This is a genomic window from Marinobacter sp. (assembly GCF_040882185.1).
In the GTDB taxonomy this organism is placed as follows: Bacteria; Pseudomonadota; Gammaproteobacteria; order Pseudomonadales; family Oleiphilaceae; genus Marinobacter.
In genome coordinates this window covers 1-113,705 of record NZ_JBBEBW010000014.1, presented here as the reverse complement: position 1 = coordinate 113,705, position 113,705 = coordinate 1, and the positions used below count along the sequence as shown (strand labels likewise).

99 protein-coding genes and 1 pseudogene are annotated in these 113,705 nt (G+C 55.4%); 54 read left to right on the top strand and 46 right to left on the bottom strand.

The features are described from left to right. Nucleotides 1–75 precede the first annotated feature (75 nt). From WEB64_RS09015 to rpe, 4 genes are all read right to left on the bottom strand, one after another. Nucleotides 76–654 (bottom strand): aminodeoxychorismate/anthranilate synthase component II, encoded by a 579-nt coding sequence (locus tag WEB64_RS09015; RefSeq protein WP_368060204.1) that lies wholly within the window; start codon nucleotides 652–654, stop codon nucleotides 76–78. A gap of 15 nt (nucleotides 655–669) precedes the next feature. After that, nucleotides 670–2,157 (bottom strand): anthranilate synthase component I, encoded by a 1,488-nt coding sequence (gene trpE / locus WEB64_RS09010; protein ID WP_368060206.1) that lies wholly within the window; start codon nucleotides 2,155–2,157, stop codon nucleotides 670–672. Nucleotides 2,158–2,408: 251 nt separating this feature from the next. After that, the gene (locus WEB64_RS09005) at nucleotides 2,409–3,101 is read right to left on the bottom strand and encodes a phosphoglycolate phosphatase (protein ID WP_368060208.1); all 693 of its coding nucleotides are present in this window, start codon (nucleotides 3,099–3,101) and stop codon (nucleotides 2,409–2,411) included. Continuing rightward, a complete protein-coding gene (rpe, locus tag WEB64_RS09000; protein ID WP_368060210.1) occupies nucleotides 3,098–3,766 on the bottom strand; it encodes a ribulose-phosphate 3-epimerase in 669 nt (222 codons plus the stop codon). Before rpe ends, WEB64_RS09005 begins: the two co-directional genes overlap by 4 nt. Before the next feature lie 93 nt (nucleotides 3,767–3,859). Between rpe and WEB64_RS08995 the strand changes: the two genes are divergently transcribed. Next, the gene (locus tag WEB64_RS08995; RefSeq protein ID WP_368060212.1) at nucleotides 3,860–4,792 is read left to right on the top strand and encodes a DUF3530 family protein; all 933 of its coding nucleotides are present in this window, start codon (nucleotides 3,860–3,862) and stop codon (nucleotides 4,790–4,792) included. 15 nt (nucleotides 4,793–4,807) lie between these two features. Here the strand turns inward: WEB64_RS08995 and WEB64_RS08990 are convergent, their stop codons facing one another. From WEB64_RS08990 to WEB64_RS08980, 3 genes are read right to left on the bottom strand one after another with little or no spacing between them, the layout of a single operon-like run. Then, nucleotides 4,808–5,554, bottom strand: coding sequence for a molecular chaperone DjlA (locus WEB64_RS08990; protein WP_368060214.1), 747 nt, complete (start codon nucleotides 5,552–5,554; stop codon nucleotides 4,808–4,810). A gap of 3 nt (nucleotides 5,555–5,557) precedes the next feature. Then, complete coding sequence (gene murU, locus WEB64_RS08985; RefSeq protein ID WP_368060216.1) at nucleotides 5,558–6,244, bottom strand: N-acetylmuramate alpha-1-phosphate uridylyltransferase MurU; 687 nt, start codon at nucleotides 6,242–6,244, stop codon at nucleotides 5,558–5,560. 4 nt (nucleotides 6,245–6,248) lie between these two features. Beyond that, entirely contained in the window at nucleotides 6,249–7,280 is a 1,032-nt protein-coding gene (locus WEB64_RS08980; protein ID WP_368060218.1) for an aminoglycoside phosphotransferase family protein, read from the bottom strand. A gap of 283 nt (nucleotides 7,281–7,563) precedes the next feature. Here WEB64_RS08980 and WEB64_RS08975 point away from each other — a divergent pair, with 283 nt between their 5' ends. The 9 genes from WEB64_RS08975 to slmA are packed head-to-tail and all read left to right on the top strand — an operon-like array spanning nucleotide 7,564 to nucleotide 16,000. Further along, nucleotides 7,564–9,885 (top strand): LPS-assembly protein LptD, encoded by a 2,322-nt coding sequence (locus WEB64_RS08975; protein WP_368060820.1) that lies wholly within the window; start codon nucleotides 7,564–7,566, stop codon nucleotides 9,883–9,885. A gap of 44 nt (nucleotides 9,886–9,929) precedes the next feature. Beyond that, nucleotides 9,930–11,261 carry a peptidylprolyl isomerase gene (locus WEB64_RS08970; protein WP_368060220.1) on the top strand — a complete coding sequence of 444 codons (1,332 nt, stop codon included), beginning with the start codon at nucleotides 9,930–9,932 and terminating at the stop codon, nucleotides 11,259–11,261. Next, nucleotides 11,258–12,256: a 4-hydroxythreonine-4-phosphate dehydrogenase PdxA gene (gene pdxA, locus WEB64_RS08965; protein WP_368060222.1), complete on the top strand. Its 999-nt coding sequence runs from the start codon at nucleotides 11,258–11,260 to the stop codon at nucleotides 12,254–12,256. Before WEB64_RS08970 ends, pdxA begins: the two co-directional genes overlap by 4 nt. Next, on the top strand, nucleotides 12,253–13,089 hold the full coding sequence (rsmA, locus tag WEB64_RS08960) for a 16S rRNA (adenine(1518)-N(6)/adenine(1519)-N(6))-dimethyltransferase RsmA (protein WP_368060224.1): 837 nt from the start codon (nucleotides 12,253–12,255) through the stop codon (nucleotides 13,087–13,089). Before pdxA ends, rsmA begins: the two co-directional genes overlap by 4 nt. Then, nucleotides 13,082–13,882 (top strand): symmetrical bis(5'-nucleosyl)-tetraphosphatase, encoded by an 801-nt coding sequence (locus WEB64_RS08955; protein ID WP_368060226.1) that lies wholly within the window; start codon nucleotides 13,082–13,084, stop codon nucleotides 13,880–13,882. Before rsmA ends, WEB64_RS08955 begins: the two co-directional genes overlap by 8 nt. Before the next feature lie 28 nt (nucleotides 13,883–13,910). Next, nucleotides 13,911–14,285 carry a DUF423 domain-containing protein gene (locus WEB64_RS08950; protein ID WP_368060821.1) on the top strand — a complete coding sequence of 125 codons (375 nt, stop codon included), beginning with the start codon at nucleotides 13,911–13,913 and terminating at the stop codon, nucleotides 14,283–14,285. 2 nt (nucleotides 14,286–14,287) lie between these two features. Beyond that, nucleotides 14,288–14,488 carry a sulfur carrier protein ThiS gene (gene thiS / locus WEB64_RS08945; RefSeq protein ID WP_368060822.1) on the top strand — a complete coding sequence of 67 codons (201 nt, stop codon included), beginning with the start codon at nucleotides 14,288–14,290 and terminating at the stop codon, nucleotides 14,486–14,488. A 60-nt stretch (nucleotides 14,489–14,548) separates the two neighbouring features. Then, nucleotides 14,549–15,358 carry a thiazole synthase gene (locus tag WEB64_RS08940; RefSeq protein WP_368060228.1) on the top strand — a complete coding sequence of 270 codons (810 nt, stop codon included), beginning with the start codon at nucleotides 14,549–14,551 and terminating at the stop codon, nucleotides 15,356–15,358. 30 nt (nucleotides 15,359–15,388) lie between these two features. Then, the gene (slmA, locus tag WEB64_RS08935) at nucleotides 15,389–16,000 is read left to right on the top strand and encodes a nucleoid occlusion factor SlmA (protein ID WP_368060230.1); all 612 of its coding nucleotides are present in this window, start codon (nucleotides 15,389–15,391) and stop codon (nucleotides 15,998–16,000) included. A 474-nt stretch (nucleotides 16,001–16,474) separates the two neighbouring features. Here the strand turns inward: slmA and WEB64_RS08930 are convergent, their stop codons facing one another. The 4 genes from WEB64_RS08930 to WEB64_RS08915 all read right to left on the bottom strand — a co-directional run bounded on the left by WEB64_RS08930 (nucleotide 16,475) and on the right by WEB64_RS08915 (nucleotide 21,250). Continuing rightward, on the bottom strand, nucleotides 16,475–17,272 hold the full coding sequence (locus WEB64_RS08930) for an inositol monophosphatase (RefSeq protein WP_368060232.1): 798 nt from the start codon (nucleotides 17,270–17,272) through the stop codon (nucleotides 16,475–16,477). Between the two features lie 83 nt (nucleotides 17,273–17,355). Continuing rightward, nucleotides 17,356–18,651, bottom strand: coding sequence for a pyridoxal phosphate-dependent aminotransferase (locus tag WEB64_RS08925; protein ID WP_368060234.1), 1,296 nt, complete (start codon nucleotides 18,649–18,651; stop codon nucleotides 17,356–17,358). Nucleotides 18,652–18,739: 88 nt separating this feature from the next. After that, entirely contained in the window at nucleotides 18,740–19,492 is a 753-nt protein-coding gene (locus WEB64_RS08920) for a substrate-binding periplasmic protein (RefSeq protein WP_368065557.1), read from the bottom strand. A gap of 81 nt (nucleotides 19,493–19,573) precedes the next feature. Continuing rightward, nucleotides 19,574–21,250 (bottom strand): acetolactate synthase large subunit, encoded by a 1,677-nt coding sequence (locus tag WEB64_RS08915; RefSeq protein ID WP_368060238.1) that lies wholly within the window; start codon nucleotides 21,248–21,250, stop codon nucleotides 19,574–19,576. Nucleotides 21,251–21,489: 239 nt separating this feature from the next. On the opposite strand from WEB64_RS08915, the gene WEB64_RS08910 reads away from it, so the two are divergent. Together WEB64_RS08910 and WEB64_RS08905 are read left to right on the top strand one after the other, a co-directional pair. After that, the gene (locus tag WEB64_RS08910) at nucleotides 21,490–23,124 is read left to right on the top strand and encodes a methyl-accepting chemotaxis protein (protein ID WP_368060240.1); all 1,635 of its coding nucleotides are present in this window, start codon (nucleotides 21,490–21,492) and stop codon (nucleotides 23,122–23,124) included. Between the two features lie 162 nt (nucleotides 23,125–23,286). Next, nucleotides 23,287–23,940 (top strand): response regulator transcription factor, encoded by a 654-nt coding sequence (locus tag WEB64_RS08905; protein ID WP_368060242.1) that lies wholly within the window; start codon nucleotides 23,287–23,289, stop codon nucleotides 23,938–23,940. A gap of 124 nt (nucleotides 23,941–24,064) precedes the next feature. Here WEB64_RS08905 and WEB64_RS08900 read toward each other — a convergent pair whose 3' ends face one another. From WEB64_RS08900 to WEB64_RS08880, 5 genes are all read right to left on the bottom strand, one after another. Next, nucleotides 24,065–25,180 carry a lipase secretion chaperone gene (locus WEB64_RS08900; protein WP_368060244.1) on the bottom strand — a complete coding sequence of 372 codons (1,116 nt, stop codon included), beginning with the start codon at nucleotides 25,178–25,180 and terminating at the stop codon, nucleotides 24,065–24,067. 93 nt (nucleotides 25,181–25,273) lie between these two features. After that, nucleotides 25,274–26,200 carry an esterase/lipase family protein gene (locus tag WEB64_RS08895; protein WP_368060246.1) on the bottom strand — a complete coding sequence of 309 codons (927 nt, stop codon included), beginning with the start codon at nucleotides 26,198–26,200 and terminating at the stop codon, nucleotides 25,274–25,276. Between the two features lie 142 nt (nucleotides 26,201–26,342). Next, the gene (locus WEB64_RS08890) at nucleotides 26,343–26,669 is read right to left on the bottom strand and encodes a DUF3301 domain-containing protein (protein WP_368060823.1); all 327 of its coding nucleotides are present in this window, start codon (nucleotides 26,667–26,669) and stop codon (nucleotides 26,343–26,345) included. A gap of 106 nt (nucleotides 26,670–26,775) precedes the next feature. Next, nucleotides 26,776–29,847, bottom strand: a complete 3,072-nt coding sequence (locus tag WEB64_RS08885; protein WP_368060248.1) for an efflux RND transporter permease subunit — start codon at nucleotides 29,845–29,847, stop codon at nucleotides 26,776–26,778. Then, a complete protein-coding gene (locus WEB64_RS08880) occupies nucleotides 29,847–30,989 on the bottom strand; it encodes an efflux RND transporter periplasmic adaptor subunit (protein ID WP_368060250.1) in 1,143 nt (380 codons plus the stop codon). Before WEB64_RS08880 ends, WEB64_RS08885 begins: the two co-directional genes overlap by 1 nt. A gap of 310 nt (nucleotides 30,990–31,299) precedes the next feature. Here WEB64_RS08880 and WEB64_RS08875 point away from each other — a divergent pair, with 310 nt between their 5' ends. Next, on the top strand, nucleotides 31,300–31,803 hold the full coding sequence (locus WEB64_RS08875) for a DnaJ domain-containing protein (protein ID WP_368060252.1): 504 nt from the start codon (nucleotides 31,300–31,302) through the stop codon (nucleotides 31,801–31,803). Nucleotides 31,804–31,819: 16 nt separating this feature from the next. Here the strand turns inward: WEB64_RS08875 and WEB64_RS08870 are convergent, their stop codons facing one another. After that, nucleotides 31,820–32,593, bottom strand: a complete 774-nt coding sequence (locus WEB64_RS08870; RefSeq protein ID WP_368060254.1) for a secretin — start codon at nucleotides 32,591–32,593, stop codon at nucleotides 31,820–31,822. Nucleotides 32,594–32,949: 356 nt separating this feature from the next. On the opposite strand from WEB64_RS08870, the gene WEB64_RS08865 reads away from it, so the two are divergent. Further along, complete coding sequence (locus WEB64_RS08865) at nucleotides 32,950–33,990, top strand: 3-deoxy-7-phosphoheptulonate synthase (RefSeq protein WP_368060256.1); 1,041 nt, start codon at nucleotides 32,950–32,952, stop codon at nucleotides 33,988–33,990. Between the two features lie 91 nt (nucleotides 33,991–34,081). Beyond that, complete coding sequence (locus WEB64_RS08860) at nucleotides 34,082–35,539, top strand: dihydrolipoyl dehydrogenase (RefSeq protein WP_368060258.1); 1,458 nt, start codon at nucleotides 34,082–34,084, stop codon at nucleotides 35,537–35,539. Nucleotides 35,540–35,549: 10 nt separating this feature from the next. Here WEB64_RS08860 and WEB64_RS08855 read toward each other — a convergent pair whose 3' ends face one another. After that, nucleotides 35,550–35,819 (bottom strand): DUF2061 domain-containing protein, encoded by a 270-nt coding sequence (locus WEB64_RS08855; RefSeq protein WP_368060260.1) that lies wholly within the window; start codon nucleotides 35,817–35,819, stop codon nucleotides 35,550–35,552. A 248-nt stretch (nucleotides 35,820–36,067) separates the two neighbouring features. Between WEB64_RS08855 and WEB64_RS08850 the strand changes: the two genes are divergently transcribed. After that, a complete protein-coding gene (locus tag WEB64_RS08850) occupies nucleotides 36,068–36,541 on the top strand; it encodes a Dps family protein (protein WP_368060262.1) in 474 nt (157 codons plus the stop codon). 42 nt (nucleotides 36,542–36,583) lie between these two features. Here WEB64_RS08850 and WEB64_RS08845 read toward each other — a convergent pair whose 3' ends face one another. From WEB64_RS08845 to WEB64_RS08835, 3 genes are all read right to left on the bottom strand, one after another. Next, complete coding sequence (locus WEB64_RS08845) at nucleotides 36,584–37,708, bottom strand: NAD(P)/FAD-dependent oxidoreductase (RefSeq protein WP_368060264.1); 1,125 nt, start codon at nucleotides 37,706–37,708, stop codon at nucleotides 36,584–36,586. A 14-nt stretch (nucleotides 37,709–37,722) separates the two neighbouring features. Next, complete coding sequence (locus WEB64_RS08840; RefSeq protein WP_368060266.1) at nucleotides 37,723–39,039, bottom strand: class I SAM-dependent methyltransferase; 1,317 nt, start codon at nucleotides 39,037–39,039, stop codon at nucleotides 37,723–37,725. A 198-nt stretch (nucleotides 39,040–39,237) separates the two neighbouring features. Continuing rightward, a complete protein-coding gene (locus WEB64_RS08835) occupies nucleotides 39,238–40,305 on the bottom strand; it encodes a PA0069 family radical SAM protein (protein WP_368060268.1) in 1,068 nt (355 codons plus the stop codon). Nucleotides 40,306–40,603: 298 nt separating this feature from the next. Between WEB64_RS08835 and WEB64_RS08830 the strand changes: the two genes are divergently transcribed. From WEB64_RS08830 to WEB64_RS08775, 12 genes are all read left to right on the top strand, one after another. Continuing rightward, nucleotides 40,604–41,611: a glycosyl transferase family 90 gene (locus WEB64_RS08830; RefSeq protein ID WP_368060270.1), complete on the top strand. Its 1,008-nt coding sequence runs from the start codon at nucleotides 40,604–40,606 to the stop codon at nucleotides 41,609–41,611. Nucleotides 41,612–41,723: 112 nt separating this feature from the next. Beyond that, nucleotides 41,724–42,428 (top strand): response regulator transcription factor, encoded by a 705-nt coding sequence (locus WEB64_RS08825; RefSeq protein ID WP_368060272.1) that lies wholly within the window; start codon nucleotides 41,724–41,726, stop codon nucleotides 42,426–42,428. Further along, nucleotides 42,425–43,744, top strand: coding sequence for a sensor histidine kinase (locus WEB64_RS08820; RefSeq protein ID WP_368060274.1), 1,320 nt, complete (start codon nucleotides 42,425–42,427; stop codon nucleotides 43,742–43,744). The genes WEB64_RS08825 and WEB64_RS08820 overlap by 4 nt, the downstream gene beginning before the upstream one ends. Then, nucleotides 43,741–44,517, top strand: a complete 777-nt coding sequence (locus WEB64_RS08815) for a TSUP family transporter (RefSeq protein WP_368060276.1) — start codon at nucleotides 43,741–43,743, stop codon at nucleotides 44,515–44,517. The genes WEB64_RS08820 and WEB64_RS08815 overlap by 4 nt, the downstream gene beginning before the upstream one ends. Nucleotides 44,518–44,648: 131 nt before the next feature. After that, nucleotides 44,649–45,020 carry a VOC family protein gene (locus WEB64_RS08810; RefSeq protein ID WP_368060278.1) on the top strand — a complete coding sequence of 124 codons (372 nt, stop codon included), beginning with the start codon at nucleotides 44,649–44,651 and terminating at the stop codon, nucleotides 45,018–45,020. 107 nt (nucleotides 45,021–45,127) lie between these two features. Continuing rightward, nucleotides 45,128–46,048 (top strand): lysophospholipid acyltransferase family protein, encoded by a 921-nt coding sequence (locus tag WEB64_RS08805; RefSeq protein ID WP_368060280.1) that lies wholly within the window; start codon nucleotides 45,128–45,130, stop codon nucleotides 46,046–46,048. Between the two features lie 112 nt (nucleotides 46,049–46,160). Further along, on the top strand, nucleotides 46,161–47,105 hold the full coding sequence (gene phnD, locus WEB64_RS08800) for a phosphate/phosphite/phosphonate ABC transporter substrate-binding protein (protein ID WP_368060282.1): 945 nt from the start codon (nucleotides 46,161–46,163) through the stop codon (nucleotides 47,103–47,105). 93 nt (nucleotides 47,106–47,198) lie between these two features. Beyond that, nucleotides 47,199–48,017: a phosphonate ABC transporter ATP-binding protein gene (gene phnC, locus WEB64_RS08795; protein WP_368060284.1), complete on the top strand. Its 819-nt coding sequence runs from the start codon at nucleotides 47,199–47,201 to the stop codon at nucleotides 48,015–48,017. After that, entirely contained in the window at nucleotides 48,014–48,823 is an 810-nt protein-coding gene (gene phnE / locus WEB64_RS08790; protein WP_368060286.1) for a phosphonate ABC transporter, permease protein PhnE, read from the top strand. Before phnC ends, phnE (WEB64_RS08790) begins: the two co-directional genes overlap by 4 nt. Then, nucleotides 48,820–49,629 (top strand): phosphonate ABC transporter, permease protein PhnE, encoded by an 810-nt coding sequence (phnE, locus tag WEB64_RS08785; RefSeq protein ID WP_368060288.1) that lies wholly within the window; start codon nucleotides 48,820–48,822, stop codon nucleotides 49,627–49,629. Before phnE (WEB64_RS08790) ends, phnE (WEB64_RS08785) begins: the two co-directional genes overlap by 4 nt. Nucleotides 49,630–49,769: 140 nt before the next feature. Next, nucleotides 49,770–50,687 (top strand): HAD-IIA family hydrolase, encoded by a 918-nt coding sequence (locus WEB64_RS08780; protein ID WP_368060290.1) that lies wholly within the window; start codon nucleotides 49,770–49,772, stop codon nucleotides 50,685–50,687. Nucleotides 50,688–50,958: 271 nt separating this feature from the next. Beyond that, nucleotides 50,959–51,969: an acyl-ACP desaturase gene (locus WEB64_RS08775; protein ID WP_368065558.1), complete on the top strand. Its 1,011-nt coding sequence runs from the start codon at nucleotides 50,959–50,961 to the stop codon at nucleotides 51,967–51,969. A gap of 9 nt (nucleotides 51,970–51,978) precedes the next feature. Here the strand turns inward: WEB64_RS08775 and WEB64_RS08770 are convergent, their stop codons facing one another. After that, complete coding sequence (locus tag WEB64_RS08770) at nucleotides 51,979–53,025, bottom strand: acyltransferase family protein (protein WP_368060292.1); 1,047 nt, start codon at nucleotides 53,023–53,025, stop codon at nucleotides 51,979–51,981. 248 nt (nucleotides 53,026–53,273) lie between these two features. Here WEB64_RS08770 and WEB64_RS08765 point away from each other — a divergent pair, with 248 nt between their 5' ends. From WEB64_RS08765 to WEB64_RS08750, 4 genes and pseudogenes are all read left to right on the top strand, one after another. Then, nucleotides 53,274–54,377: a beta-N-acetylglucosaminidase domain-containing protein gene (locus WEB64_RS08765; RefSeq protein WP_368060294.1), complete on the top strand. Its 1,104-nt coding sequence runs from the start codon at nucleotides 53,274–53,276 to the stop codon at nucleotides 54,375–54,377. Between the two features lie 155 nt (nucleotides 54,378–54,532). Further along, nucleotides 54,533–55,399: a DMT family transporter gene (locus tag WEB64_RS08760; protein WP_368060296.1), complete on the top strand. Its 867-nt coding sequence runs from the start codon at nucleotides 54,533–54,535 to the stop codon at nucleotides 55,397–55,399. A 260-nt stretch (nucleotides 55,400–55,659) separates the two neighbouring features. Then, the gene (locus WEB64_RS08755; protein WP_368060298.1) at nucleotides 55,660–56,703 is read left to right on the top strand and encodes a nucleoside monophosphate kinase; all 1,044 of its coding nucleotides are present in this window, start codon (nucleotides 55,660–55,662) and stop codon (nucleotides 56,701–56,703) included. Between the two features lie 13 nt (nucleotides 56,704–56,716). Then, nucleotides 56,717–56,968, top strand: a pseudogene (locus WEB64_RS08750) (DNA mismatch repair protein MutT); the annotation flags it as partial. Between the two features lie 269 nt (nucleotides 56,969–57,237). Here the strand turns inward: WEB64_RS08750 and WEB64_RS08745 are convergent. After that, entirely contained in the window at nucleotides 57,238–57,573 is a 336-nt protein-coding gene (locus WEB64_RS08745) for a TraR/DksA family transcriptional regulator (protein WP_368060300.1), read from the bottom strand. A gap of 26 nt (nucleotides 57,574–57,599) precedes the next feature. Further along, entirely contained in the window at nucleotides 57,600–58,820 is a 1,221-nt protein-coding gene (locus WEB64_RS08740; RefSeq protein ID WP_368060302.1) for a nitrate/nitrite transporter, read from the bottom strand. Nucleotides 58,821–59,002: 182 nt separating this feature from the next. On the opposite strand from WEB64_RS08740, the gene WEB64_RS08735 reads away from it, so the two are divergent. From WEB64_RS08735 to nhaB, 4 genes are all read left to right on the top strand, one after another. Further along, the gene (locus WEB64_RS08735) at nucleotides 59,003–60,640 is read left to right on the top strand and encodes a peptide chain release factor 3 (protein WP_368060304.1); all 1,638 of its coding nucleotides are present in this window, start codon (nucleotides 59,003–59,005) and stop codon (nucleotides 60,638–60,640) included. A 13-nt stretch (nucleotides 60,641–60,653) separates the two neighbouring features. Continuing rightward, nucleotides 60,654–61,790, top strand: coding sequence for a DUF3524 domain-containing protein (locus tag WEB64_RS08730; protein ID WP_368060306.1), 1,137 nt, complete (start codon nucleotides 60,654–60,656; stop codon nucleotides 61,788–61,790). Further along, nucleotides 61,787–63,868, top strand: a complete 2,082-nt coding sequence (locus WEB64_RS08725; protein ID WP_368060308.1) for a 3'-5' exonuclease — start codon at nucleotides 61,787–61,789, stop codon at nucleotides 63,866–63,868. The genes WEB64_RS08730 and WEB64_RS08725 overlap by 4 nt, the downstream gene beginning before the upstream one ends. A gap of 287 nt (nucleotides 63,869–64,155) precedes the next feature. Beyond that, nucleotides 64,156–65,661: a sodium/proton antiporter NhaB gene (gene nhaB, locus WEB64_RS08720; protein ID WP_368060310.1), complete on the top strand. Its 1,506-nt coding sequence runs from the start codon at nucleotides 64,156–64,158 to the stop codon at nucleotides 65,659–65,661. A 174-nt stretch (nucleotides 65,662–65,835) separates the two neighbouring features. Here the strand turns inward: nhaB and WEB64_RS08715 are convergent, their stop codons facing one another. After that, complete coding sequence (locus WEB64_RS08715; protein ID WP_368060312.1) at nucleotides 65,836–66,939, bottom strand: histone deacetylase; 1,104 nt, start codon at nucleotides 66,937–66,939, stop codon at nucleotides 65,836–65,838. A 168-nt stretch (nucleotides 66,940–67,107) separates the two neighbouring features. On the opposite strand from WEB64_RS08715, the gene WEB64_RS08710 reads away from it, so the two are divergent. The 7 genes from WEB64_RS08710 (at nucleotide 67,108) to WEB64_RS08680 (ending at nucleotide 75,621) form a co-directional block, all read left to right on the top strand. Further along, complete coding sequence (locus WEB64_RS08710) at nucleotides 67,108–69,057, top strand: ion channel DMI1 (protein ID WP_368060314.1); 1,950 nt, start codon at nucleotides 67,108–67,110, stop codon at nucleotides 69,055–69,057. A gap of 88 nt (nucleotides 69,058–69,145) precedes the next feature. After that, the gene (locus tag WEB64_RS08705) at nucleotides 69,146–70,825 is read left to right on the top strand and encodes a cation:proton antiporter (protein WP_368060316.1); all 1,680 of its coding nucleotides are present in this window, start codon (nucleotides 69,146–69,148) and stop codon (nucleotides 70,823–70,825) included. 212 nt (nucleotides 70,826–71,037) lie between these two features. Next, nucleotides 71,038–72,633 carry an isocitrate lyase gene (locus tag WEB64_RS08700; RefSeq protein ID WP_368060318.1) on the top strand — a complete coding sequence of 532 codons (1,596 nt, stop codon included), beginning with the start codon at nucleotides 71,038–71,040 and terminating at the stop codon, nucleotides 72,631–72,633. Nucleotides 72,634–73,040: 407 nt separating this feature from the next. Then, entirely contained in the window at nucleotides 73,041–74,000 is a 960-nt protein-coding gene (locus tag WEB64_RS08695; RefSeq protein WP_368060320.1) for a hypothetical protein, read from the top strand. 59 nt (nucleotides 74,001–74,059) lie between these two features. Continuing rightward, the gene (locus WEB64_RS08690; RefSeq protein WP_368060322.1) at nucleotides 74,060–74,410 is read left to right on the top strand and encodes a hypothetical protein; all 351 of its coding nucleotides are present in this window, start codon (nucleotides 74,060–74,062) and stop codon (nucleotides 74,408–74,410) included. Between the two features lie 12 nt (nucleotides 74,411–74,422). Continuing rightward, nucleotides 74,423–75,115 (top strand): C39 family peptidase, encoded by a 693-nt coding sequence (locus tag WEB64_RS08685; RefSeq protein ID WP_368060324.1) that lies wholly within the window; start codon nucleotides 74,423–74,425, stop codon nucleotides 75,113–75,115. A gap of 5 nt (nucleotides 75,116–75,120) precedes the next feature. Next, nucleotides 75,121–75,621 (top strand): hypothetical protein, encoded by a 501-nt coding sequence (locus tag WEB64_RS08680; protein ID WP_368060326.1) that lies wholly within the window; start codon nucleotides 75,121–75,123, stop codon nucleotides 75,619–75,621. Between the two features lie 35 nt (nucleotides 75,622–75,656). On the opposite strand, the gene WEB64_RS08675 is transcribed toward WEB64_RS08680, so the two are convergent. From WEB64_RS08675 to WEB64_RS08660, 4 genes are all read right to left on the bottom strand, one after another. After that, the gene (locus tag WEB64_RS08675; RefSeq protein WP_368060328.1) at nucleotides 75,657–76,712 is read right to left on the bottom strand and encodes a transporter; all 1,056 of its coding nucleotides are present in this window, start codon (nucleotides 76,710–76,712) and stop codon (nucleotides 75,657–75,659) included. A gap of 14 nt (nucleotides 76,713–76,726) precedes the next feature. Further along, complete coding sequence (locus tag WEB64_RS08670) at nucleotides 76,727–78,112, bottom strand: sigma 54-interacting transcriptional regulator (protein WP_368060330.1); 1,386 nt, start codon at nucleotides 78,110–78,112, stop codon at nucleotides 76,727–76,729. 205 nt (nucleotides 78,113–78,317) lie between these two features. Further along, nucleotides 78,318–80,108: an ABC transporter ATP-binding protein/permease gene (locus tag WEB64_RS08665; protein WP_368060332.1), complete on the bottom strand. Its 1,791-nt coding sequence runs from the start codon at nucleotides 80,106–80,108 to the stop codon at nucleotides 78,318–78,320. Continuing rightward, the gene (locus tag WEB64_RS08660; protein WP_368060334.1) at nucleotides 80,108–80,593 is read right to left on the bottom strand and encodes an acyl-CoA thioesterase; all 486 of its coding nucleotides are present in this window, start codon (nucleotides 80,591–80,593) and stop codon (nucleotides 80,108–80,110) included. The genes WEB64_RS08665 and WEB64_RS08660 overlap by 1 nt, the downstream gene beginning before the upstream one ends. A gap of 71 nt (nucleotides 80,594–80,664) precedes the next feature. Here WEB64_RS08660 and WEB64_RS08655 point away from each other — a divergent pair, with 71 nt between their 5' ends. Beyond that, nucleotides 80,665–82,443, top strand: coding sequence for an SLC13 family permease (locus WEB64_RS08655; protein WP_368060336.1), 1,779 nt, complete (start codon nucleotides 80,665–80,667; stop codon nucleotides 82,441–82,443). Nucleotides 82,444–82,483: 40 nt separating this feature from the next. Here the strand turns inward: WEB64_RS08655 and WEB64_RS08650 are convergent, their stop codons facing one another. Next, nucleotides 82,484–83,086 (bottom strand): TetR family transcriptional regulator, encoded by a 603-nt coding sequence (locus WEB64_RS08650; RefSeq protein ID WP_368060338.1) that lies wholly within the window; start codon nucleotides 83,084–83,086, stop codon nucleotides 82,484–82,486. Nucleotides 83,087–83,304: 218 nt separating this feature from the next. On the opposite strand from WEB64_RS08650, the gene WEB64_RS08645 reads away from it, so the two are divergent. The 4 genes from WEB64_RS08645 (at nucleotide 83,305) to WEB64_RS08630 (ending at nucleotide 89,817) form a co-directional block, all read left to right on the top strand. After that, nucleotides 83,305–84,507 (top strand): efflux RND transporter periplasmic adaptor subunit, encoded by a 1,203-nt coding sequence (locus tag WEB64_RS08645; protein WP_368060340.1) that lies wholly within the window; start codon nucleotides 83,305–83,307, stop codon nucleotides 84,505–84,507. Next, nucleotides 84,507–87,632: an efflux RND transporter permease subunit gene (locus tag WEB64_RS08640; RefSeq protein WP_368060342.1), complete on the top strand. Its 3,126-nt coding sequence runs from the start codon at nucleotides 84,507–84,509 to the stop codon at nucleotides 87,630–87,632. Before WEB64_RS08645 ends, WEB64_RS08640 begins: the two co-directional genes overlap by 1 nt. Before the next feature lie 92 nt (nucleotides 87,633–87,724). After that, nucleotides 87,725–89,080 (top strand): selenoneine synthase SenA, encoded by a 1,356-nt coding sequence (gene senA / locus WEB64_RS08635; protein ID WP_368060344.1) that lies wholly within the window; start codon nucleotides 87,725–87,727, stop codon nucleotides 89,078–89,080. After that, nucleotides 89,077–89,817 (top strand): putative 4-mercaptohistidine N1-methyltransferase, encoded by a 741-nt coding sequence (locus WEB64_RS08630; RefSeq protein WP_368060346.1) that lies wholly within the window; start codon nucleotides 89,077–89,079, stop codon nucleotides 89,815–89,817. Before senA ends, WEB64_RS08630 begins: the two co-directional genes overlap by 4 nt. Nucleotides 89,818–89,909: 92 nt before the next feature. Here the strand turns inward: WEB64_RS08630 and WEB64_RS08625 are convergent, their stop codons facing one another. Both WEB64_RS08625 and WEB64_RS08620 read right to left on the bottom strand, forming a co-directional pair. Next, on the bottom strand, nucleotides 89,910–90,539 hold the full coding sequence (locus tag WEB64_RS08625) for a methyltransferase domain-containing protein (RefSeq protein WP_368060348.1): 630 nt from the start codon (nucleotides 90,537–90,539) through the stop codon (nucleotides 89,910–89,912). 14 nt (nucleotides 90,540–90,553) lie between these two features. Then, nucleotides 90,554–90,832, bottom strand: coding sequence for a hypothetical protein (locus WEB64_RS08620; protein ID WP_368060350.1), 279 nt, complete (start codon nucleotides 90,830–90,832; stop codon nucleotides 90,554–90,556). Nucleotides 90,833–91,104: 272 nt separating this feature from the next. On the opposite strand from WEB64_RS08620, the gene WEB64_RS08615 reads away from it, so the two are divergent. Both WEB64_RS08615 and WEB64_RS08610 read left to right on the top strand, forming a co-directional pair. Further along, nucleotides 91,105–93,450: a TonB-dependent receptor gene (locus WEB64_RS08615; RefSeq protein WP_368060352.1), complete on the top strand. Its 2,346-nt coding sequence runs from the start codon at nucleotides 91,105–91,107 to the stop codon at nucleotides 93,448–93,450. Between the two features lie 31 nt (nucleotides 93,451–93,481). Continuing rightward, complete coding sequence (locus WEB64_RS08610; protein ID WP_368060354.1) at nucleotides 93,482–94,162, top strand: Fe2+-dependent dioxygenase; 681 nt, start codon at nucleotides 93,482–93,484, stop codon at nucleotides 94,160–94,162. Nucleotides 94,163–94,180: 18 nt separating this feature from the next. Here WEB64_RS08610 and purD read toward each other — a convergent pair whose 3' ends face one another. The 10 genes from purD to WEB64_RS08560 form a co-directional block, all read right to left on the bottom strand. After that, nucleotides 94,181–95,467, bottom strand: coding sequence for a phosphoribosylamine--glycine ligase (gene purD, locus WEB64_RS08605; RefSeq protein WP_368060356.1), 1,287 nt, complete (start codon nucleotides 95,465–95,467; stop codon nucleotides 94,181–94,183). A gap of 36 nt (nucleotides 95,468–95,503) precedes the next feature. Further along, complete coding sequence (gene purH / locus WEB64_RS08600; protein WP_368060358.1) at nucleotides 95,504–97,084, bottom strand: bifunctional phosphoribosylaminoimidazolecarboxamide formyltransferase/IMP cyclohydrolase; 1,581 nt, start codon at nucleotides 97,082–97,084, stop codon at nucleotides 95,504–95,506. Nucleotides 97,085–97,233: 149 nt separating this feature from the next. Further along, nucleotides 97,234–97,551, bottom strand: coding sequence for a DNA-binding transcriptional regulator Fis (gene fis, locus WEB64_RS08595; RefSeq protein ID WP_368060360.1), 318 nt, complete (start codon nucleotides 97,549–97,551; stop codon nucleotides 97,234–97,236). Then, the gene (gene dusB, locus WEB64_RS08590; RefSeq protein WP_368060362.1) at nucleotides 97,548–98,546 is read right to left on the bottom strand and encodes a tRNA dihydrouridine synthase DusB; all 999 of its coding nucleotides are present in this window, start codon (nucleotides 98,544–98,546) and stop codon (nucleotides 97,548–97,550) included. The genes fis and dusB overlap by 4 nt, the downstream gene beginning before the upstream one ends. Nucleotides 98,547–98,725: 179 nt before the next feature. Continuing rightward, nucleotides 98,726–100,015, bottom strand: coding sequence for a DUF3426 domain-containing protein (locus tag WEB64_RS08585; protein WP_368060364.1), 1,290 nt, complete (start codon nucleotides 100,013–100,015; stop codon nucleotides 98,726–98,728). Between the two features lie 66 nt (nucleotides 100,016–100,081). Beyond that, nucleotides 100,082–100,978, bottom strand: a complete 897-nt coding sequence (prmA, locus tag WEB64_RS08580) for a 50S ribosomal protein L11 methyltransferase (protein ID WP_368060366.1) — start codon at nucleotides 100,976–100,978, stop codon at nucleotides 100,082–100,084. After that, entirely contained in the window at nucleotides 100,947–102,326 is a 1,380-nt protein-coding gene (gene accC, locus WEB64_RS08575; RefSeq protein WP_368060368.1) for an acetyl-CoA carboxylase biotin carboxylase subunit, read from the bottom strand. Before accC ends, prmA begins: the two co-directional genes overlap by 32 nt. A gap of 15 nt (nucleotides 102,327–102,341) precedes the next feature. Beyond that, nucleotides 102,342–102,806: an acetyl-CoA carboxylase biotin carboxyl carrier protein gene (gene accB, locus WEB64_RS08570; protein WP_368060370.1), complete on the bottom strand. Its 465-nt coding sequence runs from the start codon at nucleotides 102,804–102,806 to the stop codon at nucleotides 102,342–102,344. Nucleotides 102,807–102,825: 19 nt separating this feature from the next. Then, nucleotides 102,826–103,266: a type II 3-dehydroquinate dehydratase gene (gene aroQ, locus WEB64_RS08565; RefSeq protein ID WP_368060372.1), complete on the bottom strand. Its 441-nt coding sequence runs from the start codon at nucleotides 103,264–103,266 to the stop codon at nucleotides 102,826–102,828. Nucleotides 103,267–103,485: 219 nt separating this feature from the next. Next, the gene (locus WEB64_RS08560; protein WP_368060374.1) at nucleotides 103,486–105,099 is read right to left on the bottom strand and encodes a diguanylate cyclase; all 1,614 of its coding nucleotides are present in this window, start codon (nucleotides 105,097–105,099) and stop codon (nucleotides 103,486–103,488) included. A 172-nt stretch (nucleotides 105,100–105,271) separates the two neighbouring features. Between WEB64_RS08560 and WEB64_RS08555 the strand changes: the two genes are divergently transcribed. Together WEB64_RS08555 and WEB64_RS08550 are read left to right on the top strand one after the other, a co-directional pair. Next, entirely contained in the window at nucleotides 105,272–107,245 is a 1,974-nt protein-coding gene (locus WEB64_RS08555) for an EAL domain-containing protein (protein ID WP_368060376.1), read from the top strand. A gap of 143 nt (nucleotides 107,246–107,388) precedes the next feature. Next, on the top strand, nucleotides 107,389–108,447 hold the full coding sequence (locus WEB64_RS08550) for a DUF2333 family protein (protein ID WP_368060378.1): 1,059 nt from the start codon (nucleotides 107,389–107,391) through the stop codon (nucleotides 108,445–108,447). A gap of 85 nt (nucleotides 108,448–108,532) precedes the next feature. On the opposite strand, the gene ppa is transcribed toward WEB64_RS08550, so the two are convergent. The 3 genes from ppa to rpiA all read right to left on the bottom strand — a co-directional run bounded on the left by ppa (nucleotide 108,533) and on the right by rpiA (nucleotide 111,123). Next, a complete protein-coding gene (gene ppa / locus WEB64_RS08545) occupies nucleotides 108,533–109,060 on the bottom strand; it encodes an inorganic diphosphatase (RefSeq protein WP_368060380.1) in 528 nt (175 codons plus the stop codon). Between the two features lie 125 nt (nucleotides 109,061–109,185). Next, nucleotides 109,186–110,325, bottom strand: a complete 1,140-nt coding sequence (locus WEB64_RS08540; RefSeq protein WP_368060382.1) for an acyl-CoA dehydrogenase family protein — start codon at nucleotides 110,323–110,325, stop codon at nucleotides 109,186–109,188. 117 nt (nucleotides 110,326–110,442) lie between these two features. Continuing rightward, nucleotides 110,443–111,123: a ribose-5-phosphate isomerase RpiA gene (gene rpiA, locus WEB64_RS08535; protein ID WP_368060384.1), complete on the bottom strand. Its 681-nt coding sequence runs from the start codon at nucleotides 111,121–111,123 to the stop codon at nucleotides 110,443–110,445. Between the two features lie 163 nt (nucleotides 111,124–111,286). Between rpiA and ilvA the strand changes: the two genes are divergently transcribed. Further along, nucleotides 111,287–112,828: a threonine ammonia-lyase, biosynthetic gene (ilvA, locus tag WEB64_RS08530; protein ID WP_368060386.1), complete on the top strand. Its 1,542-nt coding sequence runs from the start codon at nucleotides 111,287–111,289 to the stop codon at nucleotides 112,826–112,828. Nucleotides 112,829–112,954: 126 nt separating this feature from the next. Next, nucleotides 112,955–113,149 (top strand): hypothetical protein, encoded by a 195-nt coding sequence (locus WEB64_RS08525; protein ID WP_368060388.1) that lies wholly within the window; start codon nucleotides 112,955–112,957, stop codon nucleotides 113,147–113,149. Here the strand turns inward: WEB64_RS08525 and WEB64_RS08520 are convergent. Then, nucleotides 113,121–113,705: 5-formyltetrahydrofolate cyclo-ligase (locus WEB64_RS08520; protein ID WP_368065556.1), on the bottom strand; the 585-nt coding region annotated here is incomplete at its 5' end. The two genes, WEB64_RS08525 and WEB64_RS08520, sit on opposite strands and share 29 nt — an antisense overlap.

The window sequence follows — 113,705 nt, the reverse complement described above, 5'->3', positions numbered from 1 at the left end:
ACGTATTCATGGGCGTGTTTGGGAAAACCAACCCCGGCATCGGTCGGGCTCGATTCCAGCGTCGGGCCCGATATATTAGCTTCTCAGGAAATTCCGCAACAGTTCGTGCCCTTGCTCAGTCATGATCGATTCCGGGTGAAACTGTACGCCTTCAATGGGCAGCGTTTTATGCCGAACGCCCATGATTTCCTCCACCGAGCCATCTTCATTCCGGGTCCAGGCGGTGACTTCCAGACACTCGGGCAAGGTTGCTTTGTCGATAACCAGGCTGTGATAACGGGTGGCCTGCAATGGGTTATTGAGACCTCTGAATACCCCGGCGTCGGAATGGTAGACAGGCGAAACCTTGCCATGCATGACCCGCCCGGCGCGAATGACAGCACCACCGTAAACCTGACCAATCGCCTGGTGGCCCAGACATACGCCGAGAATAGGCAATTTGCCAGCAAAATGCCGGATGGTATCCATCGAGATGCCCGCTTCATTGGGGGTGCATGGCCCCGGCGAAATTACCAGGCGTTCGGGCTTCAGGGCTTCTATGTCAGCAACCGAAATCTCATCGTTGCGGTAGACCTGAACATCTGCACCCAATTCGGCCAGGTACTGGACGACGTTGTAAGTAAAGGAGTCATAATTATCAATCATCAGCAGCATAATCGTCTCCTTGCCTCAGTGGTCGAAATCGTTCAGGGTCATGGCCACTGCGCGGAAGATCGCACGGCCCTTGTTCATGGTTTCCTTCCATTCCAGACGAGGTATCGAATCCGCCACTACGCCCGCACCGGCTTGTATGTGGAGGGTCTGGTCCTTGATAACCGCAGTACGGATGGCAATGGCGGTATCCATATTGCCGTTGAATGACAGGTAGCCTACTGCGCCTCCGTAGACGCCCCGTTTGACAGGTTCCAGCTCGTCGATGATCTCCATTGCCCGGATTTTGGGCGCACCACTGAGTGTTCCCGCTGGCAGGGTAGCGCGAAGCACATCCATGCACGACATGCCCTCTTTCAGGCGACCGGTGACATTGGAGACAATATGCATAACGTGAGAGTAGCGCTCCACGATCATCCTGTCGGTCAGTTTCACGGTGCCGGTTTCAGATACGCGGCCAGTGTCGTTACGGCCCAGGTCGATCAGCATCAGGTGTTCGGCAATTTCCTTGGGGTCTGCCAGCAGCTCTTTTTCCAGCGCGTTGTCTTCGGCATCGGTGGCACCACGCTTCCGGGTGCCCGCGATGGGCCGAACCGTGACTTCCTCATCTTCCACCCGGGCGAGAATCTCTGGCGAGGAGCCAACAATCTGAAAGTCCCCGAGATCCAGAAAATACATATAGGGTGAAGGGTTCAGTACCCGCAGGGATCGATAGAGATTCAGAGGGGGTGCCTCGAAGGGAATCGACATGCGCTGGGAGATCACGGTCTGCATGACATCGCCGTCCAGCACGTAATCCTTGATCTTGCCTACCGCGGCTTCGAATTTATCCTGGCTGAACCCGGAGATAAAATCGCTTTCATCCACCACATGGCCCCGCAGATGGTCGGGAGTCACCGGAGCATCGGCCACCTGCCGGTGCAGGCGGGCTTCGAGTTCGTCCAGGGTGTGCTGGGCACTTTCATATGCGCCTTCGAGAGAAGGATCGACGTGGGTGATCAGGTGCAAGCGCCCCCGCAGGTTGTCGAACACCACCAGATCATCGGACACCATCAGCAGGATGTCCGGAGTCCCGATTTTGTCGGGCGGGCAGCTTTGCGTCAGTCGTTTCTCTATGTAGCGCACGGTGTCATAGCCGAAGTAGCCTACGAGGCCGCCGTTGAAACGGGGTAGTTCTTCAAGATCCGGCGCCTGGAAACGCTGCTGGTAAGCTTCGATAAAGGCCAGGGGATCATCGCTATGGGTTTCTTCTATCAGTTTGCCGTCACGGCTGATGGAAATCTGATGGTTGTCCACCCGAAGCACTTCCCGGCAGGGTAGGCCGATAATGGAATAACGGCCCCATTTTTCTCCGCCCTGAACGGATTCGAGCAGATAGGTATAAGGTGCATTGGCAAGCTTGAGGTAGGTGCTTAATGGCGTGTCCAGATCAGCCAATACTTCCCGGTAAATGGGAATGCGGTTAAAGCCGGCCTCGTTAAGGGAGGCGAAGTGCTCGGGTGTCATGATAATCATCCTGGATTCTGATCTGCGGGTCCGACCGGTTGCGCCAAGGCGACCACATCGGTCAGAGTTTAGGCAACTGGTTACCACAGGTGTGTAGCAAGATATAAACCGCCGGTTTCAATTCAGCCAGTACGCCATCGCCACCAGCGCGTAGCCTGGGGGGTCAGTACACTGTGAGTTGCAGTCAGAATCATTCCCTGCACGGCAGGAATCTCCCGAAATCAAGTAGGTGAGAGGAACTAGCCACGAGATTACAAAAGCTCCGCCAGTGAATCAACCACTATATCCGCGCCAAGTTCGTCCACAGGTGTGCCATAGGTGTAACCATAACGAACCGCGACCACCGGCATACCGGCATTGCGGGCGGCGCGAATGTCGTTTACCGAATCCCCCACCATCAGGGTGGTTTCAGGCGTTCCGCCCAGTTTGCCCATTGCGTGGAGCAACGGCGAGGGGTCGGGTTTTTTCAGGGGCAGTGAGTCTCCGCTTACAGAGACCTCGAACCAGTGGTCCAGGCCCATCATCTTCAACAGTGGCCCGGTAAAAGCGTGGGGTTTGTTGGTCACTACTCCCAAGCGGCAACCTCTGGCACGTAGTGCTCGCAGCCAGATTTCCACTCCGTCGTAAACCTGAGCCTGCTGGCCATTCAGGTCGGCATAAGCGGTGAAGAACAAATCCAGCGCCTGGCGGAAGGTAAGCTCGTCGGAAACGGTGTCTATCTCATGGTCAAAGTCGCCCGCGAGGGCGCGGCGAACCAACACTGCAGCCCCATTGCCAACCCACTCACGCACTCGGTCCTCGCCTACGGGGGGGCGCCCAAGTGCTCTCAGCATCTGGTCGATGGCGGCAGACAGATCAGGCGCACTGTCGACCAGGGTGCCATCCAGATCAAACAATACCGTAGCGGGCCCCTGGCCCTTGAACAGTTCTGTCAGCGTCATCATGTGTTAGCCAGTTCAGTCCGCATTTTGTCGATGGTGGCTTTATAGTCATCGGTATTGAAGATGGCAGAGCCGGCGACGAAAGTATCGGCGCCTGCGGCGGCAATTTCGCGGATGTTCTCTATTTTTACGCCTCCGTCGATCTCGAGGCGAATATCCAGAGCGCTGTCGTCAATACGCTTGCGGGCTTCTCGTAGCTTGTCGAACGTGCCGGGGATGAACGACTGGCCACCGAAACCGGGGTTCACCGACATCAGCAGGATCATGTCGATCTTGTCCATCACATAATCCAGGTGATGTAGGGGGGTTGCCGGGTTGAACACCAGACCAGCCTTGCAACCACCGTTGCGAATCAGTTGAAGGGACCGGTCGATATGGCCGGTGGCCTCCGGATGAAAGGTGATGTAGCTGGCCCCGGCATCGATGAACATGCGGATCAGGTCATCCACTGGGGAAACCATCAGGTGCACGTCGATCGGGGCAGTGACACCGTGTTTCCTCAGTGCTTGGCACACCATGGGCCCAATGGTGAGGTTGGGCACGTAATGGTTATCCATAACATCAAAATGCACGATGTCCGCACCTGCAGCCAGAACGCTGTCGACTTCCTCCCCCAGACGGGCGAAATCAGCGGACAAAATGGACGGTGCAATCTGATAGGGCTTCATGAAGGCTCTCTCGACAAGACTGGAAGTATTCCGGTGGCAGTGACCACCTGCAAAAGAATGATAGTCTAACACTTTAGGGGATGGGGTTTCAGGATGCGGCAAAAGTTAAAAAAAGGTTTGATGTTTACCCTCCCGGTGCTCGTCGCGATAGGGCTCTGGTCATCTGTTTATGCTCAGGATGAGGTTGAAGAAACTCGCTCCGAACGGGTGATGGTGTCGCCTGATGTGGATTCCGAGGCCTTGGCTAAAGCTCTTCCCGAACAGGCTATCTGGTTGGAAAACGAGCGGTCTGGTCGTGCCCTCGCACTTTTCGAGGCAGAGCAGACGGCGCAGCCCAAAGGCGCGGTATTGCTGCTGGCTGACGAGGGCCAGTCCGCCAACACCGGCTTGGCGGGAGCGATACGCGAGCCTTTTGCTGAAGCTGGCTGGGCAGCTATGACACTGGGGTTGCCCGCGCTCCCGCTAGTCCTCGATCAGGCCCGTAGGGCCAAACAGCTCCAGCGCAGCGCGGTGAGTGAAGAGTCGGCCTCAGCCGAGGGGCAGCTCGATGATGAGCAGGAAACAGAAGCCGTCATGATTGACGTGATGGACAGCGATGAACTGGCCAAACTGGGAGAGGACTATCAGGCCCGCGTTCAGGCCCGACTTACGATGGCTGTAGACGAGCTCACAGAGCGGGGGTATGAGCGCCTGGTACTGGTAGGAATCGGTCGCGGCGCCAGCCATGTCATCTCGCACCTGGCGGAGGGGACCGCTGCGCAGGCGGCCGTAGTGATGATTGGGGCGGAATTTGAATCAGCGGAGGGGCAGCCAATGATCGACACACTGAAGGCGGTGCCTGGGCTGTCACTACTGGATATCGTCAGCAGCCGGTCCGGGCTCGCCGGGGCAAAAGCCCGTCAGAGCCGTATGAAGCGAGAAGGCGTGGCAGGTTATCAGCAGCGGGCATTCGCTATGGGCGTCCGTCCGCTACCCAGGGATGCCCGTGGGCTGGTCAATCGGATGACAGGCTGGCTGCGTTCGTGAGAGTGAACATGCTGTTTAATGTCGCCGCTTTATCAGCTCCCAGGCCTTTTGATAACGCAACAGGCGTTCTTTGGCGAGGGCAATGTCGGTTTCGTCGAGATTCCGGTCGAGCTTGTCCGGGTGGCACTCAGAGACCCGCCGGCGATAGGCCTGCTTGATTTTATTGAGCTCTTCCCGGGTGCCGACTCCGAGTAGCTTGCAGGCCTGCTCATAACTGTCCGGCAAGGGCTGCAGCTCCGGCCGGGTAATCCAGACCTTACGCGCGTAGCTGTCGAGGATTTTCCGCATCAGACCCGGGGGTAGCCCCATCCGGTCAATGGCGTCTTCGCAGCGGTATCGGCGTGATCTGGTGGGCTGGCCCTGTAGCTGACTTGCGTGGCACAGGCAAAAGACGACCCGTAATGCTGGCGAGGGCCACGCCCACTGGCTGAGACGCAGCCGCAGGGCACGCCAGGAGGAAGGTTCCTCCGCCTGCTTGCCGGATTGAAACTGGTCAATGGCCTTGCGACGCTGCCGCGGGGACAGTTTCAGCGCTTTCATCAGAGCCTCGGCAAAACCGATATCAGCACTGGTTACGTGGCCTTCGGATTTGGCAATGTAGCCCAGGAAGTAGAACAGACTTCGTCTGCACCACCCCGGCAGTCGGGTCCGGGCGATCAGTTCGCTGGCTTGATGGCCACAGGCATTAAGCTCTTCCAGCAAGACTTGGAATTCTGATTCAATGCGAGCAGGCACTAAAGATTCACCGGCAGACGAGGCCATGGATTAAGCTCCTTCCAGTCGTGCCAGCTGCCGGTCAAGCTCGTTCAGTCTCTCCGGGGTGCCGATGTCAAACCAGAGGCCCTGATGATGAATGCCTTCCACCTGGTGTCGTTCCATGGCGGCTTTCAGGATAGGTGCCAGTTTTCGCTTGCCGTGCTCAAGGCCGTCAAACAGGGAGCGGTGCAGAAGGCTGATGCCGGAAAATGTCAGTGCAGGATTACCATGATCGTGAACGCGACCACGGTGATCAAGGCCAAAGTCGCCGTCGGGATGATGGGGTGGATTATCCACCATCACTAATAGTGCAGTGGTTTCACCGCTCGGCGGCGTCAAATCCGCGAGGTCGAAATCGCTCCAGATATCGCCGTTAACCACTACAAACCAGTCCTGCCCGTCGCCGGTCAGCAGCGGCAGCGCCTGTAAGATACCCCCGGCTGTTTCCAGCGGTTGTTGTTCCCGGGAGTAGGTGATGACCAGGCCGAATCGGGAACCGTCGTTGAGGGCGGATTCAATCTGTTCGCCCAGCCAGGCATGGTTAATGACAACCTGACAAAAGCCAGCGGACTTCAGCCGTTCGAGGTGATGAATAATCAGAGCTTTGCCTCCGGCTTTCAGCAGAGGCTTTGGGGTTGTTAAAGTCAGCGGCCGCATGCGCTCCCCCTTACCAGCGGCCAGAATCATCGCATTCACCTGTTCAGTGACCTCCAGTGTCAACTGTTTGTGGCTGTGCAGAAAGTGTTGTCAGTTTTGGTTCTACCACATCCCGCAGCCAGCCGTTAAGGTGGCGCAACGCCGGTTGCCGCCCACTCGCCTCCACCAGATAGTGCACGGTTCGCGGAATATCCGCCAGATAACTCTGTTTGCCATCCCGGATGGCAAGCCGCGCGAAAATTCCCGCCGCCTTGAGGTGGCGCTGCATACCCATCAACTCCAGCCACTGGCGGAAGGTGTCGGGGTCAGCGTGATGCAGGCCCGCCTCCATGCTGATGGTACGGTAGTACTCGATCCACCGGTTAATTTGCTGTTCGGGCCACCGGATATAGCAGTCCTTAAGCAGCGATACCAGATCATAGGTTACTGGCCCGCGTACGGCATCCTGGAAGTCAATCACACCCGGGGCTGAAAGACCTTTACGGATCAGCAGGTTGCGGGAGTGATAGTCCCGGTGCACGGTCACTTCGGGTTGGGCCAGGGCGCTTTCCCGGAGGAACGCAAAGGCAGTATCCAGCATGCACTGTTCGCCGTTGGACAGGTCAATGCCCAGTTGTCGGGTCAGAAGCCAATCAGGGAATAGTGCCATTTCCCGATTGAGCAATTCGTTGTCATAGAGCGGTAAGGGGTGGTCCGGATGATCCTTGATCTGCTGGATTCGGCAAAGCTCATCAAGGGCGCCGGTGTATAGCTGATCTGCATTGTCGTTATCGAGGGCGCCGAGCATCAGGTTATCGCCGAAATCTTCGAGTAACAAAAAACCGAGGGCCAGATCTTCTGCGTAAATTTCCGGCACTGAAACACCTTGGCTTAGCCAGTGTTGAGCGATCGCCACAAACGGGCGACAATCTTCGTGCTCTGGCGGAGCGTCCATGGCGATACAGCGGGACCCTGGCGTTGCCACTCTGAAATAGCGCCGAAAACTGGCATCGCCGGAAACCGGTGACAGCGCTGCCTGCTCAAAGCCAGGCTGCTGCTGAACCCATTGGGTGAGTGCGTGTAGTCGGGTGTCCATGAACGGCTCTGCTACTTTCTTGAGGGCTGTGAACCACGAAAGTTAGCAGATGCTGCCATGGCACGTAAAAGGGTTTTATTAAAACGGTTTCCGTTAACAAGGCTAAGTGCGGCGTGTAAACTAGTGTCCCGTCTGGCTAATTCGTTGACCTAGGCGGTCCTTAATAATCGCCATCCATCTCCGGACAGGGATCCCCCCCATCGTGCCAGTTTATCCAAGCAATGTGCTCACTCCGGCGCTGCTGAAGCAGCTGGCTGGCGGGCGTGTTCTGTGTAAGGGGGGTATGGTTTTGGCAGTGGTGCTGGCGGGCCCTGTGAAGGCGGTGGCCGACCAACCGTTAACTGCCGCCGAGACCGATTGGCGAGCAAGAGCGGAGTTGCCAGAAGCACAGCGTAACGCCCTGCCGGAATTCTGTGCCGGAGGCTACCTGCAACCGGAAGGTTATCGGCAGGAAGCCGGGATGGGAGCCGTACCGCCGGACAACAGTGGCGAGCCGCTGCGGGCCAGCGGTCTGTCAGCCCGCTATGAAATCGACCAGACGCTTTGGTTGCAAGGGGATGTCCGTCTGCGCCAGGGCCAGTTTGACGTCACCGGTTCTGAGGCTCGCTACAATCAGACAGATGGTCGGCTCAGCCTCACCGGCCCTCTGGTGAGCCGAGGGCAGGGTGTTTTGTTAACTGGCGAGAAGGCAGGTTATGACACCGGCACTGGCCGTCTTGATATCGACAGCGCCACGTTTCTGCTACACGCGGCTGAAATGCGTGGCTCGGCACTTAGTCTCTCGCAGCCGCAGTCAGGCCAGGTAGTCATTCGACAGGGCAACCTGACGACCTGTGCTCCGGGCCAGAATGACTGGGCGTTGGTGGCTTCCGAGATTGAGCTTGATCAGATAGAGGGGGTTGGCGAGGCGCGACATGTGCGGCTGGAAATAAAAGATGTTCCGGTTTTCTATTTGCCCTACGCCAGCTTCCCGATTGATGACCGTCGCAAGAGTGGCTTTTTATACCCGGCCTTCGGAACGTCAAATACCGGCAGCGGAGGTTTTTTCTCAGTACCCTATTATCTGAATCTTGCTCCCCACTACGATGCTACGCTGACACCTCAGTATATCCATGGCCGAGGCCTTTTTAGTGAGGCGGAGGGGCGTTACCTGTCGCCCCTCGGGGAGTCCGTTCTCCAACTCGGCTATATCGCCAATGACGGTGCCTACGAAGACGAAGAACCTGGGGCTGATGGCGAGCGCTGGGGGCTGGATTTCAGCACCCGGGCAAGCTTTGGGTCAGGCTGGAGTGGGTATGGCGATTACTCGGTGGTGTCCGATAATGACTACCTCAGTGATCTCAATCGCGGCCTTGAGATCAGCCAGGCAACGCATCTTGTGCGTCGTGGTGGGGTGCGCTATACCGATCGTCAGCAGTTTTTCGAGCTTTACCTGAATGGTTATCAGACCATAACGGACCGAATTGCGGATCAGAACAAGCCCTACGACCAGTTACCAGAGGCGCTATATGGGGTTGAGAGAGACTGGGGTTTTTTCGAGACCGTGTTCGAAGGTCAGTACACCTGGTTTGATCGTGACAACGCCGGGCTGACCGGGCTTGACCGTGCCACCGGCCAGCGCCTTCGAGTGCTGCCTGAGCTGGCGTTGCCGATGCGGGCGCTGTGGGGTTATGCCCGGCCTTCGGTAACGCTGGATCACACCGTTTACGAATTGGAAGACTACACCGCTGGCGATGGCAGTTTTGTCCGCACCGTGCCGGTGTTTGAATGGGACTCGGGGTTGTACTTTGATCGTCAGTCCACATTGTTTGACATACCGTATAATCAAACGCTGGAGCCAAGGCTCTATTACGCCTGGGCAGACGCCGATGATCAGAGTTTCATTCCGGATTTTGACTCGGCCATTCAGGGCTTTCGTTTCGACGATCTGTTTTCCCGTAACCGGTTTACCGGCGGCGACCGCGTAGGCGATACCAACCAGCTCGCCACCGCAGTTACCACGCGTTTTAATGACCTGAACACTGGTGCCGAACGAGCCCGGTTGAGTCTCGGGCAGCTCTACTATTACGATGATCGCGAGGTTACCCTGAACGGCCAGGGCGCAGATGACCGCAGTGGCTCGGCCCTGGCAGGCGAGGCGGTTCTGCGGCCAATTGACACGCTTGATATCCGAACGTCCGGATTATGGGATCCGCGTACACACCAGACCGTTGAAGGTCGCAGTCAACTGGTGTTTCACTCGGAAAATTATCGGTATCTGGCCACGCTCGGACACACCTATCGACGCGGGGAATTTGAACAGTCGGATATCGGCGCGGTTTTTCCTGTCACAGATAATGTCAGCCTGATTGGCCGCTGGGTTTACGATTCGCAGACTGACCGAACCGCAGGCTCGCTGGCCGGAATTGAATATAATAACTGTTGCTGGAGTGTCCAGTTGGTCAGCCAGAATTACCTGACCGACGATCAGACCCTCGAGAACCGCATCCTGTTCCAGGTCCAGCTAAAAGGCCTGGGTGGCAGCGGTGGTTCATCGGGGCGGGTGTCGGAGGCCATTTATGGCTTCGAGGAAAGAGAACGCCGCCGGTTCGGGCTTCGTGACTAAAACGGAAGCACCGACTGCTATTGCACGTAACAACTGAGGTGATTATGAAGGCGACCCTGCGCCAATGCGCACAAGCCGTTTTGTTAATGCTGGCGTTAGTCAGTGCGCCCCTGGCCCTGGCTGAACGTCAGCCGCTTGATAGCGTCATTGCGATTGTCGATGACGATGTCATTTTGCAATCAGAGCTTGATGCCCGCGTTCGCACCATCGTGTCCCGGCTCAACACCCAGGGTACACGCCTGCCCCCCATGGAAGCCCTGGAAGAGCGGGTCCTGGAGCAGCTGATTACCGACTCTATACAACTGCAGATGGCAGAGAAAATGGGTATGCGCGTCAGCGACAACGAGCTCAATGACGCCATGCAGAATATTGCAGCCCGCAATAACATGACCTTGCAGCAGTTCGAGCAACAGTTGGCGCAAGAAGGTCTGAGCTACCGCGAAGCTCGCGAACAGATCCGTCGCGAAATGTTGTTAAGCCGGGTACAGCAACGCAACGTGGACAACCGGGTTCGGGTAACCGGTCGTGAGGTCGATAATTTCCTCTCAGCCTCTGCCGCAGGCGGCGACAGCGGCGTTGAATACCAGTTGGCCCACATACTCGTAGCCGTCGATGATTTCAATGACCCGGCCGGAGTAGAGGCCGCTCGGGAAAAGGCCAATAGTCTGTTGGAACGAATTCGTAGCGGCACCGACTTCCGGGAAGTGGCAGTGGCTGAATCGGATGCCAGTAACGCCCTGGAAGGCGGCGTAATGGGTTGGCGGCCTGAGAACCAGTTGCCTTCGCTGGTCTCTGATGTGGCCCCGGCGCTGGACCTTGGTGAGCCCTCGGAAGTTCTTGAGAGCGGTAGCGGGTTCCATATCGTTACAGTGCTGGACACCCGTGGCGGTGACCAGCAATTTGTTGAGCAGGCGAAAGTTCGTCATATTCTGGTTCGCCCGACCGAGACAGTATCTGACGCGGACGCTGAACAACGTATCAATGAATTGGCGGATCGATTGCGAAGCGGAGAAGATTTTGCCGTCCTGGCCAAGGAGTTTTCTGATGATCCGGTTTCCGGCTCTGATGGCGGCAACCTGGGTTGGGTGAGCCGCGGCGAAATGGTGCCCGCTTTCGAACAGGCAATAGAGACTGCCACCGTGGGTGAGTTAACGGGGCCGGTCCGCTCACGCTTTGGCTGGCATCTGCTGGAAGTACAGGAGCGCCGCCAGAAGGATATGGGTGGGCAGATCAAGGAAGCTGAAGCCCGGCAAGCGCTTTACCGCCGCAAGTTTGATGTGGAGCTACAGAACTGGTTGCGGGAAATCCGCGATGAAGCCTATGTTGATATCAAGAACGATACCGCTTCCGAAGCCGATGCGAACGAGAATTCATGAGTGATTCTGTCATCCTGGCGCTGACCCCTGGCGAGCCTGCCGGAATTGGGCCAGAGCTATGCCTGGCCATTGCGCTGGAAAAGCGCACGGCAGGGCTGGTGGTGATTGCGGATATGGATCTGATGGCCTCACGGGCCGAAATGGTGGGCCTGGCAGTAACATTAGTGCCCTGGCAGGCGGGTATGGCAGCGGAAACCGCAGCGGGCCGGATTTCGGTGTTACCGGTTGAGGGCCTGGTCTCGGATCAAGCCGGTATTCTCGACCGCCACAACAGCGCGTATGTGCTCAAGACACTGGAAGTCGCTACCCGTGGCTGCCTTGAAGGCACCTTCGACGGCATGGTGACCGCTCCTGTTCATAAAGGTGTTATCAACGAAGCCGGTATCCCTTTCAGCGGGCACACCGAGTTCCTACAGGACATGTGCCAGGTTGAACGGGTGGTAATGATGCTTGCGACGGAGTCACTGCGGGTGGCTCTGGTGACCACGCATCTGCCTTTGAAGGAGGTGGCCGCTGCGATCACGCCCGAGCGTCTGACCCAAGTGGTACGCATACTGCATCACGATCTGCGGCGGTTTTTCGGCCTCGATCACCCCCGTATCCTGGTTGCTGGGCTCAACCCACACGCCGGTGAGGGTGGTCATCTGGGCCGCGAAGAAATTGACGTAATCGAGCCGACCCTGGATGCCTTGCGTCGGGAAAGTATTCAACTGATCGGCCCGTTACCGGCCGACACCTTGTTCACTCCCCACTGGCTCGACAGCGCAGATGCCGTACTCGCGATGTACCATGACCAGGGCCTGCCGGTACTGAAGTACCAGGGTTTCGGGCGCGCGGTTAACATCACACTGGGCCTGCCTATCGTGCGTACCTCCGTGGACCATGGTACCGCCCTGGATCTGGCGGGTACCGGTAAGGCTGATGTGGGTAGTTTGCATGTTGCCATCCAGGTGGCTACCCAAATGGCTGCCAGCAAACAGGGAGCTCAAACGTGAGCCGCAATAAACCCGGGCATCAGGCCCGTAAACGTTTTGGTCAGAATTTCCTCCATGACGCCGGGGTGATTGAGCAGATTGTCCGCTCGATTGGCCCGAAGCCGGACGACACTATGGTCGAAATCGGCCCGGGGCTGGGTGCACTGACGGAAGAGATCCTGGCGGTGAACCCGAACCTTCAGGTGGTGGAGTTGGACCGGGATTTGATCCCGATCCTGCGCACCAAGTTTTTTAATTATCCGGGGTTTGAAATTCACGAAGGGGACGCACTCAAATTTGATTTCGGTCAGCTGGTGAGGGACAAACCCCTGCGCATAGTGGGGAATTTGCCCTACAACATCTCAACACCGCTGATCTTTCATCTGCTGGGCCAGTCTGATGTGGTGCAGGACATGCACTTCATGCTGCAGAAAGAAGTGGTGCAGCGGTTGGCGGCGGTTTCCGGGGACAACAATTACGGTCGTCTCGGTATTATGGCGCAGTATTTCTGCAAAGTGCAGCCGTTGTTCGAGGTCGGCCCTGGCGCTTTCCGGCCCTCACCAAAGGTGGATTCCGCCATCGTGAGACTGGTGCCCCATCGCACCTTGCCTCACCCGGCAAAGGACCTCAAAACCCTGCAAGGGGTTGTACGTACGGCCTTCAATGCCCGCCGCAAAACGCTTCGAAAGGCGTTGGGTAGCCTCATCACCGTTGAGCGACTCAATGGCCTGGGCATAGATGACGGCCTTCGGCCGGAAAATCTGACCCTTGAACATTATGTTGCCATAGCGGATTTCCTTACCGATACCGACTATGGCGACAAGCAGCTTTCAGACGGAGCTGACAATGACTGATTATGCCATCGGCGATATCCAGGGCTGTTACGACCGGCTGCTGGAGGTGCTTGCCATCATCGGTTTCTCGCCCTCCCGGGATCGACTCTGGGTGGCCGGAGATATTATCAATCGGGGGCCGTCTTCGCTGGCCACCCTGCGTTATATTGAACGCCTGCAAGCATCGGCGGAAGTGGTGCTTGGCAACCATGATCTGCACTTGCTGGCGGTCGCCCTGGGTGGTCACAAAACCCGTGGCAAGGACACTCTCGATGACATTTTGCAGGCGCCGGACCATGACCGGTTAATCGAGTGGCTGAGACAACAGCAACTGTGTGTTTACGATCCGGACCGTAACTTCCTGATGGCCCACGCCGGTTTGCCACACATCTGGTCGGTGGAGCAGGCCCTGGGGTATGCGAAGGAGTTGGCAGGTGTCATCCGTGGTCCTGAGGCAGCCGAATATTTTACCCACATGTATGGTAACGAGCCGGCCCGCTGGCGGGAAAACCTGACGGGTATGGACCGGTGGCGCGCGGCTACCAACTACTTCACTCGTATGCGATTTATAGCCGCCGATGGCACTCTGGAACTGGCCACCAAAGAGTCTGCCGGTGAAAGCCCGGCAGGTTACTCGCCCTGGTTCAATTTCCCTCGGCCGGATAAAATCCGGGTGATTTTTGGCCATTGGGCAGCGCTGGAAGGGAATACACCGGATGACCAGTTCATCGGTCTTGATACCGGCTGCGTATGGGGTGGTGCACTCACAGTCATGAACCTGGATACCGGCGAGAAAACCCACTGTGACTGTTAGCTCCGGCAGTGTATTACGAATACCCCTGATGCTCGGTGCGCTACTGATTCTGACCGCCGTTATGGGCGGTGCTTTCGGTGCACATGCCCTGCGGGGCATGGTCGCTGAACGTAGCCTGGAAGTTTTCCAGACCGGTGTGCAGTACCAGATGATTCATGGCCTCGGGTTGATTCTGATCGCCATACTTGGTGCCTTGAACGTGTCCCGACGTCTGTTGGCGCTGGCCGCGGGTTTTCTCATGGCTGGAGTGCTGATGTTCAGTGGCAGTCTCTATCTTCTGGTGCTGACAGATTGGCGCTGGGTCGGCCCGGTCACTCCTGTAGGCGGCGTTTGTTTTATGGTGGGCTGGGTATTGATAGTGATTGCCGGGCTACGGCAAGGAAACGGTCAGGAGTCAATATAATGATACAGATTCAGGTAAACGGTGAGGCTACCGAAGTCTCTGATAATGCCACGATTTCAGTATTGCTGACGCAATTGTCGGTGACGGGGCGGCGTCTTGCGGTGGAAGTTAACGAAGATATCGTTCCCCGTAGCCAGCACCCGGATTTCCAGCTAAGTGCCGGGGATCGCGTCGAAATTGTCCACGCGATTGGCGGCGGTTAGCCCCGGCCCAGGCTCCCTAATACCAGACTTTCCATTTATTTTGATCAAAACAGGTGTTGAATGAGCGAACCATCCGAACCGCGCTTACCCGAAGACAAACCGCTCGAAATTGCGGGGCGCGTCTATAACTCACGCTTGCTGGTCGGAACCGGTAAGTATCGTGACATGGAAGAAACCGGCCGGGCAATCGAGGCCAGCAAAGCGGAAATCGTTACCTTTGCGGTACGCAGAACCAATCTTGGGCAGAACCCGGATGAGCCGAACCTGCTGGACGTGGTTTCACCTGACCGGTACACCATGTTGCCCAACACCGCTGGCTGCTACACCGCCAAGGACGCAGTCCGAACCTGTCGGCTTGCCCGGGAGTTGCTGGATGGCCATAACCTGGTAAAACTGGAAGTGCTTGGTGAGGAAAAGACCCTGTATCCAAACATGACCGAGACTCTGGTGGCCACCGAAGAGCTGGTGCGGGACGGCTTCCAGGTGATGGTCTATTGTTCCGATGATCCATTGTTGGCGAAACGGCTGGAAGACATGGGCTGCATCGCCATCATGCCACTGGGCGCTCCCATTGGCTCCGGTTTGGGCATTCAGAACCGTTACAACATCCGGTTGATCGTTGAGAACGCAAACGTACCGGTTCTGGTGGATGCCGGGGTGGGCACTGCCTCCGACGCAACCATTGCAATGGAACTGGGCTGTGACGGCGTGCTGATGAATACGGCAATAGCACAAGCGAGAAACCCGGTGCGGATGGCCAACGCCATGCGCCTGGCCATTGAATCAGGTCGCGAGGCTTACCTGTCCGGACGCATGCCAAAGAAACTGTATGCAAGCGCATCATCGCCGGTCGACGGTATGTTCTTCTGACCTAAACATTCACTCTTCGGCATTCTGACTATGAAACAATCCGAACCCAGTCGTCGTGAGCTGATTCTTCAGGCTCTGGCTGGTTTACTGGAAAGTGAACCGGGGGCGCGGATTACCACCGCGGGTCTGGCAAAGCGGGTCGGTGTAACTGAAGCCGCACTTTACCGACACTTTCCCAGCAAACGAAAAATGTTCGAAGGCCTGATCGAATTTGCCGAGGAGGCTGTATTTTCACGCTGTCAGCTTATCCTGCAGGAACATGAGGACGCACGGGTTCGGCTGCAGCAACTGGCGCATCTGGTGCTGGTGTTTGCAGAGCGCAATCCCGGGCTCTGCCGGGTGCTGACCGGCGGCGCGCTGATCGGTGAAGACGAAGGCTTGCAGCGCCGTGTCTCGCAGTTTTTCGACCGCCTCGAAACCCAGGTGCGGCAGATTCTGAAAGAGGGCGATATCCGCCAGGGCTTGCGCCCACTCGTCAGTGCAGGTCACAGCGCTGACTGGATGATGATTTTTATCGAAGGGCGCCTTCAGCGTTTTGTACGATCGTCATTTGAGCGGCATCCTTCCGCTGAATTTGATCACAACTGGAGGTTATTGGCGGCTGGACTTTGGGTGGCGGAGGATTTACCTGCTGCTTTTTAAGGGTGCTGCCACCTTATGGCTAAATGCTTCAAAATTGAGGTAGGCGCCAGCCAGAGGTCGCTTCCGGGAGACGCTGCAAGTACATCCCTGTAAGCTTGTTTCCGGCCATCCCTGGCCTCCAACAGTCCCGGAAGCGACCTCTGCCCGACGCCTGTCAGGCTATTTTCTCGCCTGGGTAAAGCTCATACACTGATCCAGTTCCATTTTTCGTTAATGATCAGTCAGTAAAGCTGTGCTGCCCACAGGCAACAAAGTGGTTCAAGAGGTGCTGTTGGGAAGGCTTTTCCCAGAGTGTTGGAGGCCAGGGATGGCCGGAAACAAGCTACAGGGACGTACTCGGAGCGTCTCTGGGAAAAGCCTTCCCAACAGCGCCCAACTCCCCAACTTTCAGTCATTCCTCGGTAGTTGCCTTTGCTGTAGTCGTTGCCTTTGCTGTAGTAGTTACTATGCCCTAATGAGGGAGCCCCCGGCCATTCAACTGGCCCCATTCAACAAAACCCGAAGTGAGTCATAAATTCCCGGGGCAGTGATCAGCAAATCCTGCCCCCACAAATCTTCCGGATAGCCTTCTGGCACATCCGTAAAGTGCCCCGCGCAGGCCCCAGCTTCCAGGGCAATCAGCCGCCCGGCAGCAAAATCCCACGGGCTGACAGATTCGTAGTAGGCATCAAGTCGGCCACAGGCGACCCAGCAGATATCGAGCGCTGCAGACCCCACGCGACGCAAGTCTCGGCAATGGTGGATCATCACATCCAGTCGCTTCAGCAGCGGCGCCAGAGCGTCTTTGGTATACGGAAAACCCGTTGCAAACAGGGAATCGCGGGGAACTGAAGCGCCGCTATGCTGGATTGGTTCGCCGTTCAAAGTGGCACTACCGCAGCGCACGGCCCGAAAGGTTTCCCCGGCGAAAGGTGCGTGAACAATGCCTACCTGTACGTGACCACGCTCGGCGTAAGCAATGGAAATAGCCACCTGGGGGTGCCCGTAGGCATAGTTCACGGTGCCGTCGATGGGGTCGATAATCCACAGCGGGCTATTCAGATCCGCGGCCTGGCTTTTGTCCGGGCGTGATTCTTCCGACAGGATACGATGATCCGGGAAGCGGGCACGGATGGCTTCGGTAATCAGCTTGTCAGCCATCAGGTCGGCGTGGGTGACCAGTTCGGTCTGATCTTTGTAATCGGTTCTGAGCGGGTTGTTTTCCCGTTCATGGCGAATCAGATCGCCAGCTTCCCGGGCGAGTTGTTCAGCAAAGTCGGCAATAGTCTGCACAGGAAACTCCTGTCATAAAGAAGTGCTGCCAGCAGCCGAGGCTGCCGGTACGGTAAATCAGAGGAAGACAGTCGATGCAGCTGTCAGAGATTTTTTAGCCAGTCTTCAAGCTTGTCCATTGCCAGTTTCAGTCTGGGACCAGCCTGGTCGATGAAACTGTCATCCAGTTCCTGGCTGGCAAAATCACTGTCGGCCAGTGCCAGCGCCGCGGTGCCGTCGAAATCGACAAATGCCAGTCGCGCACTTAACTGGTCAGGCACGAAGCCAAAATCACTGGCTGGCAGAATGGCAATGCCGGTTTGCTCAAGCAGTTCCTGACAGAAGGCGGCGCTGGTTTTGATGTCGTGGTGATCAAACGCCTCTTTGTAAGCGGAGAAATCGGGGAACAGATAAAATGCGCCTTCCGGTTTCTGCACTTTCACGTTCATATCAGTCAGGCGACGGTGTATATACTCTCCAATGACCTTCAGCACCCGTCGGGACTGCTGCAGGTAATGGTCAATATCGTCCCCGCCATTGAACGCAGTGATGGCGGCATACTGGATCGGCGCGCTGGTGGCCGTGTAGGTCTCACTGGCAATAATAGCCATCGCATCCTGAAGCGGGCGCAGCTCCTTCGGGAAGATAAAAGTGCCTAACCGCCAGCCACCTGCGCCCAGCCATTTGCTCATGCCGGTGCTGATGATAGTGCCTTCCGGGTAATAGCGGGCGATGGATTTATGCTTGCCATTAAACTGGACCTCGCCGTAAATCTCATCCGATAGCAGGATGAGCTTGTACTTTCGCGCCACGTTGGCAATAGCCAGAAGCTGATCGTCAGTGTAAGTGCAGCCAGTCGGGTTGGACGGGTAGTTGAGAATCAGTATGCGCGGCCGGGACGGGTCATCCCGGCAGATGATGTCCAGTTCCTCAGCGGTCAACTGCCAGTTGTTTTCCGCATGGGTGGGCAGCCAGTGGACAGAGCGGCCTATAATTCTGGCCTGGGGCGCGTAGGACACCCAACTGGGCCTGGGAATTAGCAGGTCACCGTAGTAGGCCAGTTGCAAAATGAACAGCAGCTCCTTCGAGCCCGGGCCGATCAGCACATCCTCCCAGGTGCAGCGCATGCGCTCCGTGCGGTTGATATAGCCGGAAATGGATTCCCGCAACGCTTTCAGGCCTTTGACGGGTAGGTAATCTTTCTGGTGAGCGTTGTCCTGGAGCGCGGCAACAACGCGCTCTGGCACTGGAAAAGGCGATTGCCCCAGGCCCAGTTTGATAATGTCCCGGCCCTCGGCACGCAACTGATTGCTGAGCTCGTTGATTCGGAGGGTGGCGGAAGGCTGAATGCCTCTTACGTTGAGGTTGATGGCGAAGCGGTGATCGTTGCTGATATCCATGGGGTCCATCTGATTCCGGGAAACGTTGAGTCAGTATAGGAAACCCGAACCGGATTGAGGAAAAAATCGGATAGGGGATTGCCGAAGGCTACTCTGAGGTGTGTTCTGAGGATTGTTTTAGTTCGCGGAGCGCCAGATTGAAGGCATCACGCAGTGCCTGGCCCTCCGGATTCTGGCGCGAGAAGGCCGCGCGGAAAGGGCGACTCTCGCCAACGATGCCTGGGATCGCCGAAATCCTGGATAACTCCGGTTCCTCGACTACATGTTTGTTCAGCAAATGCCCGCAGACTGACTGCTCGCAGATAAACAGGTCTATCCGGCGGTGAACCAACATCTTCAGGCTGGTCAGTTCCGGTTGCTCGTGGCTGACCCGGGTGACATTGTCCGGATGGTGCTCGATCCATTCCATGAATTCCGGAGCGTAACTGTAAGATGCCGAAACTCCGATCTTGAGGTCGTCCAGATCGCTCAAGGTTTGCCAGGCAATGTCGGACTCCTGGCGTGCGAAGAACATGTCCTGAACCTGATTTATTGGGTCGGTAAAATGGTAGAAAGCGGCGCGAGCATCCGAATAAGTCAGCGAATAAACCATGGAGGCTTCGCCACGTCTTGCCTTGGCTTCAGCCCTGATCCAGGGGAGCAACTCGATGCGAGGCTCATACCCCATGGCTTCGACAACTTGCCGGATTACGTGGGTATCAGAGCCCACGATGCGACCGCCTTCGGAATACTCAAAGGGAGGGTACTCCGAAGTGACGATCTGCATAACGGGCCTATCGTCTGAGGAAACCACCGACGGCAGGAAAGCAGTGAGAATTGAACAGACGAGACGACCAGTCATTAACCTACTCAGATGATCTGTAATGAATTGACATGCCAATATTGTTTTTGATGATTATAGAACATGTTGCCAGTTTTACCTTTATAGATCGCAGGTTAGCTGGCTCAATTCCTCATTAAATACCCGCTTGTTCTCACTATAATCGACAGGTACTTCAATCAGGTGAACACCAGTGGCAGCCAGGGCTTTTTCAAGTGTCGGCTTCAACTCGCTGGCGCTGCCTACCCGGTAGCCGGTGGCACCATAAGCCTCGGCGTATTTGACAAAGTCCGGGTTTTGGTAGTCCAGACCGAAATCAGTGAAGCCTTCCTGGCCCTGTTTCCATTTGATCATGCCGTAAGCGTTGTCGTTGATGATCATAATCACAAGATTAAGATTCAGCCGAACGGCTGTCTCCAACTCCTGGCTGTTCATCATAAACCCACCGTCACCGCAGATCGCCATGACTTTCAGATCCGGATATAGCATCGCAGCGGTCATAGCGCTTGGTAGCCCCGCCCCCATCGACGCGAGCGCGTTATCCAGCAACACGGTGTTATTGTCGTAGGCTTTGTAATTACGGGCAAACCAGATTTTATACATGCCGTTATCCAGGGCAATGATGCCGTTATCAGGCATTACCTCTCGCACATCGTTGACGATGCGCTGAGGAATAACGGGGAAGCGGTCATCGTGAATATGCTCGGCGAGGTGCTTCTCGGCTGCTTTTTTTACCTCCATAAGGTTGCTGAAATCGTGGTGTTTGCTCTGGCCGCAATGATCTGCCAGCCAGTCGACACTGTTCGCAATGTCGCCTACTACCTCATGCTGGGGGAAGTAGACCGGGTCGACATCCGCTGGGCTGAAGTTGATATGGATAACCCGTTTTCCACCAGGGGTCATGAAAAAAGGTGGTTTCTCCACCACGTCGTGGCCCACGTTGATCACCAGATCGGCATGGTCAATTGCACAGTGTACAAAATCTCCGGCCGACAGCGCGGCGTTACCCAGATAGCCCGGGTGGCGCTCATCTACCACACCCTTGCCCATCTGGGTGGTAAAGAACGGGATGCCGGTAGTATCGACCAGGTGCAGCAAGGCCTGGGAGACCCGCTTACGGTTCGCGCCAGCGCCAATCATGATCAAAGGATGGCGGGCTGCAAGAATCATGTCGCAGGCTTGTTGCCGGCTTTTTTCGCTGGCGGTGGGTCGGCGGGCATCGCTTGCGGAAAAAATGTGGGTGTCGCCATCGGCCATCTCGGAGGCGATGTCTTCCGGCAATTCCAGATGCACGGCGCCCGGGCGCTCTTCGGTAGCAAGCCGGAAGGCCTCCCGTAGTTTCGCGGGAATGGTGTTGGCGTTGCTGATCTGCCGGGTGTACTTGGTCAGGGGCCGCATCAGGTCAACGGTGTCGATGATCTGGAACAGGCCCTGCTTGGACGATTTGATCGGCTTCTGGCCAGTGATCATCATCATCGGCATGGCGCCCAGAGTCGCATAGGCGGCGGCCGTCACCAGATTGGTGGCACCGGGGCCGAGAGTGGAAAGGCACACACCTACCTGGCCCGTCAGTCTGCCGTAGGTGGCAGCCATAAATCCGGCAGCTTGTTCGTGACGGTTCAGCACCAGGGTGATACTGGAGTTTCGAATAGATTCCAGAAGATCAAGATTCTCCTCTCCGGGTACCGCAAAAATGTATTTGACGCCTTCGTTTTCCAGCGCTTTCACAAACAGATCAGAGCCCTTGAGTGGCGGTTGCAGAGGGTCAGTCGTTGTCATGGTCATCCTTTTGAGGTTCGTCAAACAGCCATGACTATGCGGCAAAAGCGGCTCTCCCGACAAGGTGTGATTGCAGTTAAAATCCAGCGCAGCTATGGATAAAGCGCTCTACTTTTTGGGGCGGGTACAGTAAAGCGCGAATTGTTGTGGAAATGACTCAAGTCTCCCTGGCTACTGCCGTTAGATAAGGTACCCGGCAGATCCCTGCCGACGTCCTCGTGGGTATTCTGGAGATTTGTATGCTGAAGTCGGTCAAGCTCTCAACCAAGCTGTATGGAGGCTTTTTGATTCTGATTGCGATGATCCTGGCGGTGGTGGCCCTGAGCTATTCTGCAGGAAAAACGCTGAATTTCAATAATGATCGCAATATCCATACCTATGAGATACTGCGCTCTATAGAAGAGGTCCGGCTTGCCCTGAGTAACATCGAGACCGGTGAGCGAGGGTACCTGCTATCGGCTCGGGAGGAGTTTCTTGAACCGTTGACTTACGGCAAAGCCCAGTTGCGGGAAGAGATCAGGAACCTCAAGGACATGATGGCTGACAATCCCGCCCAGCAAAAACGACTTGGCGAGTTGGAAGTGGCGATCAGGGACTGGGAAACCAACGCCATTGATTACTTCATTGAACAGCGCCGGGAAGATCGCGCCAGTCGCCGACCGTCAGTGGCACTTATTGAAGAGCTGGAAGAGGGGCGAGGTAAAGAGCGTATGGATCGCATCCGCGTCATAATGACGGAAATTCGTGAAACCGAGGAGGCGTTGCTTGAGCGTCGTACTGAACGGGCAGAGACTGATCAGGCCAATCTGTCGCAGCTTCAGTTTATTCTGGCTATTGCCGCCATTGTGATTGCCCTGGTTGTCGCCACTTTGCTCGGGCGTTACATCTCCCGCCGTCTTGAATACATGGGCGAGATCGCTGAAGCCACCGCCGACGGCGATCTGACCATCGCTATCAATAACGACACGTCGGATGAAGTGGGTGCTGTCATTGAGGCCATGGCGCGTATGCAGAAAAATCTTCGTGACATGCTGGGAACCATTGCCCAGGGCTCAACCGAGCTGCGCCAGGCCGCTGGCCGTATTTCCACCGTGTCGTCGCAAACCGCCAGCAGCTCGAGCCAACAGAGTGATGCCGCCAGCCGGATGGCGACCGCGATGGAAGAACTTTCCGCCAGTATTGCCGATGTCTCCAACAGCGCCGAGGAGGCGAACAATATCTCCGCGAAGTCCGGCCAGTTGGCGACCGACGGTTACCGCATTATCAACCAGTCTATTGATAGCATGGGCCGGATCAGTGAGACCGTTCAGACCACTTCCACAGATATAGCTGAGCTGGGCAAGAACTCACAGCAAATCTCCACCATTATTAATGTCATTCGGGAAATTGCCGACCAGACTAACCTGCTGGCCCTCAATGCGGCCATAGAGGCGGCTCGGGCGGGCGAGCAGGGGCGGGGCTTTGCAGTGGTGGCTGACGAGGTGCGCAGCCTGGCCGAGCGTACGTCGAAATCTACCGATGAAATAGCTCGCATGATCGAAACCCTGCAGAAAGGCGCAGAGCACGCGGTCAAGGGTATGGAAGGCGCGGTAGGACTGGTTGAAGGAGGTGTGGGTATGGTCAATCAGGCGGGTACGTCAATGGACGATATCCGTAAGAGCGCCGAACAGGTGCTTGAAGTGGTACACGTTATCTCCAGCGCGCTGCGTGAACAATCAACCGTAAGCAACGACGTGGCGGCCAATGTTGAGCAGATCGCCCAGATGGCGAATGAAAACGCCGATGTGGCCACCGAGAGTTCAGCGGCGGCTGAGCAGCTCACCCATCTCTCTGAGAGTCTCGACACTGCGGTTCAGCGGTTCCGGATCAGCTAACAAGACTGTTGCAACCCGCAGTGTCGGGGGCCCGGCACTGGCTTGATTGGTAACAGCGGACCTGTGTCACAGATCGGTTAACCGTTTGACGTCCGGAGTGCGTCTGTCCGCGTATAGTGCCTGTAACCGCTACAACAAGAACGGCACATACGCGGAGAGCTCATGAATATACACTCAGCAGGCAGGACCTGCTCGCATGGGAAAGCGGATAGGCCCCTGTCCAGAGTCTTGATTGTCGATGATCACCCGTTCTTTTCAGAGGGTCTTGCGGGCACTCTGGAGCAGGAGAAACTGGTGCGCACGGTGGCAAAGGCAGGCTCTATTGCTGACGCAGTGGACAGCTTGCGACATAACCCCGAAACCTCTCTTATTCTGCTTAATCAGACGTTGTGTGGCGAAACCGTGTTGTCGCTGTTTCAGAGGCTGTCGGACGCAAGTGTGTCGGTTCCGGTGGTCGTTATTTCCAGCCGGGAGGATCCACTCTCCATACGCGTCGCCAAGGCAGCCGGGGCTGTTGGCTTTTTATCAAAGTCTTCTGGCCGTCAAGCCCTGGTCCGGATGGTGCGCTGTGTCAGTAAAGGCGGACTTTTTTACCCGACACTGGGTGCTACTGCGGATGAACCAGGACAACTCACACCGCGACAGCTGGAGGCGCTGAAACTGCTCGCAGAGGGATTACCGAACAAACGTATCTGCCAGGCCCTTGATTTGACTGAGCACACGGTAAAAACTCACCTGAAGGCTATTTTTACTCACCTGGGTGTACATAACCGCACCGAATGTGTTGCCCACGCACGGGCGCTAGGGCTGATCTGAGCTTAGTGCCCCGTCTGGCTAATTCGCAGTAGGTCAACGAATTAGCCGGACGGGACACAAGACGCGATGACAGGACCGGCGCAAAATAGAAGCGTTTAAAGCTGGAGATACGCTGTATGGGTGTTCATTGCGATGGCTGCTCCAAAGATTTCAGCCTGGCCCAGGTGCGGGTTTGCCCATCCTCAAAGTGCGTTTTTAGCAGTTCGTCCTGCCGTGTCGCTAAATCATCAGGAGCCAGGCCAGCCTGCTGTAATTGGGTAAGCTCGGTCTGGTATTGATCGTAGGTGCTTTCAAACTGTTTCCGCTCACTCAGATACGAAACCACGTCGTCGGCCTGATCCGGCGCCATGCCGAGCTTCCTTAATTGCTCACCCGCATCCTTTGGTGAAGCTGCCTTCGCCAGCACTGACTGGCGCCGCGAGTGAACCTCCTCCTCTTCGATCAGTCGGGTTTCGGTCTGCCGGATAACCTCCGGCAATTGTTGCCGATGCCAGGCTTGCAGGGTGCCTCGAGCCTCTTCCGACAGATCGTTGCGCTGTTGGAGGTCCAGACTGGCAAGGGTGTATTCGCCATAAGCCTCTTCCAGGCCAAAAAACGCCTGATGGGTATCGGGGTCAAAGGACGCAGTGCGAAGCTGTTTCAGGTCATAAAGAGCCTGTTTGAACATCGAGAGCTGATAGACCGGATCTTGCTGGCGGGCAGGGTCAAGCGGATGGTTGCCTAGCGCGACCACCTTCTGTTTGTAATTGAGATACTGCGCCAGCAACGCGATCGCCTCATCAGCGGCAGGGTCAGGCAAACTGCTGCGAGCCAGACTTTCAATTTTCCCCAAAGCCGTTTCCGGATCCACCTCGCCAACCGTGTTGAGGAAATAATCGAAGAAGTCCTTTGTCTGCAGGTCTACCACCAGGTTGCCAGCGGCATCGGTGTGCAACTGCCCGTCAATGTCGGTGCCCGCCAGTGAGTTTGCAAAGGGCGTTTCGCCCAGGCTCTCGGGCGTGCGGAATGACCCGGGTTGTATGGGTTCCCGAAGTTCGGTGCTGGGGTTCTGGATACTTACACTGGTGTCCGTCAGCGCCGGAGCAGGTTCTGTTTGCGGTGGTTCGGATTTGGAGGCAGTAAACTCGGGTGCGGATATACTGTGATGGCTGGAAAACCACACGCCGACCCCGGCGATGATGCTTGCACCAGCGAGCACGATTAAAGACTTTCGGTGAAAAGCATACGGAGATTTTGACATTGAGGAAGCTCCAGGACTAGCGACTCACGCCAGACCCCCGTGCAGAGTGCGTCCGCCGGGGGGAACTGGGTTATCAAGAGTTTGCAGCCTGGACTACAGGCCCAGATTCTTCAGGCGGTTAGCCTGGCTGCGATAGAGCGACACCGGGTTCGTCCACCAGGAGCGGGCACCGAACAGGTGATTGATCGCATCCACATGATTCATCTCATAGTGAGTGCCAATAACCTTGCCCATCATGCTTGCGCAAACGCCAACCAGGCCATCGTTAGGTTCATTGCCAAAAGCCAGCGAGGTTACCCCAAGAAACGGATCGGTGATGTCGGTCCAGTTGGTCCAGATGGCGCGACCGGTCCAGGAGAAAAACTTGATCTGGTTGCCATTGATCGAGACATTTTCGTTGGTCCCCGCGCAGGACCAGCGATTAATCCCTTTCCAGCCGAGGGCGTTGTTGAGCTGGGCGGTGCCATTGGTGGTCAGGGTTTCGAGAGCGGCAATTCCGTCCTGGGGATTATTGGAGCCCGACAAAGCGTTGACCAGATCACCCAGAGCTCCGGCGATGGCCCCGGCGCCACCTTCCACGTAACTGCCAGGCGGAATTATACCCCGAGCGACATCGGCTACCTTGGAGCCTTTGTTGGCACCATTGATGGAAGTGATGGAGGCCACCTTGTGAGGGATCAGCGACGCAGTCACCCGGGCGGTTGGAGCTCCCTGGCTGTGGGCCATGATGTTGACCCTCGACTGGCCGAGGCCGTTGATGTAATTGGCCAATTGTTGCCCGCGCTGTTCGCTGCTGTTAACGAATGAGACGCTGGCAGAGTACACCCGGGCACCACTACGCTCCAGATTCCAGGGAATATTGTGGAAATAGTTGATAAGACCGCCGATCGTGTTAAAGCCCGTAACGCCGTGGACCAGTACGATCGGATGCTTGGTTTTGGTGTAGTTTGCGTAGCTGAGTGTGGGTGCGGCGAGTACGACGCAGCCCAACACCACGGCCAGAGTGATGAGTTTTCGCATGGTTGATTCCTGTTGTTTTTGTGAGCGGCCGCCATGATTGACAGCCTTTGTCTCCAATGCGTCGAAGATTATTTGCGATTGCGGGCTTGAACAGAATCGCCCATTTGGGGGATGGGGCTAACAGAAGGTGAAGATTAAATGCTCAGTATTCCGGTCCGCTAAACCGGTGGGGTTCCAGTTCCATGTGTTCAATGGTGCGTCCGAGCATGATGATCCGCCCCAGGTAGCGTTCCTCACCGGTGGAGGTAAAATCAAACATAAACCGGCGCCAGACCCGCAGCTTACCCTGTTGGTCCCGTTTGACCCAGAGACCGCGCAGGTAAACCGCCTCATCAAGCAACAGCACGTCCATTTTTTTGCAGTAGGCTTTGGCAGCGGTCAGGACAAAGTCCTTTATGGCTTTGGCTTTCCACCAGTACCAGACCAGGAAACCGGCAACGAATATCCAGAACAGGGAGCTGAGAGTCACGGGCAAAGTGTCCGCAGGGTCATAATAGTCATCGCTCCAGTATAGGGGAGGGGGCACAAAAAAGCCCGACAACCGTGAGGCTGGCGGGCTTGATGACCCTTCCGGATTAGTGTGCGGGCACCGGTGCCTGATCGTCCTCTTTGGGTTTGCTGCTGTTGTGGTCGCGGCCTAGCAGGATATAGAACGCGGGCAGAACAAACACCGTGAACAAGGTGCCGATACCGAGACCGGTGGCGATGGTCAGGCCAATGGCAAAGCGACTTTCAGCACCCGGCCCAACCGCAATCAACAGCGGTACCATGGCAAAAATCAGTGCCAGCGACGTCATGATGATCGGTCGTAACCGGATAGCAGCAGCCTCAAGAACGGCCTCACGTTTGCTCAGGCCACGGTCGACCTGAAGCTGATTGGCGAATTCGACAATCAGGATGCCGTTCTTGGAGACCACGCCGATCAGCGTGATCAGTCCCACCTGGGTATAGATATTCATGGTGGCAAACCCGAGCACGATAAAGGCCATGGCGCCCGCCACAGACATGGGTACTGAGACCAGAATAATGAACGGGTCACGCCAGCTCTCGAACTGCGCCGCCAATACCAGGTAGATCACCAGCAGTGACAGGAAGAACGTCACCATCAGGGCGCTACCCTGATTGGCCAACTGGCGGGTTTCCCCGGTGTAGTCGTAGCTGAACCCCTGAGGCAGTATTTCCGACGCGGTTTGCTCCATAAAGGCCATGGCATCGCCGGCCGTGGTGCCTGGCATCGGTACGCCCTCGAGCGTAAGCGAATTCAGCTGGTTGAACTGGGTACGCTGGGACGGTTCGACCGATTTTTCAAAGCTGATCACGCTGCTCAGGGGGACTAGTTCGCCGTTATCCGCCCGGATGTAATATTCATTCAACGCCTGCTCATCGGTCCGGAATTGCTGGTCGGCCTGGGGGATTACCTGATAGGAACGGCCCTGCATGTTGAAGCGGTTGATATAGCCACCACCGAGCATGCTGGACATCGCCTGGCCTACGTCCTGCATCGAAAGCCCAAGGTCTGCGACCCGGTCTCGATCAACCTTGACGTTGGTAACCGGACGATCAAAATTGATCGACTTCTGCAGGAACATGAAATTACCGCTTTGCATGGCCTTGCCCTGCAACTCATTGGCAACCTCGTTCAGGCGCTCGTAGTCGTCCCCGGTGGTCAGCACGAACTGGAAGGGCAGGCCGCCGCCAGAGCCGGGCAGGGACGGGCGCGGGAACACGGCAGTCTGGAGCCCTGTGACCTTCGAGAGCTCCTCCTGAAGCTTGGGCTGAACCTCGAATTGGCTGATCTCCCTTTCACCCCAGGGTGCCATTTTAAAACCGCCAAACACGGCATTGGGGCCGGTAATGCCCAGAATCATGAAGTCTTCGTTGTAGCCTTCAATCCCGGCCATGCGCTGCTGTACTTCGTCGCCATGCTCCTGCAGGTATTCCAGCGTCGCGGTCTGCGCGCCGAGACCCTGGTAAAAGAGAATGCCCTGATCTTCCGTCGGGGCCAGTTCGTTCTGGCTCATGGCGACCATGAAGTAAATTGAGGTCAGTACTACCACAGCAAAGAAGATAACCACCGAGATGGTTTGCATGGTTGAAGTCAGTGCGCGCTTGTAACTGTTGGCGAGCCCGGTGAAAGAACGCTCAACCAGGTTCTCAAAACGCCCCGGATTGCCATGTGGTTTCAGCACCAGTGCGGAGAGCATCGGTGAAAGGGTGAGGGCGACGATGCCGGAAATAACCACCGTGCCAGCCAGGGTGAAAGCGAACTCGGTGAAGAGCGAGCCCACCAGGCCGCCCATAAAACCAATCGGAGCGTAGACAGCCACCAGGGTGGTGGTCATGGCAATGATCGGGACAGCCATTTCCCGGGCGCCGTTGATGGCGGCATCATACCGGGATTCGCCAGCCTCAATATGGCGGTGTACGTTTTCCACCATTATGATGGCGTCGTCCACCACCAACCCGATTGCCAGCACCATCGACAACAGCGTCAGCAGGTTCAGGGAAAAGCCCATCAACAACATGACGAAAGCGCCGCCAATCAGTGACAGTGGTACTGCAACGGAGGGGACAATCGCCGCACGGATAGAACCGAGGGTGAGGAAAACCACCACCAGCACGATGACCATGGCTTCCAGCAGGGTCTTGATAACCTCGTTTATAGAGTTATCAATGAAATCGGAGGCGTCATAGGCGAGACGGACATCAAGCCCTGCGGGCAACTGACGTTCGATACCCGGCAGCTCATCTTTCACCAGTTTGGCCACGGTCAGTGGATTGGCACCGGGCGACAGCTCAATAGCAACGTAAGTGGCAGGCTGGCCCTTGTAAAGTGCAAGCTGATCGTAGGTTTCCGAACCCAGCTCAACCCGGGCGATGTCGCTTAACCGAATCAGGGACCCGTTTGATTCCTTGACCACAAGATCCTTGAACTGCTCGGGATCGGCGACATCGGTATCGCTGGTCATGCTGATTTTGACGTACTCGCTGCGGGTGTTGCCGACCGCTGCCTGGTAATTGTTCTCAAGTAATACATTCACAACATCCCGCGACGTCATATCCACGGCCGCAAGTCGCTCGGGGTCCAGCCACACGCGCAGGGCAAATTTACGTCCCAACAGATCCGCTTTGCCGACGCCGGACAGCGCCTGCAGCTTGGGCTGCACCACACGGGTGAGGTAATCGGTGATTTGCGGTACCTGCAGCTCAGAGCTGTAAAACGCAATGTACATCAGAGCGGTAGAGTCACCAGTGGTTGAGGTGATAACCGGGTCCTGAGCATCCGCTGGCAACACGTTACGCTGGCTGGCAACTTTGGCCTGTATTTCTGCCAGCGCCGCGTTGGCGTCGTAGTTAAGCACCATTTTGGCTTCGATGGTGGACTGGCCCTGGGAGCTCGTAGAACTGAGGTAATCAATACCGCTGGCTTCAGCAATGGCCTGCTGAAGCGGCGTCGTGATAAACCCCTTGACCAGGTCCGAACTCGCGCCCGGGTAGGCGGTGGTCACCGTTACCGTGGTACTTTCCAATTCGGGGTACTGGCGGATTTCCATCTCCATGGCCGCTCGCGCGCCCAGCAGTAGAATCAGCAGACTGACAACCGTGGCCAGTACTGGCCGTTGGACAAACGTGTCGGTGAAGCGCATCAGTCAGAGGCCTCCAGCGAAGCATCAGCCGTTTTCTGCCCATCAGCCCCGGTATCCTCCTGGCCGGAGTCCTTCTGAATAGTAACGCGCTGTCCAGCCCTTAGCCTCAAAAGCCCCTTTGAAACCACCTGCTCCTGGGCCTCCAATCCACTGGTAATGGCAACGCGACCGTCACGGGTCTCGCCACTGGTTACGGTCCTGCGATTGACGATAAGCTCATCGTCTTCGTTATTCTCCACCACAAACACGTAATCGCCGTAAGTGTTATAGGAAATAGCTGTTCTGGGTACCGAGACGACTTCTGTATCTTCGGGCTGGCGGGTCAGAACGCTGGCAAACATGCCTGGCTTGATCTTGTTATCAGGGTTTTGGAGCGTTGCCCGTACCCGAACGGTGCGGGTTTCAGGGTTGACAGAAGAGTTAACAGCGCTGACCTCACCCGCAAAGTTTTCCCCAGGCACGGCGGCAACTGTCACTTCAACTGCGTAACCAGTGGCGATTTTGGCAAGCTCCTTCTCCGACAGGGTGTAATCCGCGTAAATTGGGTCAAGCATGTTGATCTCGACAATCGGAGACCCGGTGGCAAGGTATTCGCCCTGATCTACCATGCGCAGGCCCACGGCGCCATCGAAGGGTGCCCGAATGACCTTTTTGCTGAGCTGGGCCTCAGCTTCATTCACTCTGGCCTCGGCAGCATCGAAGTTTGCCTTGGATTCATCATATTGGGACTGCGACACCGCGCGTCGTGGCAACAGATCAGAAACCCGCTTGAAATCCTGCTCGGCTAACTGCGCCTCCGCCTTGCGGGTACGGACGGCGGCTTCATCTATTGCGCTGTTCAGTCGAACCAGGACATCGCCCTTTTTTACCGTGTCGCCTGATTCGAAATTAATCTCTTCGACCACACCCGGGACTTCATTAGCCACTTGAATGCCATTGACAGCGACGATGCTGCCAACGGCTTTAACGGCGGGCTGCCAGGCTTCAACTTTGGCCTTCACAGCAGAAATTACGGCTGGCGGCTGGGGCTGGGAAGACTGCTCCGCCATCTGTCCGAACTGATAGAACTTGTAGCCAAAAATGCCACCAAGAACCACGCCGAGAAAGAGAATGACGATTAAAAAACGGGAGGCTATTCGCATGAGTCGAGGTCCTGATTGCCTTTGTTCATGGGCGATGCCCGAAAATACCGGGAAGTCGCCGCTACGGGCGTGGTCAATGTGTTAATTTAAAGTTCGTGAGTATAGCTTGAAAGATAGCTGCCTATGCAATTGCCGATTAGCAGTAACGGCTCTGTCAGGAAAGGCCGTTAAAATAGTCCTCCGGATGTAAAAAATCCGTGATGCCCGCAACGGTGCGACAGACATTGCTAATTATTAAGGTCGGTATAGTAGCAGCGTCACTGTGACATTCCTGAAGTGTTACGGATATCCCTTACAAAAGGATGAGTGAATGCACTGGATTCTCGGCATTGGCCTCGCTGCCCTGATGTTTGTCATATTGAAACAATGGGGGGGTCTGACCCCGGAAAGAAGAAAAGCCGCCACCTGGAAAGTGGCGCTCACGGTGTTCGGCGTTATTCTGGTGTTTCTGGTTCTGACTGGCCGCGTCCACATTTTAGTCGCCGGCGTTGCAGCACTTTTGCCCTTATTAAAGCGATTGCCACTGCTGTTGAGGCATTTGCCATGGCTTAACAAACTTTATCGAGAGTACAAGAGTGGGAACCATCAAACCGGGGGGCCAGGTCATCAGCAAACATCGGTGGCGACGGGGCAGATGAGTATCAGGGAGGCCTGCGAAATACTGGGAGTGGGTCAGACCTGCAGCCGGGAGGAGGTTGTTGCCGCACACCGACGGCTGATGCAGAAAATACACCCTGATCGCGGCGGTAACGATTACCTGGCGGCCAAGGTGAATGAAGCTAAGGCAGTTCTGCTCAATAAGGGCGCGTCTTAAGTGGCCCAGAACCGGTTTACATCACGTCCACGCGTACCTCAAATGATTGGCTTTGTTGGCGGCTGCCGCCCACCTCGTAGGTAATGCCGGTACGACTGCTGGCGCTGGAAGTTGTTGTGCTGCCCAGCTCCACCCACTGACCAGGTTCGACCCTGCGGATGGTTACCACAGCTTCGGTTTCATAGCCGGGTATGTCATTTTTCGGGTCATCGTCGAACGCCATCACATGCAATTCAATCTGGCGTTCTGAAATCACCTGGGGCGTTATGATGAAGCCACTGCGAATGGCGACCTGTTGCAGAATGGCCGCTGGGTTGCGGCCGCCGCGAATGGCGACAGGGAGTGTCCGAACCTGACCGGAACTGATATGGGCCGACTGGCCATCCTGTACCACGAGGTTCTGCTCGCGGTTGCGACGGGTGGTGGTGACCGTCTGTTCGGCCTGAATATTCACATCACTGTTGGTGATGGTAATGCCGCCGCCTTCACGATTAAGATTGCCCGAGTTACCGCTGCGTACTGAGATGCGCATCTGAACAGGCGCAACATCCATGGTGTCCACCAGCATTCCGACTTCATCGAGAACCTGCGGTTCGCCGCGAAGGATCATCTGCTGCCCGCTTGTGCTAATGGCAAGTTGGTCACCGGGGTAAAGCTCTCGCAACTGTGCCGCTATATCCTGGGCCGGACGATTATTGAGATCGTAGGTCCTGGCTTCCGGAGCCGCTGCGAGTGGGGACGCAAAGCTGAAAAGAACAACAAACAGTAAACCGACAACCTGTGATTTCATAAAGGCTTCCCGTCAGACTTTGCCGCCGCCGGTAGGAAAAATCGTTGCAACGGTTTGCAAACCGATAAACCGGCGTTATAGTAAAAAGCATGAAGACAACACACGCGCCATGTCAATTGAATGTTCTGAAAGCTTTCGGTAGTCCGAAGGCGGTTTTTGCGCCTGTGTTTTCTTGGTGGTTTGGATATGGCTTTTATTTTAGCCAGCTCCCGGGCCGCCCGTAAGATCTTCACCGACTGATTAGCGAGGAAGGCAGCCCGGAGACAACCCAGGCTGCCACCGGACTCAAAAAGCCCCGACTGGTAGCCCAGCCGGGGCTTTTTTGATTCTGACCCAGGGAAACAGGAAAACGGATAATGAACATACCCATGAACGCCGAGAGGATAGAGACAGCGCAGCCCTCGGAGCATGTTTCGGTGTTACCGACGCCCCGGCAGCTACGGATGGAGTTGCCTGTTTCACCGCTGTTGGCAGAACAGATCGGCCGACACCGGGAGGCCATTCGGCGCATTCTGCACGGAGAGGATCACCGGCTTTTGCTGGTGGTTGGGCCTTGCTCGATTCATGATGAAGTGGCCGCCCTGGAATACGGAGAGCGTCTGGCCGCATTGTCGGACGAGGTAAGTGACCGTTTCCTGATTGTTATGCGGGCGTATCTGGAAAAGCCGAGAACCACCGTGGGCTGGAAGGGGCTGTTGTACGACCCGGAACGCACCGGCGAGGGGGACCTGAATCAGGGCCTGGTGCGTTCAAGACGTCTGCTGCTGAACCTGGCATCACTGGGCTTGCCATTGGCTACCGAGGCACTGAACCCGATGGCCATGGACTATCTGGAAGACGTTATCAGTTGGACCGCGGTGGGGGCCCGAACCACCGAATCCCAGATTCACCGGGAGATGGTCAGTGGTTGTGCGATGCCCGTTGGGTTCAAAAACGGCACAGACGGCAGTATCGGAATGGTGATTAATGCGATGAAATCGGCGGCGCACAGCCATCACCGGTTTGGTCTGAGTTCGGCCGGGCAACCGGCGATGATCACTACCGCAGGCAACCAGGACACTCACCTGGTATTGCGAGGCGGTCGGGGAATGACCAATTACGACGCCAGCAGCATTACTGCTGCTACGGACTTGCTTGGCGCTGCAGGAGTGAGTACTGCTGTGATGGTGGACTGCAGTCACGACAACGCCTGCAAGCAGGCAGAGCGTCAACTGGATATTGCGCGCGATGTGATGGCCCAGAAAAAAGCTGGAAATACCCACATACGTGGGCTGATGCTGGAAAGCTTCCTGGCATTTGGCCGTCAGAATGACAGTGACGAGCTGCTCTATGGTTGCTCGATTACAGACCCCTGTATTGGCTGGGAGCAGACCGAGTCATTGCTGCGGTCGCTGTGATTCGGCTCAAGCGGTGATCAGAACCGGCAGGTTTCGTCGTATGCAGGCTATAGTGAAGTCGTAGAGTGACCTTTTATCAGGAGACCACAAGGTGGAACAGCGCAAAGTTGACGTAGCGATTATCGGATCGGGAACCGCAGGCATGGGAGCCTATCGTGCTGCCCGGACGCATACGGACAATCTGGTGCTGATTGAGGGCGGTCCCTATGGAACGACGTGCGCGCGGGTTGGTTGTATGCCGAGCAAGCTGCTGATTGCCGCTGCCGAAAGCGCCCATAATGTCCACAAGGCACCTTTATTTGGCGTGCATACGGACGGTGTCCGTATCGATGGTAAAGCGGTTATGGACCGGGTGAAACGAGAGCGTGACCGGTTCGTAGGCTTCGTTATTGACGCGGTAGACAGTTTGCCAGCAGAACACCGATTGGTCGGCAATGCCCGTTTTCTCAGTGCGCATCGGCTGCAGGTGGGGAACGATCTCGAAATTGAAGCGGATCGCATAGTGATTGCCACCGGCTCCCGGCCGAATATACCGGACTTTCTAAAAGCGGCGGGTGATCGCCTGGTCGTCAATGACGACGTATTCGAATGGGACGATTTGCCAGCGTCAGTCGCGGTATTTGGTCCCGGAGCTATTGGTCTCGAGCTTGGTCAGGCGCTTAGCCGTTTGGGTGTTCGGGTACGCATGTTTGGTGTCAGCGGCTCGGTTGGCCCGATCAGTGATAAAGGCATCCGCGAGTACGCCTGCAAAACGTTCAACGAAGAGTTCCAGTTCGACCCGAATTCGGATGTGACGGACGTATCATCCACCGACGATGGCGTCGAGATCACGTTTAATGATGCCAGCAAAGGGGAGCTCACCGAAACCTTCGATTACTTGCTGGCCGCCACTGGTCGACGGCCGAACACTGATCATCTGGATATCCAGAACGCGGATATCCAGAACGCGGATATCGAGCTGGATGAGCATGGCACGCCGCTGTTTGACAAATACACCCTGCGTTGTGGCATTAGTCATATATTCATCGTTGGCGATGCCAACAGCGACACTCCGCTGCTTCATGAGGCAGCCGACGAGGGTCGAATTGCCGGTGATAATGCTGGTGGATATCCCGACGTCCGGGCAGGCTTGCGCCGTGCGTCCCTGGGCGTGGTGTTTACCGAACCTCAGATAGCCACGGTCGGGATGTCTATCGAGCAAGTCGAGGACCGATACGAGGGTAGTCACGCTGTTGGAGAAGTGTCGTTCGAAGGTCAGGGTCGAAGCCGCGTGCTGGGTAAGAACCGGGGGATGCTGCACGTCTATGGCGAGCGTGGCACAGGCTTGTTTTTGGGAGCAGAGATGTTCGGGCCAGCGGCAGAGCACATCGGCCATTTACTGGCTTGGGCTGTCCAGAAACGAATGACCGTTAGTGAAATGCTCGATATGCCCTTTTACCACCCAGTCATCGAGGAAGGCGTCCGCACCGCCCTCAGGGACTTGAACCGTAAACTTCAGATTGGCCCGAACCAGGTTGAGAGTTGCATGGATTGCGGGCCGGGTGCCTGAGCCGCCTGCCTCAGAAGGCGTTCGCCGTTTCGCAAGCAGCCTTCTGTTCTGCAGCGTTTTTTTCACTTTTGGCCCACAGTTTTTCGTGGAAGAAATAAGCCACGGTATTGATCGCAGGCTCTACCAGGGCGATAAGGCTACCGATGAGAATGTCCCCGGTCAGCAAGTAGGCGACGGTAAATGCGACTGTGAAGTGAGTGGCAGCAAACGTGATGGTTTTCATCAGCGAGTTATCAGGTTTGCCATTTTTGGTCTTCAATAGCGGCTTCAATACGCCCATGTTTCTCTCCATGCTTGATGTCCGTCTGAATCCCATTTAACGCTAGTTGATAATCATTGTTAAGTAAATTGTATTTCGATTTGCAATAGCTTGAGTTAATCGAGCGCTGAGCTATTGAATTTATCGAACGAGGCCACAAAGATATAGACAGGCTATGGACGGGATTGCCGGTCTAAACTTCATCGGCTGCGGTGTTCGTTTTACATTGAGCGTTAATATAATCCGCTCGGAATTATAAGGAGTGATCTATGGGTACTAACTTTATTGGTTTAGACACCGAAAAAACAAAGAAACTTGCCGATTCATTGAATGAATTGCTTTCGAACTACCAGATATTTTACATGAATGTTCGCGGTTACCACTGGAATATCAAGGGTGACAACTTTTTTGAATTGCACGCCAAGTTCGAAGAACTGTACGACGACCTGCTGCTCAAGATCGATGAGATTGCTGAGCGGGTGCTGACCTTGGGGCATCGCCCGGCTCATGCCTACAGCACTTACATCGAGCGGTCCGACGTTCCTGAGCGCAAGGATGTCCAGAGTGGTAAGGAAGCTGTGGAAAATATTGTTGAGAGTTTCGCCAAGCTGATCGGCAAACAGCGTGATCTGCTCAACCTTGCTGGTGAGGCAAGCGATGAAGGTACAGTTGCGCTGATGAGTGACTACATTTCTCAGCAGGAGAAAACGGTCTGGATGTATCGGAGTTATCTGGGTCAGTAAAGCCAGTCAGACCCGAAGTATCGTGGCGAATGGCTTAAAGAGCTACAGAGCCGATTCCAGCGGTGGTACTTCTTGATGCAAAAACCACTTCTCGGTCACCACTTTGCGGGTAAACCATTGGGAACGCATCAGCCCGCTGGCCAGGGAGATCTTTACCCAGTCCGGGATCTGCCATCCTGATTGCTCGTTCAGGGTGCGGGTGCCAAAGCGTTCGGAAATCGCCTCTCCATACCGTTGCAGGCTGCGGGCTGAGGAATCAGGCACACGCCGAATCACGTCTGCGGCTATCAGTGCTGACTCAATGGCGGGGCGAATGCCCTCGCCGCTTTGGGTATACGCGAGCCCGGCGGCATCACCGATCAACATCACGCCTTCGTCTACCAGGGGTCGCTCGGCGTGGGCGTAGAGCAGGTAGGCATGCCCCTTGAAACGGCCGGGCAGATCGGCAGGGATTCGGCCCTGGACCTTCATGTCGTTCACAAAGTCATTGAGGTGGTCCGTCAGCCGGTGGTTGTCCTCACGGCCGAGGCCGATATTCAGGAAATTCCCTTTTCGGAAGATCCAGGCGTAACCTTTCAGGTCGCGGCAGAACCAGAGTTCCGGGGTGTCGCCCCGGGCCCGGCAAACGCTGGCCTGGGAGGCTGTCATTTCGAACTCGATCTCCTTTGCAGCTACCGCAGTCTCATGGCTGCCGGGGCCTTCGCCCAGTTTTTTTGCCACCGGGCAGAAATGACCGCCCGCTCCGATCAATAGCGGGGCTTCGAAGGTGTCATTGATTACCCAGTTGCGACCTGTCTGTTCGATGGTTTTAACGGGTGTCTTTAATTGCTTGTCAGCCTTCACACGGTCGAGCAGATAGGCGTCAAACTCACAACGGCGAATGCCGTAACTGACCGTTTCGCCATGGTCGTTGTCGACAGGCGCCTGGCCCATCATGCCGATCCGAAAAGCACTGATAGGTTGTAGGGTCCGACCCCGGGCGTAATCATTCTGATCGATCTCCAGCGTATCCATCACCGCTGGCGTAACCCAGCCGGCACAGGTTTTATCACGAGGAAAATCCTGTTTGTCGATAATCAGCACCCGTTTACCGCTCTTGTCCAGTGACCACGCAAGCGTAGACCCCGCTGGGCCTGCGCCAATTACGATAATATCGTAGTGCTCCATGGGGGTACTCCGTATCAGCAGGACGCAGGCGCAGCGGGAGAGCTGTAGAGATGTCCGCGGGTCGGCAGCAGGTTGTTGTTATCACCGTGGGTGAACACTACCTGGAACAGCTGCAATGAGCCGGCCCTAAAGGCCGCAATGGAGCCCGCGAGGTACATGTGCCATGCCCGGGTGAAATGGGCGTCATACAGGTCAGTGACCTGGTCCTGGACACTTTCAAATCGTTCCATCCAGTGGTGCAGGGTGGCGGCATAATGCAGCCGCAGATTCTCCACATCCAGCACCGAGAAATCACCGCTTTCACAAATACCCATGAACTCGCCGATGCTGGGCGGGTAGGCACCGGGGAAAATACGCTTCTCGATCCAGGCGTTCATCAGCATCGGGCGGTTGCGGCCGATACTGTGTAGCAACGCCATACCGCTGGGCTTGAGTGAGCAGCGGATCACCTGGGCCATCTCGTCGTAGTGGTCCTTGCCGACATGCTCCAGCATGCCGATGGAGACAAACGCGTCGTACTGGCCCTCGATATTGCGGTAATCGTCTTCTATGTATTTGATCAGGTGGCTCAGGCCCTGTTTTTCGGCCTCCTCGCGGGCAAAGGCCAATTGCTCCCGGGAGATGTTATAGGCATGAACTTTCACACCGTATTGGCGGGCCATGTAGCGCGCCAGGCCGCCCCAACCACAGCCTGCCTCAACCACAGTCTGACCGGGCTGCAGCCGTAGTTTTCGGCAAACGTGTTCTAGCTTTGCCAACTGGGCCTGCTCCAGGGTCAGGTCGGGGCTTTCATAATAGGCGCAGGTGTATTGCATTTCGGCGTGGTCCAGCCACAGTTGGTAAAACTCGTTGCCCAGGTCGTAATGGTGGTGAATATTATCCTTGGCATCTGACACGCTGGTGGATCGTGGGTTATGGTTACGCCAGATTGCCTCAAGCCATTTTGGCCATTGCTGTTTAGCTTTGTGCACCGCGCGATATAGCGCTGTCATCAAGTCTGAGAGATCCCCCTCGACTTTCAAGCGGCCGGAGCTGTAGAGGTCGCCGAATGCCAGGTTGGGATTGCTGACCAATTGATAGAGCGCTTTAGGGTCGGTCAGCCGGAGAGTGAAATTGGCGGCGTTGCTAGTCGATTCAATGATTTCATCGTTCCATAACTGAAAACGAACAGGCGGATTACCTGCCATTCTCAGCAACTTTGCGATCAGCCAGCGTTCGTAGCTATGAGGCTGGCGGTCTGTGCTTTCCCCGGGAACCGGTGCAGACAACTTATGGGTTCGGTTGGAGGGTTGCTCCTGCAGAGTGTCCGCTTTGGTGGTGCTCTGGCGCATAAGTCCTCGCTCCCTGATGTTCGCTGGTACTCATTTTTTCGGTAGATTTCGTTTAAACGGGTCGATATAGCGACTTCCCGATGCGATACCGATAACACCAGACTTCAGTATAGAAACTGGGTGATGTTTGTCACGTAGCTAGCTAAGCTTTTTATTATTGGTTTCTGAATTATTGATCAGAATCAAAAGCGTAGGTCTTTAAGGGTGCAGCAGGCTCAATTGCTGGCCCCCAGGGCGTTGAAACAGATCGGTTCGCAATGGTTCGGCCTCATGGAGGTTCATTCCCAGTGCCCGGGCCTTGCGATTGAAGCGCTGGCGAATCAGTTCCGCATAGGGGCCCTGGCCGGTCATGCGGTTTCCAAACGTGCTGTCATAGACTTTGCCTCCTCGCAGGTCGCGAATTCGGTTCATTACATGGCTGGCACGGTCGGGAAAGTGACGCTGCAGCCAATCTTCAAACAGTTCTGCAATTTCATGGGGTAGTCGCAGCATAATCCAGCTCGCCCGCGTGGCGCCTGCATCATGAGCAGCGTCCAGGATCGCTTCCAGTTCATGATCGTTCACAAACGGTATCACCGGGCCCAGGATGATGCCGGCTGGCACGCCAGCAGCGGTCAACTCCCGCAGGATACGTAATCGAGTCGCGGGTGCTGCCGTGCGGGGCTCCATGCGCCGCTTTAAATCGTTGTCCAGCGTGGTCAAGCTGACCCGCACCGAGCACAAACCGCTGGCGGCGAGTTCTGAAAGCAGGTCCAGATCCCGCAGGATTAAAGCGCCTTTGGTGATGATAGTCACCGGATGGCGGTACTCCAGTAGCACCTCCAGCAACTGCCGCGTAATGCACCGCTGTTTTTCGATGGGCTGATAAGCATCGGTATTTACGCCAAGCGCAATCGCTGAACAACGGTAACCAGGTTTGTCGAGTTCCGCCCGCAGACGTTCGGGAGCGTTCGGTTTGGCAATCAGCCGGGTCTCGAAATCCAGACCGGGAGACATGTCCCAGTAAGCGTGGGTGGGACGGGCAAAGCAATAGATACAGCCATGTTCGCAGCCGCGGTAAGGGTTAATCGACTGATCAAAGGGCACATCCGGTGATTGGTTGCGACTAATGATGGTTTTCACCATCTCCTCACTGACCGATGTCGCCAGACTGTCAGGGTTGAGATCGTCCTCCGGCGCTTGATACCAGTCATCCTCCACTTGCCGGTCCGTGACAATCGGCTGGAACCGATTGTGTGGGTTGCTGCCTGTGCCGCGTGTTCGCATAAAACCCCCGTGTTCAGACGAAGACTCTGAAGTTATTCCCGTGCCGGGCATCATTTCAAAATCGGGCCGATTAAAGCTGTATGTATATACAGTATCAATAGTACGGCCGTTCTTTCTGCAAGACAAGCCGACAACCGTCAACAAACTGAAGCAAATCAACCGTAGGGTAGAGCGGTGTTTGATGAATTTTTGATCTTTTTCTGAGATTTCCGTGAGCAGGCATTGGGTACGCTGTGAATCGAAGAGAGTACTTCGACCTTATTGGTGAGCGATACCGTAAACCCGGGGAGCAGGAGTGATGACAATAGACAGCGAGTTCATCAGGCGATTACGCAAACTGGCGTATTACGTGCGCAATGGGTTGTGGCGGCTTGTTCCGAGAGAGGTATGGCAGGGACGGCGCCGGATTCTGATGGCACAATTCCTGCGTTCTAATTCTAGTCCCGATGAACAAGCGATTATTGAATCGCGGGTGGCGTATTATAATCAGCTGAGCCATCCGTTCTCGGTGCCAGACAATGCGGAGAGGATATCTGACTTTTCCGCCCGAGGTAAAAGCAGCGCCTACAGTGGCGATCTTCGTAATCTGATTCGCTGCTTTCCGGGTCACCTGCAGGTCAGCTATTTGTTTGGCGATATCACCAAGGTTCCGGCGACACCCCAGTTTCTGAAAAGCCGTCCTGTCAGGAGCGATCGCAGCAATGCCAATTCAATCCTGTTGAAACTGAATACGGTACGCCATTACTGTTTTTTCCGGGATCGCATGGCCTTTGCTGATAAGAAACCCCTGGCAGTCTGGCGCGGTAAATCCAACCAGCCCCATCGGGTTGAGTTTGCCCAGCGTTATGCCAGCCACCCGCTTTGCAATGTGGGCTGTGTATTGCACAAGGAAAGGCAACCGGAGGCTTACCACAAAGAATTTATGAGTGTGGATGAGCAGCTTCATTATCAGTTTATCGTGAGTGTGGAAGGCATTGACGTTGCGACCAACCTGAAATGGATCATGGCTTCCAATTCCCTGTGTCTGATGCGCCGTCCCCGTTTTGAAACCTGGTTTATGGAAGGCACCCTGGTGCCTGGCTACCACTACGTGCAACTGCAGGACGACCATTCCGATCTTGTTGAAAAAATGGAGTATTACCGCCAGCACCCAGAGGAAGCGGAGGCCATTATTGCCAACGCCAATCGTTACGTCGCTCAGTTCATGGATGCCAGGCGCGAAGAGTTGATTGCCTTGATGGTGGTTGAGAAGTATCTGCAACTGAGCGACCAGCGTTCGCCACAGGGTAGCCAGTTGGGCGTTTGAGCACTCGCGCAAGGCGCTGGCCAGTTTGATGCACTTTCCTCTTTGGCAGACTATAGTACTATCCCGATAGAGTCGGGTTCGCCAATAGTCGGACTGAAGTGGAGGCACAAAAGTGCATACCCGTGTATTAATTGTAGAAGACCAGACCGCGTTGGCGGAAAACCTTCTTGAGTTTCTTGGTGAAGACCACTACAGCCTGGATTTTGCACCAGACGGCCTGACCGCACTGCACCTGATTGCCACCCATACCTACGACGTGATTGTGCTGGATATCATGCTCCCCGGACTGTCTGGATTGGAAATCTGCAAACGACTCCGCAAGGATATGCAATCCAGCACGCCGGTTATTTTCATGACGGCACGGGGCGGCTTGCAGGATAAGGAAGAAGGGTTTGAGCTCGGTGGCGACGACTATCTGGTAAAACCGTTTGCGTTACGGGAGCTGCAATTGCGCATTGACGCGCTATCGCGGCGCAGGATGTCCGACACTGGTCAGTTACGAGCGGGGATGCTGGTTTATGACCCTGGCACACTCGAGGCCAGCCTCGAAGGCAGCGGGACAGTCGAGCTCTCCGGTACGGCAAGCCGGATATTCGAAGTTCTCATGCGACATTATCCGCGTTTCGTCTCCCATGAAATGCTCAGCACGGTGATCTGGGGTAACGACGAAGGCGATACCCACACGCTGAGAACCCATGTCTACGCGCTGCGTAAAACCTTGCAGCACACTCTGGGCCAGTCCCTGATCAGAACCATCCACGGCAGAGGCTACCGTCTGGAGATGCCCGGCTCTGAAAAGACGGACACGGCCCGGTGAAGGGGTCGCTCGCCAGACGTATTTTCCGCACCGTTCTTGCGATTGGTGTGATCAATGTCATCGTCACGCTGGTTGCTACCGAATTTATCTATGAAGACATGGAAGAAACCAATCTGTACATGGGGCTGGCTGAAGAAAGGGCGTTCTTCGAGAGCCGCATCGATGCAGCCAGGACGTATTCCTGGAATTCCGCGCTACTGACAGTGTTTTTTGTACCCGAGGGGGCAGTGGGAGATGTCCGGCTTCCAGAGGTGTTTCAGGGGTATCCCATTCCCTATTTCGACGAGGAAGATCCGGGTTCGAAGTCATATCTTATATCCATTGATCGTACCGTTGACCCGCCAGGAGTGCTTTATCTGGCCCAGGATATTACCTTGCTTGAAGACCGGGAAGACACCCTGCAAGACACCGGCGTGACGGTTTTTGTGCTGGGCATGTTGTTGCTCAGTTACTTACTGGCACGGCTGGGAACAGGGCGTGTTGTTCGCCCTTTGAGGAACCTGTCGCGGCAGATCGGTGAGATCAAACCGGAGCGCGCTATAAAGCATCTTGACACCGACTACGCGGATCAGGAGCTGGAAGATATTACCAAGGTGCTCAACAGGCTGCTCGAAGCACTGGATGCTTATGTACAACGGGAGAAACGTCTGGTGAGTATGGCAAGCCACGAATTGCGTACGCCCATTGCGGTCATCGCGGGCGCTCTGGATGTGATCGAACAGCGTAACTCGCTGGATTCAGCCAATTCGCTGACCATGGAACGCGTACGCCAGGCAACCGATAAGATGCAGGCTGACGTCGACGCGTTGTTGAAGCTGGCGCACCGATCACCAACCGGGGGTGGTGTCACTAATAAGATCGATTTGGATGCCAGCATACGCAGCGTGGTCCGGGAACTGGAAAACAGCGTTCCTCAGCATGTTGGACGAGTTAGCTATAATGCGAACACCTTGTTAGACGGGACCTTACAAGCGGACCCATCCCTTGTGCACATGTTATTGAGAAACCTCATACAGAATGCGCTTCGCCACACGTCCGGCCCTGTGGTGGTCAGCTTGACTGCCAGCAAACTGAGTGTGTCAGATGCTGGCACCGGACTACCTGTCCATATAGTGGAAAGCCTGGAATCAAAGGGACAAACCGAGGCTATTTCTGAGGGCGGGCTAGGGCTGTTTATCGTCGGCCTGATCTGTGAGCGGCTCGGGTGGCGCCTAAGTGTTCGACGTAGTGGCCCCACCGGTACTGTTTTTGACCTGGCGTTCGGGGGTAACATGCCCGACTCAGACGATAGGCAACCGACCAATACCATCCTATGACGGATCTCTCATTTGTTCAGTATGTGCTCATTGCCCTGATTTTTATCTGGAGCGGGTTTGTCCGCTCCGGGTTGGGATTTGGCGGGGCCGTATTGTCGTTGCCGTTTCTGCTTCTGGTGGAAAACCAGCCGCTGGTGTATCTGCCACTGATTGCGGTGCACCTGCTGGTATTCTCCTCGCTCACGATCGTACTGAATAACCGTAAACGCAAAGCGCCGGGCCAGCCGATGGTGGGTACGGTGGACTGGTCTTACTTGTGGCGAATTCTTGCCATCATGATCGTGCCCAAGATGATCGGAGTGTTGGGTCTGCTGACCCTGCCAGCCAATATCATGAGCGCTATTATCTTCTCCATTGTGGGGCTTTACTCCATATCCTATATTCTCGACAAGCCATTTCGCAGCAACAGCAAGCTGGTGGATGGTGCGTTTCTGATGCTCGGTGGGTATATCAGCGGCACCTCGCTAATCGGTGCACCCCTGGTCATCGCGGTGGTGGCACAACACCTGCCGAAAGAGAAATTGCGGGATACTCTGTTCGCACTCTGGTTTATTCTGGTGACCATCAAGATGGCGGCGTTTATCTATGCCGGAGTGGATCTGCAACTGATACATCACCTGTGGCTGCTGCCCTGCGCCGCTATCGGCCATGTGGTAGGCCTGCGTTTCCATGAACGTATGCTGACGGCGGAAACGCCGGTCTTTTATCGTTTGCTGGGGGCCACGTTGTTGCTGATTAGCTGTATCGGGCTATGGAGAGGGCTGGCTGGTTAGTGGTTGCTGCGAGTCCCAGTACGGGCCAGATCAATAGTGGACTTTGTAAAGCTAATGGGCGTAGAACATCAGGCACGGCATTGGTTAGCTTGCCGCGTGACTGACTCCCACTGATAACAAGGACAATTTCAATGATCGGATATGTAACACTTGGCGTTAGCGACATGGCGAAAGCCAAGACATTCTACACCGAACTGCTGGCGGACCTGGATGCCAAACTGCTGCTGGATATGGACCGCATAGCGTTTATTGGCAAGAACATGAAAACCCCGATGCTGGCCGTATGCAAACCCTACAATAATGAACCCAACCATCCGGGTAACGGCAACATGGTGGCTTTCAATCCGGGCTCGAAGGAATTGGTAGACAAGTTCTATCATAAAGCCATCGAGCTGGGTGCCATCTGCGATGGCGAGCCGGGCCAGCGCATTCCGAACCAGTTTTACGGCGCCTACATCCGTGATCCGGATGGCAATAAAGTCGCCTTCTTCCACTTTGGCTGATTAGATTGTCGGGCGCCGGGCCAGCCCGTGCTGGCGCCTGTAATCGAAGGCAGCTCTGTGCCATTATTGCAGCCTGACTTTCAAAGACTGCAAAAGCGATCTTCTCCATGAATCCCGATCACCACAAACGTACCCGCCCGCTGTGGCATCCAGCTCTATTGCCCTCATGGCTTCTGGGCGGAGTGCTGTATTTGCTGGCGCAACTCCCTATGGCCGCTAAACAGCGCTGGGGCGCCGCTATTGGCCGACTATTGAATCGACGCCTGAAATCCCGCGCACAAGTGGCCCAGACCAATATTAAAGTCTGTATGCCCGAACTGGACGCCAAAGCCCGCGATGAACTCGTAGAATCCTGCTTTATCGCCTGTTCCCGGGGTTTCCTGGAAAGCACCCACGCCTGGTGGCGGGATATGACACCTTACCTGGATACCACGGAAATTTTCGGCCTGGAACACGTTGAAGAGGCCAAGGCCCGTGGCACGGGTGTGTTGTTGATTGGCGGGCATTACAGCATTCTGGATTTCGCTCTGCCCCTGATCGCCTGCAAGCTGAACAAGCCTGGGTACATGTACCGCCCCAATAACAACCCGGTGATCGACCACATCATCGAAAAAGGCCGCCGCCGGCATTTCAATATCCAGCCATTTACCAAGCGGGAAATGCCTGAAATGATGGCGTTCCTGAAGGATGGCGGGCAGGTCTGGTACGCTTGTGACCAGGATTTTGGTAAGAAGAACAAGCTATTCACACCCTTTTTCGGGGTAGACGCGGGCTGCATTACCATGCCGAGCCACCTGGCTCGGGAGTCCGGTGCGGCAGTGATTTGTGTCAGCCATCTGCGTACACCAGATGGACGCTATCAGGTGGTATTTTCTCCCATCCAGGAAGGCTTCGGCGAGGATGATCATCGGGATGCTGCAGTCTGGAACGGTTTTATCGAAGCCACCATCCGTCAGTATCCAGACCAGTACCTGTGGTTACACAAGCGTTTCAAAAGCCGTCCCGAGGGTGCAGAAAAGGTTTATTGAAGCGGGTCGGGAGAGGATCCACCGACTTGATGCTTCCAGCATTGTCACATAAACATAACAATCTATAGTTAGTGTCTGGTTGATGACTATTTCATGACCGAGGGACACTAACATGAAGACATTGACAACCCTGACCTGCGCCGCCCTGATGGCTCCGGTACTCGCCCAAGGCGCTTTCAAACTGGATTCCCGATACAGCGACCAGGACGGCGATCTGATTGCGGATATTCCCGCGAAGTCGGAGCAAGTCGATCCTTCCACACTGATCTTTGCCTACACGCCGGTGGAAGACCCCTCGGTGTATGCCGATGCCTGGTCCGATTTTCTCGATCATCTCTCCGAGCAAACCGGCAAAAAAATCCAGTTTTTCCCGGTCCAGTCCAATGCGGCGCAAATCGAAGCCATGCGGGCGGGACGTCTTCATATTGCAGGGTTCAATACCGGGTCAAACCCCATAGCGGTGGCGTGTGGTGGATTTCGCCCGTTCACCATCATGGCTTCCGCTGATGGTTCGTTCGGCTATGAGATGGAAATTATTACCCATCCTGACTCCGGTATAAGCGATGTTGAGGGGCTGAAAGGTCGGGAGTTGGCTTTCACCTCCCAAACCTCGAACTCCGGGTTCAAGGCACCGTCTGCGATCCTGAAAGCGGATTATGGCCTCGAGCCGGAGAAGGACTTCAAACCAGTTTTTTCCGGTAAGCACGATAACTCTATTCTGGGGGTTGCGAACAAGGATTATGACGCTGCAGCAGTTGCCAACTCCGTGATGGCGCGCATGCTGGACCGGGAGGTAGTAGATGAGGACCAGATTGTGTCGCTCTACAAGTCCCAGACCTTTCCCACCACAGGTTACGGCGTTGCCCATAACCTGACACCAGAGCTGCAGGAAAAGATTCAGCAGGCGTTTTTCTCCTTCGACTGGGAAGGTACCTCGCTGGAAGAGGAGTTCTCCAAGTCAGGAGAGGCGCAGTTTATTCCCATTACTTTCCAGGAACATTGGGAAGTCATTCGTAAAATTGATGATGCCAACGGTGTGGTTTACAACTGCCAGTAAAGACCTGAAACGCCAACCTTCGTCAGTAGGCTGGTCATGTCGGAAGACGTGGTCGGCTCACTGATATTTTATTATCAGCCATGGCCATAGACTGTGCTTGAACTCGAAGCCTTGACAAAAACCTATAAAACCGGCGACCGGGCACTGACCAACGTCAGCTTCGCAGTCCCGGCAGGACAGGTAGTGGGTCTGATAGGCCCATCCGGCGCCGGTAAATCGAGCCTTATTCGTTGTATCAACCGCCTGGTTGAGCCGACCGCTGGCAGCATTCGCCTCGGTGATACGGAACTGACCACTTTGAACGGCCGGGCCTTGCGTAAGGCTCGACGGCGTATCGGCATGATTTTTCAGGAATACGCCCTGGTCGAGCGTCTTACGGTGATGGAAAACGTGCTGTCTGGCCGGTTGGGCTATGTGGCTGGCTGGCGCTCATTCCTGCGCCGCTATCCCCAGGCTGACATTGATCAGGCCTTTGGATTGCTGGATCGGGTGGGCCTTGGTGAGCATTACAACAAACGGGCGGATGAACTCTCCGGTGGCCAACGTCAGCGGGTGGGTATCGCCCGGGCTCTGGAACAGAACCCGGAGTTGCTGCTGGTCGACGAGCCAACAGCGTCGCTGGACCCGAAAACTTCACGCCAGATCATGCGGCTGATCCAGAGTGTCTGCCGGGAAATGAATCTGCCCGCCATTATTAATATTCATGATGTTGTCCTGGCACAAAACTTTGCCGACCGGATCATTGGTTTGCAGGCGGGTCAGGTGGTCTTCGACGGCGCACCCTCAGAACTCTCCCACCAGGCCCTCACACGGATCTACGGTGCTGAGGACTGGGCCCAGGTGCAGCAGACCAATGAGTTGCAAGTTAGTGAGGCTGAACTCAGCGAAGCCAAAGTACTGGAGGGTTTGTGAGCACGGCGGCAACTTCGGCCAGAACCTGGAAGCGCCCCCCGGTATTGCTGAAAAACCCGCGCTGGCGCTGGGCCATTCTGGTGGGCGGTGCGGTGTATCTGATTCTGGCGATCAGTTCGGTCGAGGTGAACTGGGTTCGTGTTTATGAAGGGTTGGAGCGCGGCTGGCGCTTTGTTCAGGGGTTTCTGGTGCCGGACTTCACCTCGCGCTGGAAGGATATCCAGACCGGGCTGATCGAAAGCCTGACCATGACCCTGACCTCCACCGTAGCGGGGGTATTGATCTCCGTACCCATCGGTATCGGGGCGGCCCGCAACCTGGCGCCTGCGCCAATCTATATGCTATGCCGGAGCATAATCACCATCTCCCGTTCATTCCAGGAGATCATTATTGCGATCCTGCTGGTCGCCATGTTCGGATTCGGACCCTTTGCCGGGTTCCTTACGCTGACGTTTGCCTCCATCGGCTTTCTCTCCAAATTGCTGGCGGAAGACATCGAAGACTGTGACAACGCCCAGCTTGAAGCTATTCGCGCAACCGGAGCGGGTTGGTGGCAAGTGGTCAATTATGCGGTTCAGCCCCAGGTAATGCCGCGGTTGATAGGGCTGTCGTTGTACAGGCTGGACATCAATTTCCGGGAATCGTCGGTCATCGGTATCGTGGGCGCTGGCGGGGTGGGCGCCACGCTAAACACCGCCATTGACAGATATGAGTATGACTCTGCGGGGGCCATTCTGATTATCATCATCGCGATTGTTCTGGTGGTGGAATACTCCTCATCCTACATCCGGCGGTGGGTCCAATGAGCTCTGGAATCCACCCAAAAGTCTGGCAGTTTCATACCCCGAAACAACGCCTGCTGCGCTGGGTCGGCTGGTTCTGGCTGGTAGCGCTGACGGTATTCTGCTGGAACCTGATGACTGAAAACACCATCTGGGCGTTTGTGGCGGACGCACCCCGGCAAGCTTCTGATATCGGTGGCCGGATGATACCGCCGCGCTGGGGCTATCTCAGCGAGCTTTGGCAGCCGCTTTGGGATACCTTGAATATCGCAACCCTCGGAACGCTGATAGGTGTGTTCCTTGCCGTGCCGGTCGCCTTTCTGGCGGCGGGTAATACCACCCCCAGTCGCTACCTGGTCCGGCCTTTGGCGTTGTTGATCATCGTGACTTCCCGTTCCATCAATTCGTTAATATGGGCTTTGCTGCTGGTGGCCATTATTGGCCCTGGCCTGTTGGCTGGCATTATCGCCATTGGCCTTCGATCCATCGGCTTTGTTGCCAAACTGCTTTATGAGGCCATTGAAGAGATCGACGAGAGTCAGGTCGAAGCTGTGAGGGCAACGGGGGCCTCCGGCGCTCAGGTCATTGATTATGCCGTGGTGCCACAAATCCTTCCGGCGTTCTGGGGCATTTCAGTGTTTCGATGGGATATTAACATCCGCGAGTCCACGATTCTCGGGCTCGTAGGCGCAGGCGGGCTGGGTCTGCAACTCCAGTCGTCTTTAAATACACTGGCCTGGAACCAGGTAACCGTGATATTTCTGGTGATTCTGGTGACGGTGGTTGTCTCCGAGTGGGTGTCTGCCAAAGTGCGGCAGGCCGTGCTCTAGTGTCCCGTCTGGTTAATTCGCAGTAGGTCAACGAATTAACCAGACGGGACACTAGCTCCGTGACCTCAATTTATTCCAAACCATCGCGACTGAGGTCGCTCCTACGGGGGCTATTGGCGCGGCCGCAGCAGGAACTTGCCATGATGGCACCTTCAACGCTTTGGGCATTTGAGGCATACCAGCGCATTCGCTCGCGGCTTCCCGAATCAAGAGGAACAGCCGTTGAGCCAAAATCGGTGGTTTCCCTGGGTGCCATTTCGAATCATTTCGATGGCTTTATCTTCGATGCGTTTGGTGTTCTCAATGTTGGCAATACTGCGTTGCCCACGGCCAGGGCCCGGTTCCACGATCTGCAGGCGATGGGAAAGCGGTGTCTCGTGTTATCGAATGCTGCCACCGTGCCGCAGCAGCAATTAATTCAGAAGTACCGCAATCTGGGTTTTCCGATTACGTCCGATCAGCTGATTTCCAGTCGCATGTTGGTGAGCGCTGCCTTGAGTGGCGAAACGGACCGGACCTGGGCGGTGATGGCGCCGTCGTGGGCGCGCGCTGACCAGTTGCCCTGTCGCAGCTTTCTCATTGCCAATCAGGATGTGGAAACCAATCGGGAGCGACTTGATAACGCCGATGCCGTGCTGATGCTCAGTACCCAGGGTTGGACCGACCGGTTGCAACAAGGGCTGATTGATAGTCTTCGTCGCCGGCCCCGACCAGTCTGGGTGGCGAATCCCGATCTGGTTGCGCCCCGTGAAGATGGCCTTTCTCTCGAGCCCGGGCATTATGCCCACCACCTGATGGATACGAACGGACTCGAGGCGGTGTTTTTCGGCAAACCCTTCAGCAATGCCTTCGATGCCGCCAAAGCCAGACTGGCCCACATACCGGCTTCCAGGCTATTAATGGTGGGCGATACCTTGCACACCGATATTTTGGGGGCCCGCTGCGCAGGCCTGAGCACTCTGCTGGTAACGGCCCACGGCGCTCTAAAGGGGCTGGATGTAAACGCCTGCATGGCAACGTCGGGTATCTTTCCGGATTTCATCGCTCCCGAAATCTGATCCTGATGCGACCCTGGGCGCCTGCAATTTCTTCACTATCAGCACACCGCACGCCAGCCATCCGTCGGAAATGAAGCCAAGGGCATTAACCTCCCGTATAGACAAATTCACTCTCAACCGTAAGCTGTAGCCATCGAAGTCAGATTTCTTTCAGTACAATGCCACCTTTGTGTAACTTGCCTCGTGCAGAATAGGGGTGCTAATTTGAAAGGTAAGTCTGGTAAGACTATTTTTAAGGTAAGGCTTAGTGCCTGCCGGTTAGGTGCTTACCATAATTTCGCCACAGGAGGCGCACGTCATTACTACTACAACGGCTCAGAAAACATCACTTCCCTCGAAAGCGGAGGTTCTGGCCTCACTTGAGCCCCTGGTCGAGAGGAATATGGCCCGGCATATCGAAGAGCGCAAACTCTGGATGCCTAGCGATTTTATGCCTGCCAGCGAGCAGATGACTGCTGAAGAAGAACGCGACCTGCGGGAACTGCCGGACCGGGTGCGAGGCATCCCGGATGCGGTGCGGGTATCCCTGGCATTGAACCTCCTGACGGAGGAAGGGCTGCCTCACTTTCACCGTTTGATTGCGGTTTACATGGGCAATGAGAACGCCTGGTCGCGCTGGAATTTTCTTTGGACGGCAGAGGAAGATCGCCACGGTTGTGTGTTGCATGACTATGTCCGTGATACCCGGCTGTTTGATATGAAAGCGTTTGAACGACTGCAGTACCAGTATCTGGAAGCAGGTTTTGATCCGGACTGGCACGACGATCCTTACCAGTTGTTGGCTTATACCAGCCTGCAGGAGCGGGCGACCCAGGCCGCCCATGCCAATACCGGTAAGCTGGCCTCCAAGCACGAGCCCATGATCCAGCGTATTCTTGGTCACATCGCTGCGGATGAGTCCCGGCATTTCCGGTTCTACCGGGATGCGTTCATCGGTTTGCTGGAAGTCGATCCGACCCGTGCTATGGAATCCGCTCTCAAGGTAATGCCTCGCCTGGCCATGCCGGGACACACCATCGGTGGCTACATCGAGATGGCGGAGGTAGTGCGGCGTGCCGGTATTTACGGTCCAAGAGATTACCGTCGAGTCGTGGCCGAGTGTCTGGAATCCTGGGGTATCGCGGATCTGCGGCCTGAAGACGCGGCCGGACGCGAAGCTCAGGACAAGCTGATGGCCGTGCCAGCCCGGTTGGACAAGCTGTCCGACATTCTTGAGCGCCGGACTAAGAGCAAGAGCTTTTCTTTCGACTTTATCTATAGGCGCGGGATTAGTTTCGAGTAATGAAACTGTTTACGGAAGCGACTGCAGCGGTGCGGCATCGCGCACCGGTTCTGATTTTTGCCGGTAATTTCGAAACCAGTTCAGGGCCGGTTTTTCGATCAGATAGTGGATAGCCGCCGACAGTGCCAGTGCGCTGGCGAGGGCAATGCACACACCGGTCCAACCGGGTAAACCAACACTATAACTCCAGCCAATGATCCCGTAACCAATGTTCTGATGTACCAGATACAGTGCATAGGACATGGTGCCCAGCCACAGCAGAGGGCGAGTGGCCAACCAGTTGAGATGACCCCAAACCGCCAGTATAAATACTCCATAGCAGCCGAGAACGAAGTAGCTGAATGGCGCCTCGTACGCGACCAGACAATGACCTATGGCGAACAGAAGCAGCAGTCGGTCGCCCCGGGAGGGGTTGCCATGGCGGTGCCATCGAAAAATAAGCATGCCGCTGATAAACAGTGGGGCATAGCGGGTAAATAGCAGGTCTTTGATGATGAAATCGAGCGTATCCGGTATCGATGTCCAGTAAATGACAGCCAGATAGCTGATTACCAGCCAGGTCCAGAAGACATGACGTAAGGCCCGCCCGCTTCCAAGTCCGTAAAACAGCAGGGCCATCCACGCGTAAAAGGTCGCCTCAATCACCAGACTCCAGTAAGCGCCGTCTACATGGGGAAGACCAAGGTATTCATGCAACAGTGTGGTGTTAAGCAGGGCTTCAGAGAATGACACTGCCCGATCCGCTGGCCCTAACAGATGCACGGATACAAACGTTACTGCGATGCCTGCCCACAAAGCCGGGAGTAACCGGAAGGCTCTCGCTAGCCCGAACCACCCGGCACTCTGGGTGCGTTCCAATGTCATGAAAATCACGAAACCGCTGAGCATGAAAAACAGATGCACGCCGTAGCGGCCAAACTCCAGTACCGACCAGGGCGTAAACCCATGACCATAGAGATTGTCGTAGTAAGGCACGTAATGAAACAGCACGACGATCAATGCGGCGAGACCGCGCAGGGCATCGAGGGACTGGAGACGGGAGTTGGCTTGGCTCATGGGGCTGGTCATTATGGGAAAGGCGCTAGTCTAGTCGGGTTTGTCCAGCAGGCCCATAGGGTATCTATAATATTCGATGAAGGCGGCCTTACGATCCGGTAACTACATTCGTACCTCCCGTCAGCTGATACATAGTCGCCACTGTGCAAACTACGGCTTTCTGATATTTTGTGTCGTCGTAGTTGGATTACTGTATGTGGCGTGTCACTCTCAGCGTGGCGTAGGTGTGGCGGATCGAGAGCGATATTATGAGCAACGAGAATCACGAGAGCCTTGGGAGCATCGAGAGTATCGAGCTGGGTATCATTGAAGGTTTTTTTGGCCAGCCCTGGAGTTGGGAAGAGCGTGAGCGAGTATGCGAGACGCTTGCCTCTCAAGGTTATGGTTTCTACCTCTACGCCCCCAAAGCGGACCCTTTCCTCCGTCGGCGCTGGATGGAACCGCATCCGCCGGAGACGAGCCAGGCCCTGACGAGCTTCGGCCAGTTTTGCCGGGCGCGCGGAATGCGGTTCGGTATCGGCCTGAGCCCGTTCGAAGCCTACCGGAACTTTGACCAGAGGGTGCGTGATGCCCTCGCCGCAAAGCTTGAGGCGTTCGACGAGCTGGGTATCGATGACCTGGCGCTGCTGTTTGACGACATGCGGGGAGACATCCCTGAACTGGCTGACCGGCAGGTAGAGATCATCCATTGGGTAAAAGCCAGAACCAGCGCCAGCCGAGTAATGGTGTGCCCGAGTTATTACTCGGACGACCCCGTACTGGATCGCGTGTTCGGACAGCGCCCCGAAGGCTATCTTGAACGCCTCGGGGAGCTTTTAGACCCTGCGGTAGAAGTATTCTGGACCGGCGAGGAAGTGTGCTCGCGAGAATTCTCTCCCGGTCACCTGGAGCGGGTGTCCCGCCAGCTTCGCCGTAAGCCGTTACTTTGGGATAACTATCCGGTTAATGATGGCCCCCGGATGTCGCAGTTTCTTCATTTGCGCGGCTTTACCGGCCGTCCGGTGGCAAACGGCGACTGGGTTTCCGGTCATGGCATTAACCCCGCTTTGCAACCCACACTGAGTTGTATTCCAGCCCTTACCCTGGCGCAGAGCTACCGGCAGGGCACTGCGTATCAGTACGGGGGGGCTTTTATGCAGGCGGCCCGGAAGGTTCTGGGGGCAGAGCTTGCAGAAGCGCTGGCTTCCGATCTGTTGATCTTTCAGGATGGCGGGCTTGGTCGATTGGCTGAGGACAGCAAACAGAAGCTTATCGCCCGTTATAAAGCATTTAACCATCCCGGCGCCCGGGAGATCGTCCGATGGCTGAATGGTGAATACACAGTGACCGGCGAAGAGGTTCAAACTCAGTAGGTTCGGCTTCCCGCCCTGGTTTCGCCGGGGCTCAAGCCAGCAATGTGCGACTAAAGAGAGCTTCGTCGAACCTTTTGGAGAGCCCCGGGAGGAGATTTGGCGACTACACTGTGGTGTCAATCAGAGGCTTCTCAAACCAGAACGGATTTCCAACAATGACTTCAGAAGTACGGCCAGTGTCGTCAGTTCGAATCATAGCGCTGACGTCCGTAGCGATGATTGCCTTTGCCGGGAATTCACTGCTGTGCCGAGTGGCGCTCCGGGAAACGGATATTGATGCCGCCAGTTTCACCAGCATCCGGCTGATAGCCGGGGCGTTAACACTGTGGTTACTGGTGCAACTGCGTAATGGTAAAGCGGCTGGACAGGGTAACTGGTTGTCTGCGTTGGCGCTGTTTGCCTATGCGGCGGCGTTTTCATTTGCCTATCTCGGGCTGTCTGCCGCCATGGGGGCGCTGCTGTTGTTCGGGGCGGTCCAGGCCACGATGATCAGTCATGGGCTTATCACCGGCGAACGCATGAGGCTGTTGCAATGGGTAGGATTCGCGCTCGCGTTCGCGGGCCTGGTGGGATTGCTGCTGCCGGGCCTGACCGCGCCGCCATTGCTGAGTTCCGTCCTGATGCTGAGTGCGGGGGTTGCCTGGGGAGTCTATTCCCTGCGGGGCAAAGGTGCCGGTGACCCCACCCGGGTGACGGCGGGTAATTTCGCCCGTGCGCTACCCTTTACGTTGGTGTTAAGTGTTCTGATGGCTGGCCATGTCAGCTTTGATCCCGTGGGGGCCGGGTATGCTATTGCCTCTGGCGCTGTTGCATCCGGTATGGGTTACGCAGTCTGGTATATGGCGTTACCGCTGCTGAAGGCAACGTCTGCCGCGACTATCCAGTTGAGCGTGCCGGTACTGGCAGCAGTGGGTGGCGTGGTGCTATTGAGCGAACCATTGAGCTGGCGTCTGGTGATAGCAGCGGTGGCGATCCTCGGTGGTATCGCACTGGTTATTTACGAGAAACAGCGCACGGCATAACGTTCAGGCTCTTAAGGCCGGGAGCGGGCGCTGTGAGCCAGTTCAGGTGTGATCAGGGAAAGCCGCTTTCGGTTCTGCTACAATCCTGTGTCTTCTGACGCCATTGTCCCGCCTCGGTATCCCAGCCGTGCGTTGCATCGGCGCATCTCTGGCGCCATCCCTGGTTCCCTTTCCGGTTCCACTCCCGGCGCCATTTCGTCGAGGTCGCTTTTGCAGACAAACGCTCCCTCATAGGTCGTTCAACGAACATGAGAGTAAACATGACTGAAACAACAACGTTTGAACCAAACACCCTGTTTATCGAAGTCTCCGGATCTGGCTTACCTGAAGTTGACGGCCTTTACGTACCGTCAGAAGCACCGCCCACCACATCCGAATCCGGCGTCGTCTCCAGCCCCGGCTACTGGAACGGCAAAATGGCCTGGGACCGGGCCGATGGCAAATCCGCGAGAAGCCCGGCTCTTTCTTACTCGAACAGCTATAAATCATGGCGTATCTGCCGCCTTGACGGTCACCTCGCTTATGAGCTGACCTGTGAAGACGAATTGCCGCCTACAGATCGCGAGTGGAACGTTTATAAAATGGGCGTGGCGCCCGCTCCGAAAGTCGAAATTTTTCACGTTGATCCCAGAAAGCCATGTCCCGAACCGAACGTGGTTTTCGTGCTTGGTGGCCCGGGGGCGGGCAAGGGCACCATGTGCGAACTGGCGGAAATCCAGTTGGGCTGGACGCACCTGTCTACGGGTGACCTGTTGCGCGCCGAGCAGGAAGCGGGTGGCCCGACGACGGAAATCATCAAGGAGTACATCGCCGCCGGTAAACTGGTGCCCAACGAAATCGTCGTGCGCCTGCTGAAGGACGCCATGGAGCGAACCACACGAACCACCGGCAAGCGCAACTTCCTGATCGATGGTTTCCCCCGTTCGCTGTCCAACCTGGAGGCCTGGTACGAGGTTTTCGGTCGCGAGGCGGAGCTCCCCACCATGCTGTACTTCGAGTGCCCGTTTGAGGTTCTTGAACAGCGTATTCTCGGGCGCGCACGCTACTCCGGCCGGGCGGATGACAATGTCGAGGCCATGAAGCTGAGGTTTGACACCTTTAAGGAAGAGACACTGCCTACCGTCGAACTCTTCAAGGGCAAAGGTAAATGCGTTGACCTCGACACCAGCCAGGACCGCGAAGCGGTTTACGCGCTCCTTCGTGATCAGCTGGCAGAGTACACCGATCAGCAATTGCTGGATCAACCACTTGCTGAAAAAGCCGAGATTCTGCTTGGTTTGAGGCCTTACCCAAAAGACGCGTAGCAATGGCCACTGACCGCACTGGAAGCCCGAATACGACCTGATGCACATGACCTCCCACTTCTTTGTATGTGACGTAGCCCCGGAGCTGGCCGATGTCCGGATGGAAAGCTATGAAATTGCCAATGGCATGAAGCCCGTTTGGGTTTCGGTATCCGAGGCGATCAGCCATAACCGCCAAGTGATGGACCGTCAGGAGAAAACCATGGGTCAATCGATTCAGCGGGAAACGTTTATGTTGGAGAGGATCTCGCGGGAGTTGATGTGAAAGCTAAAATTGGAAGATGATACGGAGGAACCATTGCTGATTTTTGGACTCGACTCGGAGAAGAACGATCACGGCCATTACCTGATTCACCGTCTTGGTTGCAGACATTACCCACATAGAGACAAGCTGATAAGACTTGGCCGATATGACAGCTGCGAGCAAGCCGTTGTGGACGCGAAAAATCATCGAACGCCGGTTAACGGATGCTGGGCATGTATTCCGTTGTGTCACCAACGTTCCGAGCTTTAAACGAACATGACGGTGTAGGATTACTGAGCGCAGTCAATGCAATAGAGGCAGGTCGGGTCAACTTCCAGACGCTTCGGGTTGATGGGTTCTGCGCACTCCAGACATTCCCCGTATTCGTCGTTGTCGATCCGCATGATGGCTGCTTCAATCAGCCGTAACTGTCGTTCTGCCCGCACCTTACCGGCCTTGGCAAGTGCCTGACTCTGCAAAGCGTCCATCCGGGAGAGTCGGCCGACGCTTTGCTGGTCCAGATGAACCGTTCCGCTGGTCTCATCCCGGACTTCGCTGGTTGAGAGCAGATCTTCACGAATGTGTAACAGAAGCTGTCGGAATTTTTCCAGTTCTAAGGAAGTCATTGCCTTACCTTTTTCCTTTCTGGCCTCTACGCTCGGTGCCCGGGTGGGACAGCCGTCTGGGCCAGAATCGCACTGAGTAGTATCAACACCGCAAACAAAAGACCCACCCCCGTCGTTGTCACTCCGACATCCAGCAGGACACCCACAAGAATAGGCGAAAGAGCGGTCGAAAACACCATGCTCGCCTGCGCCACGGACCGGATGGCCCCGATGTGACGAATACCGTAGCGTTCTGGCCAGATCGCGCCGCCTGCTGCACCGATGAACCCCAGACTGATGCCGCAAAGTGCCAGGTACAGGTTCGGTGTCCAGGCAAATTCGGTCAGACCTAAGACCAGCATGCTACAGAAGATCGGGATGAGGCCATAGCTTAAGGACCGTTGCGCACCGATCCGGTCCACGAGGGGCCCGCCAAAGAACAGGCTGACAATATGGCCCGCCGCAAACCCCGTGAAGGCCAGGCCGACCTGTGCTGTCGTCCATCCTCGGATCTCGGCGAACGCAGATTGATGAAAGAGCACTGCAGTCACTGTAAACGGTACGATCAGTGCCGCAGGCAGAATGAGGTAGAAACCGGGATCTCTCAATACCTGACTTTGGTTGAAGTCGAGGCTTTCATCCTGTTCATCGAGCTGGTCGACAGCACTCCCGGAAAGGGTTGCAGGATGTGCCGCGTTTCGGGATAGGTATAGCAGCAGAGGCAGGAGCACGGCCAACAGTAGTCCAGTGGCGATGAACCAGGGCATGCGCCAACCGCCTGCGGCCAGAATCAGCCCGGCAGACAGCGGGAGTATGGCCTCCGCAATTGGAAAGCCACCGGCTGTCAGCGCCATGATCCGGCCCCGATTTCTCGTGAAGTATCGGCCTGCCGTGCTCAGCCCGATGTGCCCCATCAATCCCTGGCCGCCAAGTCGGGCCAGTAAAAAACCGGGTATCAAAAATAGCCAGTGGGGCGCCAGGGCAATCATCAGGCAGCCTGCTGCCAGTATAGCCGCAGCCAGGGCGGTGAGCCGATTAAGCGCCCACCGGTCGGCCAGGGGCCCAAGTTTCAGCAGTAGAATCGCCGAGGCGAGGGTTGCCACGCTGTAGATCAGACCGTAGGTGCTGTTTTGCAGCGCAAAGGTCTCGCGAATGCCGCTGCCAAAGACAGAGAAGAAAAAGGTCTGTCCAAAGCCCGAAGTGGCCGTCGCCAACAGCGCAAATACTGCCAATCTCGGGTTTTCTCGCATGAATGCTGGAAATATCACAAAATAGCCTGTTCGGTTTTTGACCGGTGCAGTTGGGTTTGTTAGGCTTTGACTATGTTATATCAGTCTGCCATTGAGTACGTTTTATCTTTACCTGCGGGCATTTGTCCGCCCTAGCCCTGTATTGAATCCTCCCTTCCTGTCCGACTTAATCTGGATCATTAATACAGGCGTCTTATTCCATGAGCACAAAATCTGTGCCCGCGTCAGCCGTTCACGGTTCGTCCGATATCCACGCGGAAGTGAAGCGTCGCCGGTCATTTGCCATTATTTCCCACCCGGACGCCGGTAAAACCACGCTAACCGAAAAACTGTTGATGTTCGGCGGTGCGATCAAGTCTGCGGGTACCGTTAAAGGACGTAAAAGCAGCAAGCATGCGACCTCCGACTGGATGGAAGTGGAAAAGCAACGGGGTATTTCCGTAACGAGTGCCGCTATGCAGTTCGAGCATGATGGCTGCGTCATCAACCTGCTGGACACCCCGGGCCATCAGGATTTTTCCGAGGATACCTACCGAGTGCTCACGGCAGTGGATGCTGCCCTCATGGTAATTGATGCAGCTAAAGGTGTGGAGTCCCAGACCATCAAACTGCTCGAAGTCTGTCGCGCGCGAAATACCCCGGTGATCACATTTGTTAATAAAATGGATCGGGAAGTACGCCCGCCTCTAGAGTTGATTGACGAAATTGAAGATGTGCTGGGCGTTGAGTGCTCGCCGGTCACCTGGCCTCTGGGTATGGGCAAGGGGTTTGCCGGGGTGTACAACATTCACGATGACCAGCTGGTGCGCTTCGACCCTGGGCAGGACCACATTCACACCGAGAGTGAAATCTTCTCAGGCATTCACAACGAAGCCCTGAGAGCTGAGTTTCCCATCGAACACGAAGCCTTCCTCGATGAGATCGAACTGGTCAATGGTGCCGGTACGCCATTCGATCTGGATCGGTTCCTCGCGGGCGAGTTGTCCCCTGTATTTTTTGGCTCGGCGATCAACAACTATGGTGTTCAGGATATTCTGAAAGCCCTCGTCCATTGGGCGCCGGCCCCCCGTTCGCGCGACTCGACAACCCGCACAGTCCATCCTGACGAAGCCTGGTTCAGTGGCATCGTTTTTAAGATCCAGGCGAATATGGACCCACAGCATCGGGATCGGATTGCTTTTGTTCGCATCTGCTCGGGGCAGTACTTCGACGGCATTGCCATGAAACATGTGCAGTCTGGTAAAAAATTCCGGTGTTCCCAGGCGATTACGTTCATGGCCAGGGACCGCAGCCGGCTACAGACCGGGTTTGCCGGTGATATCATCGGTATTCAAAACCACGGTCGTCTGAAAATTGGAGATGTGCTTACCGAGGGAGAGAATCTGGAGCTGGGCGGCATTCCCTATTTCTCTCCGGAATTATTCCGCATTCCTCGTCTGAAAGATCCACTGAAAATCAAGCAATTAAAGCGCGCATTGAAGGAGCTCGGGGAAGAGGGCACCATCCAGGTGTTTGAGCGCCTTGAAGGCGGTGAAGTAATGCTCGGCGCCGTTGGTATCCTCCAGTTTGAGACCGTCGCCCAACGTCTGGAGTCCGAGTTTGGAGTTAATGCGATCTTTGAACCTGTGAATATTCACAAGGCGTTGTGGGTGACCGCAGAAACCGACCATGAGCTGAAAGAATTTGAGCGTGCGAATCACCGGCGGCTGGCCAGGGATGCGTCCGGTTCACTGACCTTCCTGGCACCCACACGGCAGATACTGGAACTCGCGAGAGAAAAATGGCCGGCCGTAACCTTCCACACGACCCGCGAGTATCGCGGTCTTGAGGCGGCTTGAGTTGGGGGACGACGTGAGAGATACACGTGCCTTTCAGAGTAATTCGTTCAGGATACTGCTGTTGTCCGGCTACGATGCGGCCAGTCACAGGCGCTGGAGGAACCAGCTCACCGAAATATTTAGTGATTACCACTGGCATACCCTCGCCCTGCCACCCCGCTTTTTTCGCTGGCGCATCCGTGGCAACGCCCTGACCTGGTTGAACGAGCCCGCCTTTCAGGAACGTTGGGATCTGGTGATCGCGACCTCCATGGTGGACCTGGCTTCACTTCGAAGCTTTCACCCGCACTTGGCCCAGACGCCTTGTGTGCTGTACATGCACGAGAACCAGTTTGCCTTCCCGGTGTCCAGCAAGCAGAGATCGTCCGCGGAACCCCAGATGGTGAATCTGTACAGTGCCATTTCAGCGGACTGTGTGGTGTTCAACAGCGCCTGGAATCAGGACAGTTTTCTTGCGGGCGCCCGGGATTTTCTCGACCAGATGCCTGATGGCGTGCCGGACGGACTCATCGCCTGCCTGCAGCGTAAATCCCGGGTGATACCAGTACCCATTGAAGACCGGCTGTTCACCGATCGAAAGCGCGCACCGGACTGGGTTTGCCCACATCTGCTCTGGAATCACCGTTGGGAATATGACAAGGGGCCGGAACGCCTGTTGAAGCTTCTGCAGGCACTGGACCATCGTCAACTGCAATTCCGGTTGAGTGTGGTGGGCGAACGGTTCCGCAATCATCCGAGGGCTTTCGACCAGATTCACGACCAGTTTGGTGATCGAATCGAACAGTGGGGGTTCCTGGATCAACGAGAGGATTATGACCGGCTACTTTGCCAGGCGGACATTGTACTCTCCACGGCGCTTCATGATTTCCAGGGGCTCTCGATGCTGGAAGCCATGGCGTGTGGTTGTGTGCCCCTGGCGCCTGACCGGCTGGCTTACCGCGAATACGTGCCGGACCGCTTCCGATACGAGAGCCACCGGGAGGATGCTGATGCCGAAGCAGAGGCCGCCGCAGAATGTCTGGAAAGACTTCGACACAATCCGCCAAACTCTTTCCAGCCGGATGCCTGGCGAGCCTCGGCGCTCGCAGGTCAATATCAGGCCCTGTTTAACGAACTTATCCAGACAGAGTGGGGTAAACGAATTCCATGAGCACCACGAGCATCGAACCCTCCATAGCCAAACTCGAGGAGCTCCAGCAGCTGGAGTCGGTCCGGTTCCGGCTCGAACGGGCCCTGGAGGAGGCGGATGAGCGTTTGCAGGCCTACCAGCATGACATCCAGTCCCAGAAGGAATACCTGTGGAACAGCCGGGACGAAATGGATCACATTGAGAAAATCGCGGCTCGGGAATCTATCCAGCAGGCGGTAACCACCGGCGAGTTTGTATTCGATCAGCGTAAGCGATTGATCAAGCTTCGGCAATCCCCCTACTTCGGGCGGTTCGATTTTCGCCACGAAGGAGATGAGTACCCCCACTCTGTCTATATCGGCGTGCATCATTTTTACGATGAAGTTGACAAGGAGAGCGTGGTCTACGACTGGCGCGCACCGATTGCCTCACTGTTCTACGATTATGAAACCGGCCCCGCCAATTACCAGGCCCCAAGCGGGCAGGTAAGGGGAGAGATACAGCTCAAGCGCCAGTTTCGTATTCGCCATGGCCATATTGAGCTTATGATCGACAGCGCAGTAAACGTGGTGGACGATGTGCTGCAGGATGAACTGGGCCGGGCCACGGACGATGGCATGAAAAATATCGTCGCCACCATTCAGCGGGACCAGAACGCCATCATACGCAACGAGCACGCCAAAACCCTGATCATTCAGGGAGTTGCCGGCTCCGGCAAAACATCCATCGCCCTGCACCGTATTGCCTTCCTGCTCTATCGCTTCAAGGACACGTTGACTTCGGAGGATATTCTGATCATCTCTCCAAACCGGGTGTTTGCCGATTATATCTCCAACGTGCTGCCCGAGCTGGGGGAGGAAACGGTCAACGAGATCGGGATGGAAAACCTCGCGCAGGAGCTGTTGGATGACCAGTACCGGTTCCAGAGTTTTTTTGAACAGACTGCCGAAATACTGGAAAAAAATGACGAGAAGATAAAACGACGGCTGCGCTATAAGGCCAGCACGGATTTTCTGAAACAACTGGGCCGCTATGCTGACGAAGTGGAAAAGCACCGATTTGCCTCAGAAGACCTGTGGATTGCCCGTCGGCTGGTGCCCGCCTGGTTACTGGAAGAAACCTTCCGGAAACACCGGAATCTTGATACCTCGGCCCGTGTTACTCAGGTGGCCAGGGAGATGGAACAGAAAATCGGCATCCAGTACAACTACGACCTGATGCCAGAGGAACGGAGAGAACTCAAGACCGCGATCAAGGGCATGGTCAGGCAGTCCACGCTCCGGGCAACCTACAAGCGCTTTTTCGAGTGGGCAGACCAACCAGAGATGTTCAGCCTCTCCAAAGGCGGCAAGCTGGAATACGCCGACGTGTTCCCGTTGATCTACCTGAAAATGCGGCTTGAAGGTATCCGTTCTCCCTATCGCAACGTAAAGCACCTCCTGATTGACGAAATGCAGGATTACACTCCGGTGCACTACGCGGTGATTGCCCGTTTGTTCTCGTGCAAGCGAACGATCTTGGGCGATGCATTCCAGTCCGTAAATCCTTACAACTCCTCTACGGTAGAGGATATTCAGCGAGCCTTTCGGGATGCCACCTGTGTCACCCTGAACAAGAGTTACCGGTCCAGTTACGAAATTGCCCGCTTTGCCCAGCGAATTTCACCCAACCCGGACCTGGAAATCATTGAACGTCATGGTGATGAACCAAAGGTGCTTACCTTTAAGGCCCGAAAAAAAGAGCTCGAGACCATCAGGAATTGCATAGCCGAATTCGAGGACTCCCGTTTTAATACTCTGGGCATTATCTGCAAAACCCAGAGTCAGGCCAAACGTCTGCATAAAGCCCTCGAGGGCGAGAGCGCGCGGCTGCAATTGCTCACTGCAGACAGCCAGAGTTTTGCGCCGGGCGTGATCGTGTGCAGCGCCCATCTCGCCAAAGGTTTGGAGTTCGATCATGTATTGTTACCGGAGGTCAGCGCGTCTAATTATCAGACCGAAATGGATCGGAACCTGCTGTATGTGGGGTGCACACGGGCCATGCATCGGCTAACCCTCACCGCAACCGGTAAGGTCACAGGGTTCCTTTCGACGGTTTAGTCAGACCAAGGGCTACTTCTTTAGGGGTCTAAGGATGTTTGCCTAGGTAGCTTACTTTCAAGCCTGAGCTCTGATAGACTTCGCGCCCTCTTTTAGGCAATACCCTACTTTCACCAAGAGAGACTGAAACCAGATCGTGAAGATCCTTCCGCCCTAGCGTTCAAGCTTTACGCCTCCCTCGTTTATCTGTTGAGCAAGGTTAATACCCTTATTCAATGTGCCGTCATTGGGTGCATGGATTCGTATGTCTCAACGTTTCGCCAACGGAACTGCGGTTGTCTCTTGCAATGCCTAAAACAGTTATTTCTGGTTTTACCCATAATTTTCTCGGCAACGCGCCGGCCTGGTACAAGCAAACCATTCTCCTGTTCTTACTGATTAATCCATTGGTGGTCTGGCTCATAGGGCCGGTTGCGGCAGGCTGGTTGTTGGTGGGTGAGTTCATTTTCACCCTGGCCATGGCGCTGAAATGTTATCCGTTGCTCCCCGGCGGGCTCCTTGCCGTCGAGGCCCTGATTATTGGCCTGGCCACGCCAGACGCGGTATACGCTGAGGTTCTGGTTAATCTTCCGGTGATTCTGCTACTGATGTTTATGGTGGCGGGAATCTACTTTATGAAGCAGCTATTGCTGGTCGCGTTTACCCAGATTCTGGTAGGGGTTCGCTCTAAATCCGCACTGTCCCTACTGTTCTGCGCAGCGGCGGCATTGTTATCCGCTTTCCTTGATGCGTTGACAGTGACCGCCGTGATCATCGCCGTCGCTGTCGGCTTTTACTCGGTCTACCACAAGGTGGCTTCCGGGCGGGGCTACCATCATGCTAACCATAATGCCCAGAGCGATGAGCATGTCATCGAGTTGCACCGGGAAGATCTGGTTCAGTTTCGTGCCTTTTTACGCAGCTTGCTGATGCATGGCGCCATTGGCACCGCTCTTGGAGGGGTTGCCACTATGGTAGGTGAGCCCCAGAATCTGCTGATTGCCAAAACCGTGGGTTGGAACTTTGCTGAGTTCTTCCTACGGATGGCGCCGATCAGTTTGCCGGTTCTGGGGGCCGGCCTGGTGACCTGCTGGCTGCTGGAAAAACTGCGCTGGTTTGGTTATGGCGCTCGCCTGCCAAAACCCGTGCGCCAAGTGCTGGAGGAGTTTGCCGATAACGAACGGAAGAAGCGTACCAAAGCAGATCAGGCCGCCCTATGGGTACAGGCAGCTGCGGCGGTGATACTGGTTTTCGGGCTGGCCTTTCATATTGCCGAAGTGGGCCTGATTGGCCTGCTGGTGATCATTCTGATTACCTCGTTCACCGGCGTGACGGATGAGCACCAGATCGGCAAAGCCTTTCAGGAATCCCTGCCGTTTACTTCGTTACTGGTTGTGTTCTTTGCTGTGGTGGCGGTCATTCACCAACAACATCTGTTCACGCCAGTGATCGATTTCGTACTGACTCAGCCAGAAGCGCAGCAGCCAGCAATGTTCTTCGTGGCCAACGGACTGTTGTCGATGATCAGCGACAATGTTTTCGTGGCGACCGTTTATATCAGCGAAATCAAGCAAGCCCTGGATGCTGGCGCTATAAGCCAGGCGCATTTTGAGAATCTGGCAGTGGCTATTAACACAGGTACCAACCTGCCCAGCGTAGCCACGCCCAATGGTCAGGCTGCGTTTCTTTTCCTGCTGACTTCGGCCATCGCGCCGTTGGTGCGGTTGTCCTATGGGCGCATGGTTGTTATGGCTTTTCCATACACCGTGGTGCTCAGCGGCATCGGCCTGCTGTCCGTTATCCAGTTTTTATGATGATTGAATGAAAACAAACGTTGTAACCTGATCTGTAAACTGCGCCCTCAAGAGCGACATGGTTCCGCGCGTGCGGCGCTGAACTGTTTGCTGAGGCTCTCGAACTGGCGATCAGTGTCACGATATTCAGTGGGTAATGGTTGTAACAGGCCAGCCCATCAGTGCGTTGGGTGATCAGTCGTCCGGAGTGGTAAAGGCGTCGCGATGGAACTCCGCAGCGTCTTCCACCTCACGGAGGCCGTAACTGCATGGCTCTGGCGGCTCTGCCCCTGCCAGCACCTCCAATACCGATCTGACCCCCCGGGCAAGTGATTCAAGGTTGTAACCGCCCTCCAGCACGAAGACCAGGCGTCCGTCACAATGCTGTTGGGCGAGGCGCTGGAGAATGCTGGTCATGACAGCAAACCCTTCGTAAGACACGTTCATGGCGAGGTCATTCCAGTGGGGATCAAAGCCTGCAGACACCAGGATGAGATCCGGCTTGAACCATTCTGCCGCCGGCGCCAGAATTTCCTCGAAAGCCTTGATGTAGGCTTGGTCACCGGAGCCGCCCGGTATTGGCACATTCACAGTGGTGCCTTCGCCCAGCCCGGCGCCGACCTCGTCGATCTTGCCGGAACCCGGGTAAAACGGCGATCCTCTGTGGATATCGAAGAACAACACGTCGGGATCAGCCCAGAATATATCCTGGGTACCGTTGCCGTGGTGAGCGTCCCAGTCAACGATCATCACCCGTTCGCACCCCAGTTCGGCCTGGGCATGAGCGGCGGCAACAGCAATGTTGTTGATCAGACAGAAACCCCGGGCCCGCACGGGCTCAGCGTGGTGCCCTGGTGGTCTCACCAGGGCAAACGCGCTCTCCGCGCGTCCGCTGACCACGGCTTCGACAGCTGCGATGGCTGTTCCAGCCGCGACCTCCGCCGCCCCGACACTGCCGGGGGACACTGCCGTCGTGTCGACATCCAACCAGGCATTTTTGCCTCTGAGCTTATATATGTCTTCAAGATAGGAATTGGTGTGGACGCGGGCAAGTTGCTCGCGGGTCGCCGTTGCACCGCCTTCGAATATCAGGCCCTCTATCGGGTCGCTGTCCAATAGCTCCTTTATTGCTGTGAGGCGACCGGGGTGTTCCGGATATTTCCAGGGTGAGCCGAGGCCTGAAAGCAGCTTACGTACCCGCTTGTCCATGCGTCCCGGCAGGAAAGGTACATCAACATCTGGCTCATGAGTCAGAACCCGTTCGTCGTAAAAGGCGATAACTTTGTGCTTATCCGACATTGCAGCGTTTCCTCGTCGTGCTGATGTCTTCAGGATAGACCAAAGAGAGCGTTCAGTGGATCGCGTATTGATGATGTTTGTCTTACTATTTGGCCACTTAGTCGTCAGGTCAGGGTGCTACGGCCCGCCGAGCTTACTTGTTTTTCCTGCGTAAGGAACAGAACGTACATGCTGCCATTTCGATTTGTAGACCGCGTGAAATTCATTCTGGAACGTCAGCTTGTCAAGGGCGCCGGTTTTCAGTTGTTAGTAGTCGGCGTATTCATTTTCCTGATTTCACTGATCGGCGGTTTGCTGGTGATGCCGTTGGGGGAACCGTTTGGCAACATCGGCGATGCGGTCTGGTGGGCTTTCCTGAGGCTGACGGACCCGGGTTATCTTGGGGATGATGTGGGCGAATGGCAGCGCCTGGTTTCAACGATTCTTACGATCAGCGGTTATGTGGTCTTCATGGGTACCCTGGTGGCGATCCTGACACGTTGGTTGATCGCCAAGATGGCAGACCTGGAACGGGGTCTGACCCCGGTCACGTTGCGCAACCATATTGTGGTGCTGGGATGGACCAGCCAGACACTACCCTTATTAAGTGAGTTGCTGGGAGCCTCCGGCCGCATGCGCCGGTTTCTCGAAAAGCATGAAACCAGACGGTTAAGTCTGGTGGTGTTATCGGAGATGGCATCTGCCGCGCAGGCGCACGAGCTGCGTATTGAACCCGGCATCGGTAGCAAGGCGCGTCAGATCATCCTGCGGTCTGGGCTGGCAATCCAACCTGACGCCCTGCAAAGGGTGGCCTGCCTGGAGGCTGCCGCCGTTATCGTGCCCAGTGCCAGTCACCAGGCTGGCAGTCTAGTCACTTCCGATGTAGAGACCGTCAAGGCGCTTTTGTCTATTGCTGCTCAGGCCCGACAGCGAAATACTGCGTTGCCCTACGTGGTTGCTGAAATTCAGGATATTCGCAAGCTTCCCGTAATCGAACGGGCCTATCCAGGCGCGGTGGAGGTGGTCGCAGGTGACGCCACTATCAGCCGTCTGATGGTGCAGAACATACTTCACCCAGGCCTGTCCGAGGTCTACAACGAGTTGCTGACCGCAGGCTATGGCAACGAAATCTATGTGCGCGGCGGTGACGCTCTGGTCGGGATGACCCTGTCAGAATTGGCTACCCAGAGACCAGAAGTGATTGTGCTGGGATTGTTGAAAGCCCGGACCAGCGGTTGGGATATCAAATTACCTGCGCCCTCTGATTCAGTGGTCGAAACCTCAGATAAGGTGATTTTGCTGGCCAGGGATTACTCGGAAACCGAGCCCGATATCAAAGCCCCTGCGCTAGCTGCGATCAGTCGCGGTGAGCCGGTCAGCAGGCCAACCGGCCGAAGCGAACAGATTCACCGGGTGTTGGTGTTGGGGTGGAATCGTCGTGTACCCAGTTTGATTGGCGAATTCATCAGTTATAGTCAGAAGCAGTTCGAGGTCGAAGTGGTATCGGTGGTTCCGGCCAGAGAACGGCAGCAGGAGATTGATCGCTACCTGGATGAGCAGCAGAGGGTGGTCTGTCGTCATGTCGAAGCTGATTATATGGTTGAGGGTGAGCTTCGCCGCGTCGGCCCGCTGAATTATGACTCCATCGTTTTATTGAGCAGTGACCGCCTGGCTTCCGGCGAGGAAGCGGACGCCCGGGCTATGGTGGGGTACCTGCAGCTGGAAGATATTCTCAGTGAGGGGAGCCATCGGCCCCAGCTCATCATGGAGTTAAGCGATCCTGATAACCGTGATCTGCTGACCGGTTCCCAGAGCGAAATGATGATCGGGCCGATGATTATCAGCCATGTGCTGGCGCAGGTATCACTACGGCGGGAGTTGAGGGTGGTGCTTGATGAGTTGTTCACGGCGGGCGGTGCTGAAATCCAGTTCAGGGATCCGGGCAACTACTCCCTGCCAGCCAGTGTCAGTTTCCAGCTACTGGAGAAAATTCTCGCGGCGGAGGGTGAAATCGCCCTGGGCGTCTATCGTCATCAGCCAAACGCCAGTGGGCGCCATTTGCAACTGAATCCTCCGCGAGAGACATGGCTTGACCTGTTGCCCGGAGATCGGCTGGTATGCCTGTGCTGGTCGGATTGAAGTGTTTGACTCGTGTCAGCTACCGTAATGATATAAAAGGGTAGACTTCACAGCAATTTTTGCATCCCGCCAGTAAAGGGCCGGTACCATGGCAGACCTCCTTGTTGGTCACCCGTTTTACGAAATCAGTGCACTGCTCATTCTCGCGGCTGCGGTGGGTACCCTCGGGCTGATGCTGCGACAACCTATGATTGTCAGCTTTATAGCTGCGGGGGTGCTTGCAGGCCCCTCCGCACTTGACCTGGTACATTCCTCGGGACAGATCGAACTGCTGGCCGAGCTCGGGGTGGCAGTGCTGCTGTTTCTGGTAGGGCTCAAGCTTGACCTTAAATTGGTCCGTACTCTCGGGTCAGTGGCATTGGCTACCGGGCTGGGGCAGGTGGCTTTTACCGCCATTGTGGGCTTTTTCATTGCCCTGGCTCTTGGGTTGTCGCCGGTAGCGGCGGCCTATGTCTCCGTCGCTCTGACGTTCTCCAGTACCATCATCATTGTCAAATTGCTGACCGATAAAAAGGAAGTCGATTCCCTCCATGGCCGCGTCGCCATCGGTTTCCTGATTGTTCAGGACTTGGCTGTAATTCTTGCCATGCTGGTGCTGTCAGCCTTTGGTATTGGCAGTCAGGCGGAGTCCGGCCCGGTTCTCCACGTGCTACAGGTGCTTGGCTACGGAGCGGTTATGTTGGTTCTGGTGGGTGTCTTTATCCGCTATCTGGCGGACCCCCTGATCAGTCGCATCGCACGCTCCACCGAGTTGCTGATTATCTTCGCCATAGCCTGGGCGGCATTTCTTGCCGCGATCGCCGATTTTGCCGGCCTCAGCAAGGAGTTGGGCGGCTTGCTGGCGGGAGTGTCGCTGGCGTCCACCGAGTTCCGCGAAGCGATTATTGCGAGGTTATCGGCACTGCGGGACTTCCTGCTGTTGTTCTTCTTTATTGCACTTGGCACCCAACTGGATCTGGGTTTGCTGGGCGCACAGGTGGTGCCTGCTGTTGTGCTGTCGGTGTTTGTTCTGGTAGGTAACCCGCTTATTGTCATGATCATTATGGGCATATTGGGTTTCCGCAAGCGCACCGGTTTTCTGGCCGGGCTGACCGTGGCCCAGATCAGCGAATTCTCCCTTATCTTTGTCGCCATGGGATTGTCCCTTGGCCACGTGGACGCCGACGCCCTCGGCCTGGTGACCCTGGTGGGCCTGATCACCATTGCCATGTCGGTCTACATGATCAGCTATTCCCACAGTCTTTATCGCTTCCTGGAACCCATGCTGGGAGTTTTCGAGCGGCGTCATCCGTTCCGGGAGAACGGCGCAGAAGATATCGTGGTAGCACGCCGCCACGATGTCATCCTGTTTGGCCTGGGGCGTTATGGCGAAGCAATCGCTGACCACTTACGAGCTGCCGATCGACATATCCTCGCGGTGGATTTCAATCCCGAGGTGGTGCGCCGCTGGCGGCGTAAAGGCTTTGATGTGATTTACGGTGATGCCACCGATGAGGAGTTTATTGCGACCTTGCCGCTCCAGCACCCCGAGTGGGTAATCTCCGCCATGCCAGAGCATGAGCGTGGAGTAACCCACACGGACCCACGCCTGGTGCTGATAGGCTCTTTGAGGAGCCACGGCTTTGCCGGTCGTATTGCCGTCTCCACCCAAAACCCGGACGAACGCGACATGCTCATTGAAGCTGGGGCCCGGGAAGTGTTCATGCCTTTTCGCGACGCTGGTCGTCAGGCAGTCGAAATGATGGGGCTTTCGGAGCGAGTCGTCTAAGAATGACTGAAGCACCTTAATGTCAGGTACTACCAGGGCACTGTGTCGGCCCGCTTCTCTATTCATGTAAAAAATGCTGAATATAGATAATATAAATTTCAATTATAAATCCAAAGTCACTAGAGTAACCTTCAACATCAGCGTTTTGCTCGTTTTTTGAGCGGTTTCGCTGATTCGCCAATGTCATCCAATATTACGAAACAGGACTGAACATGCCATATTCAAACGACGTTCTTGCCGCCAGGAATGTGATCGAAGCGAATGGGCCCAGCTGGGCTAACATCAACCCAGAGCACGTAGCTCGCATGCGCGCCCAGAACCGTTTCCAATCCGGTCTGGATATTGCCAGGTTCACCGCCAAAATCATGCGTGAAGACATGGCCAACTACGATGCCGATACGGCTCAGTACACTCAGTCTCTGGGTTGCTGGCACGGTTTCATTGGTCAACAGAAAATGATTGCGATCAAGAAGCACTTCGGTAGCACCAAGCGTCGCTACCTCTATCTGTCCGGCTGGATGGTTGCCGCCCTGCGTTCCGAGTTTGGCCCACTACCTGACCAGTCCATGCACGAGAAGACCACCGTTGCTGGCCTGATCGAAGAACTTTACACCTTCCTGCGCCAGGCGGACGCCTGGGAACTGAACCATCTGTTCCGTGACTTGGAAGAAGCCAACAAGTCTGGTGATTCTGCCAAGGCGAAAGAACTCGAAAGCAAGATCGACAACCACGAGACTCACGTCGTGCCGATTATTGCCGACATCGATGCCGGGTTTGGTAACGCTGAAGCAACCTACCTGCTGGCCAAGAAAATGATCGAAGCTGGCGCCTGCTGCATCCAGATCGAAAACCAGGTTTCTGACGAGAAGCAGTGTGGACACCAGGACGGTAAAGTAACCGTGCCCCACGAAGACTTTGTTTCCAAGATCAATGCTGTACGTTACGCGTTTCTGGAACTGGGTGTGGATGACGGCGTTATTGTTGCGCGTACTGACTCCCTGGGTGCCGGCCTGACCCAGAAAATTGCTGTCACTAAAGAGCCGGGCGATATCGGCGACCAGTACAACAGTTTCCTGGATGGCGACGAAATTACTTCTGCTGAAGACATCCACAATGGCGATGTGGTTATCAAGCAGGGTGGCAAACTGGTCAAGCCCAAGCGTCTGGCCAGTGGTTTGTATCAGTTCAAGCAAGGTTCCGGCGAAGACCGTGTGGTGCTGGACTGTATTACCAGCCTGCAGAACGGCGCTGACTTGCTGTGGATCGAAACCGAGAAGCCCCACGTAGGTCAGATCGCTGCCATGGTTAACCGCATCCGCCAGGTAGTGCCGGACGCCAAGCTGGTTTACAACAACAGCCCGTCATTCAACTGGACCCTGAACTTCCGTCAGCAGGTATTTGATGCCTGGAAAGAAGAAGGCAAGGACGTCTCTGCGTACAACCGCGAAAAGCTGATGAGTGTCGAGTATGACAACACTGAGCTGGGCCAACTGGCTGACGAGTGGACCGCTAACTTCCAGCGCGATGGTGCCCGTGAAGCTGGCATTTTCCACCACCTGATCACACTGCCGACCTACCATACGGCAGCACTGTCTACCGACAACCTGGCGAAAGGCTACTTTGGCAAGGAAGGTATGCTGGCTTACGTGAAAGGTGTTCAGCGTGAAGAACTGCGCCAGGGCATTGCCACCGTCAAGCACCAGGACATGGCCGGCTCTAACATGGGCGATGACCATAAAGAGTTCTTTGCCGGTGAAGCCGCCCTGAAGGCTGGCGGTAAAGACAACACCATGAACCAGTTCGGCTAATCGAACTGTTTGGTTATCCGCTCCAGGGCCTTGTGCCCGGGGTATTGGGATAAGGCCTCACCGGTAAAACGGCGGGGCTTTTTTGTGCTTGCTAGCTGGCCAAATGTGGCGCTTATTTTTACACTAAATTTTTACTTTACCTGTCTGATTTTAAATGAAAAATAGTTAATTTGTCCTTCCGCGGTCCTGGCAGCTGTTCCATTTCTGCAACAGGTTATCAACCTGTCTGCTCTGAACAAATTCCCGCCAAAAAATAATCTCCTTAATATCAGCAGATTACATAGTGATTTAGAAACTGGCACGACAATCGCAGATAACTGATAGCGGGTCTGAACCACGATTTACCTGAATATGGACAGGTTGGCGACGATCCCTTCAAAAGCCAATCATGCCAAAGGGAATACATCATGAACATGAAAAAAAGTCTGCTAGCAGCTGCCATAGCTATGACCCTGGGGGTTTCAGGTTTCGCTTATGCTGATCAGGGCGGAGACGGCGATCCGAACACCAACGCGGATAATACCTCTACCGCAAACAATGATCAGTCTGGTAATACTGACTCAGGCAACGATAACTCCACGGATAGTTCGGATAACAGCACTGATGTTGCTGATTCGTTCAAAATTGCCGACAGTGGGAACGACAATTCCGATAACTCCACCAACGTGGCGGATAGCGCCAACGACAGTTCCGACAACTCCACTAACGTGGCGGACAGCGCCAACGACAGCTCCGATAACTCCACCAACGTGGCGGACAGCGCCAACGATAGCTCCGATAACTCCACTAACGTGGCGGATAGCGCAAACGACAACTCGGACAACAGCACGGATGTTACTGATTCGTTCAAGATTGCCGACAGCGGTAACGATAATTCCGACAATTCCACCAACGTGGCGGATAGCGGTAACGACAGTTCCGATAACTCTACCGACGTAGCGGATAGCGGAAACGACAACTCTGATAACTCCACCAATGTAGCGGACAGTGGCAACACTGATGTGGCGGACAGCGGAAATGACAACTCCGATAACTCCACCAATGTAGCGGATAGTGGTAACACCACCGTCTCAGACAGTGGGAATGACAGCTCCGATAATTCGCTGGCCCTGGATCTGGACGTGTATTTGAATAATGCCGAACTGAGCGGCTCCATAACTGGTACCGCAACCACATACGGTGCTGTCAACGGTGATGGTTCCTACACCGAAGTTCACAACCGCAATGAAATTTCAGGCGGCTCAGCAAACTACACCGGCGTTGGGGCGTTTGCCCAGAATGCAGGCAATGGCAGCATTACACAGGCTAACGTCAGTGTAATGTCTAGCCTGAACGCTGGTGGCAGTGGCGGTGGCGGCACCGAATGAGGAATCCAGGTCGCACCCGTCCGTGTCGGGTGCGCCCCGGTTGTTCCGGGAGAACTACCATGGGTTGTGTCATCAGATGGAAACTGAAGGCTGCCTTGCTGGCGTTAATGTTCGGGGCAACGGGATTTGCATGGGCCGAGGAGTGGATGGATGCCACGCCGTTGTCGGCGGCTCAATTGGCGGACTCAAGCGGTCGTCAGGGTATCCCGATGCAGTTGCAGTTAAACGATAACCAGCAGAATGCGAATGTCTCCGATAACAGGTTGTCGGGGAATGTAGTCACTGGTAACAACAGTATTTCCGACAACGCGTTCGGCAACATGAGCGGAGTTGCCACGGTTATTCAGAACTCCGGTAACCAGGTGGTCATTCAGGACAGTACCCAGATCAACATACTGATCAATCACTAAGAGAGGTGGGCCATGGTCGGAAAGGTTCTTGTCGCAATGTGCGCGGGTGCCGGGCTGCTATGGTCCACAGCTTTTGCTGGTTCGGTCATGGTGCCGGGTATTGGGGGTGATGTAAGGGTCACGGTAAGCAGCTTTGCGGACCGGCGCTTTGACAGCGTCATGCGTCAGCAATATGACTTCAGTTGTGGCTCCGCAGCAGTGGCTTCGTTGTTGTCTTACCATTACGGCGACCAGGTAACGGAAGCGGATGTCTTCAGGGAAATGCTTGCGTTGGCCGACGAAGAGAAAGTACGCCTGCAGGGCTTCTCCATGCTCGATATGAAGAATTATCTGCAGTCCAGGGGGTACCAGGCGGATGGTTTTCGCATGCCTTTGCCCGGTCTCAAGGAGGAAGTTCGTTTGCCGATGATTGTATTGTTGAACATCGATGGCTTCCGACATTTCGTTCTGATCAAAGGGATCAGCGATGAAGAGGTACTGATAGGGGACCCGGCGCGGGGATTGAAGGTTTATTCCTATCAAACATTCAAAGGATACTGGGATGGCACTGCTTTTATTATCCGCAGTCATCTTGAACAAGGGCGGGACAGCTTTCTCGGCGACGGTCACTGGCCTCAGGTAGCCAGGGCGCCGATACAGAAAGGTCTGGGCGGTCCTTCTATCGGGCACACACTGCCTTACTGGCCCTCATCGAGGGAATGGTGATAATTATGATGGCCCGAAAGCAAGCTACACCTGCATTGATTGCTTTACTTGCGATAGCTTCTCCCTCTCTCCAGGCTGAGCTTGCGTTCGGTGTTGAACCGCTGAGTGATCCGGAGCTGGCTGCCTCCCGTGGAGGCTTTCTGATGGACAATCTGGAAATCAGTATCGGTCTGGAGCAGATTGTTGGTATCAACGGCGATATGATGGTGATCAATCGTTTGACCATTCCCAACCTTAACCAGGTCATCAATGATCGTATGGTGGAGCATCAAATGGATACGGTGCTTGAAGTTGTCAGCGCAAACCGGAACGGGCGTGGGGAGGCTCGGGTTTCAAGTAATATGGCGGCGGGTTCTAACGGCTGGATGACATTAATTCAGAACAGTCTTGATAGCACTGTAATACAGAATATCCATCAACTGGACATTGAGCTGAACAACCTGGGGGGAGACTATCAGGTTCCGGCGCAGTTCAGTGATCACATAGGCCAATTGCTCGGTCGTTGAAAACCTGTTTTGCCTGGGCCTCCTGACGACGCTTCCTAAAGACTAATGGGGAGCTTGAGAGTAATTTCGCTGTTGGACGCATTCTCTGTAACCCCTACGCTCACTGTCAGACTCAACGTTGTGGAGGGCGTCAGACGGTGGGACAAGCCGAACGACAGTGATCCGATCTGGATACGGTCGAAATTCGATGCAAATATATCGTTGTTGTTCTCAAAGGTCGTCTTTCGGATGATCGAATGGTCATAGCCCAGACTGAAAGACGTGAGGTCGTTGAAAGCAAATCCCATCCCGAAGCCGAAACGCACGACATCGCCAGGGTCGACCTTGCCACCGTTTTCGACGCCTTGATCCTCTTCAAGCGTCCAGACATAACTCAGATTGCCGAACAGCACCGCCGGATCCGTTGGGTATATGAACGAAAGACCGGGCTCAAACGCCCAGAAACCGGAGCCGGTCGGGCGTTCACTCAGCTCAATACCAATCGGATTGCCCGAATTGTCCCGGATCACTCTCTGCTCAACATCGTAGGGGCCATCGCCGGTTGGAGATTTCACCCGCATCGCGCTGATAATGTAGGGCCAGCCATCAAGCCCGTCGTTTAACTGGTAGCGTACCGAAAGTTCAACATCACCCAGACCCTCTCCCGAGGACTCACGCAGAGTGTCTACAGGTGTGCCCTGGAAAACGTCACGCTCCCTCAGGTCCTCGTTGATGCTGAGGTAGGGTACACGGACCGCCGCTTCGAGCTTGCTGGTCAAACCGTATTTTAATGACATGGCGCCGACGAAAATATCACGCTGGATCTCCGAGATATTGATCAGACCGATGAGCAAGGCTGGTATTACCGTGTACCCCTCTACCGCGACCGCCGTTGCGTTGCTTTGCGCATGGGAGAAGGAAGGTTCGATAGTAAAACGGCCCGGGCGGGTGACGATACCCCGGTCGAAGGTGATGGAGGCAATATCCGTGGCCTTGTCTGGTTGGGGGGCCTGGTCTGATTTGCCGTAATCATCATAGTCTGATTGTGCAGACACAGCATTGGAGAGGACGCAACTGGTCACGAGAATCGGGATGAAACGCCATTTTTTCATAGTGACTTTCCTTTTTATCGGGCGCTTGGGGTGACGTCGTCTGATCGTTTCGAAAGCGATGATGGATTGTGCTTATCCAAAAGGCGATAAAATGAGACCCGTGATATTTTCAGCATGCGAGCAGCGGCAGAGACGTTATGATTGGTCAGTGCAAGGCTGCATGAAAGCGCTTGCTGCTCTGCTCGTGAGCGTGATTGTTCCAGAGTAAGACCGTTGTCCCCGTTGGCTCTTTCGACGCCTCCTGGCAGCCCCAGATCTTCCGGCTTAATCTGCGAGCCGTTGGTAAGTAAAATGGCTTGTCGCAACCGGTTTTGCAGCTCCCGAAGGTTGCCGGGCCAACTGTAAGTTGCTATATCCAGGAAGGTTTTTTTGGTGATGGTGCGCTGGCAATGAGAGGGAGGAAAACCGGAGAGAATCTTTTTACAGAGCTCGGGCATATCTTCCGGGCGTTCACGCAAGGGCGGCATCAACACCTGCAGACCACTTATGCGGTAAAAGACATCACTCCTGAACTCCTGCGTGGCGATCATGGTTTCCAGTGGACGGGTACTGGTTGCAACAATGCGGGTATCAACGGTTTTTGGTGTTGTCCCACCAATGCGCTCTATCTGGCCTTCCTGTAGGAAACGCAGAATGGCTGATTGTTGTTCCGGCTTGAGCTCGTCAATACCCGCGAATAGCAGGGTGCCCCCGTTTGCCATTTCCAGCCGCCCAACATGTGCTTTGAGGGCGTGAGTAAAAGCACCCTTCTCATAACCGAAAAGCTCGCTTTGCGTGAGCGATACGGGTAAGGCGGCACAGTTTACAGTCACCATCGGATGGTGGCGGCGAGCTGAGTTCTGATGAATGAATTTGGCTGCAGCTTCCTTGCCGGTGCCGCCTTCGCCCTGGATCAGCACCGGTTCGGGGGTGCTTGCGAACTTCCGCATCAGTGACCTGACCTGCCGGATTGCTCTGGAATTACCCTCAAGAGCCACTGACTGGTAACCATGTTGGGCGGCTTTGTGGGCGAGTTCCTGTAGTTCGGTCATGCCCCAAAGATGGCCTATTGTTGTATTCAACCGCTGGGTGTCGATGGGGTCCGTGTGATAGTCGGAGCAGTATTTGGTGACCATGGCCGACAGGAAATCGTTGCTGGCGGCTAATGATGGCCCAGGTAGCATAGCGACCCAGTTGGGTAATTCCAGAGCACTGAGCCAGTCGTCGATATAGAGTTGCCGGTCCTGCTTTGCTTCCCGAAGATCCAGAATACCGACTTTCGCCGCTGGAAGTTTGAGGTTCAGTGAAGGCGGCTTGCCAAGATCAAGAGAGTAGATACGCCATAGCGATTGCAGTACCGGATGGTAGATTAAATTCTGGGGTGCCGCCGACAACCAGACTAGCGGTCGCTTCTCCTGCATAGAACCTCCTTGCGAGATAACTGCTGGAAAGTTGACTGCGGCGCTCTTATCGGTCCAAGAGTCGCTGGCTGAGAATCAATCAAGTTGCGTGCCACCAAAGGCGGGTAGACGGGTTTTCAGAAGCTTAAGCGGAAAGCGATATTCCACGTAGGCAATACATGTAAACCCTTTCGACACAAACGTCCTTGAACGTTAAGGGTCCGGGTTAATTCTTCTCCCGCTGCTGGATACGCCAGAGGTTTGCATAGGTGCCGTTCTGGCGTAACAAGTCCTCATGGTTTCCCTGCTCCACAATACGGCCGTGGCTCATCACCATAATGACGTCAGCATCGACAATGGTGGACAGCCGGTGTGCTATCACCATGCTGGTCTGGCCCTCAGAGATCTCCCGAATGGCATCGAGAATGATTTGCTCGGAGTGGCTATCAAGGGAAGAGGTTGCTTCATCGAAGGCCAGAATTGGTGGCCTCTTAAGAATGGTTCGGGCAATGGCAACCCGTTGTTTCTCGCCCCCGCTGAGCTTGAGCCCCCGTTCACCGACGACCGTCTCGAGTCCGCCGGGTAATTCGCGAATAAATTCGTCCAGGTGTGCCATTCGAACGGCTTCGAGTACTTCGGCTTTCGTGGCGTCGATTCGACCATAACGTACGTTTTCAAACAGCGTGGTGTTAAACAGTACGGTGTCCTGGGGCACGATACCAATGGCTTTCCGTAAGGATTCCTGAGTTACGGAGCGAATGTCCTGGCCGTCAATCCGTATGCTGCCGCCGGTAATATCGTAAAAGCGAAACAGCAGTTTCACCAGGGTGGATTTACCCGCGCCACTACTGCCAACCACCGCGACTTTCTGGTGGGGCAGCACCCGGAAGCTGAGGTCATGGAGAATCGGTAAACGGTCGCTGTAGCCAAAACTGACCCGGTCAAACTCGATAGCGCCATCGCTCACTTTCAGCGGCGAGGCATCGGGTGCATCGGTAATAGCCGGTGCTTTGTCTAAAAGCTCGAACATGCGTTCAATGTTGGTCATCGCGCTTTTCAGTTCGCGGTAGACAAAACCCAAAAACCCCAGGGGGATGAACAGTTGCATGGTAAAAGCGTTAATCAGCACGAAATCACCCAGGGTGATCGCGCCCTCGATGACCTGGCTGGCCGCAAGAATGGTCATGGCGGTGACCGCCACTGCAATAATCAGCGCCTGGCCACCGTTGAGCAGGAACAGAGATAGCCGGTTCTTGCGTCGGGCCTGCTCCCAGTGGGCAAGATCTTCGTCATATCGACTGGCCTCGAACGCCTCGTTGCCGAAATATTTTACAGTCTCGTAGTTCATCAGACTGTCGACAGTACGGGTATTGCTGGTGGAGTCTGCCGCATTGGCTTCGCGCACGAAGGAGAGTCGCCAGTTGGTAATCAGCACGGAAAATACGATATAGGCCGCCACGGCGGCTAATGTAATGAGCGCAAAGCCGATGTTGTAATTAACCAGCAGGATGCCTGTCACCATGGCCAGTTCAAGAAGAGTGGGCACGATGTTGAATACCATGATGCGAAGCAGGAATCCGACGCCGGTTACGCCGCGCTCGATATCACGGGACAGCCCACCGGTGCGCCGGTTCAGATGAAAGTTCAGTTCCAGCGCATGCAGGTGCTGAAAGACCTTGAGACCGATACGTCGCATGGCCCGCTCGGTGACGCGGCCGAATACGGTGTCCCGCAGTTCACCAAACAGTGTAGTGGCCAGGCGCGCGGCGCCGTAGGCCAGAAGCAGGCCGAGTGGCAGTGCGATCGCGAGGTCCTGTGCGGCTTTGGTGTCCAGTCCGTCCACGATATATTTGAGGATGAATGGCACCCCGACCGTCGCCAGTTTGGCGCCCACCAGGCAGAGCATGGCAATGGCGATGCGGGAGCGGTATTCCAGGAGATAGGGCCAGAGCGCTTTCAGGGTCTTCCAGCTCAGTTGGCTGGGTTCGGAATCGGGGGGTAACGAGAGCCCTCGCATTATTTGTCCTGAAGTTGATCGCGCATGGTGAGACGCCCCTTGCGGCGGATTTCAGCGTTGCTGAAGCGTCGTTTCTGCTCGTCGGTCTCAGGTAATACGGCCAGAACGTTCACCGGTTTACTCTCAGAGTCCAGCGCGACAAAGGTAAAAAAGGCTGACAGAATATGGCGGACTTCGCCGGTGTAACTGTTTTCGGCGATGACCCGGGCACCAATTTCCATCGAGGAGCCCCAACTCCGGTTCAGGGACAGGCTGAACAGCAACGTATCGTTGCCCTTGGCGGGCGCCCGAAAGTGGATGGAGTCTACCGCAGCGGTGACACAGACATGGCCGGAATGACGCTCGGCGACTACCAGTGCAAGCCGATCACATTTCGCCATAATCATACCGCCGAACACGGTATTGTGGGCGTTCATGTCGTTCGGGAACACTTTGTAGACGTGGTTCTCGATGGCTGAGCTTGCTACAGGTTTGGATTTGGTCATGGTCCGGACCTCATTCTGGCTTTGAAACAGGGCATTAGCCTACAGCATTCATCAGGGATTTGGAGGCAGCATTGAACGCGGAACAGGGAATTGTTTTTGGTGTATTGCTCGCCACGCTCGGGATGTTTATCTGGAACCGTCTGCGTTTTGACGTGGTGGCCATGTTGGCTCTGCTCGTTATTGCGGTCGCCGGTCTGGTGCCTGCGGATAGTATATTTTCGGGGTTTGGTCACCCGGCAGTCATTACCGTGGCGGCGGTGCTGGTCATCAGTCAGGGGCTGGTGAATGCTGGCGTCGTGGATGCCATCGCCCGGTTCCTCGGCAAAGTTGGCAATAATCCGGTCGTTCAGGTGAGTACCCTGACGTTGGTTGTGTCGTTATGTTCGGGTTTTATGAATAACGTCGGCGCGCTTGCCCTGTTGATGCCTGTGGCTATCTGGATGTCCCGGCAGGGAGGCCATTCACCGTCGTTATTGCTGATGCCGCTGGCCTTCGGTTCCCTTCTGGGCGGCACTATGACGCTGATTGGTACCCCGCCCAACATCATTATCGCGTCCTACCGGAAAAGTGCAGGCGAAGCGCCGTTCGCCATGTTTGATTTCCTGCCGGTCGGCGTTGCCATCACGCTCGCAGGAGTTGCCTTTATTGCCCTTGTGGGCTGGCGTTTTACCCCGCACCGCAAGGACAGCGATGACGGCAAGGATCTGTTCAGCGTGGGTGATTACATCACCGAAGTACGTATTCCCGAGGGCGCAGAAGCGGCCAGCCGAACCCTTCACAATCTGCTGAAAAAAGTTGAGAAGGACGCCGACATTGCCGTTTTGGGGTTGATTCGCGATGAGCACCGCGAATTGGCGCCGTCCACCTTCGAAGTGCTCCGGGCTGGCGACATCCTGCTGGTACAGGCCGATACGGACAGCCTGCAACAATTGCTGGATACCGCCGGTCTTGAATTGGCAGACGAGGGTGACCGTGAAGATAACAACCTTGGAGAAGGCGATGTAGCCCTCCAGGAAGTGGTCATCACTACCGACTCCCAACTGATTGGCCGGACCTCCAACCGGCTGAATTTGAGGGAGCGCCACGGCATGAACGTGATTGCGGTTGCTCGTCAGGGGCACCGCATCAAGGAACGGGTCGGCAATATCCGGTTCCGGGCTGGCGATATTCTTTTGGTTCAAGGGCCGGAGGAAGCACTGGCGGAAGCGCTGTCGACTCTGGGCTGTCTGCCATTGGCCGAACGAGGCCTGCGAATTGGCAGCCCTCGCAGGACCATTATGGCAACCGGTCTGTTTGCGGTGGCACTGATCACTATCGTGTCGGGTTGGCTTTCTGCGCCGGTCGCATTGGTGGGAGCAGCGGTTGCTATGGTTATTGTGGGCTTGCTGACCACGACCGAGGCTTATCGCAGTATTGACTGGTCCATCATCGTGTTGCTGGCAGCGATGATTCCGGTGGGGCAGGCGTTGGAAACCACGGGCGGCGCCAAGTTAATTGCTGACCAGATGCTGGTCGTGGGGGGAGACCTGCCGGTTGCGGGCATGCTCGCGTTAATCATGGTGGGCACCATGCTGCTATCAAACGTGGTCAATAATGCCGCGGCGGCGATCATTGTCGCGCCTATTGCTATCAGCCTCTCAAATCAGCTTGACCTGTCTGTTGATCCGGTCCTGATGGCTGTGGCTATTGGTGCATCCTGTGCATTCCTGACCCCCATCGGGCATCAGTCCAATGCTTTGGTGATGGAGCCTGGAGGTTATCATTTTGGCGATTATTGGCGCCTGGGTCTGCCCTTGTCGATTCTGGTGACGGCTGTAGCTGTTCCGATGATCATGTTGGTATGGGGCTGACTTTGCCCCTGAGTAAGGTATATCACCAAAAACAGCGTGGTCAGATTTTCAGAACTAGTCCGCGGAAAATCACTGTTACCAAGCACTCAGCCTGCGCTTTCAGGTCCCAGCCTCCGGGGTTGCTCAACCAGTCGAAATAAATGCCCAGCATCTGGGTGTGCAGGCTACGAGCGGCTTGCATCGGGGTGAGATCCGGATAGAGTCGTTCTTTGATACCCGCAAGAGAAAAAATCTGCGTCAGGTGCTCAATGGCGTGATCCGCCAACTCTTTGTGTTTCTCGATCGCCTGATCTGACTCGGTGCGGTGGAACAGGATGGAGTAAACCCTGAAGTGGTGCTCGTCTTCCGCCAGTTTGCGCAGAGCGTAAACACACACGTTCTGGAGGTTGTCGAGCGACTGTCCCGGGGCGTTGACCGTATCGACCATTTCCGTCAACGGGGCCCGGACCCGTTCCAGCATAGCGTCCAGCACGTCCGACTTGTTACGGAAGTGCCAGTAGACGGCACCACGGGTGACTCCCGCCTCCCGGGCAATCTGCTCCAAAGACGCACGGCCCACGCCTTTTTCCATGAACACCTGCTCCGCGGCATCAAGAATGGACTGCCGGGTGATTTCCGCTTCTGCTTTGGTTCGTCTGGCCATGGTGCGACCTGTAATCAATTGTTGTCGGGGGAGAAGTATAACGAAGAACTATTTACCTTCATATTTGAATGTATTTTGAACCCTGAACATATTCGCCGTTGTTCTGGACGTTAATAGCATCATGCCAAAGTTTTTTGCATACATCCATGAATGAATGTATTATTTCTCAAATTCCAGCCCCTATCGCCCAAGGCGTATCATCTAAGGAGAGTTCCTTCATGCCATCGCATGCTGCCCTGCTGTATTTCCCAAAGCCTGTGCTCAAAACCTTATTATTTTCTTTGATTGTGGTCAGCCTGGCTGCCTGCAGCAGTGATGATAATGAAGCGGTCGGCGCCGGTGGTGGCGCTGATGCTGGAGGACAGCCAACTCCGGGGGTAACGGTAGAAACTGTCGAAACACAGGATGTGGAAGTGAGTCAGGACTACGCTGGTCGCGCACAGGGGGCTAGGGAGGTTGAAGTCCGTTCCAGGATTCAGGGCATTCTCGAAGAGCGTTTGTATAACGAAGGGCAAATTGTGGCGGCGGGTGATTCTCTGTTCCGGATTGATCAGAAGCCTTCCGAGGCTATGGTGGAAAGTGCCCGGGCCCAACAGCGCGTCGCCGAGGCGGAACTGCGTCAGGCGGAGCGGGAATGGAATCGGATTTCGTCTCTGTACGAACGTAATGCAGTGAGTGAACGGGATCGTGATACAGCCCAGTCGGACCGGGAACTGGCAGAGGCCAACCTGTCGGTTACCCAGGCAGCGGTTGCTCAGGCTGAGCTGAATCTGGGGTACACCGACGTGAAGGCGCCGCTTTCCGGCGTCACCAGCCTTGAAGATCTGCCGGAAGGCAGCCTGGTGGAGGTGGGTACATTGCTGACCACCATTATTCAGCAAGACCCTGTCCATGTTCGTTTTGCACTGCCTGAAGACGATGCCAGTATCCAGCGTACGGCTCGCAGGGCCATGACAGGAGACGAAGAAAGCCAGTCTACCAGCGCCATCCTGATTCGTGCAGATGGCGACACCTACGACCAGAAAGGAGAGGTCGACTTTACCGCCAGTACACTTGATTCACGAACAGGAAGCGTGTCGGCCCGGGCGGTGTTCCCGAACAAGGAAAACGAGATTATTCCTGGTCAGTTTGTTCGTGTGCGGGTGACTCTGCAGGATATGGAAGATGTCGTGACCGTACCGGAGGATGTGGTCAGCGAGGGTGCCGAGGGCGCTCAGGTCTTTATTGTCGAGGAAAACAAAGCTGTTGTGCGTCCGGTTGAGCTAGGGCCCGTGGTGGATGGCCGCCAGGTGATCCTGAACGGCCTGAGTGAGGGCGATAATCTGGTAGTGAACGGCCATGTTTCACTGCAGGATGGTGTTGAGGTGGACGTCAGTGACGACGAAGAGGCGTCGGATTCCAGTGAAGAGGAGTCCAACTGATGCTGAGGTTTTTCATAGACAGGCCGATCTTTGCGTCGGTTATTTCCGTCATCATCACATTGGCCGGTGGCATCGCTATCTTTGGTTTGCCAGTCGAGCAGTATCCGGATGTGGTGCCACCACAGGTGCAGATTCAAGGTGCTTATCCGGGTGCCAGCGCAGAGGTGCTGGCCGATTCGGTCCTGGCTCCGCTGGAACAGGAAATCAACGGGGTCGACGACATGATCTATATGGAGTCGAACAGTACCGACTCCGGCACTTTCCGCGTCACGGTCTCGTTTGACATCGGTACCGATGCCGACCAGGCCACCATCAACGTCAATAACCGGGTCCAGCAGGCCCAGGCCCAGTTGCCCCAACAGGTTCGCAATCAGGGCCTGACGGTGGAGGCACGTTCAACCTCCATATTGCAGGTTGTGACACTATCCGCCGCCGATGGCTCCATGAACGAAGTGGAAATCAGCAACTACGCCCTGCTTAACGTACTGGACGAACTGGTGCGGTTGCCAGGCATTGGCGATGCTTCGTTGTTTGGTGCACAGGATTACTCTATGCGGGTGTGGTTACGCCCGGACAAGATGGCCCAGTATGAACTCACGCCTTCGGACGTGCAGGCAGCCCTGGAAGGACAGAACGCCCAGTTTGCAGCAGGCCGTATTGGCGCCCAGCCCGCTCCAAAAGGTCAGGCCTTCACCTACACCGTCACCACGCCAGGCCGTCTGACCACGCCAGCAGAATTTGAAGATGTCATTCTGCGTAGTGATGAACAGGGCGCAAGCTTACGTCTGGGTGATGTGGCCCGGGTGGAATTGGGTTCGCAAAGCTACGATTTCAGCGCCAATTACAACGGCCAGACGGCCGTGCCCATGGGGGTCTATCTGCAGCCAGGCGCAAACGCCCTGGACGCAGCGGAAGAAGTTGAAAACGCGATGGCAGCGATCAGCGGCCGTTTTCCAGAAGGTCTGGAGTACAAGATCCCCTACGATACCAGCCGTTTTATCGATATTTCCATTCAGGAAGTGGTGTCCACTTTTATTATTGCGGTCGTGCTGGTAGTGCTGATTACCTTCCTCTTCTTGCAGCACTTGCGGGCCACCCTGATCCCTCTGGTCGCCATTCCGGTTTCGCTGGTTGGTACCTTCGCGGGGATGCTGGCGTTCGGATTCTCCATCAACCTGCTGACACTGTTCGGGCTGATCCTGGCGATCGGGGTGGTGGTGGACAACGCCATCATTATCATGGAGAACGCCGAGCGTCTGATGAAGGAGGAGCAATACTCCGCACACAAGGCCGCTGTTGAAACGGTAAAGCAGGTGTCCGGTGCGGTTATATCTTCAACCCTGGTGCTGGTGGCCGTGTTTGCCCCGGTGGCGTTCCTCGGTGGTTTGACGGGAGAGCTTTACCGCCAGTTTGCGGTGACCATCGCGGTTTCTGTTGTTATCTCAGGCATCGTAGCGCTGACCCTGACCCCGGCCATGTGCGCCCTTTTGCTCGGTGGCCGGAGTAAAAAGCAGCCAGCGATCTTCCGATGGTTTGATGCCGGTTTCGACAAGCTGACAAACGGCTTCGTGCGTATCGTGGACTGGTTGCTGCATCACGCGCTGGTCGGGGTGTTGCTGTTCGCCGCGATGATTGGTGGCACGCTCTTCATGCTCAACTCCATGGCATCGGGCCTGGTGCCTCAGGAAGACCAGGGGTTTGCACTGGTTGCGGTTTCCTTGCCCCCGGTTTCCTCGCTGGACCGCACGGAAACCGTACGGGACAATCTGACTGAGGATCTGCTTGAAATGGAAGAGGTCAGCGATGTGGTGTCGTTTGCCGGCTTCGACATTCTTTCCAGCGCATTGCGCTCCAACAGCGGGGTGAGCTTCGTTACGCTCGAAGACTGGTCTGAACGTACCGGCCCGGGGCAGGACGCCGCCAGTGTTGCAGGCAAGATCATCGAGTTGGGTACCGGCGTCAAAGAAGCCAATGTTGTCGCCTTTACACCGCCACCGATCCAGGGGCTCTCTACTACCGGTGGTGTCGAAGGTTATATCCAGGCCCGTGGTGGTAAGACCCCCGACGAGATCAAAGAAATGGCGGATAAGCTGACCGCCAAAGCCAATGAACGGCCCGAGTTGCAGAACGTCCGTGTCACCCTGAATACCGGGGTGCCTCGCTACGAAGCCACTGTGGACCGGCAGAAGGCCGAAGCATCAGGTGTGCCGATTGATCAGATTTTCTCCACCATGCAGAGTACTTTCGGTGCCCTGTATGTGAACGATTTCACCCTGGAGGGGCGCAATTGGCAGGTCAATCTGCAGTCGGAAGGTGAGTTCCGCAGTCACCCGGATGATTTGCGCAAGGTCTTTGTGCGTTCCGTATATGACGAGATGATTCCGTTGTCTTCGCTGGTAAAACTTGAGCGCAGCAGTGGCCCGGATATTCTCAACCGCTTCAACGTTTATCCGGCGGCGAAGCTGCTGGCCGATCCGGGGCCGGGTTACACCACCGGTGATGCGCTGCGGGCACTTGAAGAGGTCGGCGCAGAGACTCTGGATCGTGACAGTCTGCTGGGCTGGATTGGTGAAGCCTACCAGTTAAATACCGCAGGCGGCGCCGGTGGCATTGCATTCGGTCTGGGGCTGCTGCTGGTGCTGTTGATTCTGGCGGCTCAGTACGAGCGGCTGGGTCTGCCCCTGGCAGTTGCCACGGCAGTACCCTTTGGTGTTTTTGGAGCAGCCGCCGCCTCGCTATTACGAGGATTTCCGAATGACATTTACTTCCAGGTCGGGCTGCTGGTTCTGATTGGTCTGGCGGCAAAGAACGCAATACTGATCGTCGAGTTTGCTGCCCAGAATCGTCGCGCCGGGATGTCCTCGATTGAGGCCGCAAGCTCCGCTGCCCGGCAACGTTTTCGCGCCATCATGATGACGGCACTGACGTTTATCGTAGGGTCATTACCGCTGGCTTTCAGCAGTGGTGCCGGTGCGGCGAGTCGTCAGGAAATCGGTACGGTGGTGGTCGGCGGTATGATCGCCGCCAGTACTCTGGCGTTATTCTTTGTGCCGCTGTTCTTCCGGCTGATTGAAGATCTGAGTGATTGGCAAAAATCTCGCAGGACACCCTCTGAAAGCGGATAGCGATACCGGTTCTAATCCCCTGTGATAATCTGAGCGTAAGATAATACCTGATCCGTAGATTCAGGTTTGAGGTACTCAGTCAGGGGGTTTAATTGCACACTAACGAACGCGACACACTGCTAAGCGCTTTGGCCATCACCCGTGAGCGTACCCTGGCATTGATTGACACTTTGCCTGAGGATCGGCTAATGGTGCGTTACCATCGGGGTGTTAATCCGCCACTCTGGGAGCTGGGGCACGCAGCCTTCTTTTACGAAGTGTTTGTATTGTCCGCTCTGGACGGATTGCCGAGTATTGACCCGAGCATGGACGACCTTTGGGACTCCTTCCATATTGAACACCGGGATCGCTGGCAACCCGGTCTGTTCCCAGGTTTAGCGCAAACCCGTGACTACTTCCTGCAGGTCTATGACCGGATCAGAGTACGTCTGGAAAGCCTGGCTCTGAGCGCCGATGATGCCTATCTATACCGTTACGCCATTCTGCACCAGCACATGCACATTGAATCCATGGTCTGGTGTCGCCAAACGGTGGGGTACCCGGCGCCGTCAGATGTTGTGGCGGGGCCACCGGACCCGGAGCCGATCTCTCCTGAAGACGCGACGATCCCGGCTGGCACCTACCTGATGGGCATGCCTGCCCGGTCGCCGGACTTTGCGACCACGGATTTCGGCTTTGATAATGAAAAACCGCGGTTTGAAAAGCAGTTGGGTGGCTTTGCAATATCCAGAACCCTGGTATCCAACGCGCAGTTCCTGAAGTTTGTGGAAGACGGCGGTTATGAACGCCCGGAATTCTGGTCTTTTGGCGGTCGTAAATGGTTGGCCACCGAGACTGATGTGGCGTTGGTTCATGGCAATCGTGAACCGGTCACTCGGGTATTGAGACATCCGCTTTACTGGCGCCAGCATCAGGGTCAATGGCAGGAAAAGCTGTTTGATCAGTGGCAACCCTTGCAACCGGACTATCCGGTTAATCACGTGAGCTACTGGGAGGCAGAGGCCTATTGCAACTGGGCCGGGCGCCGCTTACCGACGGAAGCCGAATGGGAAGCCGCGGCGCTGGGAAATCAGCCCGGACAGTCGTTCCGTCGCTTTCCCTGGGGGGATGAGCTGGACCCGAGCCGAGTAGACATGGATGCCCGCCTGATGGCACAGCTTCCAGTTTCTGCTCTGGCGGAAGGTGACAGCCGGTTTGGTTGCAGGCAGATGATAGGTACGGTCTGGGAATGGACTACCGACCAGTTCCTGCCTTATAACGGGTTCTCAGTGGATATGTATCCCTATATGTCCACCCTGCAGTTTGGTGATCACAAGGTCGCTAAAGGGGGTAGTTGTGCCACTTCCTCCATGCTGATCCGGGGTACTTATCGGCAAGCCTATTTACCGCAACGAAATGATGTCTACACGGGCTTTCGCACCTGTGCTCTTAAGGACACTTCACTATGAACCTTTATGAAACTGACGAACTTCTCGGTCAGTATATGGCCTTCCATTACGGCGAAAGCTATTTTGGCATCGGCAATTATCCGGCCCGGTGTGCAGGCATCTGCCAGGAATTAATGGTCGGACGGAATAAGCGTTCTGCCCTGGATCTTGGTTGCGCCGTGGGGCGCAGTACCTTTGAGCTTGCGCGGGTGTTTGACAAGGTGACCGGGCTTGACCTGTCTAACCGATTCATAGAATCAGCCAATCGCCTGAAAACAGAGGGTGAAATGGAGTATTTTCTCAGGGAGCAGGGCGACATTGGCACTCGGATCACTGCCAGACTGGCAGACTTGAATCTCACCAACGCCGCCGAAAAGGTGCAGTTTGCGGTGGCGGACGCCTGCAATCTGGAGTCCGAATATACCGGATATGATCTGGTGTTCGCGGGTAACCTGATCGATCGACTGCAGAACCCCCGGGCCTTTCTGGAGTCACTGCACAGGATTCTGGCGGAGCAGGGCACGCTCGTGATCAGCTCCCCCTATACAGTGCTCGAAGAGTACACCCCGAAAGCCAATTGGATCGGAGGCTTTGAGCGTAGCGGAACGCCGGTGACGATCCTTGATGGCATGAAGGAGGTACTGGCCCCCCATTTTGAGCTGATTCAGGAACCGATGGACGTCCCTTTCGTCATCCGCGAAACCCGACGCAAATTCCAGCACACCATAGCGGAAGTCAGCGCCTGGCGTCGTAAATAGAGACGATCCAGGAGTTAATACGAGGCTCCTTAACCGGTGTTGTCAGATTGGAGTTGAGGGCCACGCTATGGGCAATGAGAGAAGCCTCCCGCTCAGTCTTTTCGTGTGACGCCATCTTTGCGAGTGAAGAATGCCGTTTGGGTGGGCTCACCATGGTCCGGGTGGAAGGCGCCTATGCCGCCGAAGACGACCTCGTAGTCGTTTCGTTGGGCGACACCCCTGGCCCATCGACGGAATTTTTCCCGATCCCATTCAAACTTGTGATCTTCTTCCCGGAATTCACCCGGCGCCAGATCGAACAAAGGGTTGTATTCCCGGTTTGGTGTAGTCATGTAAAGCACCTTGGGTCGATACTGCCCGAAGACCGCAAGTTCGACGCTGGAAAGGGCGTTTGGGTAGACGTGTTCGATGGTTTCAACCATGGCCGCCGCATCAAACCCGATAAGCTTTTCATTTTTCTCCGCATAGGAGCCTCGCACCAATCGAAGCTTTGGGTGCTCACCTACAAGGTGCTCCGACATCATGGTTCTGGCCTGGGACAACGATACACCAGATTCCTCAAGCCCTACGATCTCGTAGAACTGGGGCTCACGCACTAAACGGTAAAGCAGCGAGCCGGAACCGCAGCCCAGGTCGAGCACCTTTTTTGCCCCGGTGGATTTCAGTACCGAAAAAACGTGGTCAAGCCGCTCTTCGTGCAGCGACGTCATCTGCGTCATCATAACGATTTACCGTTTTACGGAGTGGGTTGCTTGGTATACGGCAGACCGTACCGCACCATCAGGCGGGCAAGCTCACCGCTTTTACGCATTGTGTTGATGCCATCGGTGAGATCGAGGGCGTAGTTCTCTGAACTCAGATGGCCTGGCGCAAAGGTGATATACAACGGCTCAATGCTGGCAATGCCTGCTTCTCTGAGTGGCGGCGTCGGGCGCTCCATTTGCTTTAGCTGATGATACAGCACCGTGCGCTCCGCAAGAAATGCATCGATCCTGCCAAGCTTCAGCAGTCCCATAAGACGGGGTAGCAATCGTTGCCCACTCAGGATGGTGAGGCGGTCACGGTCGATACCTATCGCCCCGATATTTCATACCCAGAAAGCCCTAAAGTTAAACTAAAATGCGAATAATTATTGTTTACAAATGGATTGGCATTTATTAATGTGCACTTTCGAAGCATTTATCTCAGCAAGAGTCGAACGCGACGGGGCTCTAACATCCGAACACCAATTGATGTTTTGATTCATCGTTTTCCGCTCTTCAGTTCTTTAGCAAGGAAAATACCTCAATGATACATTCAAAGCGAAAGGCTCTCACCGTAGCCATGGAGTCTATGGTTTCAAGGGCCCGTACGCCCTCATTTGGGCGTAACATGCTGGCGGCAAGTGCCTGTTTGATGGCGGCGGCGAGCTTCAATGCCCAGGCTCAGTCCGGCGAGAGTCAATCGGTTGGCCAGTTGGACACTTTGACGGTCACGGGTTTTCGGGGTGAAACCATTGACAGTGTGAAATATCAACGCAGTCTGCAAGAAACCCCGCGTATCGTCACCGTGCTGCCCAGTGACCTGCTGGAAGAGCAAAACGTGACGGAATTGCGGGATGCGTTACGTAACGTCTCGGGCATCAGCCTGCAGGCGGGCGAAGGTAATCCCCCGGGTGGCGATCAGCTCAAAATTCGCGGTTTTAACGCCCGGGATGACATTAACGTTAATGGCGCCCGTGATTTGGGTAACTACTTCCGTGATCCCTTCTACGTTGAGCAGATCGAGGTGATAAAAGGTCCGAACTCGGCCTTTTCCGGACGTGGTTCCGCTGGCGGCTCGATTAATTTCGTCACCAAAAAGCCAATGCTGGAAGACCGAAATCGGGTGGAAATATCAGTGGGTACGGATGAGCTGTTACGCACCACCGGCGATCTTAACCGTCGTATAGACGACAACAGTGCAGTACGTTTTAACGTGATGACCCATAACCAGGATGTGCCTGGTCGTGACATGGCCCATCAGGAACGTCACGGTTTTTACGGCGCCTACATCTGGGGTCTTCAGGGCGACACGCAAGTTGAGGTCGACTATCTCCACTCAAGGCAGAACAATCTGGAAGATAAAGGCCTGCCTTTTGACAGGGAAGGTTTTACCGGCGATACAACCGAGTTAACCGAAAATAACAACTCTCGTACCCCAGGTGGTCAGCGGGCGGGGGACGGTTATTATACAGGTGAGCTTCCTCCGGGAATTGATTTCAGTAATTTTTATGGCCACAAAGACGATTATCAAGCCATTGATGTTGATCAATTGGGCCTGGCAATTGAGCATCGCTTCAACAATCGCTTGGCATTGCGGAACCAGTTACGTATCAGTCGGGTCGAGAACGACTCTATCACCTCATCGCCTCGTCTGATCGTTCCCGAGGCAGCCTGGGGTAGCGGTGACTGGTCTCAGGTACAGGTGCGTGGGGATCTCAAGCCCCGGGACCAAAAAGATGTGTCCTACTTCAACCAGACGGATCTGATCACCTCGTTCGATACCGGTAGCTTGTCCCATGATCTCGTACTCGGCGTCGAGGTAGGGTATGTCGATATCGAGAACAAGCGTCGTCCCGATGTCAAAGGTCCTGCGACATCGTTGTATGATCCGCAGGTGCGCGTGCGCCCGGCTGCTCCTTATGACGGTACCCGGCATCGGTTGGAATCAGAGCAGTTTGGCGTCTATGCGCTCGACACCATAGCCCTGTCACCAAAATGGGATGTGCATGGCGGTGTGCGCTGGGATCACGTCGAGTCGACGGCCACTGACTATGGCTGGGCTGACCCCATTGGCCCGGAATCGCGCACTGACAAAGAATGGAGCGGTAACCTTGGGCTGGTTTTCAAGCCCACCCAAAATGGTATCGTCTATGCATCGGTTGGTACTGCATTTGATGTGACCGGAACGTTTGACCGTGGTCTGGTGCAATTGGCTGGCGGCGGCAGTGCGTTAGAAGGTAATCGAGAGGATATTATTGACCAAGACGCCTTCGACACTGATCCTGAAAAGACAGTTGCCTATGAGATCGGCACTAAATGGACGGTATCGGATAATCTCCTGGTCAATGCAGCGATCTTTCGCACGGATAAAACCAATGCCCGTACCCCGGCTACTGGTGGTGGGGATCTGTTGGATGTTCTGGATGGCGAGCAGCGTGTGCAAGGTTTTGAAGTGGGAGCTTCAGGTAGCCTGTCCCCGGTCTGGGAGCTCTATACCAGCTACACCTACCTGGATTCGGAAGTGCGTAAGTCCAACAACCCCTGGGAAGAGGGTTCACGTTTGGGTGGCACTCCGGAGCACACCTTCAATGCCTGGACAACCTATGATCTTATGCCTCAGTGGAGCATTGGTGGGGGCATGGAATATGTCGCAGATCAGGTTAATAACGTAAGATCCGAGCCAGGTGCCCGTCGGCGTCAGATTGAGGTGGACAGCTACTCTGTGTTCCATGCTTCGACGACTTATCGTTTCAGCGAGGATCTTCAGGTACGAATGAACGCCTTTAATCTGCTCGACAAGGAGTACATTTCACAGGTAGCTGAAGGCGGGGCTCAGGGTATCCCCGGGCCAGGTCGTCATCTTATCGCCACGTTGCGGTACGATTTTTGATCTTGCTGTAAGCTCATAAAGAGTTAATTGTATGATTGTCAGTTTCGATAACGTTCTGACGTCGGAGGAGCTGGCGGCCATGCGCCGTCAGCTGCTTGATACCGATTGGGAACGTGGTATCAGTGCGGGGCCGCAGGCGAGGCTTGTGAAAAAAAACCTGCAGATTCCTGAAAATTCCGACGTGTTACGGGATTTACGAATCCTCGTAATGCGTGCGCTCAATCGCACCCCCGAGGTGATGAGCGCTATCATGCCGTTCAAAATTATCCCGCCGAATTTTAATCGCTATACCGTTGACGACAGCCACTATGGCAGACATATCGACAGCACAGTGCGTCCGTTGCCGGATGGCAGTTATTTGCGTACCGATGTCTCAGCGACACTGTTTTTGTCCGATCCGGACGAATATGACGGCGGTGAGCTGAAGATTACCGACACCTTCGGTGAACAGACGATAAAACTGCCTGCTGGCAGCCTGGTGGCATACCCATCTGGCTCGCTGCACGAAGTGACTCCGGTAACTCGCGGAGACCGAATGGGCTGCTACATGTTTATGCAAAGCCTGATACGGGATACCGAAAAACGTCGCCTGCTGTACGAAATGGATAACGCCCTGCGCCGTCTCAGGGCAAGACAAGGCGAAGATCAGCCAGAGCTTGTGGAGCTTACCGGCACCTACAATAATCTGGTCCGGTTGTGGTCAGAGTGTTGAAGAAGATACGGGCTTTGCTCAGGCCTGTTCTCTTTTGATCGCCCGATAGGCAATATCGTTGCGGTAGAAGCTGCCGTCCCAGCGGATCTTCTCTGCCAGTTGGTAAGCGCGCTGTTGGGCTTCGGTGACGGTATTACCGAGGGCGGTGGCGCACAGAACACGTCCGCCATTGGTAACCACCTGATCCTCTTCAAGCCGGGTGCCTGCGTGGAACACTTTCTCGCCGGAGATTTCCTGTTCTGGTAGACCGGAAATGACATCTCCTTTGCTGTAGCTGCCAGGGTAACCGCCAGCCGCCAGTACGACCCCCACGGCGGCTCGTTCATCCCAGTCGGAACTGCACTGGTCGAGCTTGCCATCGATGGCGGCTTCACAGAGCTCTACCAGATCGGATTGCATCCGGAGCATGATAGGTTGGGTCTCAGGGTCGCCAAAGCGGCAGTTGAACTCGATGACTTTTGGAGCGCCCTGCGGGTCAATCATCAGCCCGGCATAGAGAAAGCCGGTATAAGTGTGGCCTTCGTTGGCCATGCCTCTGACGGTAGGGTAGATGACTTCATCCATGATGCGTTGGTGAACGTCAGCCGTCACCACCGGTGCAGGAGAGTAAGCGCCCATACCGCCGGTATTGGGGCCGGTATCGTCGTCACCCACGCGCTTGTGATCCTGGGACGTTGCCATGGCAAGTACGTTCGTGCCATCGACCATAACGATAAAGCTGGCTTCCTCGCCTTCAAGAAATTCTTCCACCACCACCCGGCTGCCAGCGTCCCCGAAGGCATTGCCAGCAAGCATGTCACGAATGGCGTCTTCCGCTTCGGCCAGGGTCATCGCTATAATCACGCCTTTGCCCGCGGCCAGGCCATCCGCCTTGACTACTATGGGCGCGCCCTGTTTACGAACATATGCCAGTGCTTCGTCGACATCGGTGAAGTTGCCGTAGTCGGCCGTTGGGATGGCATGGCGTGCGAGGAAATTCTTGGTGAAGGCTTTGGAACCTTCCAGTTGGGCTGCGCCTTTGGAGGGGCCAAATACTCTGAGCCCCCGGCTTTCAAACAGGTCGACTATCCCTTCAACCAGCGGCGCCTCAGGGCCTACAATGGTGAGGCCAACTTTTTGGGAGGTTGCAAAGTCCGCCAATCCGCTCAGGTCCATAACATCAATGGCAACGTTCTCAAGCCCTGGTTCGGTCGCGGTACCGGCGTTACCCGGTGCCACGAAAACTTGATCCGCCTGGGGTGACTGTGCAACTTTCCAGGCCAGTGCGTGTTCACGGCCACCATTACCGATGATCAGAATATTCATGGTGCAGGTTCCTTTGATGTATGAATACCGGATGTATCAGTGCCGGAAATGACGCATGCCAGTGAAGACCATCGCGATGCCGTGTTCGTTGGCGGCATCGATGACTTCCTGGTCCCGCATTGAGCCACCGGGCTGGATGACCGCGGTGATACCTGCTTTAGCAGCGGCATCGATGCCGTCCCGGAACGGGAAGAAAGCATCGGAAGACATCACCGAGCCCTTCACCTCCAGGCCTTCGTCGGCTGCCTTGATGCCTGCAATGCGTGCACTATACACGCGACTCATCTGGCCAGCGCCAATACCAATGGTACGGCCAGAACGGGCGTAAACAATGGCGTTGGATTTAACGTATTTTGCCACTTCCCAGGCAAACAGGAGATCGTTCAGCTCAGTTTCGGTAGGCTGCCGATCAGTCACTACTTTAACGTCTTCCATAGCGACCATACCGAGGTCACGGTCCTGCACCAGCAGTCCGCCAGTAACGCGCTTGTAATCCAGCGATCTGGCACGTTCACCATCAAATTCACCGCAAGCCAGCAGCCGCACGTTCTTTTTAGTGGCGACCAGCTCCGCAGCTTCTGATGCAATACTGGGAGCGATGATTACTTCGACAAATTGGCGGTCAATGATGGCTTTTGCCGTGTCTGCGTCCAGTTCCCGGTTGAAGGCGATAATGCCCCCGAATGCAGAGGTCGGGTCGGTAGCAAAGGCAAGGTCGTAGGCCTGTCGAATGTCACTCCCAATCGCCACACCACAAGGGTTAGCGTGTTTAACGATAACGCAGGCAGGGTCAGCGAACGGCTTGACGCATTCAAGCGCAGCATCGGTATCGGCCACGTTGTTGAATGACAGCGCCTTGCCCTGAATCTGTTTTGCGGTGGCAACACAGGCTTCCTGTGGTTCACGCTCGGCGTAAAAAGCAGCCCGCTGATGCGGGTTTTCGCCATAACGCATGTCTTGCACCTTGATGTACTGGGTGTTGAAGGTGCGAGGAAAGTCGGCATTGTCGTTGTCAGCGGTGCGGCCACCCAGATAGTTGGCAATGGCGCCGTCGTAGGCTGCGGTGTGCTCAAAGGCTTTCACGGCCAGGTCAAACCGGGTCTGGTAGCGCAGTTGACCGTCGTTAGCAGAAAGTTCGGTGGCAATCCGGCTGTAGTCCGAGACATTTACTACGATAGCCACATCGTTATGGTTTTTTGCCGCTGCCCTCACCATGGTGGGGCCGCCAATATCGATATTTTCGATGGCGTTGGCAAGATCGCAGTCCGGGTCTGTTATTGCGGCCTGGAAAGGGTACAGATTGACGACCACCATATCGATAGGTGCGATGTCGTGTTGGGCCATGACCGCATCATCCACCCCGCGTCGCCCAAGAATGCCGCCATGGATCTTCGGGTGCAGGGTTTTGACACGACCGTCCATCATTTCCGGAAAGCCGGTGTAATCACTGACTTCGATTACGGCAATCTGGTTTTCCTTGAGCAGCCTGAAAGTGCCACCGGTGGAGAGCAGTTCGATGCCCTGGCCCGCTAGTTGCCTTGCGAAGTCAACTATGCCGGTTTTATCAGAAACGCTGATCAGTGCACGACGGACGGGGGTATTAGCCTGATTTGCCATGGGTCACATTTTCGCTGGGGAGATTCTGGAGAAGTCACTGGGGCCTTGGTGGCCGAGTCAGGAGCTTGTTCAGAAAGTCCTTGGGTGATTAAGAATAAAGGCCTCGCAGATGATATCCGGGAGGCCCTACACACGTCGGGATGCCAGGATTATAGCAAACCGTATTGCTTAAGTTTTTTGCGCAGCGTGCCACGATTCAGACCAAGCATGGTGGAAGCTTTGGTCTGGTTGTTACGGGTGTACTTCATGACCTGCTCAAGCAGAGGGGCTTCAACTTCGGAGAGGACTAACTGGTAGACCTCTGTGACCGGTGCGCCATCGAGTTGGGCAAAATAGTTTTTCAGGGCCACTTCCACGCTATCCCTGAGGGTAACGGTTTTGCCACTGCTATTTACCGTTTGCAACTGATGAACATCATCACTCGTGGGTTGCGCCATTTTGTCATTTGCCAGTGTCTCAGCGGTCATGCTGCGAATACCTCTCCATTTCGTAAGCCTTTAAAATACCGTTGAATTTCGTCCTGTTGCTCCCCCGCGCGTTCAATGGCGTTGAAGCGTTTTCTGAACTGTTTGTCTTCATCGTGAGACTGGAGATACCAGCCTACATGTTTTCTTGCGATGCGGACGCCCATACGTTCACCGTAAAAATCGTGTAGGGCGAGCAGATGTTCTATCAATATTTGCTCCACCTCATCAAGCGCTGGCGGTGCTAATTCCTGCCCGGTTTTCAGAAAGTGCAGGATCTCCCGGAAAATCCATGGACTGCCTTGGGCAGCGCGGCCAATCAGCAGGCCATCTGCCCCGGTATGGTTAAGCACCCAAGCCGCTTCCTGTGGTGAGGTAACATCGCCATTGGCGAACACCGGAATACCGACTTGCGACTTCACCAGGGCAATGGTGTCGTACTCTGCCTCACCCTTATAGGCATCGGCCCGGGTACGACCGTGAATGGCCAGCGCCTGTATGCCAGCATCTTCAGCCATGCGCGCAATCATTGGCGCATTGCGATGATCACTATCCCAGCCGGTACGCATCTTCAGTGTCACCGGGACGTCAACCGCGGACACCACCGCTATCAGGATGTCGCGCACCAGGCCCTCATCTTTCATCAGCGCGGAGCCAGCTGCCTTGTTGCACACCTTTTTCGCCGGGCAACCCATATTGATGTCGATAATCTGGGCACCATGGGCCGCGTTCACTCGGGCGGCATTGGCCAGCATCTCAGGATCCCCGCCGGCTATCTGCACCGAGCGTGGTTCCGGCTCGCCAGCATGGTCCAGCCGCAAGCGGGATTTTCGGGTATGCCAGAGACTGCTATCTGCGATCACCATTTCCGAGACCGCCAGGCCCGCCCCGAGACGTCGGCATAAAAGGCGAAACGGGCGATCCGTCACTCCGGCCATCGGCGCAACAATCAGCGGGTTTGGGAGCGTATAAGGCCCGATTTTTGCGGTCGGTAGCATGATTCCACGTCTGCGTTACTGGTGAATAAATAACCACCAGAGGACAAGGGCCGACAATGATACCGCTGAGGCCTGAGGGATTAAAGAGGTATATCAGTGAAAAAGTTGATTATTTTTCGATCTTTTTGATTGACTTTTGCGCGAATCGGCCCCGTCATTACGAGCTGGTAAGCTATTACTTACTGCCCGTTAGGGCGAAACGAAATGTTGTAGTTGACGGCATCGCGCCCCGGATCACGGATTGTTATGGCAATTCGCACCGGTGTATTGGGTGGCATTACGGATAAATCCCGGGCATCCCCCGCAAGGTACTCCTCCGGCGTAAACAGGCTTTGAGCCACTACATCCCCGTTCAGGTTTGAAAAGGTCAGGCCGATGGCGGGGAAGGGCTGCTCGAACTCGGCATCGTTGAGGATGACAGCGTCCACAATAAGGGAGTTACGATCTTCCGGTGCAGTTCGAACCACAAGTTTCCGGCTCTGAATCCGGTCAACGGCAACCAGAGGTTTCAGCTCGCAGCCCGCGAGCTCGCAGCCTTTCTCGTAGAACGGTCGCAACTCCGCGATGCTGGCGAGGCGGTCGAACTGGAAGTAGACCATCTGGGAGACCAGGACACCCACCAGGCCAATAATCACCAAAAACCAGATAGTTTTGCCGAGCCAGCCCCGCGAAGGCCGCTGGCGCACCGCGATGGGCTCATGGCCAAGGCCGTAATAAGGATTGCTGGCGGAGTTTGGCTCGGCTTTCAGGTTGTCGGATGAGTCATTGTCATTCGGTTCCGTCCAGTTGGTATCATGTTCCGGAGAGCCATCGGTTTCGGGCGTGTGGTGTGAGATACCTGCCGCTGAGTCTCTGGTTTCTGGCTGGCTATCGCGTGGCTCATGGAGCGAATGTTCAGAAGCTGGCTGCTCAGGTTCAGATTTCACCTCGGGGGCACTGTGCCATTCCGGTTTCGGTACCGGCGGCGGAATATCTGACGAGGCGGGCTCCTGCTCTTCAGTCAGCGGCGGCTCACGATCATTCTGATTCCCCCTGGCGGGCTGGTCGTCATCAAACAGCATCGCTTCGGCCCAGCTTTCGTCAACAGATTGGGCTTCGTCGTTGTCCTCATCCGTATCAAAGCTGACGGGTGCCTTCTCATCAAAAGACCGGAAACTGTCGCTCAGCTCATCGTCTGAGAAGGTGAGGCGAGTGCCCGCATAACTGTCCTCTGTGGCATCTTCGTCGGGGTCGTCCTGAAAAACGAAATCTTCCTCGGAGGACGGACCACCGGAGCCCAATACGTCGGTGCTTGCGTTCTCGTCAGTGACAGGTTCCGGCATATCTTCATGTCGACTTTCAATGGCACTGAACACTTCCATGCAGTTACCGCACCGAACCTTGCCTTTGGCAACGCCCAACTGTTCATTGGTGACGCGAAAACGGGTGTCGCAATGAGGACAGCGAGTCAGCAATGTACCTTGAGTCATCCTTAAATCCTGTTACGAATAGGAACGGCCATGAGTGAGGCAGTTTAGTCGCTCAAGCTCCGTTCGTCATCTGTCGCGTCGACGGCCTGTGAGGCGAACCCATTCCTGACGCTCTTCCGGCTCATCCATAATGAACCAGGGCTCATACGCCTCCATGACATCACGGGCCTGATGAGAAAGGATTCCGGAAAGCACGATATCGCCACCCATGCAGACCCGGTTAGCCAGATGCGAGGCCAAACTGATCAGCGGCTGCGCCAGGATATTCGCGAGCAAAACCTCTGCCACGGTGTCAGGTTCGTGCTCGGGGAGGTAGAGGTCCAGACGGTCTTCGGGTACGTCATTGCGACGGGCATTTTCCCGGCTGGCTTCCAGAGCCTGGGGATCGGTGTCGACGCCGATCACATGGTCCGCGCCCAGCAGCAGGGCCGCAAGGCCCAGAATGCCGGAGCCACAGCCATAATCAATGACCTGTTTGCCCGCGACTGCGTGCCCGTCCAGCCATTCGAGACAAAGGGCTGTGGTCTGGTGGGTTCCGGTGCCAAACGCAAGACCCGGGTCCAGTAAGAGATTGGCAGCGTCGGGGTCGGGCGCTTCGTGCCAACTGGGCACAATCCATAAACGCTCTCCGAACCGTAGGGGTTTGAAGTCCTCCATCCAGGCCCGAGCCCAGTCCTTGTCTTCCACCAGTGTCACCTCGATGTCGGGCAGGGACTGCTGGGTCTGTTGGTGCCAGCGGTCTGTGATTTCGGCGCATAGCTGTTCTATGTTGCGCTCGGAGTCAAACAGGCCGGTTACCCGGGTTTCGAACCAGAGTGGCGTAGTGCCAGGATCTGGCTCATACAGAGGCTGGTCTGCAGCGTCTTCCATGGAGACAGCTTCGGCGCCGACCTCCATGAGCAAATCCTCAAGCTGATCGGCATTATCCGGATCAGCCGGGATCTGGAGTTGAATCCAGGGCATGATTTTTCCGTATCAGGTGTTCCAGGTAGTGAATGGTGAAGTCTACCTGTTTGAATCCGCCATCGCGCAAGAGTTTGCGGTGTAGCGGCTGATTGGTCTTGATGCCTTCGACCACGAGCTCATCCAGTGCGTTTTTCATGCGCTTGCGGGCGATTTCACGATCATCACCCCAGGTAATCAGCTTGGCAATCAGCGAGTCGTAATAAGGTGGCACCGTGTAACCACTGTACAAATGAGAATCTACCCGAACACCGTTGCCGCCAGGGGCGTGGAAGTGCTTCACCGTGCCGGGGCTGGGAACGAAGGTGTCCGGGTCCTCGGCATTGATACGGCACTCGATGGCATGACCGGAAATCTTGATGTCGTTCTGGGTGTACTGCAGTGGCATGCCGCTGGCAATGCGTAACTGCTCACGCACAATGTCCACCCCTGTCACCATTTCGGAGACCGGGTGTTCTACCTGCACCCGGGTATTCATTTCGATAAAATAGAACTCTCCGTCCTGATACAGGAACTCAAAGGTACCGGCGCCGACATAACCGATGGTTTTGCAGGCGTCGACACAGGCTTTCAGGGTTTTCTTGCGGGCTTTCGGATCAATGTTCGGTGCCGGGGCTTCTTCCAGCACTTTCTGATGCCGACGCTGCATGGAGCAGTCACGGTCGCCCAAATGGATGACATTGCCGTGCATATCGGCCAGCACCTGAACTTCTACATGCCGGGGGCGCTCAAGGTATTTCTCAAGGTAGACGGTCTCGTCACCGAATGAATTGCGTGCTTCGGTCTGGGTAATCTGGACCGATTTCAATAATGCGGCTTCTGAGTGAACTACCTGCATGCCCCGGCCACCACCGCCGGATGCCGCCTTGATAATTACCGGGTAGCCGATGCGGCGGGCAATCGTCAGGGTGCGTTCGTCATCAGCATCAATGGGACCATCGGAACCAGGTACTGTAGGCACGCCCGCCTTGATCATAGAGTTGATGGCAGACACCTTGTTGCCCATCAAACGAATAACATCTGCCGGTGGCCCGATAAACCGGAAGCCGCTTTTCTCAACCTGCTCGGCGAAATCAGCATTTTCCGCGAGGAATCCGTAGCCCGGGTGAATAGCAACAGCATCGGTGACCTCAGCCGCACTGATCAGTGCAGGTACATTGAGGTAGCTGTCGGTGGCGCTGTTCGGCCCGATACAGACGGTTTCGTCAGCCAGGCGAACATGCATGAGCTCACGGTCAACCTGGGAGTGAACGGCGACGGTGCGGATGCCCAGTTCTTTGCAGGCACGTAGTATCCGGAGTGCGATCTCACCCCGGTTTGCGATTAGTACTTTCTCGATCATGGCCATGGGTCAGCTACACTTTCAGGTGATGATGAACAGGGGCTGATCGAATTCGACCGGCTGGCCGTTTTCCACCAGAATTTCTGAAACAGTGCCACTTTTGTCGGCCTCTATCTGGTTCATCATTTTCATGGCCTCGATAATGCAAATGACGTCACCGGCTTCGACAACCTGACCTTCGGTAACAAAGGCTTTTGACGTCGGAGAAGCGGCTTCGTAGAAAGTACCGACCATTGGCGACTTCACTACGTGTCCCCGGTCGGCCGGGTCAGCCGTCGCACTTGGTGCAGGAGTTTCCGGTGTCGGTGAGGATAGCGCCTGGTGTTGCTGGGGAGGTGGCGCGTAATGGCTCATCATCGGAGCACTGGCGATCTGTTCGCGGCGGCGGGAGATTCGAACCGAGTCGTCGCCCTCTTTAATCTCCAGCTCCTCGACATCGGATTCCTCGAGCAGCTCAATCAGCTTCTTGATCTTGCGAATGTCCATAATCGGTCCCGTTAATATCTTATCGGTGAATGCGTTTAAGCGCTGCCTGAAGCGCCAAGTCATACCCGATACTGCCAAGACCGCAGATAACGCCGTCGGCAATATCGGAAAAATAGGAGTGGTGTCTGAATGTCTCGCGGGCATGTACGTTGGAGAGATGTACTTCGATAAAGGCGATGTCGGAGGCGAGCAACGCATCGCGAAGTGCAACACTGGTATGAGTAAATGCCGCCGGGTTAATCAGGATGTAGTCGACGCCTTCTGACCTCGCTTCATGAATGCGTTCGATTAATTCGTATTCGGCATTGGACTGCAGGTGCATCAGATGGTGTCCCTCATCCGCCGCTTGCCGGTGTAGTCGCTCATTGATATCTGACAGGCTCTCATGGCCGTAAACCTCGGGTTCGCGAACGCCGAGCATGTTCAGGTTGGGGCCATGCAAGACCAGAATCGTGGCCATCGTTCATCCATGCCTTTCTGTTGTTATTAACAGGATCGCCGAAAATAGCGACATTTTCCAGCCATCGTGCGAGCTAAACAAAATCTGTTCAACATTTTTTGACAATTGTTCGGTAACGAGCAGCCATTGTCAGGAAGGAGTGGCGCCGAGTCCATAAGACGTTGGTTTCATAATGTGTCTTGTGAAATCGGGGCTTGAAGCACATAAAACGTAGTAATTTCAGTCGTCTGAAGAGAGTACACAGTTGCGGCCCTGTTCTTTGGCCTTGTACAGGGCGCGGTCGGCCCGTTCGCAAAGAGCTTGCGAGCTGTCGCCGTTCAAGGCGGCAATGCCCGCGCTGAAGGTAACGTTGAATTCCCGATCACCCGCCGGCTGGAGAAGTTCGGAAAAGCGCTCACGGATTTCGTTGAGCACGCTGCGGGCATCGCTTTCACGGGTGTCCGGAAGAATAATTGCGAACTCTTCGCCACCGTAACGGCCAATATGGTCGGTTTTGCGCAGACGTTGTTTGAGAAACATGGAGAGGCTGCGCAGGACGCGGTCTCCAATTGGGTGACCGAAGGTATCGTTGACCTTCTTGAAGTAGTCGATATCCATCATGGCGAAGCAGAGCCCCTGACCCTTCTGCTTGGCTTTCGCAATCTCCTGGTCCAGCAGATACAGCGTATGGGTGTGGTTGTAGAGCCCGGTCAGACTGTCACGGATCATTAGCGCCAGCAGGGAGCGGGCGCGACGACCCCGATTGTGGATGGTAGCGATCAGGTGCTTGGGGTCGATGGGTTTGGTGAGAAAGTCATCTCCCCCCAGGCTCATGGCGTGAAGCTGTTTGCTGACGTCATCCTCGGCTGACAGATAGATGATGGGTACGCTGTGTAACCGGTCCTGCTGCCGAATCACCCGGGCAATCTCCATACCGGTGCAGCCCGGCATGTACATGTCCAGAATGATAATTTCAGGCGTGAAGGCCTCCAGGGCATGGATGATCTGCATGGGGTCGGTGATGATGTGGGCAGTCATGCCAGCTTTTTTGAGGACCGTCTCCATATACTTGGCTTGAGCCCTGGAATCATCCAGCACCAATACACGATAAGGTTCTACGGTGTTGCCGTGAGTATAGGTTTCGATTTTCTCGATCAGCTGACCGGGGTCGACCGCGGGATAGAAGAACTCTTCGCCGCCGCACCGGGAGGCCCGCAGCCGGGTTTCAATAGAGCCATCTTCATCGCTCATAAAGACGATCGGAATGGGTGTGTCATGGCGTTCCTGCAGTCTTTCGACCGTTGCAATGCCCTCATTGGTCCGACCGCCGAAACTGACATCCATCAGGATAGTCTCGGGTTTATGCAGGGCGCAGGCGTCCATAAGAGCTTCCGGGTTGGGGAAGGCGGATGCTCGAAAGCCGAAAAATTCGAGTTGTTTGATCAGCCTTCCAGCCATTTCCATGTTATCCAGCGCCACATAAACAGGCGTTCTGCGGAAGGTTCTGGGCGTTTCTTCAGTGTCCTGGTCTGTTCGGCGCAGGGTGCTCTGGCTAAGTTCATCTATAGTCTTTTGCAGCAAGGCCATTGACTCTGCATCCGGGCGCCCCCCCGGAGGCCATTGCTTCAACGTGGAGAGTAGTTTCTGACCAGCGTGGGCGTGTTTGTCCATGCCAAAGCGCTGGGCAAAACGAACGAGCTTGTCTGCGGCCGACACCAGATCGGCCTGGAAAGCCGATGAGTTCTCGGGTGCTTCACGAAGTTTTTGCCAGGTATCCAGTACAACTCTCGCCTGTGTGGTCACGCGACGGGCAAAATGCTGCCTGAGTTTATCCTTCTGGGTATCGTCGTTCATTGGGCTCCGGCCTGCTTTCTTTTTAATTATCAACACTAGTCGTTTTGCAGAGTCTATAGTGTTTAATGTTGTCGGCGTAGGTGACGCTGTGTAAATGTTTGTCAACGCTGGCCGGGTTCTACGGTAGCCCGGCTTTTAGACAGTCTCTTAACCGAAGCGAGGCGCGGCAGGGATGCAATCCAGTCGACGTGACCATCAACTTGGCGTCATGACCCTGCGGGGCGTGCTGCTGACATTTACCAGCGGACTGATTCTGACTCTGTTGGTTGCGAGTATGAGCGTCAGTTTTGACCGTTTCCGGGACTATATCTCCAGTCAGCTCGATTGGCATGCCCAGGATGCCGCGACTGCGGTCGGGTTATCACTTTCAAATGCAATTGATGGGCGTGACCCGATTGCGTCCGCCTCTCTGATTGACGCAATGTTTGATAGCGGCAGCTATCTTCAGATCCGATATACCAGTAATGACGGCGAATTGATTGCCGGGCGTAGCGCTTCACTGGAAGCTCTCAGCGTGCCAGATTGGTTTGTGACGTTGGCAGACTTGCCTGCCCCTGCAGGTGAAGCAGCTGTGATGCAGGGTTGGCAGCGGCTGGGTAGCGTCAGTGTCATCAGCCATCCGGGCCCGGGTTATCGTGATCTGTGGCGTATCAGTGGTGGCATTCTGCTTGGCAGCCTTATCGTCGGTGGAGCGGCGTTGGCCTCCCTGTTCTGGTTGATAACGCGCCTTCTGCGCCCCTTGAGGGCGCTTGAGGCCCAGGCAGAGGCGATCGGACGGCGGGATTTTCGACGCCGTGTAAGCTTATCCTCTACTCGTGAGATGAATCGCGTCACCCACGCCATGAATCAGATGGCCGATGATCTGGGCCCGCTTTTTGAAGGCCAGGCGAAACTCATCCAGCACTTGCGGCACACTAACAGTGAAGACAGCCTGACTGGCCTGGCAAACCGGCGAGCGTTTGATCAACGTCTTAAGGTAGAAGTGGAGTCAGAAGAAAAATCCGCGGTGGGGGTCCTGGCGCTGCTGCAGTTTTCGAAATTCGCTGAAGTCAATCAGCGCTTTGGTCGGGAGCAGGGTGATCAGCTGTTACGAGAGATTGCTGAGCGACTGAAGAAGGTCGCCCTGGCGCATTCTGGCGCTTTTGCAGGCAGGCGTATGGGCGCCGAATTTGCAATTTTTCTGCCCGGAGTTGGGTTACGCGATGGGTTACAGTGGGTTAAAGCGTTGATCACCGAGTTTGACGGAGTCTACGCCGACGTTTCCCGTCCGGTTGAAACGGCGGTTCACAGTGGTGTGGCGGAAGTTGACGGGTCTTTGTCAGCCAGTGAGCTCCTGGCAGCGTGTGACGAGGCTCTTCGGCGGGCTCAATTGAAAAGTGGCAGTAACTGTTTCAGCGCGGATGCGACAGCGCCCGCTCACTATGGGGGAGAAACCTGGCGTGGCTTACTGACCCGGGCTTTGGAGGACCAGAAAATTGCGCTCTGGCAGCAACCCCTGCTGGCGACCGATGGCACTACCGAAATGCAACAACAAGTATTTTCCCGGGTTATGATTGAAAGAGTCTGGTTGAAAGGGGCCTTATTTGTGCCAATGGCCGAGCGTTTCGGGCTGATGGCACAGCTTGATATATTGGTGCTGGAAAAAGCACTGGCATGGCTCCAGCAAGCCCCGGAGCAGGTCCTTAGCCAAACTCTGGGTCATTCATCCGTCGCAGATGACGAGTTCCAGAAAAACTACCTGTCCCGAATCAAGGAGTCGCCATTTCGGCAGCGCCTGTGGGTGGGGATACCGGAGCATTCAGTACATCATCACCGCGTCAAGGTGGGCCTGCTGGTACGCAACCTGCGCAAGCTCGGCGTTGCGGTGGTGGTCGATCGGTTTGGCGTGGGCGGCGTGCCGTTCAATTACCTGAGAAATCTGCCGTTTCAGGCTTTACGTATTGATAACAGTTTTATCCACGACATACACCTTCACGAAGACAACCGCTTCTATCTTGAATCGATGGTTGCGATCGCTCACAGCAGAGGCGTCAAAGTTTTCGTGTCGGGTGTTGAGACTGCCCAGGAGTGGGCATTCCTCCAGACTCTGGAGATCGACGGTGCCGCTGGCTATTACCTTGGCAGACCGGCCCCAGCGTTGCTATAGGGCCACGGCCAGGCGTTACGTTCGTTGCAGATTGGTGTTCATTGCGTCATGGTAAGACAGCTTAGAGGGCTGTGTGCCAGGGAACATTCACCGGCGCCGGTAACAAGGGCCTTCACACTACAGGACAATAGGATAATGACATTATGCTGAGCCGATTAAAAAGTTACTTTCGTGAACGCAAAGAAGACGTGGGAGGTTCCACCGGCAGTTCTATCGGAAGTTCTCTGGGTAAAATACTGGTCTTGCTGCTTGTCGTTTACCTGCTGGTGACAATTGTGCTTGGCATTATCTGGAGTGATGAGCCGGACACTTTCTCCGTAAGAGAGCACACCCGGACGCTGGCAAATGAGATGCAGCGGGAACCCGTGGTCGGGTTTGCCACCGCCAGCACCATGATGCGTATTGGAGAGACCCTGCTGGACAAACCCGGTGGTTATATCTCGAACGATCTTTTCCCCCCCGGCATCTGGATGGATAACATGCCGTCCTGGGAATACGGTGTGCTGGTGCAGATGCGAGATTTATCCCGTGCTATGCGCCAGGATATCAGCCGTTCCCAGAGCCAGTCATCCGAGGATCGCGATCTCACAGTCGTGGAGCCGCAGTTTAATTTTGACAGTGGCAGTTGGGCCCTGCCTTCCACTGAAGGCGAGTATCGCCGTGGCATCTCCGCGCTGAGAAGTTACCTTGACCGTCTTTCTCGTCCCGAGCAGCCGGATGCCCAGTTCTTCGCCCGCGCTGATAACCTTGATAGTTGGCTGGCCGATTTGCAGACCCGCTTGGGCAGTTTGTCCCGAACGCTGGGTGAAAGTGTAGGTAAGCCTTCAGTGCAGGACGCCATGACCCAGACTGACAACGCTGATCCGCTGGCTGAAAGTATCGACGGCGAAGAAGTCAAGACGCCTTGGACTCTGCGGGACAATGTGTTTTACGAGGCACGGGGGGCTTCATGGGCTTTGCTACACATTTTCAAGGCCATCGAAGTGGACTTCCGCAAAGTGCTGAATGACAAGAATGCGCTGACCAGCGTGCGCCAGATTATTATCGAGTTGGAAGGGACCCAGGGCAGTATGTGGAGCCCGATGATCCTGAATGGCAGTGGGTTCGGGGTATTGGCCAACCATTCGCTGACGATGGCGGCCTATCTCTCCCGCGCGAACGCGTCCATTATCGATTTGCGAGAGCTGTTGTCTCGAGGTTGAGCCGAGGTATGTAAAATATTCCGGGGCTGATTCCGGGCATAAAAAAACCGGGCATCAACGCCCGGTTTTTTTATGCAAGTGCGGTTCAGCCCTTATAGTTGGCGACCGACTCTTCAATGGCCTTGCGGGCCGCAGCAGCGTTTTCCCAGCCCTTGACCTTGACCCACTTGCCAGCTTCGAGGGTTTTGTAGTTCTCGAAAAAGTGCTTGATCTGGTCCCGCAGCAATTGGGGTAGGTCTTCAATATCTTTTACGTCGGTGTAGGCTTTGGACAGCTTTTCATGGGGTACAGCGACCAGCTTGGCGTCGCCGCCGGCCTCGTCTTCCATGTTCAGCACACCCACTGGTCGGCAGCGAATTACGGAACCCGCCTGAACCGGGTAGGGCGTTACCACCAGTACGTCCAGCGCATCCCCATCGTCTGCCAGGGTATGGGGTATAAAACCGTAGTTGGCGGGGTAAAACATTGGCGTCGCCATAAAACGGTCAACCAGCAAAGCACCCATGTCCTTGTCGATTTCGTACTTTACCGGCGAGCTGTTGGCCGGAATTTCGATAGCAACATAGATGTCTTCGGGCGGGTTTTTGCCAGCGGGGATATGGTCAAAGTTCATGTGCGATCCTCTGTCGTCGGTCCGTTAAAACTGCGGTTAAAAAGTGGTCGCAATTATACGGGTATCTGATCGCAATCGAAACTAAACCATTGGTAGGCTACCGTCATATCCCTGGCGAAAACTGGTTACAGCCCCATCTGCTTACCAATCAACTCCTTCATAATTTCAGTGGTACCGCCACCTATGGACAGAATCTTGCCATCCCGGTAGAGCCGCTCCACCACCGACTCCCGCATGTAGCCCATGCCGCCGTGAATCTGTACCGCCTCCCTGGTCACTTTTTCGCAGACGTCCGTGGCAAAGTTCTTGGCCATCGCCACCTGTTTAACAGGATTCTTGCCAGCCTGCATCAGGGCGGCACAGCGGTAAGTGTATTCGCGCGCCACGTCAACCTGGGTGGCCATGTCGACCAGCTTGTGGCGAGTGACCTGGAAGCCAGTAATAGGTCGGCCGAAGGCTTCACGGCTGCGACCATATTCCAGGGTGGTCTCCAACGCAATTTCTGCCGTCATGTAAGCCATGATGGCCAGCATCAGGCGCTCTTGCAGAAAATTGCTCATGATCGCAATAAAGCCCGCGTTTTCAACGCCAATGAGCCGGTCTGCCGGTACTTTGCAATGGTCGAAAAACAACTCCGCGGTATCGCTGGCCCACCACCCCATCTTCCGCAGTTTGTTGCCAGTTGAAAAGCCCGGCATTTCGCGATCGATCAGCAGCAAACTGATGCCACCATGCCCCGGGCCGCCCGTGCGTACTGCGACGGTGTAGTGATCCGCGCGGAGCCCGCTGGTAATAAAGGTTTTACTGCCGTTAACGATGTAGTGATCGCCGTCACGTACCGCCCGTGTTTTCAGGTTGGCGACATCGGAGCCGCCGCCGGGTTCGGTAATGGCAAGAGCCGCGATCTTTTCACCGCGAAGGACCGGTGGCACGATGTGTTCTCGGATCTCGGGCCGTGCCCATTTCACCACCGGGGGTAAGCCGATATCGAGGGAACCGAGGCTGGCGACCAGGCCGCCGGAAGTCGAGCGCATCAATTCTTCGGAGACGGCAACCTTGAGAAACACGTCGTTCTCACCAACGCCTCCCAGCGCCTCTGGAAAGCCGATGCCCAGCAGGCCGTCTTTGCCCGCCTGGCGGTAGAGCGAACGCGGAAACTCGCCAGCTTCTTCCCAGTCGTCAATATGAGGGAGCACGTGAGTGGTGATGAATTTACGCGCACTCATTCTTACCTGAAGATGAGTTTCGTTGAAATAGTCAGACACAGCGACATCCCTTTGGATTGAGCGTTGAGGAAAGTGTCGCTGAATCCTGATAGCCAAGCAAGCGCTTGGTTGCCACATGAGGCATCAAGTTTAATGCAGGAGTGCCAGCACCGGCTGTTAACTACCTTTGCGGCGGATCGTCTCGACGCCGCGACCGGAGCCCAGCATCAGGACGTCTGCTGGCCGTCGGGCAAACAGACCGTTGGTCACGATACCGACGATCTGATTGAGCTTCTCCTCCATAACAATGGGGCGGCTCAGGTCCATATTATAAATATCGATAATAATGTTGCCGTTGTCAGTCCTGACCCCGTCGCGGTACATCGGGTCGCCCCCCAGTTTAACGATTTCTCGCCCTACATGGCTGCGTGCCATGGGGATGACTTCAACGGGGAGAGGGAACGCCCCCAGAATATCGACTTTCTTGGACTCGTCGGCAATGCAGATAAAGGTCTTTGCGACGGCGGCGACTATTTTCTCGCGGGTCAGTGCAGCACCGCCTCCCTTGATCAGTTCAAGGCGCTCATTGGTTTCATCGGCGCCATCAATATAGAACTCAAGGTCTGCGACGCTGTTCAGGTCATAAACCGGAATGCCATGCTTTTCCAGACGTTCTGCAGTCGCATCGGAACTGGCGACAGCGCCTTCAAAATCCATCTTGTGCCCGCCGAGCAAGTCGATGAAGAAGTTGGCTGTACTTCCGGTTCCAATCCCGATGATGCTGTTGCTGTTCAGTTTCGGCGTAATGTAGTCCAGTGCTGCTTTTGCCACTGCCTGCTTGAGTGCGTCCTGGTTCATGGTCAGCTCCGGTGTAAAACAAAATGAGTTGGTAATTATAGCCTTCATGGGATGCGGGTTATAGACGCGCCCTCTGCAAACTTTCTACACTGTGCGTTTGCTTTCGCGGGTTTGCGCCCGATTTCTGTTTTATTCGTATTGCCGACCACTGGATTACAGCACTATGCCGCAACGCTACATCAAGAAAATCCTCGATGCCCGGGTCTATGACGTGGCCATCGAGACACCGTTGACCGAAGCCAAGAGTCTCTCCAAGCGCTTCGGGAACAATATCTTCCTCAAGCGTGAAGATCTTCAGCCGGTGTTTTCTTTCAAGATTCGCGGCGCATACAACCGAATTGTCCAATTGTCCGAAGAACAGAAGGCTAAAGGTGTGATCTGTGCCTCGGCGGGCAATCATGCCCAGGGTGTGGCGCTGGCCTCGAAAGAGCTGGGTATCAAAGCGGTGATCGTAATGCCTCAGACCACACCGGACATCAAAGTCCGGTCGGTTAAAAGTTTCGGGGCAAAGGTAGTCCTTAAGGGCGATGCCTTTGATGAAGCGGCAGCCCACGCTCAGGAACTGATCAAAAAGCACGGTTACACCTACATTCCGCCCTATGATGATCCGGATGTGATCGCCGGGCAGGGCACCATTGCCATGGAACTGATGTGGCAGTTCACCAGGCCGATTCATGCGGTGTTCATCTGCGTTGGTGGTGGTGGTCTGATCGCCGGCATGGCGGCCTACATCAAGTATCTCAGACCGGAAACCAGGATTATCGGCGTGGAGCCGGATGATTCCAATTGTCTGCAGGCGGCACTGGCTGCAGGCGAGCGGGTGATTCTGGACGAAGTGGGAATTTTCGCGGATGGGGTAGCGGTCAAGCAGATCGGCGAGCATCCGTGGGAGATCTGCAAAGACCTGGTCGATGAGGTCATTACCGTTTCAACGGATGAAATCTGTGCCGCGATCAAGGACATCTTCGAAGACACCCGCTCCATTGCTGAGCCAGCCGGAGCGTTGGCGGTGGCTGGCATCAAGAAGTATATCGAACGGGAGGAAATCGAAGACGAGAATCTGATTGGCACCCTCAGCGGCGCCAACATGAATTTTGATCGCCTGCGCTACATCTCCGAGCGCACAGAAATCGGCGAGAAACGTGAGGCGATCCTGGCGGTGACAATTCCGGAGCGACCCGGCGCCTTCAAGTCGTTTATCAACGCATTGCACAAGCGCAGTATCACCGAGTTCAATTACCGCTACTCCGATACCGAGGAAGCCCGGATTTTTGTCGGTATCCATATCCAGCATGGTGGCTTCGGGCGGGAAGAATTGGTGCAGGATCTTCGGGAAAGTGGCTACGGCGTGGTTGACCTGACTGACAGCGACATGGCGAAACAGCATATCCGCCATATGGTAGGCGGTCATGCCCCCAATGTCGGTAACGAAAAAGTCTATCAGTTCCAGTTCCCAGAGCGTCCCGGAGCGTTGCTCAAGTTCCTGATGTCACTGGGCACTCGCTGGAATATCTCAATGTTCCACTATCGTAATCATGGCGCCGCCTATAGCCGGGTCCTAATGGGCGCTCAGGTAGAGGACAATGAAATGGGTGAGTTCGAGGCCATGCTCGATAAGGTCGGTTTCCGTTACGAAAACATGACCGATAATGAGGCTTACCGCCTGTTTCTTGGGGCAGGGAACGGCGTTAAAGCGAAAAATTAACACATGTTAATCTGTTAAAAATTGTAAAATCCGGGATGCATGATAGGCTTTCAGCTAATTCGATAAAGTCCAATTAGTTGTATGATTTGCAAGGCTTTGGTGCCTTTGCAGAGGAGTGAGCGCCCTATGGATCGAAAGCCTGACATTATCCGGGCCGTCGTTCTGGTTTTTGCAGTTGGTCTTGTCATCACGGGCTTTACGTCGATTCAGGCCTCTGATGATGACAATCGTTCTGCTGAGCTTGCGCCCGCCACACCGTTTTTATCGTTTCTGCAAGAGCGCAGCCCGAATGTTATGCCCGGTATTTCCCCTGATCGCTGACAATGGCATGCAGTGGAATGTCCCAGGCTTCAACCGGTAACGCTTCAACCCGCTGACATTCGTGTGCCAGCCCAATCAGCTTGGGCGCCATGCGGAGTGCGTAGCGGGTAAACGCGAAAGTGCGATCATAGAACCCCCCTCCCATGCCGAGCCGCCCTCCGTCGCTATCAAACCCCACCAGTGGCATCAATACTGCATCCAGCGCCCAGGGCGGACGCTTGAGGCCTTGCTTGAAGTCCGGCTCGGGAATGCCAAAGCAGTTGGGTGTCAACCTGGTGTCTTCATCAAATGGACTGAACACCAGTCTGCCTCGATGAACAGGATGTAAAACCGGCAAATAGAACTGGATGCCGCGGTTACGGCCCTGAGCTATGTAACACAAAGGGTCAATTTCGCCGTCGTTGGGAAGGTAAATGGCCACGTGACGGGTGCGAAAGAGTTCTGGGTCATTGAGCAGATTCAGGGCCAGTCGTTCGGACGCCAGATTTTGCTGAGCAGTGGATAAATTGCGACGGCGACTGCGCAGTTCTTTTCGCAATGCATTACGGGAAAAAGT

What these genes read in the sequence shown, in the direction of transcription:
- WEB64_RS09015 (WP_368060204.1), bottom strand. Translation starts at nt 654, where the DNA reads ATGCTGCTGATGATTGATAATTATGACTCCTTTACTTACAACGTCGTC.
- trpE (WP_368060206.1), bottom strand. Translation starts at nt 2,157, where the DNA reads ATGACACCCGAGCACTTCGCCTCCCTTAACGAGGCCGGCTTTAACCGC.
- WEB64_RS09005 (WP_368060208.1), bottom strand. Translation starts at nt 3,101, where the DNA reads ATGATGACGCTGACAGAACTGTTCAAGGGCCAGGGGCCCGCTACGGTA.
- rpe (WP_368060210.1), bottom strand. Translation starts at nt 3,766, where the DNA reads ATGAAGCCCTATCAGATTGCACCGTCCATTTTGTCCGCTGATTTCGCC.
- WEB64_RS08995 (WP_368060212.1), top strand. Translation starts at nt 3,860, where the DNA reads ATGCGGCAAAAGTTAAAAAAAGGTTTGATGTTTACCCTCCCGGTGCTC.
- WEB64_RS08990 (WP_368060214.1), bottom strand. Translation starts at nt 5,554, where the DNA reads ATGGCCTCGTCTGCCGGTGAATCTTTAGTGCCTGCTCGCATTGAATCA.
- WEB64_RS08980 (WP_368060218.1), bottom strand. Translation starts at nt 7,280, where the DNA reads ATGGACACCCGACTACACGCACTCACCCAATGGGTTCAGCAGCAGCCT.
- WEB64_RS08975 (WP_368060820.1), top strand. Translation starts at nt 7,564, where the DNA reads ATGGTTTTGGCAGTGGTGCTGGCGGGCCCTGTGAAGGCGGTGGCCGAC.
- WEB64_RS08970 (WP_368060220.1), top strand. Translation starts at nt 9,930, where the DNA reads ATGAAGGCGACCCTGCGCCAATGCGCACAAGCCGTTTTGTTAATGCTG.
- pdxA (WP_368060222.1), top strand. Translation starts at nt 11,258, where the DNA reads ATGAGTGATTCTGTCATCCTGGCGCTGACCCCTGGCGAGCCTGCCGGA.
- WEB64_RS08955 (WP_368060226.1), top strand. Translation starts at nt 13,082, where the DNA reads ATGACTGATTATGCCATCGGCGATATCCAGGGCTGTTACGACCGGCTG.
- WEB64_RS08950 (WP_368060821.1), top strand. Translation starts at nt 13,911, where the DNA reads ATGCTCGGTGCGCTACTGATTCTGACCGCCGTTATGGGCGGTGCTTTC.
- WEB64_RS08940 (WP_368060228.1), top strand. Translation starts at nt 14,549, where the DNA reads ATGAGCGAACCATCCGAACCGCGCTTACCCGAAGACAAACCGCTCGAA.
- slmA (WP_368060230.1), top strand. Translation starts at nt 15,389, where the DNA reads ATGAAACAATCCGAACCCAGTCGTCGTGAGCTGATTCTTCAGGCTCTG.
- WEB64_RS08925 (WP_368060234.1), bottom strand. Translation starts at nt 18,651, where the DNA reads ATGGATATCAGCAACGATCACCGCTTCGCCATCAACCTCAACGTAAGA.
- WEB64_RS08920 (WP_368065557.1), bottom strand. Translation starts at nt 19,492, where the DNA reads ATGACTGGTCGTCTCGTCTGTTCAATTCTCACTGCTTTCCTGCCGTCG.
- WEB64_RS08915 (WP_368060238.1), bottom strand. Translation starts at nt 21,250, where the DNA reads ATGACAACGACTGACCCTCTGCAACCGCCACTCAAGGGCTCTGATCTG.
- WEB64_RS08910 (WP_368060240.1), top strand. Translation starts at nt 21,490, where the DNA reads ATGCTGAAGTCGGTCAAGCTCTCAACCAAGCTGTATGGAGGCTTTTTG.
- WEB64_RS08905 (WP_368060242.1), top strand. Translation starts at nt 23,287, where the DNA reads ATGAATATACACTCAGCAGGCAGGACCTGCTCGCATGGGAAAGCGGAT.
- WEB64_RS08900 (WP_368060244.1), bottom strand. Translation starts at nt 25,180, where the DNA reads ATGTCAAAATCTCCGTATGCTTTTCACCGAAAGTCTTTAATCGTGCTC.
- WEB64_RS08895 (WP_368060246.1), bottom strand. Translation starts at nt 26,200, where the DNA reads ATGCGAAAACTCATCACTCTGGCCGTGGTGTTGGGCTGCGTCGTACTC.
- WEB64_RS08885 (WP_368060248.1), bottom strand. Translation starts at nt 29,847, where the DNA reads ATGCGCTTCACCGACACGTTTGTCCAACGGCCAGTACTGGCCACGGTT.
- WEB64_RS08880 (WP_368060250.1), bottom strand. Translation starts at nt 30,989, where the DNA reads ATGCGAATAGCCTCCCGTTTTTTAATCGTCATTCTCTTTCTCGGCGTG.
- WEB64_RS08875 (WP_368060252.1), top strand. Translation starts at nt 31,300, where the DNA reads ATGCACTGGATTCTCGGCATTGGCCTCGCTGCCCTGATGTTTGTCATA.
- WEB64_RS08870 (WP_368060254.1), bottom strand. Translation starts at nt 32,593, where the DNA reads ATGAAATCACAGGTTGTCGGTTTACTGTTTGTTGTTCTTTTCAGCTTT.
- WEB64_RS08865 (WP_368060256.1), top strand. Translation starts at nt 32,950, where the DNA reads ATGAACATACCCATGAACGCCGAGAGGATAGAGACAGCGCAGCCCTCG.
- WEB64_RS08855 (WP_368060260.1), bottom strand. Translation starts at nt 35,819, where the DNA reads ATGGGCGTATTGAAGCCGCTATTGAAGACCAAAAATGGCAAACCTGAT.
- WEB64_RS08850 (WP_368060262.1), top strand. Translation starts at nt 36,068, where the DNA reads ATGGGTACTAACTTTATTGGTTTAGACACCGAAAAAACAAAGAAACTT.
- WEB64_RS08845 (WP_368060264.1), bottom strand. Translation starts at nt 37,708, where the DNA reads ATGGAGCACTACGATATTATCGTAATTGGCGCAGGCCCAGCGGGGTCT.
- WEB64_RS08840 (WP_368060266.1), bottom strand. Translation starts at nt 39,039, where the DNA reads ATGCGCCAGAGCACCACCAAAGCGGACACTCTGCAGGAGCAACCCTCC.
- WEB64_RS08835 (WP_368060268.1), bottom strand. Translation starts at nt 40,305, where the DNA reads ATGCGAACACGCGGCACAGGCAGCAACCCACACAATCGGTTCCAGCCG.
- WEB64_RS08830 (WP_368060270.1), top strand. Translation starts at nt 40,604, where the DNA reads ATGACAATAGACAGCGAGTTCATCAGGCGATTACGCAAACTGGCGTAT.
- WEB64_RS08815 (WP_368060276.1), top strand. Translation starts at nt 43,741, where the DNA reads ATGACGGATCTCTCATTTGTTCAGTATGTGCTCATTGCCCTGATTTTT.
- WEB64_RS08810 (WP_368060278.1), top strand. Translation starts at nt 44,649, where the DNA reads ATGATCGGATATGTAACACTTGGCGTTAGCGACATGGCGAAAGCCAAG.
- WEB64_RS08805 (WP_368060280.1), top strand. Translation starts at nt 45,128, where the DNA reads ATGAATCCCGATCACCACAAACGTACCCGCCCGCTGTGGCATCCAGCT.
- phnD (WP_368060282.1), top strand. Translation starts at nt 46,161, where the DNA reads ATGAAGACATTGACAACCCTGACCTGCGCCGCCCTGATGGCTCCGGTA.
- phnE (WP_368060288.1), top strand. Translation starts at nt 48,820, where the DNA reads ATGAGCTCTGGAATCCACCCAAAAGTCTGGCAGTTTCATACCCCGAAA.
- WEB64_RS08780 (WP_368060290.1), top strand. Translation starts at nt 49,770, where the DNA reads ATGATGGCACCTTCAACGCTTTGGGCATTTGAGGCATACCAGCGCATT.
- WEB64_RS08770 (WP_368060292.1), bottom strand. Translation starts at nt 53,025, where the DNA reads ATGAGCCAAGCCAACTCCCGTCTCCAGTCCCTCGATGCCCTGCGCGGT.
- WEB64_RS08765 (WP_368060294.1), top strand. Translation starts at nt 53,274, where the DNA reads ATGAGCAACGAGAATCACGAGAGCCTTGGGAGCATCGAGAGTATCGAG.
- WEB64_RS08760 (WP_368060296.1), top strand. Translation starts at nt 54,533, where the DNA reads ATGACTTCAGAAGTACGGCCAGTGTCGTCAGTTCGAATCATAGCGCTG.
- WEB64_RS08755 (WP_368060298.1), top strand. Translation starts at nt 55,660, where the DNA reads ATGACTGAAACAACAACGTTTGAACCAAACACCCTGTTTATCGAAGTC.
- WEB64_RS08745 (WP_368060300.1), bottom strand. Translation starts at nt 57,573, where the DNA reads ATGACTTCCTTAGAACTGGAAAAATTCCGACAGCTTCTGTTACACATT.
- WEB64_RS08735 (WP_368060304.1), top strand. Translation starts at nt 59,003, where the DNA reads ATGAGCACAAAATCTGTGCCCGCGTCAGCCGTTCACGGTTCGTCCGAT.
- WEB64_RS08725 (WP_368060308.1), top strand. Translation starts at nt 61,787, where the DNA reads ATGAGCACCACGAGCATCGAACCCTCCATAGCCAAACTCGAGGAGCTC.
- nhaB (WP_368060310.1), top strand. Translation starts at nt 64,156, where the DNA reads ATGCCTAAAACAGTTATTTCTGGTTTTACCCATAATTTTCTCGGCAAC.
- WEB64_RS08715 (WP_368060312.1), bottom strand. Translation starts at nt 66,939, where the DNA reads ATGTCGGATAAGCACAAAGTTATCGCCTTTTACGACGAACGGGTTCTG.
- WEB64_RS08710 (WP_368060314.1), top strand. Translation starts at nt 67,108, where the DNA reads ATGCTGCCATTTCGATTTGTAGACCGCGTGAAATTCATTCTGGAACGT.
- WEB64_RS08705 (WP_368060316.1), top strand. Translation starts at nt 69,146, where the DNA reads ATGGCAGACCTCCTTGTTGGTCACCCGTTTTACGAAATCAGTGCACTG.
- WEB64_RS08700 (WP_368060318.1), top strand. Translation starts at nt 71,038, where the DNA reads ATGCCATATTCAAACGACGTTCTTGCCGCCAGGAATGTGATCGAAGCG.
- WEB64_RS08695 (WP_368060320.1), top strand. Translation starts at nt 73,041, where the DNA reads ATGAACATGAAAAAAAGTCTGCTAGCAGCTGCCATAGCTATGACCCTG.
- WEB64_RS08690 (WP_368060322.1), top strand. Translation starts at nt 74,060, where the DNA reads ATGGGTTGTGTCATCAGATGGAAACTGAAGGCTGCCTTGCTGGCGTTA.
- WEB64_RS08685 (WP_368060324.1), top strand. Translation starts at nt 74,423, where the DNA reads ATGGTCGGAAAGGTTCTTGTCGCAATGTGCGCGGGTGCCGGGCTGCTA.
- WEB64_RS08680 (WP_368060326.1), top strand. Translation starts at nt 75,121, where the DNA reads ATGATGGCCCGAAAGCAAGCTACACCTGCATTGATTGCTTTACTTGCG.
- WEB64_RS08675 (WP_368060328.1), bottom strand. Translation starts at nt 76,712, where the DNA reads ATGAAAAAATGGCGTTTCATCCCGATTCTCGTGACCAGTTGCGTCCTC.
- WEB64_RS08670 (WP_368060330.1), bottom strand. Translation starts at nt 78,112, where the DNA reads ATGCAGGAGAAGCGACCGCTAGTCTGGTTGTCGGCGGCACCCCAGAAT.
- WEB64_RS08665 (WP_368060332.1), bottom strand. Translation starts at nt 80,108, where the DNA reads ATGCGAGGGCTCTCGTTACCCCCCGATTCCGAACCCAGCCAACTGAGC.
- WEB64_RS08660 (WP_368060334.1), bottom strand. Translation starts at nt 80,593, where the DNA reads ATGACCAAATCCAAACCTGTAGCAAGCTCAGCCATCGAGAACCACGTC.
- WEB64_RS08650 (WP_368060338.1), bottom strand. Translation starts at nt 83,086, where the DNA reads ATGGCCAGACGAACCAAAGCAGAAGCGGAAATCACCCGGCAGTCCATT.
- WEB64_RS08645 (WP_368060340.1), top strand. Translation starts at nt 83,305, where the DNA reads ATGCCATCGCATGCTGCCCTGCTGTATTTCCCAAAGCCTGTGCTCAAA.
- WEB64_RS08640 (WP_368060342.1), top strand. Translation starts at nt 84,507, where the DNA reads ATGCTGAGGTTTTTCATAGACAGGCCGATCTTTGCGTCGGTTATTTCC.
- WEB64_RS08630 (WP_368060346.1), top strand. Translation starts at nt 89,077, where the DNA reads ATGAACCTTTATGAAACTGACGAACTTCTCGGTCAGTATATGGCCTTC.
- WEB64_RS08625 (WP_368060348.1), bottom strand. Translation starts at nt 90,539, where the DNA reads ATGATGACGCAGATGACGTCGCTGCACGAAGAGCGGCTTGACCACGTT.
- WEB64_RS08620 (WP_368060350.1), bottom strand. Translation starts at nt 90,832, where the DNA reads ATGGGACTGCTGAAGCTTGGCAGGATCGATGCATTTCTTGCGGAGCGC.
- WEB64_RS08615 (WP_368060352.1), top strand. Translation starts at nt 91,105, where the DNA reads ATGATACATTCAAAGCGAAAGGCTCTCACCGTAGCCATGGAGTCTATG.
- WEB64_RS08610 (WP_368060354.1), top strand. Translation starts at nt 93,482, where the DNA reads ATGATTGTCAGTTTCGATAACGTTCTGACGTCGGAGGAGCTGGCGGCC.
- purD (WP_368060356.1), bottom strand. Translation starts at nt 95,467, where the DNA reads ATGAATATTCTGATCATCGGTAATGGTGGCCGTGAACACGCACTGGCC.
- purH (WP_368060358.1), bottom strand. Translation starts at nt 97,084, where the DNA reads ATGGCAAATCAGGCTAATACCCCCGTCCGTCGTGCACTGATCAGCGTT.
- fis (WP_368060360.1), bottom strand. Translation starts at nt 97,551, where the DNA reads ATGACCGCTGAGACACTGGCAAATGACAAAATGGCGCAACCCACGAGT.
- dusB (WP_368060362.1), bottom strand. Translation starts at nt 98,546, where the DNA reads ATGCTACCGACCGCAAAAATCGGGCCTTATACGCTCCCAAACCCGCTG.
- WEB64_RS08585 (WP_368060364.1), bottom strand. Translation starts at nt 100,015, where the DNA reads ATGACTCAAGGTACATTGCTGACTCGCTGTCCTCATTGCGACACCCGT.
- prmA (WP_368060366.1), bottom strand. Translation starts at nt 100,978, where the DNA reads ATGCCCTGGATTCAACTCCAGATCCCGGCTGATCCGGATAATGCCGAT.
- accC (WP_368060368.1), bottom strand. Translation starts at nt 102,326, where the DNA reads ATGGCCATGATCGAGAAAGTACTAATCGCAAACCGGGGTGAGATCGCA.
- accB (WP_368060370.1), bottom strand. Translation starts at nt 102,806, where the DNA reads ATGGACATTCGCAAGATCAAGAAGCTGATTGAGCTGCTCGAGGAATCC.
- aroQ (WP_368060372.1), bottom strand. Translation starts at nt 103,266, where the DNA reads ATGGCCACGATTCTGGTCTTGCATGGCCCCAACCTGAACATGCTCGGC.
- WEB64_RS08560 (WP_368060374.1), bottom strand. Translation starts at nt 105,099, where the DNA reads ATGAACGACGATACCCAGAAGGATAAACTCAGGCAGCATTTTGCCCGT.
- WEB64_RS08555 (WP_368060376.1), top strand. Translation starts at nt 105,272, where the DNA reads ATGCAATCCAGTCGACGTGACCATCAACTTGGCGTCATGACCCTGCGG.
- WEB64_RS08550 (WP_368060378.1), top strand. Translation starts at nt 107,389, where the DNA reads ATGCTGAGCCGATTAAAAAGTTACTTTCGTGAACGCAAAGAAGACGTG.
- ppa (WP_368060380.1), bottom strand. Translation starts at nt 109,060, where the DNA reads ATGAACTTTGACCATATCCCCGCTGGCAAAAACCCGCCCGAAGACATC.
- rpiA (WP_368060384.1), bottom strand. Translation starts at nt 111,123, where the DNA reads ATGAACCAGGACGCACTCAAGCAGGCAGTGGCAAAAGCAGCACTGGAC.
- ilvA (WP_368060386.1), top strand. Translation starts at nt 111,287, where the DNA reads ATGCCGCAACGCTACATCAAGAAAATCCTCGATGCCCGGGTCTATGAC.
- WEB64_RS08525 (WP_368060388.1), top strand. Translation starts at nt 112,955, where the DNA reads ATGGATCGAAAGCCTGACATTATCCGGGCCGTCGTTCTGGTTTTTGCA.